The sequence below is a fragment of the Clostridium algidicarnis genome (assembly GCF_000703125.1).
GTDB lineage: Bacteria > Bacillota > Clostridia > Clostridiales > Clostridiaceae > Clostridium_L > Clostridium_L algidicarnis.
Genome location: NZ_JNLN01000001.1, coordinates 1,550,627 through 1,665,969, shown reverse-complemented (window position 1 = coordinate 1,665,969; position 115,343 = coordinate 1,550,627). Strand labels below are relative to the sequence as shown.

The following is a 115,343-nucleotide window of genomic DNA, read 5'->3' as shown; positions in this document are numbered from 1 at the left end:
AATTCTCTCGTAAGCTATATTTTTTGTATTTTTATAAAAACTATCCTTCTTCATTTCTCCTGCAACAATTTTACTTGTAAGTACTAAAAGCTCATTATCCTTTGGTAAAAGTTTTCTTTTGCAAGATAAAAGAATAATATTTCCTACGTGTGTATTACCTATTTTAATCACAGATACAAGCTTTATTACGGGGCTTCCCTTGCATACAACTTCAAAGGGTTCATTAGATTTTATACCTATTTGCATATCCTTCATCTTTTTTATTTCCGATATAAAATCATAAGAGCAGTATCCTTTTTTAATATTTTTTCTCCAATATTTATCTGTAATATCATCTAAGGTTGAATTTGCAAGTATTTTATAATTAATATCTACTATTATAATAGGATTACATAGGATCTCTGATGCAACCTTAATTATATAATCAAGTCCATTATCTATAATAGCTGCATTTAATAAAGTTGATATTTCACGAACTATTTCAATATCTTCAAGAAAAAGATCCCTTATATAGTTAAATATCTCGTATATATCTTCTGAATCTTTAAGTTCAATTACATTCAAATCATTTTTAGGTAACTTTTCTAAAGGAAACTTTGAATCATTTATAAGGATAAATGTTGCTCCCATAACATCATTAATCTTAGATTCAACAAAAGACATGTTTCCAATATAAATTATATCCTTTGAAAAAGTACTTTGATCTTTTGTTATTAACTTTACATCTTTAAATAATGTTAAATTTTTATCACAGCTTAATACATTTATATACCTTGCTGAAAAGTGCTTACACACCTTGCTAAAGTTGACTCCCATCAACATCACCTCTCTCTTATTATAGTGCAGTATGCACAATAAGGTCAACAACTTTCAATGTAAAGTATGATGTAATCAAAAGCTTTAATTGATATATTTATATTAATAAATTAATGGAGGTGCATTTTATGAATTACGAAAATCTTTTTTCAAAAGGAAAGATATGTAAGCTTGAAATTAAAAATAGAATAGTAATGCCTGCAATGGGAACATCACTAGCAACCTCAACTGGAGAAGCCTCAGATGAAATGATAAGGTTTTACGAAGAAAGAGCAAAGGGAGGGGCCGGCCTCATAATTACTGAAATAACACGTGTTGATAATGAAACTGGAGTTGGAACGCCAAATCAACTTTGTGCAAATAACCTTAATCAAATTCCAAGACTTGAAAAGCTTTCAAGAACAGTACATCGATATGATTCAAAAATATTCCTTCAACTTCATCACCCTGGTAGACAAAGTCACTCAAATTTAATTGACGGAAGACAAATTGTTGCTCCAAGCGCTGTTACATCTTCAGCTATAGGTGAATTGCCAAGAGAGATGACCACTGAAGAAGTTGAAACTATGGTTAAGAAATTTGTAACCGGGGCAAAGATTGCACAAATGGGTGGAATTGACGGAGTTGAATTACACGGAGCACACGGATACTTACTAGGTCAATTTTTAAGTCCTCTTACAAACTTAAGAACTGATAAATATGGTGGAGACCTTATGGGCAGAATGAGGATTTTAACTGAAATCATAATGGGCATAAAGAGTGTCTGTGGTCCAAACTTCCCTATATCAGTAAGAATCGATGGTGATGAATTTGTAGATGGAGGCTTCAAACTTGATGAGGCTATAAAAGCTTCAAAGTACCTTGAGAGTATAGGTGTTGATGCTATAAATGTAAGTGCTGGTACTTATGAATCTGTTAATACCATAATAGAACCTATCTCATATCCACAAGGTTGGAAAAGGCATCTTGCACAAGCTATAAAGGATACTGTTAAAATTCCTGTAATAGCCTGTGATGTTATAAGAAAACCAGACTTTGCTGAAAGTCTTATAAAAGAAGGGAATGTAGACTTTGTAGCAGTTGGGAGACAACTTTTAGCTGATCCTGAATGGGGAAAAAAGGCTATGGAAAATAGAGAAAATGAAATAAGACCCTGTATTTCCTGTCTTTACTGTATAGATAAACTTATGCAATGTGAGACAACTAAGTGTGCAGTAAATGCAAGAATGGGAAGAGAACTTGAATATGGCCAATTAAAAGAAAATGGAAAAGGAAGAGTTGTTGCTATAATAGGTGGAGGTCCTGCAGGAATGGAATCTGCAAGAATCCTTGCGCTTAAAGGCTTCAAACCTGTTCTATTTGAAAAGAAAGATGTCCTTGGTGGAAGTGTATACCTTGGAAGCAAGCCTCCACTAAAAGAAAAGCTTAATTGGTTTTTAGATAGTCTTGAATATGAAATTAATCAACTTGGAGTTGACATAAGACTAAATAGCGAACCTACATTAGAAGATATAAAGTCATTAAGCCCATACGCAGTTTTTGTTGCAACAGGAGCTTCTCCAATAGTTCCAAGACTTCCTGGCATAGACAAATCTGAAGTATATACAGTTATAGATGTTTTAGAATGCAAAATAGATATTAAGGGTAAAAACGTTATAGTTGTAGGATCAGGTATGACAGGTCTTGAAACTGCAGAACTTCTTGCAGTACAAGGTAATAAAGTTACAGTGGTTGAAATGCAAAATAAAATCGGCCCTGACGCATACCTTCCAAATCTTATTGATGTAACTACAAGATTAAAAAAACACAACGTGGAAATGATACCTTCAATGAAACTTATTGAAATTAAAGAAAATGAAGTTTCACTTCAAAATACTAAAGATAATACAATTTCAAATAGAGATGGTGATGTAGTAATTCTATCTCTTGGAAGTATTTCAAACAATTCCATGATAAATGGACTAGAAAAAGTTGTTCCAATAGTTAGAGTACTTGGAGATGCTGAAAAACCAGGAAGAGTTGCTGAAGCAATGCACACAGCATTTGAAAAATCATATTTTCTTGAATAATATGAAAAATTAAATTCAACAAGAAGTCAAAAGTAATATTAAACTTTTGACTTCTTTTTATATTTTAAGAATCACCTATTTTTATCAATACTTAAAATTATAAACCTCTCCATTTAAAAACCTTTTGCACTTATCTTTCGACTTACAGCTTAAACAGGGCCTTGATATCTTATCTGCTTCGTATAATATATTACTCAAATCTGTGACATGTTCTTTATTTCTATGTGACCTTATAGCTAAATCAACTTCTTCAATTTCTACATTAGTAAATCCACATCTTTGAAGAATTTCTCTTGCTAGCTCTGCGCTTGCTATAGCGTGATCTTTCCCTATCTTATACTCTACCCATCTACCAATATCATGGAGCAGACCTGTTGCGTATATTAATTCCTTATCTATATTAAGACCCCTTTCTAGATTAATTATGGTAGCTACTCTACAAACATCTAAAAAATGAGTAATATCATGATGACAAAAAATCCTATCCTCTTCTAATTCTTCGTTGTTTTTTAGATACATATTAAACTCTTTATCTTTTAAAATACAAGTAATTCTATCCATCATCATACCCTCTTTATAGTTTCTTTCCCCTTAAGCTTTTTAATAATATCTTCAATTGATATATCATTAATTATAAGATCTTTTGATAATTCAAATAAAGGAACCATTACAAAGGCTCTTTCATGCATACGAGGATGTGGTACACTAAGTCTTTCTGATACAATGTTCGCATCATTATATAACAATATATCCACATCTATAATTCTTGGCCCATTTAGGAATGTCTTCACCCGTTTCATATCACTTTCAACGCTTTGAGTAAAATTTAATAACTCTTCTATTGTTAAATTAGTTTCACCTTCAATAACTATATTTAAAAACCATGGTTGGTCTTTAAAACCTACAGGCTCTGTTTCGTAGTAAGAAGATTTATCTTTTATATTTACCTTTTTACTTAACATTGATATGGCTGTCTCAATATTCTTTTTTGTATCTCCAATATTACTTCCTAGTCCAAGATATATTTTATTCATAATCTTCTCTACCCCTTTTAATTTTCACAGCAAAATAATCAAAATTACCTACTACAGGAGCACTAGGTTTTTTAATTTTTAAGACAACTGTTTCTATATTTTTATAAGATAATAATATTTCATTACATATCTTATGAGCTAGTGCTTCTAATAAATCAAATTTTCCCTTAGTCATAATGTGTTCTATAATTTTATATACCTCAGCATAGCTAACAGTATTATTTAAATTATCGCTTTCACCTGCCTTCCTTAAATCTAAATATAACTTAGCATCCACATAAAACCTTTGACCTAATACCTTTTCTTCTTTTAATACTCCATGGTAACCATGAAACGCCATATTCTCCATAATAATTTCATCCATATTATTCACCTCTAATTATTACATCTGCCACCTTTGCAGCTCTTAAATTTTCTTGTACGTCATGAACTCTAACTATGTCTACACCTTGTACTATTCCTAATATGGTAGTTGCTAAAGTTCCTTCCACCCTCTCCTTTGGTGGTAAATCTAAAATCTTACCCAACATGGATTTTCTTGATGTTCCAAGTAATAAAGGATACCCAAGAGACTTTATTTCATCTAACTTGCTCATTACCATAATATTTTGCTCAGTAGTCTTACCAAAACCAATGCCTGGATCTAATATTATCATATCCTCTGAAATTCCAGCCTCCTTGGCGATTGCTACAGACCTTTTAAAAAAGCCCTTAATATCCTCAATGATATTGTTATAATAAGTTCCATTTTGGTTATGCATAATTATCACAGGAATCTTATATTTTGCAGCTACCTTTGCCATATTGGGATCCTTTTGCAATCCCCATATATCATTGATTATATGAGCTCCCTCTTTTATTGCTTCCTCGGCCACTTCTGATCTTATAGTATCTAAAGATATTATTGCATCCGTCTCAGCCGAAAGTCTTTTAATAACTGGAATTACCCTTTTTAGTTCTTCCTCTTTTGTAATGCTTTTATGACCTGGTCTAGAGGATTCCCCTCCAACATCTATAATATCTACACCAAGTTCAATCATCTCTTTTGCATGATTAACAGCATTATGTATGTCTATAAAATCTCCACCATCTGAAAATGAATCAGGAGTAACATTTAAAATTCCCATAATATAAGTTCTTTCACCAAGTTTTATGTTCTTATCTAAAAACTTAATATCCTTTATTTCCTTTTCAATCTTTTTCATAGTCCCTCCTATACTCCATGATTATTTATTTATCATTGATAATACTTCTGCTCTAGATTTAGGATCTGTTGCAAATGTTCCTCTTACGGCAGAAGTTATCGTCTTGGACCCTGGTTTTTTAACACCTCTCATAGTCATACACATATGTTCAGCTTCTATTACTACAATAACTCCATACGGGTCAAGCTTTTCAACTATTGCATTAGCTATAGAAGCTGTGAGCCTTTCTTGAAGTTGTGGTCTTTTCGAAATAGAATCTACAACTCTTGCAAGTTTACTAAGACCTGTTAATCTACCACCCTTAGGCAAATATCCTACATGAGCCTTTCCATAAAAGGGAACTAAATGATGTTCACAAACAGAATAAAATGGAATATCTTTAATTAAAACTAACTCTTCATATTGCTCTTCCTGAAAATATACCTCTAAATGTTTTTTAGGCTCTTCATTTAATCCCGAAAAAATCTCTTCATACATCCTTGCCATTCTTTTTGGTGTGTCTAATAATCCTTCTCTATCTGGATCTTCCCCTATAGCATAAAGTATTTCTCTAACAGCATTTTCTATTCTTTCATTATCCATAATCCCACCCCTTATAAGCTAGTTTAATATTGTAATTTATGTTCTTACTTTACCATAAAGTTCATGCTTTATAAAGGTAACTGTTTAAATACTTACACTATTCACGCTTATTTAATTTGAGTGATTTTCCTTTTAACAATGAATTATAATATATATTAGATATATAATAATAAATTCCTTCATATGATAATAAAAAGAAAGACATAATGGATAATTTCTAGTAAAATGTTAAATAAAATATTAAAAGAAAGGAGAAAAATATGTTATTATTCAATCCAGTTGTTATATCAGTTATTGTAATGATAGTTTTATGTCTTTTTAAACTTAATGTACTAATTTCCATATTAATTGCAGCTATGACGGCAGGTTTAGTTTCAGGCATGTCTTTAGGGGAAACAATGAATACCCTAATTGGAGGAATGGGTGGTAATGCTGAAACTGCCCTAAGCTACGTACTTCTAGGTGCATTAGCAGTTGCAGTAAACAAAAGTGGCCTTGCTTCAATTTTAGCAAAAAAGATATCAAATATTATTGGTGGGAAAAAATATATGTTTTTATTATTACTAGCTTTTATAGGTTGTTTTTCTCAAAATCTTATTCCGGTGCATATAGCATATATCCCAATATTAATACCACCTTTACTCTTACTTATGAACAAACTTAAAATAGACAGAAGAGCAGTAGCTTGCGCTCTTACCTTCGGATTAAAGGCTCCTTATATAGTCTTACCAGTAGGATTCGGTCTTATATTTCATGGTATTATAAGTGCTGAAATGAACAAAAGTGGTATATTAGTAGCCACATCCGATGTAGCTAAAGTATTATGGTTTCCAGGTATAGGCATGGTAATTGGTCTTTTTGTAGCTATATTTATTACTTATAGAAAACCAAGAAAATATGATGATATTGAAGTGAATTCTTTAGAAAAGTTTGATGATGAAGACCTTAAAATGAACTCAAAACATTGGTTTGTATTAATTGCAGCTATATCTGCATTTGTAATTCAAGTTATCACAAAATCTCTTCCTCTTGGAGCACTTGGAGCATTAATAATAATATTTGTTTCAGGAGCAATTAAATTTAATGAAATTGATGAATTACTTGATGGTGGAATTAAAATAATGGGTCTAATTGCATTTATTATGCTGGTTGCATCAGGTTATGGTGATGTTTTAAGAAAGACTGGATCTGTAGAATCTTTAGTTTCTTCTCTTTCCCTTATGGTTAATGGCAGTAAACTAATAGGTGCAGGATTAATGTTACTTGTAGGACTTATAGTAACTATGGGCATAGGCAGTTCATTTGGTACTATTCCTATAATAGCTGCAATCTATTGTCCACTAGCTATAGAACTTGGTTTTTCTCCACTAGCAACCATAGTTTTAATAGGTGTTGCCGCAGCCCTTGGAGATGCAGGTTCACCAGCATCTGACAGTACCCTTGGACCAACATCAGGATTAAATGTAGATGGGCAACATGATCACATTTGGGATACCTGTGTACCCACATTCCTACATTATAATATACCTCTTATAATATTTGGACTTATAGGTGCTATGATATTTTAATAAATATTATTCATTTTATATATATTATTCAAATAGGAGAAGTTCACTTTGAACTTCTCCTATAAAGGTTTAAACAATTATAATTATCATCTTCGGTTATTTTATCCCTTTTGGCAATTAATAATAAACTTTTTTTCAAGCTTTACTGGGCTATAAGAAAGTTTGGCCTTTCTAAGTCCTTCTATTCCTAAATCCTGTTCTCTATTTATTATTTCTACATCATTAAAATACTTATCTATAAATGTTCTATTAATAAAACTATAAATTCCTTTGTAGTTTATATCACCTTTTTCTACATGGATAACAGCTAATTTATCATTAAGCTTTTCTCCTAATGTAAATCCTACTACTTCGCTATCTATATAAACTGCCATGCCCTTTAAGTTAAGAAACTCTATATTTCTAACAATATCTTTTATAGATTCAGTTTCATAATAGAGCATCTTATCCTCATTATTATTTTCTAGATACCATTTTTCTGTAGCCTTTATTACCCCTTCAATAACTTCTTTTCCTGAAATATCTTTTACCTTATAATCATACTCTTTAACAAAGGAATTATAATGATTTTTCTTTCCATGGAGCTTCTTTCCTGATAGCTTTATAAGCTTTTCTGATTCATATAAATAATCAAAGTTATCGATATCTTCTATAATGGCAATATCTTCATTTTCTTTACATATGCATTTTATCTTGTATGCAAAATCTTCTTCTAAATCTTTGAATATATATTTTATATCATTTTCCTTTTTACATGATGCTAAATATTTAAGTATGTCTTTTAAATCTTCCTCCTTATATCCTAGAGGCTGCATAAAGTGATAATCTCCATTAAAGTCTTTTTTCTTTATAATTAAAGCATCTTTATAAATCCCATACTGAATATCACAAGCTTCTCTCCATATATATAAAGTAGTAAATGAATACTCGCAACTTAAAAATTTGTATGGAGATATATATTTTTCAAACAACTCTTTATCTTCTAATGTAAGCTTCTTAAAGTCCATAAAATCACCTTCCTTGTATTGTCTTAGTTAAATTAGATTGAATCAACGATAGGCGCTGTGAGTTTTTCTTGGAGTTCCGGCCTTTTCGAAACAGAGTCTATAACTCTAACCAGTTTATGGTTGTAATTTATGATCTTACTTTATCATAAAATATATAATTTATAAAGATAGTTTTTTAAATCTTTACATTTTTCAAATTTAGCTTATATCTATGGAATCATGTAATAAATATTTATAGTAGCATGATTAAAATTATTTAAAACTATGCTTATATCATTGTCTATTTGATGTTTGCTTTGTCCTTTTATCCGATGGCTACCATCCGTAACACCCCTATCCTCTTCAAGGTGGGTGATGACGGCTGCTACGCTCCTGGATAAGTTCTTCTAAGACTCAGATGGAGAGATGTATTCCTTATAAGCAAACTCCACCTGAGTCTAAGAATCACTTGATACCTACCATTATACAAGGAGAATCAAAGTTTTCTTTTAATTCCTCTACTGTTTTAAACTTAGCATTTTTGTTTAGAAATTCATTTCTAAATTTATAATCAAAAGATTCTACTCCAATTTTAAATATTATAGGAATATAAAAATATTTTCTCATATCTTTCACCTTATTTTTGTAACACCAATGACTTTCTAAAAATAGCTTTTCTATACCTTTTTCTTTTATTATCTCCAAGGTTTTAATTGGCAGTTCAAAACAACTACCTGAATTGATAACTTCTAAAACCTTAAAGTTAACTTCGTTGATTTCTTCTTCTGAGGTATAATTATCCAATATGTAATCACAAAAGATACACTTTTCCCAAATACATGGAAATCCTTTTAAAAAACCACCTAGATAAATATTATATAATATTTATCTAGGTGGTGCATATTTTATTTATAATATTATGCTACTATATCTCTTTTTGTAAAACCTATATATGAAATAACATTAAAAGTTACGAAATAAACTAGAAGTACAATAATCGAAAATGTCATTGTCATTCCTTTAACTAATGGATCTCCATCAATATATTGATTCAAATCTACATTTGCAAATAAAATATATTTTGACCAATCGTATTTAAGAAGTAGCATTGTTACTGTAGTACCCACAGTTAAAAGAAAAACCCCAATTCCTATAGCCATTGCACTATTACGGAAAACTGTAGAAATCATAAAGGCTAAAGTAACCATCATAACTAAACTTATACACTGAAGTCCATAAAGCTGTACAATATGTACTATCATATTAGTTTCAGTAATTTTCCCATTAGAATTTGCGATGAATGGCATACTTGCTTCTTTAAATCCAAATAATATTCCTCCCACAAGAGATGACACTACTAAAAGTACTAAAAGCATTAAAAGAGTATATCCCATAACCGAAATATATTTAGATAGTAAAATCTTCCAACGTTTTGAAGGTCTAATCAGTAATAGTTTAATTGTTCCTCCAGAAAACTCATTAGCTACTATTCCACCAGCCATTACAATAGCAAAAAGTGAGATTAAACTTATCATGACCTTTGCTATTCCTTCTACAAATCCCCATAAGGATTCACCTTGTATAGGTTCTATGTTATGTTCAAGATGATATTCATTAGTTTGTAATTGCTTTGTAAGATTAGCCTTTCGATTTTCACTTATTTCAGGATTATCTATGTTTTTGTTAATAGACTCATTTTCAGTTATTACATCTGTTTTCCAATCACTTTTAGGTGCCTCAGTACCTGCAAATCTTGATACAAGTCCAACTGCTACTATCATAATAACTACTATCCCCACCATTATCCACGTACTTATACTATGAGCAAGCTTCATATTTTCATTCCGAATCAAGTTAATCATATTACGCAATTTGGTTACCCCCTGTCATTTCTAAGAACTTTTCTTCTAAGCTTTGATGCACTTTATGAACACCATAAATTTTAATTCCATGTGCTACAAGCTTTTCAACTAATTCTGGAATATTTTCTATCTCTTCTATAATTTCAATTTCTTTATCTTTTATTTCGGGTTTATATTTATTACTAAGACTATTTAAATAAGTTTTTGCCTTTTCAATTGGTGTAACAGCTAAAGAAATAACCATATCTCCATTATCTTCAAGCATTTCCTCCATATCTTGAATTTTAACCAATTTACCATTTTGTATAATCCCTACCCTATCGCACATAAGCTCCATTTCTGAAAGCAAATGACTTGATACAATTATTGCAATATTTTCTTCTCTTGCAAGTGTTCTTAAATGATTACGCAATTCATGAATACCAGCCGGATCTAATCCATTAGTAGGTTCATCTAGCACCAATAGTTTTGGAGAGTTAATTAGCGCTTGTGCAACCCCTAACCTTTGGCGCATACCTAGAGAATATGTCTTTATTTTGTCATGTATTCTGTTTTCAAGACCCATAATCTTTACAACTTCATCGATACGTTCCTTTTTTATATCTGGGTACATCCTCCAAAAATGAACAAGATTTTGATATCCTGTTAAGTATTTATATAAATCTGGATTTTCAATAATTCCACCTACTTTAGCAATTGCCCCCTCAAAATCTTTTTCAACATTTAATCCATCAATATACATTTCACCTTCAGTAATAGACATAAGACCTAAAAGCATTTTAATAGTAGTAGTTTTACCCGCTCCATTTGGTCCTAGAAATCCAAATACTTCACCGGAACGTACGTCAAAAGTAAGCCCCTTTATTATTGTCTTTTTACCAATCTTCTTTGTAACATTCTTGATTTGTACTATAGTTTTTACTTCCATGTTAAACCTCCTCATATAATTACTTTTATTATTAATTCTAATTTAATTGCTAGTATCTAAAATTACTATAAATTATAATATTTACATAACAGCTTTCATATGTATTTGGTGTAGTAGTGTACTACTCCAAATAGTACATATATATATAGTAATCTTAAACATAAGAGTTTGTCAATAAAAATATTTTTGTTTGTGCATTTTCTTGACCAATTGTATTAGTTACATTATAATAAAACTGTACTATATTGCATAGTACAGTTATCGCAATTAATGTTGGAGGTGATTATTATTTTTACAGTTGACCCTAGAAATAATTCTCCTATATACAAGCAAATTATTAATTCAGTTAAAGAGAGCATAATAAAGGGCATGCTTTTACCTGGAGATAAATTGCCCTCCGTAAGGGAACTTGCTAAAATCCTTACTACAAATCCAAACACTGTAAGTAAGGCCTACAACGAACTTGAAAGAATGCATATAATAGAAACTTTAAGAGGAAAAGGAACCTTCGTGGCTATTGATTATACACCCAAAATAGAGGCTAAAAATATAGTAAAACTGAAAGATGGACTTAAAAAAGTTTTAATTGATGCTCATTACATGGGCCTTAAAAAAGATGATATTAATAAAATCATTAATGAGTTATACGATGAACTACTTAATGATGAAAATCATAATATTACTAAAGGGGATATTGTTTAATATAATTAAATCACCCTTTTTACCCTTGAACTACCTTCTATTAATATACTTTTTATAATTCATATATTTTTCTAACACCTCTTTATTTTCCTCAAAAAAGTCATTTAAAATTTTTATATTATCCACTGTATCAGGGGTAATAGTATGCTCAATTAATTCTGCCTGAAGAAGAATGTCCTCTTTGCATCCAATAAGAGATAAAAAGTTTTCTATTACGTTATGTCTATTTAGTAGAAACTCACCTAGCTTTTTACCTTCCTCTGTTAAGGTTACTATTCCGTACTTTTCATAATTAACAAGCTTTAACTCTCCTAGTTTTTTTACCATTTTTGAAGCTGAAGAGTCCTTAACATTTAAAAGCTTTGCAAGTATATTTATTCTAATATAATCCTCATTCATTGAGTTTCTATAAATCATTTCAAGATAATCTTCTAATGCAGGGGTAAGCATATTTTTACTCTCTCTTTTCAATTCATATCCACGTACAGTATAAAATTCATCAGTCACTAAATCGCCACCCTTTTTTTAATATCATTTTTCTCATATTGAAAAAAGTAATTAGTCAATATGTTCTTCTATTAAAACTATATTTTTTAATACCTTATATTTTATATATACTAGTAACACTTAGAAAGTATTTATCATATCTTAGCTTAGGGAAAGTTTCTTTCTCTACACTAAATCGTCGAACTTATTAGTATTAAATAAAATAATATAGGAGGTGTATTTTTATATGAATGATTGCTATATTACACTTAATTCTTTACCTCTTGGTAAAAGCTGCAAAGTGAAAGACCTTACTTCTGAAGGTCTAATAAGAAGGAGGATGTTAGATTTAGGATTAACCTATGATACTCTAGTAAAACCATTGCATAAAAGCCCTTCTGGAGACCCTATTGCCTACCTTATTAGAGGTACTGTCATTGCTCTTAGAAGTGAAATGTCTTCTATGATTTTGGTAGAAGCACTTTAAACTCATATTTATAAAAGTTTATTTTAAAATATATAAGTTTTCAATATTCTTAGGGAGGAACATTAATGGCCAAAGCTTATAAATCAACTAATTCAAATATGCTTGAAGAAGAGCTGAAAATCAATAAAATAAACCTAAATGATAAGATAATAGCCTTAGGTGGTAATCCTAATGTAGGTAAGAGTACAGTTTTTAATAGTTTAACTGGTTTAAATCAACATACTGGTAACTGGCCTGGCAAGACTGTAACGAATGCTCACGGAAATTATTTTTATAAAAATAATAATTTTATCCTAGTGGATATTCCAGGCACATATTCCTTAATGGCAAATTCCATTGAAGAAGAGGTTGCTAGAAATTTTATATGTTTTGGAAATCCAGACACAACAGTAATTGTAGTTGATGCAACTTGCCTTGAAAGAAATTTAAATCTTGTTTTGCAAACTCTTGAGATAACTTCAAAGGTTGTAGTATGCGTTAACTTAATGGATGAAGCAAAGAGAAAGGGCATATCAATAAACATAGATAAGCTTTCAAAAAAACTTGGAGTTCCTGTAGTTGGAACAAGTGCCCTACATGGTGACGGCTTAAATAATCTAATGGACGCTGTTTTAGAGGTTTCATCTAAGGATATTATCCCTAACACATTAAGTGTTGTATATGATGACCCTATAGAAGAGGCCATCGGTGAAGTTCAAGACATTATTAAACTTAAATTTCAAAATACTCTTAATTCTAGATGGTTAGCATTAAAGATCATAGATGGTGATAAGACTCTCTTAGCTTCCATTAATAAATATCTTAATTTTGACTTAACTAAAGAAGAGGATATTATAAAAAAAGTTGATGAAGTCCGTGAATTTTTAAGTAAAAAGCATATTGATTCAGATACCTTTCGTGATAAAGTTGTTTCTAAACTAGTAACTATATCAGAAAGCATAAGTAATGAGGTAGTTTCCTTTAAAAATAAAAATTACAATAACAAGGATAGAAAAATAGATAAATATCTTACCTCTAAAAAGTTTGGAATTCCAATTATGATTCTTCTTTTAGCTATAGTCTTTTGGATTACCATTACCGGAGCTAATGTTCCATCACAGCTTATAGCTAAGGGATTATTTTGGATTGAAGATAAGCTTACAATTTTCTTTACCTCACTTGGTACTCCACCCTTTGTCCACGGGGTATTAGTTCTTGGTATATATAGAACTCTTGCCTGGGTAATATCAGTTATGCTTCCTCCAATGGCTATATTTTTCCCTCTATTTACCTTACTTGAAGATCTAGGGTATCTACCTAGAATTGCTTTTAACCTTGACAATTATTTCAAAAAGTCCTGTGCCTGTGGAAAACAAGCATTAACAATGTGCATGGGCTTTGGTTGCAATGCTGCCGGCATAATAGGATGTAGAATAATTGATTCACCAAGAGAAAGACTAATTGCCATAATCACAAACAACTTTGTACCTTGTAATGGAAGGTTTCCTATTCTTATAGCAATTATAACCATGTTCTTTTCCTCAGCTATATTTGGTCCCTTTCAGTCCATAATCTCTGCCCTAATACTTACAGCTGTAATTATCCTTGGTGTAGTAATGACCCTTTTAATATCTAAACTTTTATCAAAAACAATATTAAAAGGTATCCCATCAAACTTTACTTTAGAGCTACCACCCTATAGAAAGCCCCAAGTAGGGAAAGTTATTGTGCGCTCCATATTCGATAGAACTTTATTTGTACTTGGTCGCGCAGTTATGGTAGCAGCACCAGCTGGACTTATTATATGGGTAATGGCTAATATTACTATAGGTGATTTAAGTATATTAACTCATTGTGCCAACTTTTTTGATCCTTTTGCAAGACTTATTGGCCTTGATGGCTATATATTAATGGCATTCATTTTGGGTTTCCCTGCAAATGAAATAGTTATTCCTATAATAATTATGAGCTATATGTCCACAGGAAGCATGCTTGAACTCGATAGCCTAGTTCAGTTAAGAACTCTTCTTGTTTCTAATGGTTGGACCTCTTTAACCGCAGTATGTGTTATGCTATTTTCTTTATTCCATTGGCCTTGTGCTACCACCTGTCTTACTATAAGAAAAGAAACTCAAAGCTTTAAGTGGACCCTAGTGTCCTTCCTTATTCCAACCATAACTGGTATTATTATTTGCTTTATAGTTGCAAATACCGCTAGATTAATAGGACTTGTATAATAACCATACCTTTGTAATCAAAATAACTTATTTCCCTTTTATCTCCTGGTAATGCGCCTGTATAATAAAATTACCTGCCTAATTTCATATTACTAACCTAATTTTAAATTATGTAATTATAATAAACAAAAAACAAAGTAAAAAAGGTCAGATTAATCTTTAAGATATATCTGACCTTTTTATGTTATTTAATCTTAATAATATTTTAAATTTAAATCCTACTGTATATCCGCTCCAAAAATAGCTAAATATTGATTATCTAAAACAAACATATTATCCTTCCATCTTAAGGTATTCAAAATATAACCTAAAGAATCTGCATTGTATCTTCCAGCTATCTTTTGATATCCTAGTAGCTCATATACTCCATCTGAATCAAAATCCACAGGATATAAACCACTGAGCGGATTTACAAAACCTTCAATTGGCTCTTTAAGCTTCCCATCTTTATCATATATCTCATTTAAGTATTCCTCACCCTTATCAGATATATCTATGATATACATTTTATTATTTTCTTCACTTATAACTTCCACCTTGTAGTTGTCTTTATAATTAACCTGATATTCATATTGCTGATTATATACATCAAAATCAAAGATCAGTCTTGGTGTATTATTAATAAAAGAATAAATATAGTAATACATTATGCCACCACTGCCACCTGTATTAATTCCTATTAGTATGTCACTTACGCCATCACCTGTGAAATCTCTTAAAAGTATGGTAGGGCTATATCCTGTGTTTTCCTTAAGCGGTATACTAGTGAATCTACCTGTCATACCATCTTGTATTACAAGTGTTATATCTTGAACAAATGGACTATCTGATGTCATTATGCCAGTTAAATATATATTATCAATTATCCTATCTCCATTTACATCTCCCCTAGCATAAGCCACAATTCCAGGACTTGCATCATTAGCTCTAAAATAAGAAGTATACATAAAATCCCCTTTACATCTAATTGTTGTATAATATCTTATGCTATGAAAAACCCACCTGTTACATTATAAAAACAATGATTAATTATATATTTATAGCTTTACTTTTCTATTCTAATTGAACTTGCTTTAAGAATTTTATAGTCCTAGGATTTTCTGCATAGTTATATATTTTATCTGGGGGACCCTGTTCTATTATATTACCTCCATCCATAAATATAATTCTATCCGCTACATCCTTTGCAAACTTCATTTCATGAGTTACTATTATCATAGTCGTTTTTTGATATGCTAATTTTTTTATAACATTGAGGACTTCTCCTACTAATTCAGGGTCTAATGCTGAAGTAGGCTCATCGAAAAGCATTATTTTGGGATTCACTGCCATAGTTCTTCCAATTGCTACTCTCTGTTGCTGACCACCGGAAAGTTTTGATGGATAAAAGTCTTTTTTATCACTTAATCCAACTTCTTTTAATATATCTATAGCTATTTCTTTTGCTTCATTCTTATTAATTCCCTTAACTGTAATTAATGGCTCTATTATATTTTGTATGGCTGTTTTATTTTTAAATAAATTATAACTTTGAAAAACCATAGATGTGTATGTTCTTAGTTGATGTATTTGGTTTTTCGTAACTTTTTCTACATCTATTTTCAAATCATCTATTTCTATTATACCTTTATCAGGTCTTTCTAAAAAATTCATACATCTTAAAAGCGTAGACTTTCCTGTTCCTGAAGGACCTATTATAGCAACAACCTCTCCTTTTTTTATATCTAAATTTATGCCCTTTAAAACCTCTACATTATTAAAATTCTTGTGCAAATTTTGGATCTTTATCACAATATCACTTCCTAATAACTTTCATTCATTTTCTTTTCAAGTATCTTTTGTATATACGAAAATATTGATATTATTATCCAATATAATAATATGACGGCTGTAAAAGATTCTAAAAATCTATAACTAGAAGCTCCTTCACTTTGAGCGACTGCCATAATTTCTGTAACCCCCAATGTAAAAGCTAAAGAAGAACCTTTTATAATATCTATAAAGCTATTAGATAATGGTGGTATAGCAACTCTAGCTGCTTGAGGAAGTATAATTCTTCTCATTGCCTGCATATAACTCATCCCTACAGATAAACAAGCCTCCATCTGTCCCTTGTCCACTGAACCTATAGCGGCCCTTAATGTTTCTGCCATATAAGCGGAAGCATTAAAACTTAGTCCTATAACCACTGCTGTAAATGCATCTATCCCTTTTAAACTAGGGAAAATTTGCACTAATCCAAAATACAAAAAAAATAACTGAGCTATTAAAGGGGTTCCTCTGAAAAATGACACCCACATTTTTGCAATCGGGTACATTACTTTAACTTTCATATGTACTATTAAAGCTATTATTATAGCCAAAAAAAGACCAAATCCTAAAGATAGTATAGACATCTTAAAAGTAACTGTTACATATTTTATCATCAAAGGTAACAGATTTAAAAAATATGGCAAATCAAATTTTTTCATATTAAATCACACCTTAATTACTTTTTGTTGTATCTAAACCAAACCATTTCATTGAAAGTTCCGTAAAAGTTCCATCTTCATGCATAGATTTTATAGCTTTATTTATATCTTCGATTTTTTGTTTATTTTTATCATCTTTTTTAAATGGATATTGATTTACCTCAAAAACGTACTTAGGATCATATAATTTCAAATCCATTTTTTCTTTTTCTATTACTGTCTTTGCCTTTACAGTACCTATCCATGCTGCATCTAACCTTCCAATTTCAACATCCTTTTCCATAGGAGTTTGATCATAAGTTGCAATGTCTAAACCTAATTCTTTTTCTGAACTGATTTTCTTTAATGTTTTTTCTCCATTACCTCCTAAAGTACAGCCTATCTTTTTTCCTTTAAAATCCTCAACCTTACTATAATCACTATCTTTTTTTATTACAAAACTATATCCACTATATGCATAAGTTTCAGTAAAATTATATTTTTCCTCTCTTTCTGGAGTTGTAGATATCTGATGAGCTACAGTATCTATTTGCGAGGCATCAAGCATCCCAAATAATCCAGCAAACTTTGATTGTTTAAATTCAACTTTATAATCTGCCCTTTTACCTATTTCATTCCATACATCAATTTCAAATCCTTGCAAATTCCCGTTTTGTGTATAACACCAAGGATAATAATCTGGAGATGTGCCAACTAAAATAGTTTTTTCTTCTTTATTATTATCTTGATTTGTAGTTGCTGTTTTTGAATTCCCACATCCCACTAAAAATGTCCCGCCAACTATAACCGATAAAACTAAAATCATAAATCTTTTTTTCCTTATCATATTTCTTTCCTCCTTAAAAATTTATTATATAGCTATACTCACTTGTCCAGCTTTTAGCATCTAAAATAAGTGATGTTATGCTTCTACTTAATATTACCTTTATTTAAATTGACATAAACTATTAAGAGACTTTTCAACACCTTGTAGAACTTACTTTAAAATAAATCAGAGCATTCAATATAAATTTGTAATTTTTATTGCTAAAAATTATACCTTAACACTAACTGTATTTTATCTCCAATTAAGGTCAATTCAATCATTGTACTCCTCAGTTATTCTAACACTGTGAACTCTTTGCGTCCAATAGACTAACTCTATAAAATCATAGTTGATTATATGAATTTACAATAGCCCCCTTATGATAATTAATAAATTTATTATTGTATCTTTCTTTATTAACTTATCTTTGTTATAAATAATTTATATACTAGAAGCTAAGCAATGTTTTTATATTTTCATTCTAAAAGGGACCATTTCAAAATAAAATTTTGAAATGGTCCAATAAAAAATTTTATATATTCCATATTACGTTAGTACTTCTGAGTTCCTAACATGATATAGAAATAGCTTACATTTTTATGTCTTTCCAACTTACCTTAAAGCTAGTCTTCCAAAGTATAATATTAACTATTAAAAGTACTACTGCATAAATTTCAAGAAGCGTAATGTTATTTCTGATAGCTATATGGATTAAAGCAAATACTGCAAGTACTAGTATGCAGATTATAGTTGGTACCAAAAGCTTAGAACTATCTGTTGTAGTAAACTTTACACTAAAAGGCATGCGGTCATTTGATATTTTAAAGTAAATTACGGATATTATTAAAAGAACTAAAAACATTACCATTAAGTCTAGAATTATTGCTGGCCCTTTAAGTATTAAAAATAATACTGATTCTAATATATAAAGTGGTATTACAAGCTTAAATAATGCTCCTTTTATTGCCCCTTTTAATATTATTCCTGGATTTTCTATTGGTAATACTTTGTATATAAATGCCCCCTTATAGCTATCACTATTATTTATATATGCTGTGCAAAAACATAGTAGAAGTATACTTATATACATTAGTAAATGAACTTTTCCACCATAACTTGTCTTAATATTATCCATAAAAGAATTGCCACCATTCCTATCTATAAATATGAAAATAATTGGCATAAATAAAGCTGTTGCTAAGGATGGATATATTTTAAGCTTTAAATTTCTTTCTGTAGATATCATGTTTTGAGTAAATTTAAACATACTCTTTTCAATATTATCATTGCAAACTAATGAAGCTATAAGGTCTTTTCTCTTTTCGCTTCCTTTCCTTATAGCTCCTCCATTATCATTTAACTTTTGAAGATTTTTCTCAAAATAAGGCACTAATTTCTTAATATAAAGAACCATTAATGCAATTGGAACTATTATTGCTAATGCAGATAAAAATATTAAAAATGCTTCTTTATTTCCGTCTATTAATATTCCAAAAGTAGATGCAAACCACATAGATGGTAGTAACGCATGCCAAAACTTAGGTACATATTGTCCCTTCATATTTACACCGCTAAAAATCCTGCCAGCTAATTGATATCCAAATACCAATACAAAGGCGAGTATTATTTGAAAATAGTTTATTATATCCTTTAGCTTTTCCCCATCAAAAAGCCTTAAAACTAAAGTGTATATTAAAGAAGTTAAGGATATAACTATCAATACTGAAAGTATGTTTTCTACTAGAAATATCACAAAAAATAAGGCACCATATTTCACTGTACCCATAATTAATGGAATTAAAGTTAATGAGAGTGATAACCCCATTAAATATATGCATATATGAGTGGTCTTTGCTGCATTAAAGGTCTTATTATCTATAGGCTTTGGCAATAATATGTTTTTCTCCCTTACATCTAATAAAACTGATGAAAAGTCAGATATCATAATTGATACCATCATAAATAAGTTTATACCTATTATTATATTTGCAGCTACCATAGATGTCACATTATACATTATTATAAGTCCAGTAAATATGCTGATTAACATATTTATCATAAGTGATTGTATATAATTATTCTTGTCATTTTCCTTATCCTTGTTGCTATTGCTCATAACAACACTTACCCTACGACTATCCATAGTTAATTTTATCTGTAAAATCATTCTCATGGTATTATAATTAACACCTAATTTTTTATATAACCACTGAAACCTATCTACTATATTTAACACTTTAAAATCTTTCATAATTACACCTCTTTAATCAAAGAAACAAAATCACTAGCAATCTTTTCATGCTCATTAAAGCCTGTTAGCTGATTAAATATTTCTTCAAGGGACCCTTGGCTTTTATTACGAAGCTCTTCAAAGCTTCCATCAGCAACTACCTTACCATCATTTAAAAGTAATATTCTATCACTTACCTTCTCTACAACATCCATTATGTGGGATGAATAAAATATAGTCTTTCCTTCCTTTGCAAGAGTGTGCATAACTTCTTTAAATACCATTACACTATTAGCATCCAGTCCACTTAAAGGCTCATCAAAAAACAATATATCTGGATTGTGAATCAAACTACATATTATAAGTAGCTTTTGTTTCATACCTTTTGAATATGAAGATATCCTAGAGTTTAGAGTTGTTTTAATCCCAAATAACCCCATTAACTTTTTTGATCTTTCAATAAGCTTTTTCTCTTCTAATCCGTATATTGCACCTAAAAAGCTTATATATTCATAAGCAGTTAAGTTTTCATATATATCTGCAAGTTCTGGTACATATCCTATTCTCTTTTTATACTCAACACTTCCATCACTTATATCTTGTCCTAATATTTCTACTTTTCCCTCATAACCTTGTATTATTCCAAGCATTATTTTTATAGTAGTACTCTTGCCAGCACCATTAGCTCCTATATACCCTATTATTTGCCCTCTTGGGATTTCTAAATTTATTCCCTTAAGTACCTTTTTACTACCATAACTCATTTCTAAATTCTTAATTGATATTATACTTTCTAAATTATCCATGATAACCTCCCCTAATTATATCTATCCTATAATAATATCTATATCCATTTAACTTTTCATATAATTCATCTTCCCAATCAGTACCATTTAATGTAACTTAATCCCATTTATTGTATCACACTTCAATGATTTATATAAATAATCTTCTTACAAATTTCATAATCTTGTCCATTATGCTTTCATGTTCATAAGGCTCTTGAATTGCTAAACTTGCTAGCCTCTTAATTCCTTCTAATGAAACAGCTCCAGCAATGAATCTCCCAGTATGACAAAATGTAGCATCACTAACCCCTGTTACATTTGCAAGCTCTTCATCTCTTTTACCCATCCAATCCTTTGGAAGCTTCTTTTTATCCTTACCATCTTTTCCTCTTATAGTTTGCAAAAGATAATTAGTTTTAGATTTAAAAATTACAAACAGTATTTCCTGTGATTCATCAATTTCCTTAAGTGACTCCCCATATGGGCAATATGAATCAAGTATCATAACTTCAGGAATTTCTCTAGATTCATAAGCTTTTACTACCTTTTCTTTAGCTTTAATCACCGATATTTTAAAATTGATTTTATTATTTAAAATTGAGGTTGCAAATTCAACTGCTTTATTAAAATTCTGATTTTCTTTATCTTCCTCATACCATAATGGATTAAAACCTGATAAAATTGAGGAAATATTCATTAAAGGAATTTCCGATTTATCTATCCATATTCCATTATCTAAGGCATCTATTCCTTCTACTAAGCTCCTATCAATAAAATTAAAAATCTCATCAATTTGATCTTCATTTAAACTTTCATTTTTAAAATGCACTACTTCTTTACCAAACTTATTCCATATAAGTCCACAGGAAGAAAATGGGGTTCCATCTTCTCGCATTACCTTATCAATACCGTGATGGTCGAACTCTCCACCATTAACATCGTAAACTATATCTAATTCATCTAATACCTTTTTATTTCTTGTCCTTATTAATTCTGTTACAAAAATTTCATTTAGTATAGCTGTTGCCATAACTTCATCTGCATGAAACTTTCCATCATGTGTTCCTATCTTTTTAAACTGTTTTTCCAATTATTTATCAACTACCTTTTTTTGAATTTGTTTTCTGTTACTGTTTATAATTTATTAGAACTAGATATTCTAACTAGGAAATATACGTTTCTCCATTATATCTTATTTAATCTACCTTAGTATCACTTTTTACATAAGCTTAGAGATTAATAATTATTTTATTTTCCTTAAATATTAATTAAGATAAGGGAGAATATCACTAAACCCACTGCTATTTTGTTCTTATTAGATAATTTTTCTTTATATAATAATACCTCTCCAAGACTTATAAATATTATGCTCCCTGCACTATAAACAGGCAAAGCTATGGATGTATTAACAGAATTTAGAGCCATTATAAGAAAGTATGAAGAAAACAAATTTGGTATTCCAACTAAAAGACCAGTTAATAAATCTCTTTTCAATATCTTCTCTTTTGACTTTGAAGCAAAATATAAACTTAATAAAAATGCCATAGTAAATGTAACAAATAAAAATACATCTTTATATTTTAGAAGTGCATACTTTTGAAATAGTTTGTTTTGAAATTCTGCCATCCCTCCAAATAAAAACAACAATATAAGTGTTAAGTTTATACTTTTATTATTATTTTCATCATAAGATATATTTGCAAAAACTATGGAAAACAAAGCTATCAATATTCCTACCCATTGAAAGGGTTTAGGTATCTCCTTCCAAAACAAAACAGAAAATATCATAGGCACCAATATCCCAAGCTTTCCAAAGGTCCCTGAAAGGGAGGCACCATTTTCTCTTACACTCTTTTGATAATAAATAAAGGATAAGAAGAAAAATGCCCCTCCTATTATTCCAACCACCAAATCCCAGGTAAAGCTCGATTCTGGAGAAAAATAAACATGGTTTTTAGAAAGAACCTTTGAACATTCCAAAATAAAACCTTTTATTGAAATGTCACTTATATGTATCTTTATAGATGGTTTAGCTATGATCATTAATAAACTTATAAATAACGCTGTAAAATAATTAACACTAGTAACTGCATACCTGTTCATTTTAGAACCTTCACTATACTTGAAAATTAAAGCGATGGAAGAACTACATACTATAGCTAAAAATAAATACCCCATAATTTACATCCTCTCCTGTACAATTTATGTAATACTACCAATATATCATATAGTGAATTATAAAAGAAGAATAGCTTTAAACAAAGCTATTCTTCTTTCTTTACCTGTCTACTCTTTTATTTCTTTTGCCTTCTTATAAAAATATATCCACCTATAATTAAGCTAATACCCAATAACATCATAGATGATGTATTAACTAAACTTCCTGTCTTTACAAGTTTAGTTTTTGTGGTTGTAGTTTTAGGAACACTAGCTTTTGGTGTCTCAGTTTTTGGAACATCAACCTTTGGTGTATCATCTTTTGGCTCCTTTATTACTGGATCTTCCGTTTCTGGAATCTTAGTTTCTTTTGTTATAGTAACTTTCTTTGTTACTACAGTTTCATTTCCTGCAAGATCCTCAGCTACTACTGTAATAATATTTTCACCAATTACCACCGGTAGAATTATCTTAAAGTTCCCTTCTTTATCTACCTCCACGTCATTTCCATTAACTGTTACCTTATCTAAGTTACTATCTTTTGCTGTACCTGTAACCTCAATAGAATCTTTATTTACACCATCCATATCTTTTGGCACTTCTACTGTAACTTCTGGTGATGTTGTATCTACTATTACTTTAATTGGTACTGACAACTTGGTCTTAACCCCACTTTCTTCACCACTTATTGTAATAACACTTTCTCCATCTTCAAGGTCTAAGTTTAGTGTAAATAGCTTATCCTTAGTATCAGCAGTTGCTACATTTTTGTCATTTACAAATACATTAACTTTTCCATCTACATTCATCTTACCTTCAAGGGTTATGCTATTTTTATTTATATAGTTTATTTCCTTTAAGTTTGTTATTTCAGGTGTTGTCACTGTAGTATTTATTATATTAACCTTTTCTACTACTACAGTTTCATTTCCTGCAAGATCCTCAGCTACTACTGTAATAGTATTTTCACCGCTTACTACTGGAAGACTTATCTTGAAATTCCCACTTTCATCTAAATAAACTTCTTCTTCATTAACTGTAACCTTATTAAGATTACTATCCTTTGCATTACCTGTGATTTCAATAAAATCTTTATTTACTAGCTCCATATCCTTTGGTACCTCTACTGTAACTTCTGGTGATATTTTATCCACTATTACCTTAACTGGATCAGATATTTTAGTTTTAACTCCATTTTCTTCACCACTTATTGTTATAGAATTTACCTCTTCTTTAAGATCTAAAGTTACTGTAAATACCTTATCTTTAGTGTCAGTATCTGTTATTTTTTCACCATTTATGAATACGTTGACCTTTCCATCCACGTTCATTTTTCCTTCAAGGGTTATGCTATCTTTATTTATATAATTTACTTCTTTTAAGTTTGTAATTTCAGGTGTTGTTACTGTAGCATTTACTACATTAACCTTCTTTGTTACTGTAGTTTGATTTTCTGCAAGATCTGTAGCTGTCACTGTAATAATATTTTCACCACTTACTGCCGGTATGCGTATATTAAAATCACCCTTTTCATCTACAAGAACTTCTTTTTCATTAACTTTTACATTTTGAAGATTATCATCCTTTGTATTGCCTGTAATTTCAATGGTAGCTTTATTAATTAAGTCACTATCTACAGGTACTTCTACTGTAAGCTCTGGTGATGTAGTGTCCCCTATTACTTTAACTTCTGATGACATCTTTGAAGTCTTTCCGTCGGCCTCACCATTTATCGTGATAATATTTTCTCCCTCTTTAACTTTTACATTTGCACTAAATATCTTATTTTCAGTATCAATAGTTGTAACCTTTTCATCATTTACAAATACATTTACCTTTCCCTCAATATTCATATTACCTTCAAGGATTATATTATCTTTATTTGTATAGTTTAATTCCTTAAGGTTAGTTATATTTGGAGTGGTCACTTCTTCTTTTGGCGCCTCTACTTCATAGTCCATAATGGCTCTAATCATCATAGCACCGCCAATTTCATAATCAGCAATTGGTGTAAGTCCACCAGTATACACATAGGATCTTTCATTTTCTAGGCTATCTTTATCGATACCTATAGCTGGGGATTGAGCAGCAGGATATAACTGCTTTGTCACTATATAAAAATCCTTATCTGTAGAAAAATCATAGTCGAGTAAGTCTATTTTATTCCACTTACCTCTTTCTATGGTTACTTCTTTTAAGTCTCCCACTTCACTTATCTTACCTTTTTTATCAATATACACTATAGAAATACCAATCTTATTCCCTAGTGCCTTTTTATGGTTATCTACAAAGAAAATATTTGCTTCTTTAACTCTACCATAAGATTTTGGAGTGAATCTAACACCAAACCCTACTCCAGCATTAACAAATACTCTTGCATCTTCGCTTGTACCATCATCATATGCAATTTCATTTTCAACACCAACAAACTTTCTCATATCTACATTTACTAGATTATCTTTTTCTCCTTCTACAGTGACCTTAATATTTTCTGTATAGAAGTCTCTACTCATTACCCTTAAAGTATAATCTCCTGCAAATACTCCATTTATGGTAAAGTTGCCTTCCTCATCTGTTATAACACTTTCAATGTTTGAATCTTCAAGTACCTTCACTCTAGCACTGGCAACCGCTGTATTAGTAGCTTTATCTATTACCTTTCCTGTAATATTCCCCTGTTTAATAGGATCTAGCTTAATTACCTCTGTTACTGTTTCCCCTGGTTTAAGAGATACCTTCATTTCCTTTGGATAATAACCGTAAGAAACTGCTCTTAGTGTATAGTTTTCTCCTTCTTTATTTCCAGCATGGGTAATTGTAAAGCCTCCAGTTGTAAAGTCTGTCTTTACACTTCTTCCAGTTTCTAAAATTGTAACAACTGCATCTGCCGGTAAGAAACCTTCCACAAACTTATGATTTCCATTATCTTTATCCACAGAATCTGAATCTAAAAGATTTAAATTGAATTTTTCTAAAAAATCTAAACTTAATTTATTATTTACATTATCTTTCTTTGAAAGTACTGTCACTGAATCTATATACCATCCTGGTCCACCCATTAAATCATTTGTATAAAGATAAAATCTGATTTTAACGGTTTTTCCTTTATACTCTGATAAATCTAAGGTAACAGTTTCCCAACTTTTAGAACCCCTCATAGTATCTTTTAAAACCTTCCAAGTCTCACCATCATCTTCTGATATTTGAATATTAGCAAAGTCATCAGTTCCTTCATAAACATAACTATATATGCTCATCCATTGGTCTACTGATAAAACTGATTCCTCATCATCTGGAAGACTTATGGATGGTGTGTCTAAGTACCCAGAATGCTCATAAGAATAATTTCCTTTAAGATTAGTAGCCCATACCTTCGTTCCAGTTAATGCAGTTTTTGGTCCTGAAGTTGGCACTCCCCACTCCCAATCATTCTCTTTTCCTGATTCTGATAAAATTCCTGTTGTAAATCCACCATTGTCCTTTTCAAAGTTTTCGTAAAATATCTTTTCTATCTCTTTATAATCAATTTCTGCCTCTTTAGAATAATCACTTTCGTTTCCAACAAAATCGCTAGACGTAATAACATAATAATACTTTCCTGTTTTCACATCAGTATCTGTATAAAATGTATTTGTTGTAGTTGTAACCTTTGTGTAAGGACCTCCTGCTGTCTCTGCACGATACACATCATATTGTTTTAAATCCGCTTCATTAACCTTGTCCCAGCTTAATGATATTCCTGATTTATTTCTCTGCAACTTAACATTTGTAGGAATGCTTGGAGCAGTTTTATCCTCTCCAACAAGTCTTAGATTATCAAAATACCAACCTATACTATAGCCATTATTTTCTGACATAGTAGAAAATTCGAACTTTATTTTTACTGGGTTTTCACTCCCTATATATGACTTAAGATCTACATAAACCTCATGCCACTCTCTATCTCCACCAGATACTTTTCTTAATTCTTCCCATGTAGTGCCTTCATCTGTTGATATAAGCATTTTAGCACTGTGAAAGCTTGATATATCACTCCATTCTGATATCCTTAAGCTAGCTGACTTTAGATCTGCATCTCTTAAATCAAGAGATGGTAATACTACTTCACTGACTATATCTTCTGTAACACTATAGGTATCTAGCTTTGTTCCTATTACCTTTGTTCCACTTAAAGCTTTAGGACCTACAAATGATGTAGGAGCTCCCCACTGAAAGTCACCTGATAACTTAAATCCTTTAATATCAGTTTCAAAGTCATTACTATATTTATCTGGCTTTATTCCAAACATTACACTAAGTTTATATGCATCAGTTGTAAAAATGTTATTACCGTAATCTTTAGCTACAATTTTATAATCCAAACCAGTTGTAATAACTAAATGGCCAGGAATCACAGCCTCATAAGTACCTTTTATTGCATTTCCATCTTTAATTTTCATATCTATCTCTTGCCAGTCATTCATTTCAGCATTTTTTACTAATAACTTGGCACTGGTTACTGAAATATTATCTTTTATCTCTGCTGTTACAGTTGCATCTAATCCTACAGGTACTTCTAACAATTGTTCATGAATTACTGTTGGCGGTATTTTGTCTTCTCCCGATGTTAAAACCTGACCTTCTATCGTTCCAGTACCTATACCTAAAACCTTTGATACTGTGTCATATGCATTAATTAATCCGAATCCATATCCCATATTCGGAGACTCTGTATATTCATTATCTGTTAACTTTGTTGCTGTTTCTTTAATTATAGTTTCTATTTCATCTACTGTTAAAGAAAAGTTTGCTGACTTCATTAAAGCCGCTATCCCTGATACGTGTGGAGCAGCCATAGAAGTACCATTCCACCCACCTTCATATCCTCCTACAACAGAAGAACGAATATTTACTCCAGGAGCAGATATCTCTGGCTTAATCATCTTAGGATCCCAAGGTGAAGGTCCAAGCTTTGAGAAATCACCTCTTTTATTATTAACATCAATAGCCGCTACTGCAAAACTTCCTGGTAAATTTGATGGGTTTTGAATTGAACCAGGCCAAGGCTTAGGTTCTCCTGATTTTTGATTTCCTGCTGCAAAAACTGGTAATATACCAGCAGATCTCCAAGCTGCTATTACATCTTTAAACCAAGGATCTACTCCTGCTGATCCACCCCAAGAATTATTTATTATGTTCGGAGCCTTTTCTGCTTTTCCACCAGGTGCAAGAAACCACTGAGCCCCTGCTAATAAGTGGACTTGTTGTCCTCCCTTATCTGTAAATGCCTTTGCTGCTATCCATTTTGCCCCAGGTGCTACACCTATTGTATTATCTCCATTTGACTCTTGTCCAAGTATTGTTCCTGTGCAATGGCTACCGTGTGGAACACCTACGTTATCCCAAGGAAGCTCTGAGTTAGTCATTGGATCATACCAACTTTCCTTTGGATTAACAACAGTTCCTGTTTCCTTATCATAGCCTCTCCATTTGTCTTTTAGAGCTGGATTTGTCCAATCAACTCCAGAATCTAAAATTCCTACTACAACTCCTGTACCATCTATTTTAAAGTTCTCCCAAACCTTGGGTGCTTCCACCTTTTTTATATTCCATTCAATTTCGTCTTCTGCCATGTTAGTTACTGTATCTAAATCTACACCTTTTATAGGCTCTTCTAATTCTATAATATCATTAAAATAAACCTTCTCTACATCATCTCTTTTTGCAATTTCTTCTATTACCTCTTTATTTGCTTTAACGTATACAATATTTGCAATATAAAAAGATTGGATCTTTTCTACCTTTCCGCTTAACTTTTCACTAGACAAATATGAAACTACTGAGTTTTGACTTGTTTCTGCCTTTTCCTTTAGAGTATTTATCACAGTTTTTCGTTTGGAAACTTCATTTTCATAGTTAGTATTATAGTCACCCTGTGATTTTGAAATCTCTTCTATTTCATTAATAGAAACCCTGTCTTTTAAATATATCAATACCTCAACTAAATCATCATCATTTTCTAATTGTTTCTTTACCTTTGAATCAATTTTGTTTAAATATTCATTAAGGTTATCTAAAGGTTCTAATTCAGACATAGTTCTAGCCTGTCCTATAGTAGGTAAACATCCAAGTATAAGTGTTAAAGATAATAATACAGGAAAAAACAATTTGATTCTTTTAAATTTATTCTTACCCTTCATTAATACGCCCCCTTATAATATAATTTTTTTCTCTTTTTCTAGTCTATTTTATAAATAAACTTAATATGTCACTTACATACTTTATAAAATGGAATCACATTTTCTCCAACATTTCACCCAGATTTATTTTAAAACTCATATATAAGTTTTAAAATAAATCTCCATAAAAGTTCATACTTTTAATGTTAAAATCATTCTTAAAAATGGGTATAAAAATACCGTAGACAATAGCCTTTTAAATTTGGCTGCTATCTACGGGTAGCAAAAAACAACACTAATATCATAAATACCAGTGCTGTTTTTTATTCATATTAAGAATACTTTTTAATTATAAACTTCAATAATGAAACACCTACTCCATTTCATTACGTGGGTGTAAGTTCGACTGACCAAATATAAAATTTGGAGTCTCACTTAAGTTTTGATTTTAATACTGATTTAGATAGTGGAATATAAAGTGCCACAGCAACGAATATTGAGAATGAACCATTTATAAGCGTTGCAGGTAAACTTACTGCTGAACTTAATACAGCTGGAATAAAAGCACTTCCTGCCAATAAAAGAGTTACTAATCCAAATAAAAACTCTCCAACCAAGTTAAATGCTATACCTGCCACAGCGCCTAAAACTGCATATTGAATCTTAACAGATAGATTCTTAGATAAAAAGCATACAATTCCTAAGGCTACCCCAAGAATAAGTGAGAATATATATAGCACAGGATTAATTACTAGCTTCTTTTGAATTCCTGCAACCACTATTTCATTTCCTCTTGTAACTGACATAATTAAAAGAGCTATACCTATTACAATAAGGGTAAGTGAAGCAATTCTTAGCCACTTTCTTGGAGACTTTGCATCCTCTTTATTTCCCTTTGATGCAACTGCCCCTACAATTACTCCAATACCAAACTTTAATAGGACAGTTTTTGGAACACTAGATGCATAACCATTCATTAGATCAAATAAACCCATTCCAATAGAACCTGAAAGTCCCCCTATAGTACCTGTAAAAAGAAGTGCTGCTAATATTACAAACATATTTCCCATGTGTAGAAATGGCTTACCTACAGGTGATGGAATAGGTATTTTGAAAAATAATGCCACATAACAAAGAGCAGCAAATAGCCCAATTAGAACCATAGTACGTGTAGAAAATTCATTCTTTTTTGTTTTCATTTTAAATCCCCCCGAATTTATAAGCTTTATTTATTAATATTATTTTGAATGTCGATACTAAACTGTTGCAATCTACTTTCAAAATCAACCCCGTAATTAGTTGGAGTACCCCTTTTGTAAGTAATTTCTGTTGAAGACTTAACTAAATCTACTGCAATCTTTATTGATCTATTTATACTAATTCCTCTAACAATTGCTGCCACAAATGCACTACCAAATAAATCTCCAGTACCGTGATAGCTTCCTGGTGTTCTTTTTGTAAATGCATAACTTATCTCATTAGTTGCTTTGTCATAAGAGGCTGCTCCAACTTCCCCTTCTTTAAAGGATACGCCTGTAAGTACAACCTTTGATGGTCCTAAATCAGAAAGTCTTTTTAATAAACCTTCTACGTATTCTTTGGTATAAGGTGGTTCAATATATTTTTCTCCTAATAACAAAGTAGCCTCCGTAAAATTAGGTGTTATTATATCCGCAAACTTACACATAGAGAGAAAACCCTTACACATATCTTCATCAAGCCCTGTGTAATACTCCCCATTATCAGCCATTACAGGATCCATTATTACTAAAGTTTTATCATCTTTAAGCAAGGTTATAATATTTTCTACAGACTTTGCTTGACTTGAACTTCCTAGATAACCTATATATATAGCATCAAACTCTAATCCTAATGACTTCCAATGTTTTGCCATAGGGTACATGTCCTCACTCAAATCTCTAAAAGTATATCCTGTAAATCCACCTGTGTGTGTAGAAAGTATTGCTGTTGGCATACATGTACATTCTATTCCTGCAACAGAAATTACAGGTAATGCCACAGTCAAAGAACATTTTCCAAAACCTGATAGATCATGAATAGCTAGAACTCTTTTTAATTCTTCCAATTTAAATCCCCCTTTTATAATATTCCTTCATAAATTAAATTCCAAATTAACTACCACTATTAGTAAAATCAATATATAAGTTCAATAATAGTAATATATATGGTTGAATATTTTTCCTCTTATATATATACTATACATAAGATTTGTCATTGTTGAAATGTACAAAAACTAAAATTTTAACCAGTACAGTTTTAATAATAAAGGAGTTTTTATATGGGTAAATCTAGTATAACCACATTAAATCAAAATGATTCTTCCGATGTTCCATTGTACATTCAACTTTATAACCACTATAAAGGTCTAATTTCTTCTGGCATCCTTAAAGCAGAAAGTAAGCTTCCATCTATAAGAAGGTGTGCAAATGAGAGGATTATAAGTCGGACCACAGTAGAGGCAGCCTATTTACAGTTAGCTGCAGAAGGATATATTACATCAAAGCCCGGAAGCGGGTTTTATGTAAATGACTTAAATTATATGGATATTCAAAAGCACTCACCAATAGAGGTTAAAAAAACTAATATAAAATCCAAACCATTATACGATTTTGCTACTTCTGCAGTAGATTATAAGAGTTTCAACTTTGACTTATGGAGTAGATATATGAAAAGTGCACTTCGCAATGGAGAAAGGCTTTTATCTTATGGAGATCCTCAAGGTGAGTATGACCTTAGAGTTGTATTATCTAAGTATGTTGGTGATCGAAGGGGAGTAATATGCACCCCTGAGCAAATTGTCATTGGAGCAGGTGTCCAAAGTTTGTTACAAATATTATGTTCCCTTACTGGAGTTCGTTCTCCTGTTTCCTTTGCAGGTGGTAGCTTTAAACAAGCAAGAGCTGTATTTTCTGATAGGGGCTTTGACACTATAAGTTACGATAATATTACAAATGATCTATCTAGCTTTTCTAAAGATAAGGTAAAGATAATATATACATCACCCTCACATATAACCCCTTGGGGAGATGTTATGCCTATGCAAACAAGGCTTGAACTATTATCCTTTGCGAATACTAATGATTGCTTAATAATTGAAGATGATTATGATAGTGAATTTAGATATTACAGCCGTCCTGTACCATCACTGCAAGGTTTAGATGGAGGGGAAAAAGTCATATACATGGGTACTTTCTCAAGGTTATTACTACCTTCTTTAAGAATTAGCTTTATGGTTTTATCAAAAGAATTAACAAATACTTATTCAAATAGAGGTAAAATATATAATCAAACTGCATCAAAAACCGATCAAATTGCCCTTTGTCAATTCATTAGAGATGGCCACCTATCAAGACAAATAAAAAAAACAAGAAAGCTTTATATGATTAAAAGCCAGCAACTATGTATTGCTATAGATAAGGTATTTGTTAATAAAGCCAAGGGAATTCCTGGCTCAGGCGGATTCCTAATTCAAATGGAAGTTAAAAGTGAACTTTCATCTAAGGAACTAGAAAAACGTGGTGCAAATGCAGGGGTTTTAGTACGTTCATTTAATTCTGTAGATGAAAGCAAATATCCAAGATTATTATTATCTTGTTCTGGAGTTTCAGAGGATAACTTTGAGGAGGCCTTAACCTTACTTAAAAATGAGTTCTTTAAGTAAGAAACCTATAAGTTTTATGCTAAATATATCAGTTGTTTTACCTTTTAAGTTTAATAATGATATTTTCAAAATATAAATTAGCCTTATTAATCTGTGGGATTACACCACTTTGTACAAAAATCCGACTTTTTACTACACATTACTTTTTCCGAACCACAAGCCGGGCAATTATTTTTATCCTGTTCATAGTTTATTTCATATATGTTTTTGCAGTTAAAGCATTTAAACTTACAAAATTTTGTTCTATAATTGCCCCCATTTATCCTTATGGCTTTTCCTTCTGTTAAAGCAATGGCGATTTTTTTTCTTGAACTATCTATAATATTTTGAAAGGTTTGCCTTGATACCTGCATTCGTTCAGCACACTGTTCTTGATTTAATTCCTCAATATCCTTAAGTCTCATAGCTTCAAGTTCTTCTACCTTTAAAACTACCTCTTCAATTTCACATTTAGGCTTACCCCATGGAACGAAATAAGTATTCTCTGGGAAAAACTCTACTCTTCTAAATTTTATTGGTCTTGCCATGTTAATCCCCCCTGCATTTAACGTCATAAAATCACCATTTATAATTATTCATTACAATGTCCTTCATGTTCATGTTCTTTACAAACACTGCCTGTTGACTTTAATTCACCCTTTATATACTTTTGCACTACCTCATCACAAGAACCTTCAGCACCGACAACTACCTCAATTTCATTTTCAGTAAATAAATGCTGTGCTGATTCTCCCATACCCCCTGCAATAATAACACTTACATCTAAATCCTTTAAAAATACTGGAAGAAATCCTGGTTTATGTCCTGGGTTTTTAGTGAAATCCTTATTTACTGATTTACCTTCTTCTACATTATATATTGTAAATCCTTCACAATGTCCAAAATGTCCACTTACACACTTTCCTTCACTTGCAACTGCTATCTTCATTTTAAATTCCTCCTATTATTTTTTTGTAGTATTAACACTACCTTTGCTTTATCTCTTTTAATATTTTCCAAATCAAATATACAATCTACTTCTATCATTTATAATAACTCTATATTTCTTTTAAATTCAATGTAAATGCCCTTTCATATTATCCCACATATTTTCAATAGCCTTTTCTGCTATACTATCTTTGTAAAAGGTTATTGGTTTTAATTCATTTATGGATTTCATAACCATATCATCATATGGAATCTTTCCTACTAAAGCCAATTTCTTCTCTTCAATGAACGTTTCTATTTCTTTGCTCATATCTTCATTTATATCATACTTGTTTATACAGACCATAGTAAAAACCCCAAAATGCTCACATAAGATTGTTACTCTCATTAAATCCTCTAAACCTGATTTTGTAGGCTCTGTAACAACTAATACTGCATCACTTCCGGTTATTGAAGCAATTACAGCACAACCTATACCTGGTGAGCCATCTATTATAGTTAATTCCTCATTTTTCTTGAATCTTTTGCCATTCTTCCTTAAATAAGTTATTAGCTTTCCAGATCCATCACTACCTATTCCCATTTCTGCTCTTGAAATTATTCCTTTATCTAACTTAGTTATAAATGTATCTGCTGTCTTTTCATCTTTTAACTTTATAGCATTCTCTGGACATACTAACACGCAGGCACCACAGCCCTCACAAGCAAATGGATTTATAGTGAAATCTTCTATAGCATTAAATCTACATATAGCGGAACATTTGCCACATTTAATGCAAAGTGATTCATCTATTGTAGCCTTTTTATCACCTATAAATATATTCTTTTCAATATCTTCACCATCATAAAACAAATAAAGATTTGGTGCATCTACATCACAATCTATCCTTATTACATCCTTTGCAAGTTCAGATATTGCTGTTGCAATGGTAGTTTTTCCCGTTCCTCCCTTTCCACTTAAAACTACTAATTCCAAGATAGCACCTCCTTTAATGTCTTTGAAATCTCATCAAATATTACTATATGATGTAAATCATCATATAGTATTTCACCCTTAGAGTAAATCACTGCCGTATCTTTGCTATAAGGTATGGTGCCTATTAATGGGAGTTTCTTTTCTTTACAATACTTTTTTATAATATTATCTTTTCCATCATCTTTATTTATTACTATACCAAAGGGTATATTATACATTTTTACAAGTTTTAAAGCCATTTTCAAATCATGAAGTCCAAATTCTGAAGGCTCCGTAACAAGTATTGCTGCATTAGCATATTTTAAAGCGTTTACTACATTACAAGAAGTACCTGGAGGACAATCAATTAAGTTAACTCCATCTGATAAATTTTTAAGAAGTTCTATTATAACTGGTACTGCCATAGGCTCGCCTATATTTAAAATTCCTCTGTTGCAATTTATACCTCTTACAATACCTTTTTCAATTTTGCCTATTTCTCTTTTCTCATAGGTTAGTGCATTATATTTACATACAATTTCACAAGCTCCACAGCCATGACATAATTTTTGAAAAAGCATAATGTCATCTTTTACTTTAGCAAGAGCATTAAACTGACATACATTTACGCAAGCTCCACATCTTACACACTTATCATCATCTATAACAGGATACTCAACCATAACCTTTTCTGTTTTATACACTTTAGGCTTTAAAAATAAGAAACCGTTTGGTTCTTCTACATCACAATCTATATAATTTGCATTTAATGCAAGGGCAAGATTCGTAGATACCGTGGTTTTCCCTGTTCCTCCTTTTCCACTAAGTATTGCTATATTCATTAAGCATTCATCTCCAATCTAATGGTTTTGAGGACCAGATATCTTTATTTCTTCAAGTTCACCATCCTTATACTTTTTAAGTACCGAGTTTATATTTATATTTCCACACCCATATGCCTTAATTTGTGCCTTTTGAATAAGTCCAAATGCATTAGGTCCAAGATTTCCTGTGATAATAACGTCTACCTTTTCATCTATTAATTGATTAGATGATGCAATACCCGCTCCTCCAGTAGCATTTTGACCTTTGTTTTCTAAAATTGTAAATTCACCCTTTTCAGTATCATGAATTTGAAAATATTCACACCTACCAAATCTCATATCCAGTAAATCCTCATTAGTTTTTCCTGTTGCCGAAATTGCTATTTTCATTACTATTCCTCCAAATCAATTTTATTATTAGCATTTGCCATCTTCATCTTACTTCTATTTTTAGTTATTGTCAAATGCCAGTAACTGAAAATGTTAAAAACAATCATAATAGCGGAAAATGTTTTATTTTCATTGCTTGTACTAACCTTTTGCTTTAAATAAGCCTCAAGCCTTTTACGATTATTTATTCCTGTGAGATAATCAATATGCATACTTTGATTTTGTATATTTAAGAACACTATAAGCAAAGATAACACAACACTGTTAAGCATCAATAAAAAAATCCTATATAAATCCAGTATTCAACTGATCTTATATAGGATTAAACTTAGATATCTAGAATATCTTATTTTAAATATGTAAATTAAAAAGTAATATTTTTAATTTTTATTGCTGTATCTTTTAATTGTTCTGCAAACTTTCTTATTTCTTCAGCTACCACTGAAAATTTCTTTCCAGTTTCTTACTTAATTAGCCCTTGTGATTTCATCCATTCTTTTGCCACATCTTTTGGCACTCTTTGTTCAATATCTACTGAATAATTTAATTTTGTCATTGTTTCAGTATCTATCTTTTCAGAAACTGTATTTAAAATTTCAACGACTTTAGGGTTTTCTTTTGCAAAATCAGCTCTAAGATTTGGTGATGGGTTATAAGCTGGAAAGAAATTTAAATCATCTTTAATATTAACTAGGTCAAAACCTTTGATTCTTCCATCTGTAGAAAATCCCATACCGATATCCGATTGTTTTTCTTTTAGTGCCTTATATACAATACCATTATCCATAACTAAAAGATTATCTTCTTTCATTTTAAACTTATAGACTTCTTCTAGTCCTGGCAAACCGTCGCCTCTAGAAGTAAACTCGTGATCTACTGCAAATCTAAGTTCATCTGGATTTGCTGAAATATATTCACCTAGCTGAGTTAATGTGTTAATTCCCAATTCCTCTGCTTGTTCTTTTCTCATCATAACCGTATAAGTATTATTTAAAGGTGCATAGTTTAACCATTCAATACCATTACTTGCGTCCCCTGCCTTTACTTGCTCATAACAGTCCTTTGAATCTGTCAAAGGGTTATCATGTTGTAAATGTGAAAGCCATGCAGTGCCTGTATATTCCCAGTAAATATCGATTTCTTCACTTTTTAGAGCACTTCTAACTTTATCTGAACCTGCAACACCTGTTTTATCTTCTACTTTATATCCTGCATCTTCTAAAGCTAATATTGTCATTTGACCTAACAACAATTGCTCTGAAAATTCTTTTGAACCTACCTTAATTGTAGCTTCCTTTTTTCCACATCCTGTTAAGATGGTAAGTGCCATCCCTAAAACAAGAACCATAATCATTGACTTTTTATTATTTTTAAACATAATTTCTCCTTCTCACGCTTTTATTTTTTTTCAATTATTCCAAATGCAAAATCTGCAAAAAGTGCCATAAGAACTGGTAGTGTTGCACCTAATACAAGAACTTGCCATCGGCTAATGTTGTTTCCAGTAATGATAAAGTTACCAAGACCACCTCCGCCAACAAAAGCTGCTAATATAGCTGATCCAATATTAATAGTAACTGATGTCCTGATGCCTGCTATAATCATTGGCATAGCTAGAGGTATCTCCACCTTAGTCAAAACATGCCTTGCCTTCATTCCCATTCCATTTGCAGCCTCTATAATGGATCTATCTACTTCTCCTATACCAATTAATGTATTATTTAAAATAGGCAACAATGAGTAAATCCATAAGGCAATAATAGCCGTCTTGGCACCAACTCCTAATATTCCAACAAACAATGCTACCACTGCTATGCTTGGAATTGTTTGTCCCACATTTACAATGTTCACTACTATAGGTGCAAATTTTTTAAATTTTGTTCTAGTCAGGAATACACCTAATGGAACTGCTGTTAATATAGCTAGTGCACTTGATATTCCAACAATATAAATATGTTGTAATAGTAAAGCATGTATTTTGTTATAAGTAACTAATCTTGAAACCAAACTATCTTGAGGGTTCTCAACTACATAAATACTTAATACAATACCAATAGCTAGTAAAGATAACATTATCACAGCATTTTTTATATATTCCTTATAATTTTTAGATGTCCATATTGCCATAATCACTCACCACCTTAAGTAAATTGTCCATTGTGACTATGCCCTTAATTTCACGACTACCATCTTCAATAAAAATATATTTTTTCCCAGTACTAAACATTTCTGACAAGGCATCTTGTACTGTTGCTTTAATTGTTATTTTATTTACAATTTCCTTTTTCATTTCACTAACTTTACCCTGTTTTTTTAAAGCTTCTTTAAACTCAATATAATATTTTTTCTTTACTCCTTTTTCAGCAACCACCATTTGCTCAACATTAAATTGTAAAAACATTTTCTTTGCCTCTTCAAAGCTTAGATTTGCATCCATTGTATATACTTTTTGCATAATACTCTCACATTTAATCAAGTTCATCATTTTTAATGCGCTGTTGGAACCAATGAGTTCAGATACAAAATCATTTGCAGGATTAGATAGAATTTCACTTGGTGTAGCAAATTGAACAATACTTCCTTCTTTTAATACTGCAATCTTATCACCCATTTTAATTGCTTCATCCACGTCATGTGTTACAAAAACAATAGTCTTCCTTATCTTTTCTTGGATTATTAGAAATTCATTTTGCAATTTCGCCCTTGTAATTGGATCTAAAGCACCAAAAGGTTCATCCATTAACATAATTTTGGGATTACCTGCTAAAGCTCTTGCCACCCCTACTCTTTGCTTCTGTCCGCCACTCAATTCTCTTGGTTTCTTACTTCTATAAATTTGAGGATCAAGTTCCATGAGTTCTAATAATTCATCCACTCTCTCTTCAATTTTATCTTTTTCCCAACCTAATTCCGTAGGCACAATTGCAATATTCTGAAAAATAGTCATATGTGGAAAGAGCCCTATATCTTGTATAATATATCCAATATTTAATCTTAATTCTATAGAATCAATTTCTTCTATATTTTTACCATCAATAAATATATCTCCTGAATTAGGCTTAATTAATTTATTAATCATTTTCATAGCTGTAGTTTTCCCACTGCCTGATGGGCCAACTAACATGCATATTTCTCCTTCTTTAATGTGTAAATTAACATTATTAACTGCAGCCATATTTCTATTAGTATATTTTTTGGTAACATTTTCAAACTTTATCATATCTTATCTCCTCATTATCTTTGGTATTTTTTCTCGACTCTTCCAAGTGCTTTATCGGCCACTATGGCAATAAGTGAAATTAATATTGCTCCTATTAATATCATCTTATCATTTGTTCTACTTATTCCTTGGAAAATGTAAACTCCTAAACCACCAGCTCCTATGTAACCTCCAATTGCACCTATTCCTATTCCCATAACAACGGCTGTTCGTATACCTGACATAATAGATGGAAATGCAAGAGGAATTTTAATCTTATATAATATTTTCTTTTCCGTAAGTCCCATACCTCTGGCCGCTTCAATAATAGAGGGATTAATATTTATAATTCCTGTATAAACATTTCTAACGATTGGTAACTGGGTATAAACAACTAGTCCAAAAATTGCTGGTTCTTTCCCAATGCCCAAGATTGGTATAAGCAAGGAAAAGAGTGCTAAGCTTGGAATGGTCATCATAATATTTGTAATACTCAAAATAATACTTGCTATTTTTTTATTCCTTGTAATTAATATTCCTACTGTGGTTCCTACTATTATAGAAATAACCATTGCAATACTTACCATAACCAAGTGTTCAACTGTAAGATCTAATATAGTTTTCCATCTCGAAACAAAAAAACTAAAGATATTCATAAATGCGCCTCCTTTTTTTTCAATTTGAATCATAGTTAAAAAGTGATTAAGATCATCATTAAAGGTATGTCAAGGAATTTCCCTTATATTACATTCGCTAATGCTAGTGCTTAGGAAAGTATTTTTTCCTCTTATTACCTGTGGTAGACATGGTATAAATATATTTGTATTATCCAATTCATCAAAAAAAAGCCGCTTTAATAAAAAGTGACTTTTAACAATTGTATTTATTTATATATTTTTGCACGCTTCACTGATGAGTGCTAACTCATTAACTATAACATTAGGTTAACATATTATCAAATGAAATTTAATCCCAACACCATTTTTTTTAAATCCTTAGCATTTATTTAATGGCAACACCTTTTTAATACTATACTTTATTTTCATTGCCAAACCTTATAATTAAATTGTTTTTAATGCTATTAATACATTATTCAACTTATCTAATTTAAGGCACCAGTGTCCTATAAATTTAATGTCTTTTCTTTCTTTTCTAATATTTTCAATCATCTCAAAATAGTTTTTCCCATCTACGTTTATCTTTTCACTGTCTAAAAGTCCTATAGATTCAAGAGATGTAGATGTTTTACCACATAGGTGGATAATAGTATCCTGTAACTTACCTTCCACCTCTTTCAATATCCTATATGTGGACTTTCCTGATATTTCTTTATATATATTTGGTCCAACTATATCTATAGTACCTGTGGGATCTGCAAAGGAAATAATATCTACCCCTTCTTTAACACCTTCTAGAATAAATTCTACTATACTCTCCTCAATTATATCTAATAACTTATCAACCTTTTCTCTATCTTTTCTAATAGCCCTATAAAATAAGTTACTATCCATAATAGATGTAGCAATGCTTATTGGACCGGTAACATCAAGTATCACAGTTTCTCCACTTTCTTTTAATATTCTCACTGCTTTTAGAACCTTAGAGATTCTTCCCTTACTTAAGTCCATTTTTGAAATATCTTCAATTGAATTTATTTCATGAGTTGAGTATTTACCAATTCTATTACCTACTCTTTGATTGAATATCACTATAGATCCAAAGGACTCAGCCTCTACAGTATGACAAAATGGTAGTCTACAATATTCTTTTCCATTATGTTCTTTCAAAGCTTTAGACAATATAGCTATGTTATAAGCATCATTATTTGCCTCTTCATAAGATATATTTAATTTTTCTAATATACTATCTGGTATTATATCCACTTTATTTGCTGTACATTTAAAAATGTTTGAAACTTCCATATTATCTCCTTTATTAAAATTAATTTACTATCTTATATCCCTTCCTAAAAATTTAATTGAGACACAAAAACCTCTTGAAAATTTTCTCTAAGGGACAGTTCTAATACTTTCATATTTTCCTTAATATCATATACCTTTTGAAGGCATTCTTTATTTATTAAAGCTAACCTAGAGCCCTCTAGTGATGTATTCCCAAGGAAGCATATTTCACCATTAAATCCTTTAGGTATAAGCCCTATGATTTTTATATTATCAGCATTAACGTGATATCCAAATGCACCTGCAATATATACCTTTGGGATATCCTCTATTCTTAATCCTACTTCCTCTAACATCAAAATCACCCCTGCAGCTATGGCTCCCTTTGCTAACTGTATTTGTCTTATATCTTTTTGTGAAATATATATGTCTTTAGTTATGTAAAATTTCTTATCTACTAATCTTTCAGCCACATTAGGATCTAAATTCTTATTCCATCTACCAGATTTCATCAATATATTTCTCTTAACCAATGCTCCAGCTATATCTATAAGTCCACTTCCACAAATCCCGAGAGCCTTTTCATCTCCTATTGTTTTGTAATGAATATTATATTTCTCATCTATATGAAATGTCTCAATTGCTCCCCTTTGTGCACGACATCCACATTCTATATTCATACCCTCTAGTGCAGGCCCTGCTGCTGTTGAGGTTGATATTATCTTTCCATCCTTTAAAGCTGCTAGCTCTCCATTTGTACCAATATCTATAAATACAGCTCCCCTATCATTTTGAAAGTCTGATGCCATAATCCCTGATACTATATCTCCACCTACATAAGATGAAGCAGATGGTATTATGCTAAGTACAGCTTCTTCATTAACTTTAATAGATATATCCTTTGCTTTAATATCTCCTAATCCTAAAAACATTGGTCTATAAGGTGCCTTAGCCAGTGACCTAGGATTTACTCCTAATAAAAGATGTGACATAGTTGTGTTTGCTGAAATTGCAATATGATAAATGTCATCCATTTCATAGATACTATTTGTTAGTTTCTTTATAGTGTTATTGATTTCATCTACAATTAATTCTTGAAGTTTAATAGCACCTAATGGATTTTCCATACAATACGAAATCCTGGTAATCACATCGCCCCCATACTCTGTTTGAGGATTTAATGATGATAGTCTTTTAAGTGTTTTACCACTTGATAAATCTAATAAATAATAGGATATCCCTGTGGTTCCAATATCTATTGCCACTCCTAATATACTTTTTTCATAGCTACTAATATCTAGTAGTCTGTCACCAAATATAACCCCCCAAATTTCTTTAGGATTTTGTTCTTCTATAATACTAACTTTTCTATATAATTCTACTGAATTTAAATTATATCCTAGATAATCAACATAAGGACTAGAACTTACTTTATCAATCTGTTTTAGTTTTATAATTTTGACAGGACTATCTATTTCAACCTCAATGCTAAACCCTTTATTTATTGTCTTAAGTATCTTTTCATTTTCAATTAGCTCTACTTCTACATCTCCAAGCACCATAGCCATACAGGATAGTCTTTCATATTTATTTTCATCTATAATCTTTCTTTCCTTATGACTTGGAATTGATAGTTCCCCCCTTGCTATCACTTTACACTTACCACAAAACCCCATACCATTGCATGGGGTTTCGATGTTTAATTTTGCTTTTCTAATTGCATCTAATAAAATAGTATCTTTTTCTACTTCAATAGTTATATTTTCTTTAATAAATTTAACTATAGGCATTACATACTTCCTTTCACATAATCCGTCATAGCTTTAAGATTTCTTATTGGAGTAGACATACCGAGTCCACAGGCTGGAGATACGATATCTACGCCTGATTCCATAGCATTTTTTGTAATTGAAATAACCTTGTCTACAGGTCCATTTTGTAATAGCAATGTACTTACATTCCCCATAAGTCTTGTACTAAGCTTTAATTTGGCGGACCGCATATTCACTATAGAATCAAAACTAAGAGCTGCTACATCTAAAGAATTTAAGCTATCAATTATAGTTTTTGTATCCCCACATATATGAATTATTACAGGGGTATTAATGCTTTTCATAGCCTCTAACATATTTACATACATAGGCATTGCAAACTTATCAAAGTTTTTCTGACCTAATATCTCACCAGTTGCTGTAGGATCTGAAATAACTATAAGATCAGCTCCTGCTTCTACCATCTTTTTTGCATATTTTATTAAATAATCGTTTACATATTTAATAAATATATATGCTTCATCAGGTTCTTTCCTTAACATTTTAAATAATTTAAGTGGATCAACAATTGAAGTAGCTGTACTTATTGGCCCTGTTATGTTACCAATTACAGGAACCTTATCATTTTTTAGAGCTTCAATTGCTTTAAGTACAGTTTCACTTCTAGAATTTACGGGAAAGCTTGGATTAAAAGTTCTCATAATCTCTTGTAAGTTAGATTCATTATACTCTAGTATTCTTGGCTCATTGTTTTTATCACCTTCACTAACCACCACACCAAAAGGTTCTGATTCACAAGTCATACAAAAAGGTACACCATAATTTTCAAATCCTATAACTTCTCTTACCTTAATAGAAGTAGCTACCATAGCATCTAGGTCAGTATTATGATTAGCATTTATATCTTCTAAAAGTTCTGTAACAGCTGCGTTCATCATACCTCCAGGGCATATCACTGGAGGCCTGTCTACTTTCTCACCCTTAAGGACTTTTAACAATCTTTCTTTTTCATTCATAGCTTTTCTCCTAATCTTCACTAAATAATAATTCTTCATTAATAGGATAGCTACCATATATCCTAGCCCCGTCCATTAATGCATCAATATTTTCCATAGGTGTGTTCATAGGTATTTGACAACCTGAACTAAGTATATATCCCTTTTTAGCTCCATAGGTCTTCTTAATACATTCTTTTGCAGCTCTAAGTACATCTTCTCTTGTTCCTTTTTGTATTACGTCAACTGGTGGTACATTTCCTGATATTGTAACCCTATCCCCCATTATTTCCTTGGCATCAGCAAGATCTTCTACATTATCTATACTAAAACTAGAAACTCCTGTATCCATAACCATTTGCCAAATACCTTTGCTTTTACCACAAATATGAATTGAAGCACTCCTTCCTGTTAATGACTTCATCGTGTCTACGTTTTTCTTTATATAGGGAGCAGAAAATTCATTGAATTGTTTAACGCTTATTAAGCTAGTTGAAGACACCGGATCTGAAAAGCCCACCCCCACACCTAGCTCTGCTGCCTTTTCTATAAATCTATTATTTGATTCAGTAACTATTTCCATTAATATATGAACTTTATCTGGATATTTCAGCATCCATTTTAAAAGATTTTCAGTACCAACTACTGAAGCTGCCGTACTAAAAGGTCCCGCAAGGCCTGCTCCAACATTTACCTCATGTCCAATTTTATCTTTTATAATACTTATGGCCTTAAGAACTAATGGCAATTTCCCATCTTTTTCAGGGTCACAAGGTTTTAAACTTTCTATTTGATCTATACTATTTACTACAGGTGATTCCATAAGTGAAATACTATTATCAGGATAATGCATTTTAGATCCCATTGCCTCAGCAACTCCTCTTAATGTAACTGAAACACTTACACCATCATGGTTTAACCGTCTAAATAATGCTATCTCAAGCTCTGCCATTCTTTCTGCTGAATGGTAATATTCTTTAAGAGGTATTCCTATGAATGGTGCCATGGTGACACCCATATGTGGATTACATGGTATACGGTCTATTTCAAGTCCTTTTGCAAAAGCTGTCATTCTTTCCTTTGGAGTCATTTGATCTCTTTTCAATCTTACCCCTTCTTTCAATTAACTTGCTACCATTAATTTCATTCTTTTTACGGCCTCATTTGCATCTACAGTATACGCATCTGCACCAATCTCATCTGCAAATCTTTGAGATATTGGTCCTCCACCAATCATTACTTTATATTTATCTCTTATATTATTCTCTTTTAACATATCTATTACAGATTTCATTCCCATCATAGTAGTTGTCATCAAAGTCGACATACATATGAAGTTTGCCCCTACCTCTTCCGCCACTGTGATGAAGCTTTTTAATGGAACATCTCTACCTAAATCATATACTTCAATACCTGCAGATTCTGTCATTATCTTAACCAAATTCTTACCTATATCATGTGTATCTCCTTCTACCACCCCAATGACTACCTTTATTGGATTAGCAGTAACGTCTACTTTTACATGTGGCTTTAATATATCAAGTCCTATGTTTAAGGTATCTGAACAAGTAAGAACCTCTGGAAGAAAATATTCATTTTCTTCATAAAGTTGTCCTACCTTATCCATGCCAACAACTAAACCTTTTGCAATTGTCTTATCAGCTGGTATTGAAAGCTCTAAAGATCTATTACATAGTTTCGCCACCAGATCATCTTCCATCTCTATTACAGCCTCACTAATTTCTTCAAATAGCTTCTCTTCCTTCATTGATACATCCCCCTTAACTTGCTAGACTTGTCAATTAATATTGTATATCCTTTGACAATAGTATACAAATAGGGATTATCTATGTGAAACCTTATTGGTATAGGATAAAATAAAAAATCAAAGTAAATTAGGTTAAGTATATATTTTGACTACCATTACCTCTTGATAAATGAGCTTCTAATTAAGTTAAAATAAGGTATGCAAAAAATTGCATACCTTATTTATAGTTTAATACAGACATATCTTTAAGAGCCTCTTCTACAATATAAAACCAAACTGTATTGTCAAGTAATTCTTTCGCTTGAAGTAAATAACTTTGTGTTTTCTTGCTATTTTTGTCAAAATAACTTAACTTTGCAAGTCGATATAGGGTTAATCCACGAACTATTCCTTCTTGATTCGCTTGAAGTTGCTCTAGCTCCTTAATTAATTTTGTATCATGCCTAATGTAAATGTCAAAAATTATTTTGCTTTCTTTATGTATGAATTGAGCTTGGTGTCCTTTTACTTTAGATAGAATATCCTCTATCTTATTAAATGCCACTTGAGCTTTGTCTTTTTTAGCTTGAGAACAATAATAAGATAATTTTTTCAAATTGTATTCTAACGTTTCACCTTTTGTCATTATCATTATATCTAATAATTTGATGATATTTTCAATTTTAAAATCATCTCCCAATAAAAGATATGCATCCAATTGAAATTGAAGTAAAGAACTCTTTTTATACAATATTTTTAACCTTGGGTTTTTTAGTAATTCCAAATATAATTTTGGATCATTTTGGATATATAATATTTTTTCCAATTCATTGGTTGTTTTTTGCCTAAGTTTATTTAATAATAAACTAATAATAAATATTACTATCAATATAATTGTAAAATAAATAAATTTATACATGGCATTGCCTATTCAGGAAACTTTACTAAAGCTGTCTTACTAGTTTCAATAGCACGATCTGCCCATTCCTCAATGGATAAATCACTCTCAATGCTTAATTCTATAAATGCCATTGTATTTAAACCTGCTACAGTATAATATTTTCCCGGATGATTTACACAAGCCATTGCAGCCACCCGAAATGGTGACGCCCCTAATAAATCACATGCAAATAAAACTTCATCGTCCTTAAAACTTTCTAATAAACTATCTACCTTTTTTTCTAAATCAGCTAAATCGTCCTCTCTAGTTAAATCAATAAAATACATATTTTCAGGTTTCCCAACAATCATATCTAAATTTTGTTTTATTCCTTCAGCATATCCACCATGCCCAATAACTACAATTCTTTTCATTTTAAATCTCCTTTTTAATAGAGACCTTAGTTACACTTAATATTAAGGTCTCTATACACTTTTTTGTTCTTATAATATGAGCTGATAATACAATTATGCGTAAAATCCTGTTAAATATCCAACTAAAGTGATTGCACATGCAATAACCAAAATCAATCCCATTAATTTAAGTGGAGACCACTTTTTCTTTGAATATAAATTGTAAACAGCTATTGTCAATCCTAAAGGTAAAATCTTAGGGAAAATCGAGTTAATAATTTTATCTGCATCAAAAATAACTTGATCTTTTAACATAGTACCAGTTGTAACATCTAATACATCTCTAACAATTTTAATTGGTAACGAAAAGTTAACAAAGGATGCTGTTAATGCACCAACAACAATCAACCCTAATATTGTCATTGTATCTGTTAATGTATCAAGTTTACCTGTTGACATAAATCCTTGCATGCCTTCGATACCTGACTTGTAACCTAATTTAAACAATTTCCAGCTTAAAATACAGGTTCCTATAGGATAAACAAGCATATAAACAACTGGTCCTAGCCATGCAGTTGTTTGTGATGTTTGTGCAATAGACAAACAAATTGTGAGTAATATTGGAATAATGGTTGCAACCCATAATGAGTCACCAATAGCAGATGTTGGCCCAATTAATGCAACCTTTACACTGCTAATCAATTCCGGTGTACATTCTCCATTAGCATTTGCTTCCTCTAAGCCACAGACAACTCCATTACAAATCGATCCAACTTGGCCTTCTGTATTAAAAAGTGTGATATGCCTTTTTAAAGCAGCAGATTTGTCTTCCTTTTTATCATATAATTCATCAATTACTGGAGCCATAGACTGTCCAAAAGCCATTCCTAACATACTTTCTGCTTGTTGTGAACATCCGTTCCAGAAAAACCAATTGAAAAATGATTTTTTAAGTGTTTTCTCACTAATCTTTTTTTTCAAAGCTATTCACCTCTCTTAGTGGCTAAATTTGAAATAGCAACGTAATACATAATTGAAACAAGAATTGCTACAACAGCAACCGCCATTGTGCTTAGGTTGAAATACGTAACAAGAATAAATCCAGACAAGAAGATTGCCCATTGATACTTTTCCTTTAATAGGAATGAAAGAATGATTCCCATTCCTAATGAAGCCATCATACCACCAAATACACCTAATGCCGTGGTAATCCAACCAGGTATAAGTGTGGCGAAATCAGCTTGTCCAGACGCCGCAGTCATAGATGTCAAAACAATAACCGCAGGAATAAAACGGCATGCAAATCCAATCAATTGCCCTAAAACAAGATTTGGAATATACATTTTTTTAGCCTCACCTGCTTCAGCATATTTATTTGCTATACGGTTTAATGGAAGGTTCAATACATATGAAACATTCCACATTATTTGTCCTACAAGTCCCCCAATACCAGCAAATACTACAGCTAAACCAATGATTTCAGTTGTACCTAATCCCTTTCCAAATACAAGCGCACCTGCTACACCAATATATGTGGCATAAGAAAGGTCCCAAGCCACAGCCCCACCTGGTGTTACATTCCCCATATACATAATTTGAAGTGGAATACCAACTAACATAGCAGTTTGCACATCTCCTAAAATTATCCCCACAACAAACGAAGCAACCAGTGGCCTTCCTAGAGTATACCAACCAATAGTGTTACCAACAATTGATCCAATCGATCCTAAATATACAAATAATGCAATTAGGATAATTTGACTAATTCCCATAATCCGCCCCCCTTTAATTTAATTTAAATTGACTTTTTAAATGATGCCCAACTTGTTTTTGTAGTACTAGGTAATTGTTGAAAACATACTTCTGTGCCTTTTAAAACTACATCATCTATAATTGATACATCATTATCACTTAAATAAAAGATTCCTGTTGCACCACTTACTTTATGAATTGTATCATCACGTTTTGCAATATTACCTAAAATAACAAATTCAGCATCTGCTATTTCTTCTTCAATAGCTGACAATTGACTTGGAAATTTCACAATTACTAAACGGTTACAATTTGCTTCTTTTGAAAGTATTTGTTTTGCCTCTTCAGTTGTTACAATGTGTGTTTTGTAGGTTGATGGAACCCCCATTGTCATAATTGATTTGAGTATTGGATTCTTTGCGTTTTCATCATCAATAGCGATTATTTCCTTAATTGAAAGTGTTGGACACCATGCAACAATTGTTTGACCATGAATTAATCTATCATCAACCCTTATATATGTCTTTCCCATTTTAATACTCCCTTCTTTTGTTTTCTTACCATAACTTATTTTCAATCAAGCTTGCATACATATAAGCAACCGTATAACCATTGTTATTTGATTCTATTTCACGCACCTTGCCAATTGTTGAATAGTATGACTTATATGGAAAATCATTAACTTCTCCACAAAAAACAGTATACTTTTCCATTGCTTCATACCATTGATCTATTTCATTTTGTTCAAGTTTAAAGTAAGCCTGAGGAATAAAGCCTATTAAATCCTCAAAGTTTTCGCCATAAACTAATTTAATAGGATTTCCTTTTTGACGTAATCGTTTTACCGCTGCAGTCACAGCATCATGTGTATTAATGTGACGGGGATGCATCGATCCCCTCCAATGGGTAATAACTAAATCTACCTTTTCATCAATAAAATATTGTTCCATTCTTGCAGAAAATTCATCTAATGGAGGCATATTGCTTGAAACATACCCAAGCCAAATTGTATCTCCATTCAATTTTTCAGCAGCACGTTTATTTTGATTTAATAATTCTTTTAAATACTTACTCTTCTCTTCTTCTGTGGCATTAGGATCTTCTAAACGCCCTTGTGTAACATGAATATATGTACAATGGGCTCCTTGTTTCGCATACTTTAGCATAATTGGGCCACCCAATATTTCAGCATCCAACGAATGAGCGCCAACACTTACAACTCGTTTTATTTCTCTCATAATTTCCTCCTAAATCCTTTTTTCATAATCTACATATGTTCTAAAGACTTTAACTCCATGTCTTTCATAAAATCTTCTACCAGGTTTATCTGTTGAAATAAAATACAAATGATATATTCCTCGTTTCTCCATCTCTAATTGCATAATATCAAATAAAATACCACCAATCCCGAAATTTCTAACCTCTCCTTTAACTCCAATTGGACCAAATCGCATAGGATTACCATCAATCATTCTCATACAAAACCCAACAATCTTTTGTTCAGAATTTAAAACTAGTAATATACAGTTTTCTGCATTATCATTCTGCATAGAAATCAATGCATTTCGTTTCCAACCTCCACCAAATTCGCTTTTTAAAAATTCAAGTAGTTCTAAGGCATATTTATATTCAAAGTTTACAAAATAAAACCCAGCTTCTTGTGCTTTAGATAATTTATCTAATGTTTCTTCTCCAAGCTTATAACCGTGTAAATCTTTACACATTGAATAACTTTCTTCACCTGCTTCATAACCCATTTTATCAAAAAATTTCATTGAACCACTGTAGGCATCTTTATCTACCCCTGGAAAGAAATAATTTGGGCTATATGCTCCAAGCGTTACTGTCTCTGCACCCATTGATTTTAATTTTACCTCAGCATATTTAACTAAGCTTTCTCCAATACCCTGTCTTTGATAATCTTGATCCACAAACATAACGTTAATCCATCCTCGAGTTTCCTCTAAGCCTCTTTCAAGATATGGGAACTTTCTTTTTGTTGCTAGTAAGAATCCAATTACACAATCATCTTCTACAGCTATAAAACAAAGATTTGTATCAAAATTGTCATCAAACAATGCTTGCTTACGAAATTTATTAACAATAATAGGATCAGCAATCAATGTTTTATTCCATAAATCAACTACTTCGCTTTCATAGATTTGACTATAATTTATTATTTTCATTTTCTCACCTCCTTGTTCATTCTATAATACTAATTACAATATGCTTATATATTATACTTAGCATGTTAACATGTTAACTTGTTTTAAGTATAACTTATTAATTAAATTTCTGCAAGCTTTTCATAATCTTTTTAATATAAAAAAAAGATGTCGCAAGATTTAATTTTTCACAAATCTTCTACATCTTTTCTAAACTAAACTTTTATATTCACGGTGACAGAATACCAAGCTTTATTAAAATAAGTTTCAGCATATTCAATTATTTCATCACACTCATTAAATGCAATTCTTTTAACAAAGAATGTATTTGTATTCTTTGTTATATTCATTAACTTCGCAATTCTATTATCATTAACTTCTCTTACCGAATAATTCTCATTTACCCAAGTAGGCACAATTCTATATTCCTTTAGAGTTTTATAAAAAGATTTGTTTTCATAAATCTTTTTAGCTTGATTAAGGCTAAGAATACGACTATCAACAAATGAACTTTGATAAGCAATGGGTTCATTATTAGCAATCCTTATTCTTCGAACACACACAATTGACTGATCATGTGGTATTTCTAGTATATCTGCAATTCTCGGATTTAAAATTTCTTCAATTTTGTCTACATTTAAGTCAATCTCAAATCCTTGTTGAACCAATTCATCACTAAAGCTAATTGAAGTTAAGCCACGAATCATCTGTTTTTTTGCAACAAATGTTCCTACACCTTGAACACCAACAACATATCCTTCATTGATTAAATCATTAAATGCTTTTCTAACCGTAATAGTAGATACATTGTATTTCTTTTTAAGCACAGATTCACTATCTACCTTATCACCTGGCTTTAATTCTCCTGACTTTATAAGATTTATTATATCCTGTTTAATTTGAAAATACTTCGCAACTTTATATCCCATAACACAATATCTTCTCCTAACATATTAACATACATACTAATAAGTATTATATCATACACTAAAAAAAAATGTTTATGTAATTTAAAATTAATAGTCCATATTATATTTAATATACTTGTGTGCACACTATTTTTACGTTTATTTTGAAAAAAATCTAAATAAGTTTAATCTTTATATATTAAAAGGACTAAGGGATTTATCCCAAAGTCCTATATCATTAAATAATATTTAATTATTATTTCATTACTAAACCTTAATATCATAATCTTTTAAAGTTAAGAATTAGTTCCTTAAGTCTTTTATTAATTTGAATTAGTTCGTTTATCTCCTAAAAAGAAAAGTGCTACAGTTCCAGGTCCTGTATGTGAACCAATTACAGTTCCAACGCTATTTATCATTACTTTGCCATCTAGATTTACAAACTTTTCCTCTACTAAGTCAGCAACCCTTCGAGCATCATCATAACATGCTGAATTAGATATAAAACATTTGCCAGAATAGTTAAGTCCGTCTTGTGCATGGGCTTCCATCATGTGCACAATTTCAGATATAACATGCTTTTTACCACGAATTTTAGTACGAGGAGTAAGCTTTCCATCATAACTCATATTTAATAAGGGACATATGTTTAGTAAAGTACCAACAGCTGCAGAGGTAGCTGATATACGACCACCGCGCTTATAATGTGTAAGATCCGTAGAGAAAAACCAATGATGAACATTAAGCTTATTTTCTTCTACAAAGCTATGTGTTTCTTCTATAGTTGCATTATTGTCACGCATATCAGCAGCTATATCCACTAATAGACCATAACCTGAGGATGCACCTAAGGAATCCACAATCTTAATTTTTCTTTCTGGATATTTAAGTAAAAGTTCTTTCATTGCTATGCGGGCTGAATTATATACACCTGATAAACCCGTTGAAAGAGAAATATGCAAGATATCCTTGCCCTCTTTTAAATATGGTTCGAAAAAGTTTATAAATTGCCCTACATTAACTTGGGAGGTTGTAGGCATAGCCCCTGAAGCTATTTTGCCATAAAACTCTTCAAAAGACATTGTTTGTCCCAAATCATCTGGATATTCCTCCCCATCAATATTGTAATGAAAACAAACAAATGGAATATTCCGTTTATTGAAGTACTCATAGGGCATATCCGCTGTGGAACAACAAGTTAAAATATAGTCAGACATTCTCAACACTCCTTTATATAATGTAATTATAATTGCTTTTTTATTTTTAAAAATTTACACACTAATTCTTTAAATTGTAACACAAAACTTTATTATTTGCTATCAAATATAGAATCAAAAAACAAGCCCACACACTTGCACCATCTTCTTTAAGCCCTTTTTAAAACCATCAACATGCCCTTCTATCTTATATTATCTTAAATACATTTTATACTGTAATTGTTATAACCTCAATATAGTTTTATCCGATGGCTACCATCCGTAACCCCCATATCCTCTTCAAGGTGGGAGATGACGGCTGCTACGCCCCTGGATAAGTTCTTCTAAGACTCAGATGGAGAGATGTATTCCTTATAAGCAAACTCCACCTGAGTCTAAGAATCACTTGATAATATAGCGACTAGAAGAACCTTATCTAAAAATTAATCATATAATACTATTGTAAATCTATGAAAGGAATGAGCAATATGTATAATGCTTATAAAACATATTCATGCCCTTATTACATGAATACACCACAATATAATTCAGACATAATGTATGATGCTTACAACTCCTATCGATGTCCCTATTTTAATAATACATCCATGAATAACTCTGACTTGTCTCAAAGACAATTAAAAGATTATGGTCCACAACCACTTGTAATTAATATCGAGGAGGCAACTAATCAAAACAATACTTTTCGTACTGCTTTATGGACAGGAAACTATTTGCAACTTACCTTGATGAGTATTCCAGTTGGAGGAGAAATAGGTTTAGAGATGCACCCTGATGTTGATCAATTCATACGTATTGAAGATGGTGAAGGCATTGTTAAAATGGGTGATAGAAAAGATTATTTGGATTTTCAACAAAGAGTCTCTGATGATTTTATTTTCATAATACCCGCTGGTAAATGGCACAATCTAATTAATACAGGCAATAACCCAATTAAATTATATTCTATTTATGCACCTCCTCAGCATCCACACGGCACAGTTCACCTAACTAAAGCCGATTCAGATGCAGCTGAACAAACCTACAACTACGATTTTGAAAATAACCAAAGATATACTAGAGAAACTAAGGAACTTACCTTAGAAGAACTTGCTCAATATAATGGCACTATGGGTAACCCAGCTTACGTAGCAATTAATGGAATAGTATATGATGTAAGTAATAATTCCAAATGGAGTGGAGGTACACATTACGGGTTAACTGCTGGCAAGGATTTAACATCACAATTTGAAAGTTGTCATGGAGCATCAAACAAACTATCTAATCTTCCTAAAGTTGGTATACTTAAAAAATAAATATAAGATTTATATAAAAATAAAATGTGATAACTTAAATACTAAGCTATCACATTTTTTTATGCTTTATTAATAGTAATATCTTGCCATCTTACTCTTTAGAAGCAATTCAGATGTACCATCTCTTTCCCACAGTTCAACTTGTTCTATAGCCTCCTGTGGATTCTTTCCAAGTCCAACAAGCACTCCTGATAATATAAATTCTTGATATAGATGTTCTGGATTAATTCCTTCTTTGGCTTCTGCTAAAGCACGATTTACTAATGGTGTTATATATCTTACCCAATCATCTGGTGTAAATTTAGATGTATCCTGTGCAGGATCTTTATCCATAGCCTTAGCATTCATGTTACTGTTTAAGGTAAATAGATAATTGTATTTTGAAGAATGTTTTATTTCATCTGTAATTATATCAAATAGTACATCTCTATAAGGTCCAATAGGTAGAGCGCTTCTGATATCCCTATACTTTTCTACTGCCCTTAACTCTCCAAATAAAGCTTTTTTAATACCCTCTATATAAGATTTTGGTTTTTCAAAGGCTTCTTCACCACCTGATGGTACTTCAACACCTGTGAAGTCTTTATAAATCTTTCTAAACAATTTATTATGTCTACGTTCATCATCCCTTATAGAAGTCAAAATATCTTTTTCTTCTGTAGTAGGAGCCACACTTATAAGATAATCATAAAAAAGTTCATCTTCTCTCTCACCTTGAACAGCCTTTTTTACGCCCTCAAGTGCCGTCTGTAATTGAGGACTATACATCATCTGATTATTTGCTCTTGGCATAATATACACTAAAAATTCCTCCTGAAATAATAATTCAACAATATAGTATATGCGTACATATATAAATGTGACCTTTCACTGACTGGTTTATCCAATGACTACCATCTGTAACACCCCTATGCTCTTCAAGGTGGGGTGGACTGCTGTTACGCCCCTGGATAAGTTCTTCTAATGATGACTATCTATATAACTTAACTAGAAATAACTTATATATTCTAAGGAATTTTCTTTAATTTGGATAGCTTTTAATGATTTCAAGTTGCCCTTTTATAGAATATTCACCTAAAGTAGCTGGAATTAAATAGCTATCACCTTTTTTAATTTTCTCTTTTGAATTTTTGAATATAATTTCCCCATTACCTTCTACACAAGTTATAATGAAAAACTTTTTCTCGTCACTCTCATCATTTAATTCCTTTTTTATATTATACTTTTCCATTCCAAAATATTCATTCTCACATAATAATACTTTAGAAAACCCTTCAAAGTCTGCTACTTCATTTTCAGAACAATTTATTGCTTTTAAATCAAAATTTATTACTTGTAATGACTGATCAACATGAAGCTCTCTCTTCCTACCATAATCATATACTCTATAAGTAATATCCGAATTTTGTTGTATTTCTGCAATTGTTAGACCTCCACCTATAGCGTGAACTAATCCACTATTAATAAGAAAACTATCACCTTTTTTAACTTCAATAATATTTAGATATTCCTCACATTTACCTTCTTTAATTGCCTTTGCAAATTCTTCTTTAGAACAATCTTTAGTTCCAATAATTAATTTTGCACCAGGTTTTGCATCTATTACATACCAAGCTTCTGTTTTACCATATTCATTTTCATATCTTTTAGCATACTCATCATCTGGATGAACCTGAACAGATAAGTTTTCCTCTGAGTTTATTAGCTTAAGTAATAGAGGGAATTTTTCTGTACTAACATCTGTGCCAACTAAAGAATGACCATATTCTTTGACAATTTCGTCGAAACGTTTTCTTTTAAGTGATCCATTAGCTACAATACTCATGCCATTTTTATGACAAGCTACATCCCAGCTCTCTCCAATATTTCCTTTTGGCAAGTTACACCTAAAGTCTTCAAAGTCTCTTCCGCCCCAAATCTTATCATAATATAAATTTTCAAATCTTATTGGATACATATCTTCACCTCATGAATTCTTTTGATTATACTTATACCTTATTTTATCATATGCTTACTTTAAATATAATGAAATGCTTGTACCTGAAATTTTCTGGTCCCCTGAGGAGCTCTCTATTGTCTATTAATTTTATTATTATATTCATTTTTATTATTCTTTTTATTATTATTCTTATTGTCTTATGTCCTTACAAGGGGGTTATATCTTTTTATAAGGGGCTTATGAGGGGCTTGTTTTTTTGTATTTATTTAAGTTTGTTTAATATATTTTTGTGGTTTTTAGTATGGAAATCAACTAAAAAAGCACTTCATTAAGTTTTACTTTAACGAAATGCTTTTACCTTGTAATTCACTAGACCTCAAAGGTGAGAGGGAGACTAAGTTACCCTCTTGCTATTTGCCATTGCTAATATTTGTGCTTAAGCGCAGTTTTCCATTTTATTCTACCCTGGGTTCCTTGTTAGGACATGCTTTGCTGGACTCACTTGCTTCAGGTAACCACTTTATCAGAAAATACGATGGTTATAAGCTTGTTTCCTTTTTTAATCTGAGTAATGCCCATGAAAAACTGATAAAGCACATAACCACCAGTAAAAGAAAGACAAGGATAACGTCACGGGCATCAATATTCCCCTGTAAAATCAAAGCTCGTAAGACGTTAATTACATGAGTAAATGGGTTTAAATTAATTGCAATTGCCAATCCCCCAGATAATCTGTCCGCCGGAAATAATGCCGTGCTTAGAAAGAAGATCGGCAGGATAATTGCGTTCATCACGGTTTCGTAAATGACTTCATTGGGAAGGCAAAGGCTAAGCGAATAAGTAAGTCCTGCCATAAAGAACGCTGTCATAAATACCAGCAAAGCAATTAGGAGCAATCCTGTAAACCCGGAAGCAATTTTTACAGAAAAGAATAGACTAACAATGCACATAATAGCAACTTCAATAAAAGTACATAATACTGCTTCTAATACTTGGCCGAGTACAATAGAACTTCTTTGAACCGGAGCAATCAATACCCGGTAAAAACTACCATCCGTTTTCATCAGGTAATTCATAATGCCGCTGCTACTGCAAGCTCCAAGGCTTACCAGTACAATAAGTCCGGGGAGAATAAAGGCAGTATAGTTCTTAATTCCAATACCCTGCATGGACTGCCCGGCAACGGCGCTATATAAAACCAGCCAAAGTATAGGTTGTAAAATTGTCATTATAATGGTGAAAGCATTGTGGAAACGCCACTTTACATTGCGCTGGAGTAAAGTAAAAACCCCCATCAACTCACCTCCTTTCCATCTTCGCCAGTTAGCTTGATAAAAACATCTTCCAAGGTAGGCTGGATAATTTCAATACCCAAGAAAGAAATCTCATGCTCCAACAGCCAACGGTTAGCTTTTTCTAAATCTTTATGCCCGTTTTTTAAACTGGTGATAATTTTATCATGGCGTAAATCCGATTCTTTCAGAGCAACAACGCTTTTTAACGGTTCAAAACAGTTTTTGGCTTCTTCTCTTGATAAAAAGCTAATTTTCAGCATATCCTGTCGCAAATATTCCCGGAGAGCATTCGGAGAACCTTGAATGATTTCTTTTCCGTTTTTCATAATGCAGATGGTATCGCTTAACTGGTCGGCTTCCTCTAAGTAGTGGGTTGTCAAGAAAATCGTGGTTCCAAAATCGTTTCTGATCTTTTTCATCATATCCCACATCGCCATGCGGGATTGAACGTCCATCCCAACGGTTGGCTCGTCCAAAAATAGCACTTTAGGATTTGACATCATATTGAGTGCAATATCGAGCCGTCTTTTTACCCCGCCGGAATAGGACGAAACAGGGTACTTCAAATATCGTTCTAACCCAAAGCAGGAAATTAATGTTTCCATACGTTTTTGTGCTTCCGGTTTCGGCACCTTATAAAGCTTACTTTGAAACATCATGTTTTCCGTGAGAGATAGGTGTGTATCAATAGACGTCCGCTGTGCTACGCAGGAAATTTTGGTTCTAATAGCAGCCGCTTCACGGTAAACATCTTTTCCAAACATGATTACGCTACCGGATGTCGGGCGCAGATATGTGGTCAGCACATTGATAAGAGTTGATTTTCCCGCACCATTTTGTCCTAAGAGAGAAAAAATTTCTCCCTCATTTACAGTCAAAGTAAGGCCGTTTAATGCCTGCACCCCGTTCTTATACTTTTTAACTAAATCTTTAACGCATATAGCAGCCATTTTATTCCTCCTTAATTGGGAACAAAATTTCTGTAATATATTTATCCGGATTTCCCTTTAAAAGCATTCCAGGCCCTTTAATGAAAACTTCCCTAAACGGTGATTGCAATTTAAGGCTATGTTCCGCAGCGTATTTGTCTATTTCTCCGTAGGCTTTAAACATAGTTTCATAAGAACCGATATGCGTAACGCTAACTGCTTTGATACGGGGAATTTCTTTTACTTCAATTCCATTTCCTGAAGGTATTTCAGCAGTTGGTACACATAGATCCATTTCTCCCATTTTTGTTTCCGAGTTCATCACATAATAGCAGAAAAATGGTGCGCCGTTTGTTTTCCCTTTGATAGACTTAAAAACATTCGGGAAAACCTTATTTGCTTCAGTTGCAATTCCTTTGTACCGTAGAAAAGCAACGCGGATCGGTTCAATATCCCTGATTTCAATTTTGTATTCCATTAATTCAATTCTCCTTTTCTTTTTTTACCGCAATCCATACTTCGGAGTGCCCCTCCTGCGGTCTTTCTCTGCTAATCGGATAGACTTCAATATCCGGCAACTCTGCGTAAGTATACCCTGAGAATGGAAGCCACTCTGTGAGGAAACGTTTGAAAATGCTTTGAATAGATTCTTTGAAACGTCCGTCACTTTCAAAAATTACCCATGTGGCTGCCGGAATTTCATATTCAAACATCTCTTCTGGGGTAGGTTTATCGGTTGCCGCCGCAATGTAATAATAAATTTCGTCGGAGCTTTGGCATGCGGTAACTCCCAACACACCTTTCGGGGACTGGTTTGACAAATTGCAGATTTCTGGGAATTGGTTACGCTTTACTGCCTTGTTCCAGAAAGGCGGAACAAGTTTTTTGTTTTCTTTCATATCCAACGTTAATGGAATACGAATACCCACAATTCGCATAGCTTCTTTTTCTTCGACCCTATAGGACATAACATTACCTCCTGCAACTTTGACTGAAAATTTGATAGGAGGGTACGCATTAAGTACGCTCCCCTGTGTTTTTGCTAAAATCGGAGAAATTCCATGCACACTCTGAAATGCCCGGTTAAAGGATGTGGGGGAAGTATAGCCATATTTCAATGCAACATCCAAAACCTTCATATCTGTCGTCTGTAGATCAAATGCTGCTTGTGTCATCCTTCGATGTCGGATATATTCAGATAACGAAATACCGGCCACATAAGTAAACATCCGTTGAAAATAATAGGTGGAGCAACACGCAATTTTAGCGGCTTCTTCATAGGAAATCTCACTGGCTAAGTTGTTTTCAATGTAATCTATGGCATTACTTAAATTCTTTAGCCACTCCATTTCTTCACCTCCTTGTTTAAATAATACTACGACAAGTAAATTTAATCCTCGCTTTTGATGTCCTCTTTTGTAAACTTTACCTCAATAAAATTTTTATATCAACGTTATTCTATGACCTTATATAAGAATAGCTTTAGGTTAAGGTCAATGTGAAATATCAAGAATTAACAATTTCTAATAATTAATGTACACAATCATTGTCAGTACGTTCTCTTTTTCATTCATCCACTGTAAAATTTTATAGGAGGTGAACTGACAATGTAGAAATTACTGAACACATTCGGCCAGACCAGCAAGAATGCCCGACACGATGCCGGGCTAACGCAGGAAACTCTTGCCGAACAGGCGAGTGTCACCACACGGTACATAATGGCCATAGAAAATGAAAACAGACAGCCCAGCATGGAAGTGCTGTTTAAGATTATCCGAACATTAAAAATATCCGCAGACTTAATCTTTTTTCCTGAAATTCAACATACAGACAAGAAAAAAGAACACCTCATCCACATGATTCACTTGTGAGATGAAAGAGATTTGCAGATTGCAACAGCTACTATTAAGGCATTATTGGATACGAAATAGCTAAGAACCATCTTCTTCGGAGGATGGTTTTATCTATATACTTATATAATCTATTTGTTCTTTTTCTGTTGATAAATAAATTTCTTAGAGTGAGTTCTTCACTGCATGAGCCATGATGTCACATACCATATGCCACCAAGAAAGCAGACTGTCCCCTTGGTGGCTTGATATATCTTTTGCCTACTTCACTGTAAACAGTAGGCTGCTTTTACCACCATTTTCTCGCCATCTCTGCTCCTTGATAAAATGTCCAGACTATTCAAGGTCAGCAATTGCTCGCTGAACGATTCTGCGAGATAGCTTCAAATCTTTTGCAATTGTACCGATGGCTGGGTAACAAGTGTCATCCTTATTTGCTCTATCTTTCAGATACATATACACGGCGATTGCGCGATGAGGAATATCCTCTGCATAGAGGATAGATGTACACCTCCTGGGAAGTTCTTTAGAACCCATACCCGTAAGTTAGCATATCATTCCATCAGGTAGAATTCTATGTTTAGCTGGTTGGTTTTCCCTTTGGGAATTACCCGTTTCACAAACAAGGTTATAGACTGACTGATAGATTGGAAGCTCTATTCTATATCTCAAATAAATTTAAAGGAGATATGTACAAGAAGTCTTTTAGAATAAAGCATGATATTAATGGCTTCAACCACTTATTAAAAGAAATAAAGAAAGTGGAAGAAGAATTTAACATGAAAATCGCCATTTTCATGGAGTCCACTGGCGTGTACCACTTATCTCTTTTCCACTTTCTTAATAAAAACTTCGATAACACATTTGTTATCAATCCACCCATTACTAATGGTAACAAAAATGTTGATATAAGAAAAGTGAAAAATGATAAAAAAGATGCTTTATCTATTGCAAAGCTAGGAAAATTTCAAAATATAAAGCTTTCGCAAGGCGTTAGCCTAGATATTTTTCTATTAAAATCTCTGATTAGAGAGTATTACAAACTTACTGATACTTGTTCTATTTTTAAGAAAAAGTTATCTACTGATTTAAGAGTTATATTTCCTAATTACAGTACTGTTTTTTCAAGTGTAACATCAAATAGTTCTATTGCTATTTTGAGTGATTATCCAACTCCACAATCCATTTTAGATGCACCTAAAGATAAGATATTAGAAATTCTTATCAGTAAATCTAAAAAAGGATTATCAAGGTTTGATAAAGTTCTACTGAATATTAAAAATAATAGTGATTTTATTTCTAACGTAAAATCACTATTATTAAACTTCGCCTTTATTTTTATTACTAGTATATTTACAATATTTTATTTATTATTAGTTTTATTATTGTATTTATTTTTATTATTCTTATTGTCTTATGTCCTTACAAGGGGGTTATATCTTTTTATAAAGGGCTTATGAGGGGCTTGTTTTTTTGTATTTATTTAAGTTTGTTTAATATATTTTTGTGGTTTTTAGTATGGAAATCAACTAAAAAAGCACTTCATTAAATTTTATTTTAATGAAATGCTTGTACCTTGTAATTTACTGGACTCACTTGTTAATAACTGCAAAGTATTTACGAAGAAGTTTTTCTTCCTGTATAATTTAGGTTTAGGCCAATAAAAATTGATAACAAATTATAATAAGTGAAATAAAAAAGGTATATATAAATATTCTAAATGTAATTTCTTTAAAAAGTTTATTATCCTCAATATGTATACATATCATTGCAAAAAGTAATATGTATACTATTATCGAAACTATATATTGACCCATACCCCCTTTGTTAGACACGACGAACTCGTGCTATACTAAAAATGAAGGGTGGATGATTTTAGATGAATAAAAGTTATAGTGCTGAATTTAAAATGGAAGCAGTAAAGAGAGTAGAAAAAACAGGAGAACCAATGTCAAAAGTAGCTGCTGATTTAGGTGTTAAGTCTACCACAATGCAGGGATGGGTAAACAAGTATAGGAAATCTCCTAAGGCTCCATTTATAGGTAGTGGACACTTAAGCCCAGAAGATGAAAAATTTCATAAACTTGAAAAAGAAAATAGGGACCTCAAAGAGGAGAATGATATATTAAAAAAAGCGGCAGCCTACTTCGCGAGAAACCTCAAATAAAGAGATTTCTATTTATCAAGGCTAATCGCATGAACTACCATATAGCGAAGCTATGCATGGTCCTATCCGTTTCTAGGAGCAGCTACTATGCATGGGAGAAACGTCCGGAAAGTATGAGATCGAAAGCAAATAGTCTTCTATTAAAAGAAATTAGTGATATCCATGTCAAAAGCAAGAAAGTTTACGGTTCAACAAAAATTACGCGGATATTAAACGCCAAAAGCAAAACTCCTATTAATCATAAAAGAGTGGAACATATCATGAGTGAAAATGGCATAAAATCAAAGGTTTCAAAGAAATTTATAGCAACTACAAATTCTAATCATAAGCTTCCAGTTGCAGAAAATATCCTTAACCGTGACTTTTCTGTGGACAAACCTAATGAGAAAATGGTAAGTGATATCACCTATCTGTGGACAGATGAAGGATGGCTCTATATTGCTGGAATATTGGATTTATGTGGACAAAAAATTGTTGGATTGTCCATGAGTGAACGAATGACAAAGGAGTTAGTTATTAACGCGTTGAATTCAGCATATCTACGTGCTGGGAAGCCTTCAAACGTCATTTTACACTCGGATAGAGGTTCACAGTACTGTTCTTATGATTACCAAGATTTAATTAAAAAGTATGGTTTCACATGTAGCATGTCCCGAAAAGGCAACTGTTGGGATAATGCACCAATGGAATCTTTCTGGGGTAAATTAAAATGTGAATGGCTTTATGGTACCCACTTTAAAACCCGTGAAGAGGCCCGTGCAGCCGTATTTGAATATGTTGAGGTATTTTATAATCGGCAACGAATCCACGCTTCAAATGGATATGTTACACCTGAAGAATATTATAATAAAGCCAATCGAAAAGTTAACGTTGCATAAAATGAAATATTAAGTTATGCTACGAAAATAAGAGATAATACGAGTTTAGAGTGTCTATTTTATTGGGTAAGGGTCATATAGAGAGTAAGAAGGTAACCTAAACAATTCTGAAATTTTTCCTTCATCATTTAATAAAATCACGTTCTTATTAAATAATGACATAAATAAAATTAGTCCGCAATTAAAAAAACGGCTAATACTTGAAGTTAATGAAATGATATACCAATAAATTCTATTTTGTTTATCAATATAAGAAATAAAAAAAGCTATAACTGATAAACAAAAATTTAATAATGGTCCAAATAAAACTCCATAGAAACCTTTTTTCCCACCATACGTATAAGTTATTCCATATTTAAATGTAGCAGGTATTCCATCTATATAATATCCTAACCAATGAGCACTTTCATGTAATAATGGAATAAGTATTGCAAAAATAAGTATTAAAATTTTGTTTTTTCTATTCATAGATAACTCCTTAAAATTAAAGTTTAATTACATAATAACATATATTGTAAAAGTCTTCATCATGAGATACTATAAGGTTTGAGTCAAGTAAAAGTGGGCAACTATTTAATTTAACTTATCATCCATTATCTTACATGGCATATTTATATTGTCTACTAAGTTTTATGGAACTAAATCCTAAAAATCTTTCCATAGTCTACAAACCTTTGATCAAATCTCTTATCTTATCATTACCTAAGCCAAGTTCAAATGCAGTAAATTTAAGTTTAAACTTATATTTATATGAAGTATGGTTAATATATCCGCTTTCATTTTTAATATAAAAATTCGATAAAAAAAGCATTTCATTAAGTTTTACTTTAACGAAATACTTGTACCTGGTAATTTACTGGGCCCCTGAGGTAGTTAATCTATTAAAGTCTATTGAATTGTAAATTCAGTTCACCCTTACCTGAATTATCAACGTTCTCAAATGTTAAGGTCCACTCACCAGTTATTTTGTCAAAACTCTTCACTTCATTTAATGGTTCATCTGAATTAACTTCTCCACTCCATTGTATGTCTCCATTTGGATCTTTAAGTTCAAATGTAACTTTACCTTTAGTAAGAGTTAGATTTATTTCTAATTTCATTCCTTTAAAATCATCTTCAACATTATAACTATAGTTATCTTTAAATGCAAAGCCTTCCTTAATGTTGTAATTTGCTGAGCTCTGATTTTTTACTATGCAACCTGTAATTGAAAAGAGAAATACCCCCATTAAAATTATAAATGTTAACCATTTTTTCATTACAATCCCTCCTTTAAAAAAACAATATCATACTTATCTACATTTATATTATATAATTCATATACCAATATATCAATCAATAAGCTCATCTTTTAAATTCTACTTTTCCCAATTTTCATCTGTCATCACTCAAATTATCCTATGTTATCTATATTTTCTCCTATTTTCAAGTGTAAAAAACCGGTGTTTTCCCACTGATTTTTTACCTGATTTTGTCCTTCAACCACTATATTTTGTGTATAAACTCTACTTTTTCGCCTTCTAGGCACAATATATCACCAGGACTATACTCTCAGCAGTAGCTTTCTCCATTCTGAGTTTGTCTTTCAGACTCCTCATAATGGGAAAGCCTTGCATGGACATTCGTAAGTCTTACTTCGTCCCTACAGTCCTTGTAAGACTAACGACTGTCTCAACGTGACTTGTCTCGGAAAACATGTCTACTGGCTGTACTTCTTTTGCTTTGTAGTCCATTTCTTCTAAGATTTCTAGGTCTCTTGCGAGGGTTGATGGGTCACAGGATACGTAGACTATTCTTTTTGGTGACATGTGGGCTATGGCTTGTAGTAATTCTTTTGCGCAGCCTTTTCTTGGGGGATCTACTACTACAACCTCTGCTTTTATGCCTTTTTCTATAAGTTCTGGAATTACTGTTTCGGACTGTCCTACTATGAATTCTGTGTTATTAATTTCGTTGAGTTTTGCATTTTCCTTTGCATTTTCTATGGCTTCTTTTACTATTTCTACGCCGTATACCTTTTTTGCTTTTTGGGATAAAAACAGGGATATGGTTCCTGTACCACAGTAGGCATCGAATACTATTTCATCACCTTTTAAGTCTGCATATTCTAAGGCTTTTTTATAAAGTATTTCTGTTTGTATTGGATTTACTTGGAAGAATGATAACGGGGATATTTTAAACTTAAACTGGTCAATATAATCGCTTATATGATCTTCTCCAAATAAAACTATATTCTCTTCTCCAAGGACTACGTTTGTGAGTTTAGTATTTATATTTTGTATTATGGATTTTACTCCATCTATGTTATCCCTTATGAGTTTTATGAATTCTTCTTTATATGGAACTTCCTTTGTAGTTGTTACTAAAACTACCATGATTTCATTAGTTTTGAAGCCTTTTCTAACCATTATGTGTCTTACTATTCCTTTTAGATTAGAAGCTTTACTTTCTATTTCGTTATAAGGCTCTATACTATATTTATTCATCCACTGTCTTGTTATATCTACAGCTTTGTCTCCGCTTTCATCTTGGATGATGCATTTTTTCATATCTATTATGTTGTGGCTTCTTTGGGCATAAAATCCGATCTTTACATCACCTTTTTCACCGCCTACTGGTAATTGAACCTTATTTCTATATCTATAAGGACTAGCTGACCCTATAGTGTTATGTATTGTGGCATCTTTAATCTTTCCTATTCTTTCAATACAATCTTTGACTCTTTTTGTTTTAAACTCCAGCTGTGACTCATAGCTCATGTGTTGAAGATTGCATCCTCCACATTTACTATATATTTCACATAAAGGTTCTACCCTATCTTTTGATGGGGTTATTATATCTATAAGCTTTCCAAAAGCATAATTTTTGTTTAATTTTATTATTTTTATTTTAGTCTTTTCACCTTCTATGGCTCCTGGTATAAATATTGGGAAGGAATCAATCTTTGCTATGCCTTCTCCTTCGTATCCAGCTGAGACTATATCTACTATATATTCTTTGTTTTTTTCTATCAAGTACTTTCACCATCCATATCATATTTCTACTACTATTTATTATATCTTATATTTAAATTAGGGTATAGTTTTCATTTGAAATTAAGTTTAAAAATCGATCTTAAATCCGGAATTCTATTTACTTATTATTCCAACCTTGCATTTTTCAAATTAAAGCAAAAAAAAGCACCTTTTAAGGTGCTAAGTATAGAATCAGTTGCCATAACTCCATATTCGTGATTCATGATTATATCATTAATCATTGCCTCACATGTATAGAATATACCATTAATTAACTATTTATTTGTTAACTTTCTGTTAATCTTTGAAATATGCAAGTATTGCTGCATATTTAGGCTGGCACCTCTCTTATTTATGTGATTTTTAAGACCGTTTTACGTAATATGAATGTCATCCTTCAAAATGATTTTTTAATATATATACCGATAAGCTTATTAGTGCTAGAAATATTTAAAAGTAAATAAGCAACAAGTTATACCTTCTTTTTATTATCTGGTAAATGTATAAAAGGTTACACTTAACATAATACCTAAAAGGTGATTGTTAAACATTTGCAATTAAAATACACAACTTGACAAAAGTAGACAATAACTATAGAATAAATTTGTTAAATAATATATTATTAAACAGTATTTATAAATAAACAACAAAAACCTCATACATATATAACCAACAAAAACATATATTAGAAAAGGGGAATGTTTTATGGACAACCAGCAAAACTTTATAACAAAATTACAAAATGCAAACGTACACAATAAATTTTTAAAATTTGTATTCGCAATAAACATCCTTGTGGCATCATCACTTATATTTATTTGTATCAACTTGGCAAAATTAAATAAGGGTGCAAAGAATTTAGAAGAAATATTTCCAGGTTTACGTTCTATGATTAATTCTGCTTCTTCAGTGTTAAATATGCTTTACTTTATATTTATTATTAGTGTTGTAGCCATATCTTTAATGATAATAAACTACAGGCAACATAAAGAAAATCTAACTCGACCTGATATTCTTTTATCACTAGTATCTAACGGTTCCGTGATATTATTTTTTATCTTTAATTTTAAAACCATAAACGCTACTAGTAAGTTCCTTAAAAGTTTTAAATCAGGAAATTTCATGTCCACTTTACTTGATGCTCCAGATATATCATCTCTCCCTAATTTTAATAGTATCGTTGTAATAGGAGTAATGATTTTTATCGTAGATTTAATAGCCATTGCTTTGGGATACTTTAAACTATTCAAAAACAAAGATATATTAAATAACCTTAGTTTTTCTAATGTAGGTACTTCAGCTATGAAAATCAATAAAAAGATAGTGATACCAATAGTAGTTTTTGTTATCTCTATATCAGGGTATTTTGTGTATAAAAATTTTATCTACAAAAAGGATGTCGATTTGCTAAGCAATATTAATCTTAAATATGACGGCTTATCAGGCAAGGGGTCTGCTGTAATTGAAGGGACTCCTAAGACTACAGATGACCCAGAAATAAACAAATTTCTACAAACTGTACACTATAAGTTATCAAAAGATAATGGCCTTAAAAATGGAGATATAATCTCAATTACAGCAGACTTTGATTTGGATTTAATGAAAAAATATAATATTAAAGTTACCGAAATAAAAAAAGACCTTACGGTTGATGAACTAAACAAATTAGCAGTTGATATAAGCGAAATTCCTCAAAATATACTCGATAAGATAAAAAACGATAGACAAAAGGATATTGAATCCTCTCACTATAAAATAAAGAACTTTACAACTAAATCTGTAGATACATACTATAAGGTTTCAGATAATAATAACAATAATGGAAAGTCTATATCAATAATGTTCTTATATAATATAGAGTATGATGAGACCAAATCTAATGTTGAATTAATACACAAAGTAGATAATGTGGTAATGGGTGGAAACAATATTGTTTTAGATAAGGATAATAATTTAGTTAACTATGATTCTGCTCAAATACCCAACCTCTCTTCAGAAGAAGATTCTAAAGTTAGTATAAAGGTATTAGAGAATAAGGGATATTTAAAGATTCAGTAAGGAAAACATCTCTAGTTTCTAATTTAGATTACGCCCATATAGGGCACACAACAAAAGAAAGTGAGCATAACTAATAATTATGCTCACTTTCTTGTATAACATTATGGAATTAATAGGACCAGTCTTTCACCCTGATGGGTAATAGAAACATATGGATTCAAATTAAAAGTCCACCCTATAGGGATTTTTATTTATTATAATTAAGAAAATTAATATAAAAAAGAGTATTCGTAAAAAAATACTTACACTATGGTAAAAAGGTTTATATATAAGTATACTATCCTATGATATTAATCCACATCATATCTCTACTATATAAATATATATTATATCCGATGGCTACCATCCGTAACACCCCTATCCTCTTCAAGGTGGGGGATGACGGCTGCTACGCCCCTGGATAAGTTCTTCTAAGACTCAGATGGAGAGATGTATTCCTTATAAGCAAACTCCACCTGTGTCTAAGAATCACTTGATTATTCTACTACATGAACCTTCATCATATTAGTTGATCCTATATCATTTATAGGTATTCCAGCTGCCATTACAACTAAATCTCCTGTGTTAACAAAGCCTTCTTTTTTAACAAGTGCTATAGATTTTTCTATAAGTTCATCTGTACTTTCTGCTTTATGTGCTATTAAAGGGAATATGCCCCAGCTTAAGCAGAGCTTTCTTGCAACTCTTTCATAAGGAGTAACTGCTATTATTGGACATTGTGGTCTATATTTAGATACTGTCCTTGCTGTACTTCCACTTTGTGTTGCTGTAATAATTACTTTAGCATTTAATTCCATAGCTGTAGTAGTTGTAGCAAGACTAATAGCTGTAGAAATTGATGGCATATGCTCTAGTTTCTTTTTCATAAGTAATGTTTTAAAGTCTAATTGTTTTTCTGTCTCTAAAGCTATTCTTGACATGGTAGCTACTGATTCTACTGGGTACTTTCCATTTGCAGTTTCTCCACTAAGCATTATTGCATCTGTACCATCGAAAATTGCATTAGCAACATCAGAAGCTTCTGCCCTTGTAGGTCTTGGATTTCTTATCATAGAATCTAACATTTGTGTTGCTGTAATAACTGGTATTCCTTTTTTATTGCATTTTTGAATTATCATCTTTTGAACTACAGGTACCTTTTCTATAGGTATTTCTACACCAAGGTCTCCTCTAGCTACCATTATTCCATCGGAAACTTCGATAATTTCATTTATGTTGTCCACACCTTCTTGATTTTCTATTTTAGCAAATATAGATATATTCTCTCCACCTATTTGTTTTAATATATCTTTTATTTCTAAAACATCTGAAGCTTTTCTTATAAATGAAGCTGCTATAAGATCTACATCCATCTCCACTCCAAATTTCAAATCAGCAATATCCTTATCAGTAACTGATGGAAGCTTCATTGAAACTCCTGGAACATTTACACCTTTATGATTAGACACCACACCACTATTTACCACTGTACAATGGATTTTATTGTCCTCTACTGATTCTACTCTAAGACCTACTAGACCATCATCAATAAGTATAGAATCTCCTTTTTTTACGTCTTCCGCTAATTCATCATAGGTTACATAGCACTTTGTGTTATCACCAATAATTTCTTCTTTGCAATATATGGTGAATTTATCTCCTTCATTAAGTTGGATTGATTTAGCATTAAAATCTCCCGTTCTTATTTCTGGTCCTTTTGTATCTAACATTATAGCTATAGGCTCATTAAGCTTTTTGCTAAGCCTTTTTACAAGTTCTATTCTAGTTTTATGTTCTACATGATCTCCATGGGAAAAGTTATGTCTTGAAACACTCATTCCTGATTTAATTATTTCTGAAAGCACCTCTTCATTATCACTTCCCGGACCTATTGTGCATACGATCTTGGTTTTTCTCATAAAATACACTCCTTTAAATAATTTTAGTAAGTTATTAACTTTTCAATGTTTTTAATCAATATTTAGTTTGTATTAAGACAATACTTGAGCCATTTTATAAAGATCTTCATCAAATTTTCTTGGAATAGCTAGTGCTTCTTTAATATCTAGATCCACTACCTTTCCATCTCTAATACCTACAACTCTAGATGATCTTCCTTCCATTAATACCTCTACAGCTTTATATCCTAGCTTAGACGCAAGTACTCTATCAAAGGCCGTTGGACTTCCTCCCCTTTGTATATGTCCTAGTATTGTAGCTCTTGCTTCGATGCCTGTCATCTTTTCTACGTGTCTAGCTAATTCTTCTGCTCCACCTACACCTTCTGCAAGTAATATTAAGTTATGCATCTTTCCTTTTAATCTTCCTGATAAAATTGATTTGCACAGTTCATTTACATCAAATTCTTTTTCAGGTACTATTATACTTTCTGCTCCTCCTGCAATTCCTGCATTTAAAGCTATATCTCCACAGTTTCTTCCCATTACTTCTACTATAGAAACTCTTTCATGGGAAGTAGATGTATCTCTTAATTTATTTATGGCATCTAAAACTGTATTTGAAGCTGTATCAAATCCTATAGTATATTCTGTGTATGCTAAATCATTATCTATAGTTCCAGGCAATCCTACAGTGGATACACCAAGTTCTGAAAGAAGCTTAGCCCCCATAAAAGAGCCATCTCCTCCAATTACCACAAGCCCATCTATGCCAAAAACCTCAAGTACATTAGCTGCCTTTTTTCTTCCCTCTTCAGTTTTAAATTCTTCGCATCTTGCAGTTCTAAGCATAGTACCTCCTCTTTGGATTATATCTGATACCGAATGCCTATCCATTGTGAATATTTCACCGTTTATAAGTCCGCTGTACCCTCTGCTAATTCCCATTACCTCTATATCTTTTTCTATAGCTGTCCTAACTACAGCCCTTATAGCAGCATTCATTCCTGGTGCATCCCCACCACTTGTAAGTATGGCTATTTTCTTCATAATTATTCCTCCTATACCGGCAGGTCAATTTTAGTCCCGCCTAGGTTAAATTTGTACTCGTTTATTTTCTAGACTTTGTATAATAAAAATCAAAGTATACATAATTAGTGCTCATTTTATTTAATTAATGACAGATACTGACATGCAATTTAATAATATATAGGTACTACCATTAATATCTTCTCACCTTAATTTTACTGAATTATGTAGGTTTTTTCAACTCTTTCTTCAAAATATTTAGTATAATTCACAATACTCTTAGTGTATACATTTACATCCTAGTATATCTTGTGGATTCCTATAATTATTTGTTTATTTAAAGCGATTCTAATTTTATCTTAGAACCGCTTTAAAAATTTAGGAGATTATCCTTATTAGTATTTACTAAAATCTAAGGATTATGAATTTTTATTTTTAATATTTACTTTAATTAATCTCCAATTATTATTTAATTATTATTTAATTAATCCCCAAGTAATATTAAAGTAATTCCCAAATAATATTTAAGTGCTTTCTAAATAATATTTAAGCAATTTCTAAGTAATATTTAATTAATACTTAACTAATTTTTAAGTGATTTTAACCCTGTCTTCTCCAAACTTTTCTCTTAAAATCCCTACTATTTCAGTATCTAAATCCACCCAGGCATCTCTTGAAAGTCTAAATGAAGTTCTTTCCTTTGCTGCAAATAGGTATACTGGTGTATTTCCTTTAAATTTAAACATTATTATTTTTAAATCTTTTATTATATTTCTTGCTGTCTTCTCATCTTCTACCATTATATAAAGTTTTGAACTATCAACCTTTTCTAAGGGTATTATCTGCTCACAGATGATTTTAGGGTCTTCATCTTCATTCATTACAAGCCTTCCCTTTATAACTATTAGGCTATCCGCATCTATTAAAGATGATAACTTTTCATAGGCTTTAGGGAATACTATACATTCTATAACTCCAGTTAAATCCTCTAGTTTTATAAAGGCCATCATATCATTATTTCTTGTTATTTTTCTATTGAAATCTGAAATGATTCCACCTATTGCTACTCTATCCCCATCTTTTAAAGTATCCGCTATAATTTTATTTATATTAGAATCTTCAATGGACTCTAGTAAATCAACTGATGTATTTTCTATTATAGAATTTTCACCATAAGTTTCATCATAATCACTAAATATTTTAGCAATATTAGTAGAAGTCTGAAGGTTTAAGCTTTTTTCATATTCATCTAAAGGGTGTCCTGTAAGATATAATCCTGTCATTTCTTTTTCCATAGCTAATATATATTTTTTATCAAACTCTTTTATATTAGGATATTTTATTTGAAACTGCTCTTCTGTATTATCAAAGGTTGAAAAAAGGCTTACCTGACCTTCTATGTTCTTCTTTTTTTGATTAGAAATTCCATCTAACATTTTCTCATTTACTGCTAGCATTTGAGATCTAAAGGTCTTAAACCCATCAAAGGCTCCAGCTTTTATAAGACTTTCGGATGCTCTTTTATTAATGCTTGAAACCTCCATCTTATTGCAAAAATCATAAAGAGATATGAATCTACCCTTTTTCTCTCTAGATTCTACTATTCCATTTACTACATTTAATCCTACATTTTTTACAGAGCCTAGTCCAAATCTTATGGTATCTCCTTTAACAGTGAACTTACCATAGCTTTCATTTATATCTGGTGATAAAACTTGTATTCCAATACTTTCTGCAAATCTAATATACCCTGATACCTTTTCACTTATTCCCATAATACTATTTAACATGGCAGCAATATATTCCACAGGGTAATACTTCATAAAGTAAGCTGTTTGGTATCCAATTACAGCATAGGCCGCCGCGTGGGATTTATTAAATGCATAGGAAGCAAAATCCATCATTTGATCAAATATCTTATTTGCTGCTTCTTTTGAAATTCCGTTTCTTACGCAACCTGGTACTTCTATATTTCCCTTTTCATCTACTACACCGTTTATGAAGTTATGTCTTTCCTCTTCCATAACCTTATGTTTTTTCTTTGACATAGCTCTTCTAACTAAGTCACTTCGGCCCATGGAATATCCTGCAAGCTTTCTAACAATTTCCATAACCTGCTCTTGGTATACCATGACACCATAGGTTACATCAAGTATGCTCTCTAGTTCTGGTGTTTCGTAAACTAACTTTTCAGGGTTTTTCTTACTTTCTATATACCTAGGTATTTCTGCCATAGGCCCTGGTCTATAAAGACTTATTCCAGCTATTATATCCTCTAAAGAGTCTGGCCTTAGTTCCTTCATAAAGTTAGTCATTCCTGCTGATTCTAGCTGAAACACACCAACCGTTTTACCTTCACCTATCATTTTATATACTTCTTTGTCCTCAAATTCTAACTTATCTATGTCTATATGAATTCCTCTGTTGACCTTTATCATATCTACTGTATCTCTCATTACAGTAAGAGTTCTAAGTCCAAGAAAGTCCATTTTCAAAAGTCCAAGTTCCTCTAGAGTTCCCATGGTAAATTGTGTAACTATCATGTCTTCATTTTTTTGAAGTGGCACATAATTTACAAGAGGCTGTGATGCTATAACTACACCTGCAGCATGAGTAGATGAATGTCTTGGAAGTCCTTCAAGGCTTCTACTTACATCTATTAATTCCTTTACTCTTATATCGCCATCATAAGCATTTTTAAGTTCTTGGTTTAATTCTAAGGCCTTATCTATGGTTATATTAAGCACGGTAGGTATCATCTTAGCAATCTTATCTACCTCTTGATAGGAATAGCTCATAGCCCTTCCTACGTCTCTTATACAAGCCCTCGCTGCCATAGTTCCAAAGGTTATTATCTGAGACACATTGTCCTTGCCATACTTATCCACTACATAATCAATTATATCCTGACGCCTTTCATAACAAAAATCGGAATCAATATCTGGCATTGAGATTCTTTCTGGATTTAGAAATCTTTCAAAAATCAATCCATACCTTATTGGATCTATCTTTGTTATGCCAAGGGTGTATGCAACTAGCGACCCTGCAGCAGAACCTCTTCCAGGGCCTGTTGGAATACTATTTTCCACAGCAAATCTTATAAAGTCCCAAACTATTAAAAAGTAATCTATATAACCCATCTGATTTATTACCTGAAGTTCATAGTCAAGTCTTTCCACATATTCTTTTGCCTTTTTAGATTCCTCTGCTATTTCATAAATTCTTTCTAAACTAAAATTTTCTCCTTCTGTTTCACTAAATACCTCATATCTAGAAGCAAGGCCCTTGTAACAGGTTTCTTTTAGATATTCAAAGGGATCTATTCCTTCTTCTAGTGGAAATTTAGGTAGCTTAGATTTATGAAATTCATAATCAAAATTACACTGATCAGCAATTTTAACTGTGTTTTCTAAGGCTTCTTTTATATAGGCAAATTCCCTCCACATTTCCTCTGGAGACTTTAAATAAAACTGATCTGAAGGATATCTCATTCTATTTTCTTCTTGTATTGTTTTTGCAGTTTGTATGCAAAGTAATACATCATGCGACTTTGAGTCTTCTTTATTTATATAATGAACATCATTTGTAGCTACTAAAGGAATATTTAATTCTTTAGACATTTCAATTAATTCCTTATTCACCTTTCTTTGATCCTCTATCCCATGATACTGAAGCTCTAAATAAAACCCATCTTTAAATGTTTCTTTATAAAAAAGTGCTGTTTTTACAGCTTTTGCTTTATTTTCTCTTAATATATAAGACTGAACTTCTCCTCCAAGGCATGCACTTAATGCTATAAGTCCTTCGCTATGTGTTTTTAGGTAATCATGATCTATTCGAGGCTTATAATAAAAACCTTCTATAGATGCCTTAGATACTATCTTCATTAAGTTTTCATAACCTACTTCATTTTTCACAAGCAGCACTAGGTGATGAGTTTCATTTTCTTCATCAGCCTGCTTTAAGCTTAGAGATTTAGCTACTACATATACTTCGCAACCTAAAATAGGTTTAATTCCAGCATCCTTTGCTGCCTTATAAAACTCAACGCAGCCATACATAACTCCATGATCAGTTATAGCTATACTTTCCATACCTAGCTCTTTAGCCTTTTCTATTATATTAGGTATCTTCCCTGATCCATCTAAAAGGCTGTACCCAGTATGCAAATGAAGATGACAAAACTGCTTTTTAATGGAGCCTTCATTATGTTTTTCTTTGCTCTTTTCTAATGAATCCTCTGTATCATTTTCTTCTAAAATTGAATAATCCAAAAATTTAATCCCCTTTCCAAAGAGATTTATTCATATTAATTATACCCTTAATAACTTTTAATGTACATGGAATGAAGTCAGAAGACTACACACCCTAAATAAATATTTAAATTTTCCACCTTTAAAATATAGGTTAATATTGTGCATTTCACAAATCCTTCCATACTATATATTAAACACCTCTAGACTAATAAAAATATTAATCTAGAGGCGTTTTTGTGATTTTATTTAATTATAATGATTAAGTCTTAAGCACTCTACCTTTACTTTGTTATATATAAACTTAAAGTATATTATTTAAAGTATTTTTAGAATATATTATCTTATTAAATTTAAGAATGACTCACCGTTTTCAGGTCTATCTACCTTTAAAAAGTCAGCTACAGTAGCTCCCACATCGGATAAGGTCTTTCTTGTACCTAAATTAGCATTCTTTACATTCTTACCATAAATAAGCAAAGGCACACATTCTCTTGTGTGTTTACTATGACCTACAGTTGGGTCATTTCCATGGTCTGCCATAATTAATAATATATCGTCATCCTTTAATTTTTCTATAATCTTATCTATATATTTATCAGCTATAGATAATTTTTCTGCATATCTTTCTACATTTTCTGCATGTCCACTTAAATCTGTTTCTTGAACATTAGTGCATATAAATCCTGTATCTATTTTATCCATTTCATCTAAGGTGAGCTGAAGAACTTCTGCTGTATCTACCCAGGATATGCTTTTTCCTTTTTCATTAATTACAACATCTGCAACCTTCCCAAGTAATGTAACATCTATGGAAGCTTCACCTAAAATAGTTGGTACTTGAACATTTGGATCTACTCCATAACCTAAATGTCTACATTGATATCCTTTATTATAAACTCCAGACTTAGGTGCATTAACACCAATAAATCCATTTGGCTTCTCTTCGATAGCATTTAATATATCTTCTTTTGTTATGTCTTCTCCACCAAAAGTTATAACTCTTGGAATCATAACTACACTTCTAACTAATTTACCTACCTTTAAAACTTCACTAAAAGGCATAAGTTCTAAAGATGCTGTAACATTTATTGCTTGACCTAGGTCTGTTTCTATATTATCAGCTACAGTAAGGGCACCATTTACCATAAGAAGTTTTGCCTCTTTTCCTTCTATATACTCCACATCATAGCCTTCTTTTTTAAGAAGGTTATATACCTCATCAATATATTTAGAAAAAGGTTCTCTTAATGGTTTCATAGGTTTTGTTCCCATTATTTCTTGGTGTCCAAAGAATGTATCCGCTCCAAAATGAGTTAATTCTGCCTTACCAAAGGTTGCCCCCTTAGCAAATTTCATAAGTCCAATCTCTTCACCTAAAGCATTCATAAGTCCTAGTCTTTCTAGAGTCTTAAGCTTTAAATTTGGAGAGTTTTCTAATATATGTTTGCAAGTATTTGATCCCATATCTTGCGGTCTTACAACACTAACATCCTTCATATATCCTACACCAAATCCATCCAAAACTATAACCATAAATTTACCCAACACTGTCACCCCTTCATCTTTTATTTAAAGATTTATTTTTCATAAGTTTATTTAATATTTTCTGTTCTAAAATTATAAGTTTATCTGCCCTTTTCTAATTCAAAGCTATAATTTTATCTAGTTTTTCTTCCTTGAGAATCATAAAGCCCAATAAGTTCTGGCTTTCCATCTCTTATTCCTTTAACTATGGCAACATCACTGCGTGTTACGAATATTTGTGTTCTAAAAGCCATAATTACAGTATCTGAAACCTTTGTATTTTCTTTTAGTGTAAAATAGTAATCTATACTTTCTAAACTTGGTTCTTCTACATCTATTAATTTACCATTATCTATATCTGTTCCAACTAAAGCCTTTTTTAAGTTAGATCTTCTGTAATATCCTCCTCCATAACAATAACTATTTGAATTTAAGTTATGAGAAACTTCACTTACATAAACCATTGCAGGCTTTTCATAGTTATCATGATCACCATGAAATGGCGTAGTACCTGTAAATCCATGTCCAGGCTCTCCATGTGTTCCCCCAAAGGATTTTATAAGCTTCATACTTTCAGTACAATTAGCTGAAGGAAGATTTACCTCTTCTATATTAATATCCATATCTTTTAATATATCTTTTGCCTTTAATACAGTTTTCAAATTATGAGTATCTTTTATTTTCTTTTCTTTGCTATCATATAAAAAACAAGGAAATGAGGTTAGTCCATAAATCACTATATTGGGTAAACTTCTAAGTTCATCTACAACCTTTTCTAAATCCTTTAAATAAAAACCACCATATTGAGCGGGATATAACATATCTTCATCATCAATAACTCTTAAAGTAATATTTTGCTTTACATTAAGTTTTACTGCTGCCTTAGATATTTCTTTAGCCTTTTCAATAGAGTAAATAGATATAGTTTGTGGCCCTGCAGAAACTATAAGTTCCACATCATTTTTAGGTATTTGTACTAAATGTCCTACATGACCAAGTTTAATACCATTTTCGATATGAATCTTGGCATCTTTATAATCTACAGCCACAGCCCCTTCAAACCCCATATCCATTAAAGCCTTACAAATTAAAGGATTCCTACCTATTTGTTTTCCCATAAAATATAGCTTTATTCCGTACTTATCTGCTTCCGTTTTCATCATCCTTGCATTTTCTAAGATCATATCATAATCTAATACATAGGTATCAGGTGATATAACGCCTTCTTGATGAAGATAAAATGCAGCTTTTATTAGGTTAGGGTTTCTATCTATAGTCTTTTCTAAAAACATAACATCATTCCTCTTCCTTACAATATTTCATAAGCAGTTTTAACACTTTCCTTAAGTATTCTAATAACAGTATCTGCTCCACTTCTCATAGGATTAATTCTTATCATTCTTTTTTCAAGAGTAGGGTCTGCCTTCCTAAAAGTTCCTGAAATCCTATATATCATTGGAACCATTTCATATTTTGACTCAGCTCCTACTGGATTTGGCGCTGCCCCTAGCTTTTCTGATTCCTCTAATACAATATTTGCAATTTCTTTTTCGAATTCTACTAACAAGACCTTTGATTGAGCATTAGCTAAAAAGGCATTTTTAACCCCTTTAACTTCTCCGTTTTTTAGTCTTTCAACCAGCTCTTCATTTACTTCAGCTTGAATAGCTAAAGACACTGGAGCATATACAAGCCCTCTTAATACTTCCATAGCTTCAAATCCTTGTACCTGACTTCCACCTGAATAGTTTAAAGAAACCACTTTTTCAATTAAATCAGCTTTTCCAACTAAAATCCCTACACCTTCTGGTCCTAAAAGTTTAAAGGATGAAAATCCAGATAAATCAGCACCAAGTTGTGTACCTATTTTATCTACCTTCATTACCGCATAATTATCATCAGTTATAATTTTTATATTTTCATTATGCTGTTTTATAAGAGTTATTATCTCTCCAATATCATAGCTATCCTCTAACTTTTGCCTTGTATACTGTACTAATGCTCCATCTAATTTGCTTTTTAATAACACCTTTTTAACTTCATCTATATTATTAAAATCAGCCTTTATAGTTTTTATTCCCATAGTATTTAATGTAACTTCCGTAGTAGGATATATGGGAGCATCATGGACAAGTATACTATCTCCAGGTTTTAAAAAGCTTATAATACCCCATCTTAAAGCACCTGTTCCAGCTCCCCTTACTAAAGTTGCAGCTTCAGCATTAAAAAACTCTGCCAAAACCTTCTCCGACTTTTTTGTAAATGAAGGTTTATTTAATCCCTTAACTACACCAAGGTCACCAAGGCTTAACACCTCTGAACCATTAAAGTATTTAGTTATGGTATCTATCATCTTAAATTGCATCTTTTTTGCTTCGTCTATTCCTATAGACTTTAAAGGATAAGTATTCATAAAGATTCTCCTATCTAAAGCTTAATTTAAAATTCTTACTATGTTCTTTTCTGTAATAGTTTTTATATCATTTTTTGAAATACCACTTTCCAAAAGTCTTGGTATAAAATTATCTAATAAATAAGAATAACCTATACCACCTCTACCTTTTAGATTAGATTTTCTTGTAATGTCCATAGACATAAGTACCTTATCACTAAGTCCTCTTTTACATATTTCTTTAAGCATATCTATTCTAACACCATCAGGCTTATAATTTTCTTTTCCAATTGTATCAAAGGCAACATTTGCTCCCTTGTCTATAAGTCTTAATATATAATCTATATCTCCTGTTAAGTCCACATGACTTATTATTAGTTTTTCTATATCCATACCATGAGCTTTTAACAATTCAATTTGTTCTAGTCCTAAAGTCCCTAAAGTCGTATGCGTTATTATAGTCTTTCCTGTTTCAACATGAGCCAAAGCCCCTGCAATAAATACCTTTTTCTCTGCTTCTTCTATAATATTGTTACTTGTTCCTATTTCTCCTATAATATCTGCTTTTATATCACTGCCATCAATTCCATTCACTATTTCATCAATCATAATTTTAGACAATTCTTTAGCTGATAAATCATAAACTTCCTTCGGGAAAAATGGAACCTTATAATATCCTGTAGAACATAATATATTCATATTAGTTTCTTTAGCTACGGACTTTATATAATCTATATCTCTACCCATGCCTCTATTAGTTACCTCTACTATGTTTCTAACACCCTTTTTATAAAGGTCCTTAAATTCTTCTACAGTTTCATCAAATGCATTAAGATTACAGTCATCGTTTTGTTTTACTCCAGATAAATCTAACCTTACATGTTCATGAGAATAGGTTATTCCTTCAACTAGTTTCATAAAATTCACTCCCTTCTTAAATTGATGTCCCAATACCTTAAAGATATTGAGACATCTAAAGTTTTAATTTTTAATGTTTAATCTTTCATATCTCATATCTGAGTTAAATTTCAAATAAATAATTTATCTATCTAAACTTAGACCTATTTCAGTACTGGTGGAAGGTATAGCCCAACTACAAATAATATGTTAATTAGTATACCTACTAAAATTGCTCCCATAGGACCAACTGCCATATCTACAATAGGTTTCTTTGAAGTTTTGTTAAGTACATAAAGTCCTATAACAACGAATAATCCAAGTCCTGGCGCCATAGCATTTGCTGCCATAAGTCCACCTACAAGCAATGCAACTTCAAGCACCTTACTCATGGATGTTCTTATATTATCTCCACACTTTTTAACTCCTGGGAACTTATCTAAGAATCTTGCAAGTACATCTAAGAATAATATTTCTAAAGACATTACTCCTGCACCTAATATGAAGGATAATAAAGGATTTTTTACAAGTAATCCAATTACAAATACAAAGGTCATTCCAGCAGGAGCATACACTCCTGTAGTTATTGCTGTTGTTGCTACTAGTGGTATAAATCCAATTCCTCTTGCAAAAGCTGTCATAGCTGCTTCTACATTTTTACCTTCTTTAAGTAAGTTTAATGATATAGGGTCTCCTGCAACCATAGAAAGGCTAGTAGCTGCTGAAATAAGTCCACCCATTACTGCAAGTATAGGTAAATTCTTTTTGATCTTTTTAACTCTTTCCGCAAATATGGATACAAGGTCCACCTTTGGTGCATTAGGATCTGGTTTTTCTTTCATTGCAAATACAAGCATTATAATCATACCTGCAAGTAAAGCCATTCCTTCTTGATCTATCTTAATTGTTGCTCCATTCCATTGGAACTTTCCATAATATAATGTTATTTGTCTAACTAAAAATGAAATACATAATGTAATGATACCTTTTTTAAATCCAAATTGATAAGCTACAACTAAAGCTGGGAATACAGCAAATGCTGCAACAACTGGTGCTCCAACTTGTCCTAGTTGAGGCAAGAAATTAATTGGTAATTTAGCAAATAAATCTACAATAGCTTGAAGTCCGCTAACAAGACCTAAACCATATAAAGCTCCTATAACTCCTGACATTATGATACCTTTTTTACCACTTGGGCACCAACTTCCGATGATGTCTGTTCCTAGTAATATACTGTGTATTAAAATAATAGAAGCTGCTATAGAAACTGGTATACCAAATCCTATAACTAGTCCAAAGCTTAAGGCAAAAGATGTAGCTGCTAAAGCCTTTTTATCCATCCTTCCTTCTAAGTATTCTGGGACTACGGGTCTTAACCCATCATTAAACACTGCAACTCCCATGTTTGAAAGTATAGCTGCAAGAGCCCCTAAAAGTGCTATAATTACAAATTTCATGTAAAACCCTCCTATTTTTTATATTTTTATATAATGTCTGATATTTAAAATTAGATTTAATTCAGATTTAATATTGGTTTTAATACTAAACTTAATACGGAATTTAATATCAGACTTAATATCATATTTTTAACCTTCTAGTATTTTGTTAACTATGATTGGAATAACTGTATCTGCATGTTGTGGTGTAAATCCAAATGCCTTTTTCCCTGCTTCAATTTCACTTATGATTGCTTCTTTACTTTTTATATTTCCTGGCATTGAAACTGTAGCACAAAGTCCCATACCTAAAAGTGCTATAGCCATAGCTAAAGCTCCACCGCCACCAGTATTGCAAGCTCCTAAATAATAATCTGCTTCTCCTGTTTTAATTGCCATAGCCGCTTCTATATCAGATTTAATCTCTATAGTCGCTCTATCCCCTGCAACCTTTCTAGTTATTTCTGCTACCATATCTTTGTCTAATTGCCCACCTATAACTATTTTAATCATTATTACACATCCTTTATTATATTTTCTTCAGTATTTTCATTAGTATCTTCATTATGTAGTAAACTACATAAATGCATTATTATAAATCCTTTTTCATTGTCATTAATACTTTTTTCGATGGTTACTTCCATATCCTTAAATATTGCTTCTGCCTTTTTATAATTTTTATCTTCCCTTATTTCCTCATACATAATTTCCTCTATAGGATTCACAGTTTCACCCATCTTTATTCTTTTAAAAGAAATAGCTAAATGAGTTATTAACATTGATGCATTTTCTTCTGTTAGTTTTATGTTGTATTTTTCATCAAACATATCTATTATCTTTATTATATCTCCATGTATGTTTTGGTCTATTTGCCCAGCATCTTTTAAGATAACTAGTCTTGTCATTAAATTCATTTTCCATCCCCCCGAAACTTTTCCAATATACATAATTTTGTACATTGAGTTTAAAAAATATCTTTAGATTATTATTATATAAAAGCTTTTTAATAATTTGGTATGATTTTTTCCTGTACAACTGAGTTTTGATATTTTATGATTTCTTCTTTGTTTAAAAATTTCAGTATTAAATTTCTCATTTCTTCTCTATCTTTGTGTATAACTAAAACTGCTTGTGTATTTTTTCCACCATAATCTTCCGATACTACTTTATATTTAACATCTAGCTTCTTATCTCTTATTTCATCAATGGTAGATATAGATGCATCAATTGTTCCGTTTATTAAATTGCTTATTATTTGGCTATATAATAAATGAACTAACTCTACCTTTTTACCAGCACATTCTTTTAGTGTCATTATCTCATGATCTAATGAAGATGTATCTATTCCAACCCTCATACCATCTTTTATTTCAGAGCCGAAGTTTTTGTTAAATGCCAGTACATGGTTATCAACAAAGGAGTTTGTACCAAAGTTTACTGCTATTTGTATAGGTTCGCCCTTTTCAATATAATGTTCTGCTGCAAGACAAGACATAACTGCAAAATCATATCTACCTTCTTCTAGAGAATCTAATCTATTTCTAGCTCCCCTCATATATGCAAGGTTTACTGGAAACTTCTTTGCAAATGAGCTTTTATAAATACCTGTAGCAAGGCCTTCATATCTTTTTGAATAAGGAAGTGGCATAACTCCAAGTATACTTTTTATGTCTGCTACTTCTAGAAGTTTTGTATAATCTATATATGTTATAAAAGTTCCAAGATGTCCTCTAGATTCAAAAGATATAGCCTTATATTCTTGTAAAAACTTAATAGCTGATTGAACTGTCCCTCTAGCTGTATTATATCTTTCAGTAAATGTAGCTACAGTGTCTATTCTATCTCCCACATCCTTTGATACAAATTCCTTAGCTAAGGTCATAGCCACATATCCATTCTTTTGCATTAACTTCTCTTTTAAATTCATATTATTTCTCCATGTCAATATACACTTTTTTGTACTTTGTATCTTTATAATATCACATTATAAAACCCTTTTCAACGGTAATTTATAAATTTAATTATTGTTAACTTAAAAAGATACCCTTATATCATAAATATGGTATAAGGGTATCTTGTATATATTTGTGTTTGTTTATTTAAAAAATATATCTCCTATATCTTTTATTAGATCTTAAACTTATTTACTTCGTCACTCATTTCATTGGTCTTGTCACTTAAAGAGCTTACTGAAGTATGCATTTCTTTACTAGTTTCAGCCATTTGCTCACTAGATGCTGCTATTTCTTCTGAGGATGCTGATATTTCTTCGGAAATAGCTGATATTGCCTCTGTCTTATATAGTATGTCTTTTTTCTTTTCGTTAAGCTGTTCAAAGCCTTCGGTAAGTAAATTTATTTTAGGGGTAATTGTTATCATTGAAGTGGATATAGATTTAAATGATTCCATGCTACTTTCTATACTAACCTTTTGTTCTTGAAGTTTGGAATTCATTTCAGTTGTACCATTTTCAATAATATTGGCATCTTCTAATACATTTCTAACAAGATCATAAATTGTAGTTGAAGATTCTTTGCTCTTTTCTGCTAGGTTTCTTATTTCTTCTGCAACTACAGCAAAACCTCTTCCAGCTTCTCCTGCTCTAGCTGCTTCAATAGCTGCATTTAGTGCAAGTAAATTAGTTTGTTCTGCTATATTATTAATTAAATCTGTTATTTCATTTACTTTTTCTATGCTCTCACTCATCTTTGATATCTTCATTGTAAATCCGCTGAAATTATTTACTAATTCATCTAAAGATGCTGTTATCTTCAACATATCTTCATTACTTACATCTGCCTTTTTACTTATGCCTTCAGATAAGGAGTCTATTTCACCAATAGATCCATTCATTGCCTCTAAGCCTACACTAAAGTTTTCTAACATATCAACTATAGATACTAAATCTTGAGCCTGCTGAGAAGCTCCTTCTGCTACTTGGTCTATAGCTGCATATATATTTTGAGAACTTTCATTAAATTCTTCAGAAACTTTAACTAAGTCTTTAGAGCTGCCTTGTATATCATTAGAGTTTTTCTTTATATTAGATATCATCTTACCTACAGAATCCTTACTTGTTTGAAGTGCTCTTGCCATAATGCCTGTCTCATCTTTTTTATCTTGATGTTTTTGTGGCACATCCATACTAAAGTCTCCAGTAGCCATTACATTTATATATTCTTTTATATTATTCAAACTTTTAGCTAGCTTATCAGACAACAACCAGATAACAACTATAGCTAAAATTATGAATGCTAAAGATACTATAGCTATACTGATTTTAAGTGCATCAAGACTACTTAAAACATCTTTTTCTTCAGCATATACCCCTAAGGACCAATCTGTATCTTTAATTGGAGCATAAGCCATATACTTACTCATACCCCCATATGTATACTTTCCTATTCCGCTTTCTCTATCTACCATCTTTTGTTCAATCATAGCTCTACTAACTAAATCTTTATCTTGCGCTTGTAATGCTATGGTATTTTCTTTACTTATAACCTTTTCTTTATCTTCATGAGCAATTACATCACCATTTTTTCCAATAACATAAGCTCGTCCAGTTTTTCCAAATTCAACTGTATCGTTTAATTTTGCAATTTCATTTCCGTCTCTTAATGCTACTAATATCCCTACTACATTATTGTTATTCTTTATAGGCACAGCATAGGCCATAACTAACTCATTATTACCTGTTTTAGTTACAAAAGGTTCAGACACTGCATTTTCACTTCTAAGAGCCCTTTTAAAATAATCCGTACCTTTTATGTTCTCTGTTATTCCATTAGTGTAGTTTATATCTCCTGATAAATTTGATATACCCATAGTCATATGTCCATGAGCTTTAACCTCTTCTTCTAATATAACTTTCTTTTCATCAAATTTAATATCAAAATCTTTAACATTACTATCATTAGCTACTGCTTCTAATAATTGATACTTACTTTTTATATCCCCTTGAATATTAGTTGCCATTTGCTTACTCAAAGTTTCCATTAAATTTTGAGCTGTTTCAGTTACAGCTTTCTTACTTCTGCTAAAAGATGTAGCCCCAAGAGAACCACAAACTATTGCTATTAATAAAACAAGGCTTATTACCATTCTTACCTTAATACTTGACCTCTTTTTTTCATTCATTATAACCCCTCCATTATGTCTAACATTATGTTAATATAAAAACCTTTTCACTTATAATTAGTAATCTAATGCCACTGATGATTGAAGCAATGGTTTTAAATTCTTCAGTACATGATTTACATGGTACTCACTTACTTGGTACTTATCCATGTCTTCTTTACTATTAAATCTTGTTATTAATGCTATATCATAAGATCTTTCACTTCGTATGATATCCAAACCTACCTCAAGATATTTAAGTTCTTCTATCTTGCCTTCCATAGAATTTAATATTAAATTAGCCTCTTCCATGTTTTCTTTTGTGGCGTTTTTTAATTTAAATAACACTATATGAGTAAACATAATATCCTCCTTTAATTCTATAAATTTAAACAGTTTCCATTTTCATTTATGTTTCCATTTCCTTTTATAAATAATCTAATACCTTATGTTATTTGTAAAATCCTATTAGCTTTTTATGAAAAGCTCCTATGATTCTATTTACATAAACCAGATGAAAAGAATAATAATGGACTATTTTAAATAAGTTTTTGAATTTAAAAGATATAGATGGATTATCTAAATATTGATTTTCAAATTCTAATATTTGAATTCTTTCTTTTAGTATTCCTTTTTCCTTATGATTTACCTTATCCATGAAGTATTTAGAGGTATCTATAGCACTTCTATTAAGTTCCTTCCAGTCATTACTATAATTATTTCCATGTAAATTATAATAAAATAATTTTTCACTAACATATTCCACTTTTAGGTCAGGAAACTTAATATAAATATTTATATATGCTGCCCAATCATCTGCCCCCTTATTCTCATTAGAACATCCTGAAAATAAATTATGGATTTTTATAACTCTCTTTGATAACAACACTTGCCCTGGTGTATTTATCTTATTAGCTCTTAGTAAGGTTTTCTTACCTAAGGTAGGTGTAACGTAATATAATGGTGCTTGCTTTCCATTTACTTTATTACATATATACCCATTAACCACTATTAAATCTGCAGCATTTTTCATATTTTCCATAGTCTTTAAAAAATACTTTTCATTTAGATTATCGTCTTGATCTAAAAATAATAAATAGTCACCATTTGAAATCTTACTTGCTTTATTTCTTGAATCTGCAACTCCTAGATTTGTGTCATTTTTTAAAATTTGTATCTTATTATTATATCTATTAATTAAACTACAACATATTTCTTCCTTGTCTTCCATACTATCTATAACTACGATATATTGAAGCTCTAATTCTTCTTTTACTCTTTCATATGCTGCGATTACTGAATCTATTGTGCTAAATATGGTTTTTTCGCCCTTATAATAGGGCGTTATCACAGTTACCCATTGTTTTATCTCCTGTTTACTCTTCATATTTGACAAACCCTTCTATTCTACTTTTAAAGGCTGCAAATCTTTTTTTTGCATCTTTAGTATTAAACGTACACAAATGAATTAATGCTCGTGCAAGGTGATATACCTCAGCTTTTATAAATAATATAGCAGTATTGATATCTAGGTTAGATTTAACAAAGGCACCAAATCCTACCCCATATCTATATACCTTTTCATCATCCATGTTTTTACCAGACTCATAATGAGGGTGATATATTCTAATATCAGGATTATATATGATATTATTTTTAAGCTTAATATTTTTATATATTAAATCTGCATCCTCACAGGCTCCAAAGTACATGCCTGCTCCAAGTTTTGGGTTAAATTTAATTCTACATTTGTCCTTTTTTAGAAAAATGGTTACAGATGAGCATTTTGTATAGAAGTTACTAGTGTTTACTTTAATTACTTTCTTTGGCCAGGTTCTTAATGAATCACTTCCATCTCTCTTAACTATTCTACCCATAACAGCATCACAATTTTTCTCTTTAATGTATGTATCTACATTAGCTAATGTTTCGGGTAAATATTCACAATCATCATCTGGAAAAGCAACTATATCCCCTGTTACCTGTTTAAGCCCTATGCTTCTATTTAGAGATAACCCCTTTTCTTTAGATTTTATATGGATAATATTAAATTTTGCTTTATATTTATCTATAATTTCATCTAAAGATATTTTCTCATTTTGATCTACAATAATAACTTGAACATAATTCAAATTATATTTTGACTCTTCTATACTTTTTAGAAAACTATCTACTTCCTCATATCTTCCATAGGTAGCCATAACCAAAGAAAATTTACTTACCATATTTAACATCCTTTTGCCATAGTTTTGTTACTATATTGAATATATTTCACTTTTATTTATACATGCTTTCATAATAGCTCTTATAAGAACCAGAAGTCACATTTTTCATCCAATTTTCATTATCTAGATACCATTTAATTGTCTTTTTGATACCTACTTCAAAAGTAGTTTCAGGATACCATCCAAGTTCATCTTTTATTTTAGTTGGGTCTATTCCATATCTTTTATCATGGCCCTTCCTATCTTCAACATACTTTTTTAAATCTTTTGTTATTGCCTTATCTACATTTTCATTTAAGTAGCTTATAATAGTATCCACTATTTCCATATTTGTTCTTTCATTGTGGCCACCAATATTATATACTTCTCCAGCTCTTCCAGCATTTATAACCATATCTATTGCTTTTGCATGATCTTCAACAAATAACCAGTCTCGTATATTCATACCATCACCGTATATAGGCAAGGTTTTGTGTTCTAAACAATTATTTATTAATAAAGGTATCAACTTTTCTGGAAATTGGAATGGTCCATAGTTATTTGAACACCTTGTGATGTTTATTGGCATGTTAAAGGTATCAGAATAGGCTTTAACCATTAAATCTGAGGAGGCCTTACTTGATGAATATGGGCTATGAGGGTCTATAGGCGTAGTTTCAACAAAGAATCCTGTATCACCTAAAGATCCATAAACTTCATCAGTTGAAACGTGAAGGAACTTAACGCCCTCTCTCCATCCGTCCTTTATTTCCCAGGAATCTTTTGCACAGTTTAATAAGTTAACGGTTCCCATAAAATTTGTTCTTGCAAATACTTCGGGTTCCTTTATGCTCCTGTCCACATGAGATTCAGCTGCAAAGTGAGCTACATAATCTATTTTATGCTTTTCAAAAAGACTTGAAACTAGTACCTTATCACAAATATCTCCTTGAACAAATATGTATCTTTCATCTTTTTCTATAGATTTTAAATTTTCTAAGTTACCTGCATAGGTTAACTTATCTAAATTAATTATTTTTATGTCCTTATACTTATTTAACATATATATTATAAAGTTTGATCCTATAAATCCAGCTCCACCAGTGACTAAATAAGTTTTCATTTATTCATTCTCCCTTGCCTTTATTATCATTATTAATTTTCTTATTAACCGTCTTTATTAAAAGATCCACTAATATTCTTTATTAAAATTTCCATTAATACTTTTATTAATATTCTTATCAATCTTCTTTATTAATCTTTTTATTAATATCTGCGGTTTATTGCCAATTTATTGAACCTTCTAATTCTTTTAATGTCTTTTGGACTTTATCTTTTTCTGACAATAATATTTCTTCTATTCCATCTAGAGGCCAATCTATAGCAACGTCTTTATCGTTCCACAAAAGTCCACTGTCGTATTCTGGCGCATAAAAGTTTGTACACTTATAATTAAATACAGCTTTTTCTGATACCACTAAAAATCCATGAGCAAAACCTTCTGGCACATAAAACTGTTTTTTGTTTTCAGCTGTAAGGAGTATACCTTCCCACATACCGTAAGTGTCAGAACCGTCTCTAAGGTCCACAGCTACATCATATACCTCACCTTCAGTAACTCTAACTAGCTTTCCTTGAGTATATTTAGTTTGAAAATGCATACCTCTAAGTACGCCTTTTTTAGATTTAGATTCGTTATCTTGAACAAACTCCATAGTAAGTCCTGCCTCATTAAAATCCCTTTTACTATAGGTTTCCATAAAGTATCCTCTATTATCTCCAAAAACCTTAGGTTCTATTATATATAAATCTTTTATTTTAGTCTTTATAAAATTAAAATTTCCCAAATTAGCACAACTCCTTACTAAATAACTTTAAAGCTATAATTTTTTCTCAAATTCACTAACTATGTCAATTAAATATTTACCATAACCAGTCTTCATTAAAGGCTTTGCAAGTTCTCTTACCTTTTCTCCACTTATCCATCCTTTTCTAAAAGCAATCTCTTCTAAGCAGGCTATATACATTCCTTGAGTGTTTTGAACTGCTTCTACAAAGTTAGATGCTTGTAACATAGATTCATGGGTGCCTGTATCCAGCCAAGCCATACCTCTACCTAAAAGATTAACCTTTAGAGTACCCTCTTCCATATAAACCTTATTTAAATCAGTTATCTCTAATTCCCCTCTTTTAGAAGGCTTTAAAGCTTTTGATTTTGCTACAACAGAGTTATCATAAAAATAAAGCCCTGGCACTGCATACTTTGATTTAGGCTCTTCTGGCTTTTCTTCAAGAGAAATAACCTTTCCCGCTTCATCAAATTCTACCACACCAAAAGACTTAGGATCTTGGACATAGTATCCAAATATCATAGCTCCATTATCTAAGGTAGCAGCCTTTTTTAAATGGTCTGAGAAACTTTGACCATAAAATATATTATCTCCAAGTATCATAGCAACGTTATCTTCACCAATAAATTCTTCACCTATTATAAAGGCTTCTGCTAAACCATTTGGAGCTTTTTGAACTGCATATTCAATATTTATTCCAAATTCAGAGCCATCTTTAAATAACTCTTCAAAATTAACAATATCTCGATCTGTGGATATTATTAAAATATCCTTAATGCCAGCTAACATCAAAACTGACATTGGATAATAAATCATTGGCTTATCATATATGGGCACCATTTGTTTTGACATTGCCTTTGTTACAGGATAAAGCCTTGTGCCTGATCCTCCTGCTAATATAATACCCTTCACTTAAACATCTCCTATACTATTTTTTTATTTTTCCAACCTTCATTCCAATAAATCTTGCTGTAAAGTTTGTAAATAAATCAAATATTATAATATAATTCTTTTCCTCTATGGATCTTTTAATTACGTACTTTAAAAGGCCTTTTCCCCTTTTAGTAGCCTTATAATCATTTAAATAGGCATTTTGAGTGAAAAACCTACCAATTTCTTTATATCTATTATAAACTTCACCTAAGGAAAATTCATGTGAATGAATAACTTTGGACTCTGATTCGTATTTGATCCTATATCCATTCATTATTAATTTATAGGCAAAGTACATATCCTCATTTGTTGGCAAATCCTTACCATCATAACCATTTAAGCTTTCAAAGGTGCTCTTTTTAATAGCGCTAGATGTGTCCGAAAAGAAAAAGCTCATAATTCCTAATTCTTCAACTTGATCTTTTGATACAACCCTTGATACCTTTGGGTAATTTGCTTCTCTTATATATCTTTCTAATCCATGATTTTCATATCCAATTTGTCTACTAAAACTAGCTTCACACTGATCATTTACAATTCCCTGTGTAAGATTTAATAACCAATCTTCACCTACAATTTTTATATCTTGAGTTATAAAAACAATAATCTCGCCCTTGGCTAAAAAAGCAGCCTTTTCTCTTGTTAAGCTATGAGAAAAATCTGACCTTTTTATTTTATAATAATTTGCGCCTATCTCCTTAAGTACATCCTCCGTAAGATCAGTAGATTCTGTCAATATAAACTGTATGCTTTCTATTTCTACTGCCTCTTGTCTTTTAATGCTAAGATATAGATCTTTTATATACTTTTCTGCATTATATAAAGGGCATATTATTGAAACTTTCACTTATTTATCCTCCACCATATCCACCATTACAATCTCCTAAACTCTAACAGCTTTTTATTAATATATTAAAATATTACTAAAAGATTTTTAACTAAAATATTATATAGAAATCATACTTTATACTGCCCCGTCCCTTTTAATAACTGATACAAAGGTTTTTAGTATAATTTTAGTATCTAAGAGTAGGGATCTATTTTCAGCATAATACACATCCATTTTAACTCTTTCTTCATAGGTAGTATCACTTCTACCATTGGCCTGCCAGTATCCCGTAAGTCCTGACTTCACACTAAAGGCCTTTTTGAAATTACTGCCATACTTTGAAATTTCCTTCTCTGTAATAGGTCTAGGTCCAACTATAGACATATCACCTTTAAATATATTAAAAAGTTGTGGAAGTTCATCTAAACTTGTCCTTCTTAGCCCCCCACCAATTTTAGTTATTCTAGGGTCATTATCTAATTTAAAGTTTTTCTCAAACTCAGCTTTTTGTTCCTTTGTAAAATTATCAAATACTTCCTTAGCATTAGGTACCATAGTTCTAAATTTATAAACCTTAAACTTTTGTCCGTTAAGTCCAACCCTAGTATGTCCAAAAATTATTGGGCCCTTTGAATCTAGTCTTATAAGTATAGCTATAATCAAAAACACTGGACTTAACACTATGAGACCTAGTAAGGACCCTATAAAGTCCACTATGGTCTTTATAAAAGTATAGACTCTCCTTTTTTCTAACATATCCGAATCTATACGTCTTTGTAATTCTAAATTAGAATCCATATAATCCCTCCAAAATTTAATATATTCCAATGAATTTATACTAATTCAGTTTCCACATTATTTATAGAGCTCAAAACCTTAGTTACTACTTCTTCTTTTATGCTATAGGTCATATCATTAAATAACTCACTAGACTCTAGCATAAATATTTGTACTGGATCTACTTGTTTATAAGACCTAAGGTTTACCCCTTGTCTTACTATGTCAATCTCATTTAAATAATCTATCCATAGCTTATCAACTACACTAAGAATAATATGTCTTTCATTACTCCTTGTAGACTCTATTCCGACCTTTTCTTCAAAAACGTTATATTTTGTTACTACCTTTGAGAATAGTTCTTTGCTTAAATCATGCGCCTCTTCTATGGAGGTAAGCGCTTTTATTCCTTCTAGTTCTTTTTCATCAATTATGTTCAATTCTGAAAGCATTTTCATATCATAAGATTTATCTACTGACCCACTTACTATAGTATTTAAAGTTTCTTCAATAACTCCACTTATCATATCTAGTATAATGGCTTTAGTATCTTCCTCATCTAACACTAAATTTCTTTGATTATATATGACTTCTCTTTGCTTATTTAAAGTATCATCATATCCTACTATATCTTTTCTTGAATGGAAGCCATCACCTTCAATTGAGTGCTGAGCAAGTTCCACTGCTTTATTAGCTGAGGGAGAGTCTATATATCCTTTTTCTTTTACTAACTTTTCTAAAATGTTTTTATACTTTTGGCTTATATAATTTTTAACAACATCATCTTCTAGTGAAACATAAAATACAGACTCTCCAGGCTCGCCTTGCCTTCCAGAACGTCCCCTTAATTGATTATCAACTCTTCTTGAATCATGTCTTTCTGTGCCTATAACCTTCAGTCCACCTAAAGATTTTACCTCATCTGAAAGTTTTATATCTGTACCTCTACCTGCCATATTTGTAGCAATGGTAACAGCCTTAACTTCACCTGCTCTAGCTATTATCTTCGCTTCATTTTCGTGATTTTTAGCATTTAATACATGATGTGGTATACCCATTCTCTTTAAAAGCGCAGAAATATCCTCTGACTTTTGAATGCTTGCAGTTCCTACCAATACTGGTTGTCCCTTTTCATAACATTCTTTAACATCAGATGCTATGGCATAATATTTTGATGATATATCTGTATAAACCTTATCAGCTCTATCAATCCTTTGTATAGGCTCATTAGTTGGAACAACTATTACATCTAAATTATAGATTTCTCTAAATTCTTCCTCTTCGGTTACAACAGTACCACTCATACCAGATAACTTAGTATAAGTTCTAAAAAGGTTTTGTAGCGTTATAGTAGCCAAAATTTGTGATTCTGGCTGAATGTCTACATCTTCTTTAGCTTCAATAGCCTCATGGATACCATCTGAAAATCTTCTTCCTTCCATAACCCTTCCTGTGAAGGTATCTACAATTAAGATTTCACCTTCATCATTTTCTATGTAATCAATGTCTTTTGTCATCTCATAATTAGCCTTAAGCGATTGAGTTATATGATGACGAAGTCTTAAATGCTCTTTATCCGCATAATTATCTATGTCAAAATACTTTTCAAGTCTTTCTATGCCATCATCAGTTAATGTCACCGCTTTTTTCTTCTCATCTACTTCAAAGTCAACATCTTTTTTAAGTTCTTTTACAAATTCATCTATAGTAATATAATATTCAGTTGCCTCTTCACCTTCCCCTGAAATAATTAAAGGTGTTCTTGCTTCATCAATAAGAATAGAGTCAATCTCATCTACTATGGCATAGTTTAAATCCCTTTGAATTCTTTCATCCCTTGAAGTTGCCATATTGTTTCTTAAATAGTCAAATCCTATTTCACTATTTATTCCATATACAATATCTTTATTATAAGTTTCTCTTCTTTCTTCTGGTGTAAGTTCATGTAAGATAACCCCTGTTGTAAGTCCTAAAAAGTTAAACACTTGACCCATCTCTTCGCTATCTCTTTTTGCAAGATATTCATTAGTTGTAACTACATGGACACCTTTACCTGAAAGAGCATTTAAATATGCAGGACAGGTAGCAACCAAGGTCTTACCTTCCCCAGTTTTCATCTCAGATACTCTGCCTTGATGAAGGATTATGCCTCCCATCAGTTGCACCGGATAATGTTTCATATGAAGCACTCTATAAGCAGCCTCTCTAGTAACTGCAAAGGCTTCCACTAAAAGATCATCTAAGGTTTCACCCTTATCTAATCTTTCTTTAAACTCTAAAGTCTTATGTCTTAGCTCTTCATCAGTTAATGATACCATATATTCATCTAAGCTTTCTATTTTGGTCACTAAGGGCATTATCCTTTTAATTTCTTTAGCATTATAGTCATATATCTTTTCTATAAAATTCTTCATTATGTTACCTCTTTCAAAATCTTCTAAGATGTACACATTCCAATTTATAATATGTATACATAAAAATTATAACCTTAAAACATAAATTTTTCAATGGTTCTACTATTTACTCCATATTGTAGCAAAGTTAGCAAATAGCATATTAAGCCTTTGAATCTTCTAGCAAATCCTTATTATTATATCTAATAATTAAAGGTAACATAATCCAAAAAGGCATCTGTGCAAAGGTGTCCGCATTCATCCAAGAAATTAAAATTCCAACAAAGCTAACTATTAGTGAAATTCCAATTATATCATTATCTTTTTTCCTCATTACCATTATAGCTTTAATTAAAATATAGCCCAAAAATCCAAGCCAAATTATAATACCAACTATGCCTTGTTCTGCTACTATTCTTGCGTATAATGAAAAAGCTGGAGGCCAATGGTTATTCTTTTCACTCATCCATCTTTCTACCTCGTGGGAGGTTAGTGCCTTATCACTTAAATGATCCTTTACATTAAATCCATACTGCCCTATGCCTACCCCTGCAATTGGATTATGAAAGCCTATATCAAGAGCAGCCTTTTGAAGACCTATTCTTGATATATTCGATACATTGTTAGGATCTTTAAGTGACACTATAAGTCTATTAATACTTATTTTATCCACACTATTTTCATCACCTGAAATGCTAGATAAAATAGTGTTATTAATCAAGATAAAACCTAGTATAACAATAGCTATAGCCTTAATTATATTGACTTTAACATTCCTTTGTACCTTAGATATTAAAATCATTATGGTGTATATAAACATCTCAATAAAAATTATCCCATAAGCTGTACGGGACTTAGAAAATATAAGTAAAATCAAAAGATATGCAGATATTAAGGCATACTTAACCTTTTTCTTTTTATCCTTTTCAGTAAATAGGTAGCTTATAATCCAAGGCATAGCAAAGGCTGCATACATAGCAAAATAAGATACCTCCCCTGAGATAGCTCTTATACCCTTAGGATATACCTCTCCTCTAAAATAGGTTTGAAATATAAAAGATAGCTTCTTTAATATGAAGGATAGATCTATTATTCCAGTAAAGTTAAATAGTTCTATGGTACCATATATAAATACAGGAATTAATGAATACTTTACATATCTTCTAAAGTCATATAATGTTATGCTCTTCATCCTTATTATTATCCCACTTGAGTAAGATACAAAAAGCATAAATGCTATTACCATAAACTGTACAGTTATTTTATTTACCCCAGAACGTCCCTTAAAACTATTAGTAAGTATATGATTTACATTTACTACACTAGATACTAATATCCACCCTACAAAAACTGCCAAAAGATCTATCTCTCTAGTCCTGTTAAAATATATTTCATGATTCTTAATAGAGCACACAATTATTATAGGCACAATAGCAATGAATGGATAAAGGCTTCCCCTACTTCCAAGCTCTCCCATAACCCTACTCATATAAGGCAAGTTATCTACAGGGATTAAAATTATAGAGGCTATAAATAACAAGTTTAATATATATACTATCTTCTCACTTTTTATATAAAATTTCTTTGTAAATTTCATAAACCCTTCCCCCGCCCATTATTTTAAATCTGTATATTCATTTTTAAATTTACCATACATACAGGGCTTTTTCAACAGTTACTAATAGATCACCTGTTTTATTAACTATAGTAAAAATATCTAATACCTATAATAACGCCACCTTTATTATAGGTATTAGATATTCAATAGGAATACTATGCAAAATGGATTAAATCATTGTATAATTAATGTCATATTCTAAATGTAATATTTTAATAAATTAAAGGGGGAAGCACCGTGGCATTTGATTCATTAATCTTTATACTTTACTTTCTACCACTAACCTTATTTATGTACTATATAAGCAATGTAAGATATAAAAATCTTATATTACTAATAGCTAGCATATTTTTTTATATTTGGGGCTCATCCAAAACTGTAGTAATAATATTCATATCCATAATAATCAACTACTTCCTTGGATATCTGCTACATAAGTTACAAAAAAACAGAAGAGCCATCTTATATTTAGGCGTTTCTTTTAACGTGATAATACTTATATATTATAAATACATGAACTTTTTTATAGGAAATTTTAATAAGCTAACAGGTTCAAATCATTCACTACTTAAGCTTATGATACCTCTTGGTATATCCTATATAACCTTCCAGCAAATAAGCTACATTGTGGATATATATAGGGACAAGGAAGCTTTTGAAAATAGCTTTGTAAACTATGCCCTTTATGCAATATTCTTCCCAAAGATAATAGCAGGTCCTATAACCAAATATTCTTTAATAAAGGAAGATATAAAAAAAAGAGAGTATAATGATGAGCTATTTAAAGAAGGTATTTATAGATTTTCATTAGGTCTTTCTAAAAAGGTTCTAATATCAAATACCTTAGCTCTAGTTTCTAATAAAATATTTGCCATAGATCCACAGCTACTTGGCTTTAATATAAGTTTTCTTGGCATGATTACCTACACCCTTCAAATATATTTTGACTTTTCAGGTTACACTGATATGGCTATAGGTATAGCTAAGATGTTTTCTATAAATCTTCCTGAAAACTTTGACAAGCCTTATAAGGCTAAAGGATTCATAGACTTTTGGAGACGGTGGCATATTACACTTTCAAGTTTTCTTAGAGATTATATTTATATTCCACTTGGAGGAAACAGAGTTTCAAAAAAGAGATTAGTATTCAATACCTTCATCTTATTTTTAATAAGCGGTTTTTGGCATGGAGCAAACTTTACCTTTATAGTTTGGGGTATATATCACGGATTCTTTGTAATAATTGAAAAGCTTGGTGCAAAGAAGATACATAAGGTTTTACCTGGCTTTGTAAGCGAAGTTATTACATTTATTCTAGTAGCTGTAGGCTGGGTATTCTTTAGAGCTGATAGTTTAAGATATGCCCTAAAGTATCTTAGAAATCTATTAACTCCAGCAAAGATAGTTCCGCTTAGCACTTTAGACATTGGAACTTACAGTAAGTTCTGGTTTGTGTTCATACTATCTCTTATTATGGTCTTTACACCAAAGCTAAAAGAAAATAAGATACTTTCAATGATATCTAAGCCTTTTTCTATAATAATTTTAATATATTCCATTGCAGTAATAACTACAGGCAGCTTTATGCCATTTATCTATCTAAACTTTTAAAGGAGGGTGCAGAGTGAAGATTAAGCTACTAAAACTACTAAAATCAAAAGGCTTTATACTAATATTCATATTAATAATTACATTACCACTATTTCAAGATTCTACTAAGATCTTTAATGATAAGATATTAAACGAAAAAAGAGCCCAAACTCCAAGCCCTACCTATACTAAAGATAAACCTTTATCAAAATACTTTAGTGAAAAGGAAAAGTACTTTAGTGATAACTTTGGCTTTAGAGAATATTTCATAAGACTATCAAATTATATTGACGTTAATATCTTTAATACCTCTCCAAATAAAGATGTTGTACTTGGAAAAGATGATTATTTATATTCCTCTGAGGAATTAAACGATTATAACAAAACCAACACTTTAAGTGATGAAGATATAGATAAAATAGCTGATAACCTAGTTACTTTGCAGCAAAACCTAGAGGATAGAGGTATAAACTTTACCTTTGCTGTTGCCCCTAACAAAAGTACCATTTACCCAGAATATATGAACACTAGTAAATCAAATCCTAAAGGTGAAAGCAACTTAGAAAAGCTAGAAAAGCGTATTCAAGAAAAATCAATAAATTACATAGATTATAAAAAGCTAATGGAAGAAAATAAAGATAAATACGATCTTTACTACAAAAGAGATACCCATTGGAATAACGTAGCAGCTACCTTAGCCGGAGAGGAACTAATCAAAACTATAGGGGCTTCCTATGACTTAGGTGAGTTTACTATTAACCCTTCTGATGTAAGAAAAGAGTTTAATCAAGGTGATTTAGATGACATGCTAGGTCTTAAAACCCCTGGGTTAGAAACCACTTGTAGCCCCAATATTAAACCACCTATGAATAAACTTCCAAAGACATTAGTCTACCATGATTCCTTCTATAATGCAGTACTACCAATGCTAGATGGACTTTTTGTTCAAAGAATGGATATGCACAATTTTAAGGCACCCTTTCACAGCAACTTTGGTCAGTTTAGTGAAAATACTGAAATAGTTGTATTCGAAGTAGTTGAAAGGTACCTTACAATGCTTGTAGACTATGATTTTAATATATTTAACGATGATATAAATAGTCTTAAAGACTACAATGCTACAAAGCTTAATCTAGATATAAAGGATGATACTAATAAGGTAACCTCAAAGGATATTGCCTTTTATCCCTATAAAGATTACTATAGCTTCTCCTCCCTATCTAAAGAAGCTTCAATAACCTTTGATGTGGACCATAAGAGGCTAAACTATGTACAGCTAGAATTTAAAGATGTACAAAGATTCGAACATCTATCTCTAACCTTTGCAGATGCAAATGGAGAGTTTAAAGAAAAACAAATGGCAAACTTTATGATAAATCCTAAAAAGACCTCTTATTTAATAGAAATAAAAGAACCTATAGATATAACTAAACTTAAACTTACCTTTGGTAGCAAATCAAATGTGGATTTAAACCTTAAAGAAATAAACATTATCTCTTGTCCCGATAAATAGTTAAAAGGCAAAAGACTTAATAATTAAGCTCTTTTGCCTTTTTAATAGTCTGTATCAAAAATTGTATTAATGATCTTCCTACCAACAACCATTCTATAATGTAGAGTTTCCGCCCAGTAATAATTATTTTCTGTAACTTCATTTAAGGTAGCAAAATCATAAAAATCAGTAAATTTAGAAACACCATCCTTAGCTCTATTAATAATATCTTCATCTGCTAAGTATGTAGTTTTATGTATAGGATTAAAAATAATGTATAGTTTTATATTGTTTTTTTCACATACACTCTTAATCTCCTTGATTTCCTCTAAGGTTTCATCCACTCTATCCTCTTCAAAAAACAATAAAGGCTTATTAAATTTAGGATCATTTATATGCTTATCCCCTAATGCCTTAAACTTACTTTCATCTTCTTCAAAGGTGGTTTTAGTCCTACCTGTTCCAAACATATCTAAGTCACTACTTGGATAGTAATTATGAAAGGCTGCCTTTACAGTTTCCCTATTATATAAGTCAAAGGGATTTCTTAATAGGTATACCTTAAATAAAGAAAAAGGACTCTTTAAGCTTTCATAAGGCATTCCCATAGGTTGCTTTAACTTATTATCAGGATTTACAGTAAAAGAAAAATCATCTAAGGCTATAATAACATTTTTTATTTCTACACCATTCTCTATAAATGTATTTATATTTTGAAGCCATTCTCTTGGAACTCCCTTAGAATAAGTCATATTGTAATAAGTTCCGTTTGGTATAAGTTCCGTTTCAATGGAGCCTATCTTAGATGAGCCAAATAAGAAGGAATCATATTTTTTAGGGTTTTCTACTATGTACTTAGTCTTTCTATAGTTTTTATTAGGTTCTAATACCTGCTTATCAAAAGACTTTTTCCATATACCGTAAGGATCTAAAATATAATTAAAAGTAAAAATAGCACACATTATTAATATTAAAATTGATATATTCTTATAAAAATATCTTTTTTCCATCTTTCCTCCTTAGAAGTTAAAATATAAAAATGTAGAAACCTTATTTGATAATATAAGTGATATACATACAATTAGATAGGTTATCATCTCTACAGTAGTTAGGTTATTTAACTTCATAGTTTTAACTCTATTTACAGTACTCTTACCTAAAAATGTTAAAGCCATTGATAAAACTAACATTACCATAGGTAACTTAAAGCTTCCACTAAGTGCTGCCTTGTAAGCACTTCTAACTCCTAGGTTTAGAGTATTTATTCTAAACATTCCCTTTATAACTTCTAGGGCAGAATTTATTGAAGTGGCTCTAAAAAATACCCAAAATATATTAACCAAATTAAAGGTTATAAAAATACCTAAGGTCTTATTTAGCCTTCTACCCTTACTGCTCCAAATCTTATGTATAACAATAGCTAGTCCATGAAGTGCTCCCCATAATATAAAGGTCCATCCTGCTCCATGCCATATTCCACTTACCAAAAACACAACAAATAAATTTCTTAAAGTTTTAAACTTACCACTTCTATTTCCACCAAGAGGAATGTACAAATAATTAGTTAAAAACCTACCTAAAGTTATATGCCACCTTCTCCAAAACTCTTGTATACTAGAAGACTTATAAGGTGAATCAAAATTTAAAGGTAGATCTATATTAAACATAAGCCCAATACCCATGGCCATATCACAATATCCACTAAAGTCATAGTAGATCTGAAAGGTAAAAGCTAGAGAGGATATCCAAGACTCCATAATAGTTAAACTGCCTCCAAAATCAAAGCCAGCAGAAACCAAGGTACTAAGTGTATCAGCTATAATAACCTTTTTAACAAGCCCAATAGAAAACATATATAAGCCCCTATTTAAATTGCCATAATTTAAAGACTTTTTGCTTTCATCTTGAAACTGTGGAATAACCTCTGAGGGTAAAACTATAGGACCTGCAATAAGTTGTGGAAAAAACGTAACAAATAAACAGTAGCTTAAAAAATCAAAATTATAGCTCTTTCCCCTATAGCTATCAATAACAAAGGACAGTTGCTGAAAGGTAAAAAAGGATATACCAAGAGGCAAGGCTACCTTAAGCAAGGGTAAGCTCTTAGAAAATACTATATTGATGTTTTCTATAAAAAAATTAGAATACTTAAAGTACCCTAAGATACCTACATTAAAAACAAGTCCTATGATGAGTAGTACCTTCCTCTTTAAGGTGTATTGTTCCTCTTTATAAAGCATCCTACCAATTATAAAATTAACAATAATTGATGAAACTATAATCAGTATGTAGCTCTTATTAAAATAACCATAAAAGTACAATGAAGCTACTACTAACCAAAGCTTTGCAGCCTCTTGTTTTTTTATCTTATTTAAAACAAAATAGATTATTAGAGTAATAGGTAAAAATGCCAATAAAAACTCTATAGAATTAAAAAGCATAATTCTATTCCTTTCTTTATATATCTAGCGTACAGATTGCACACCGCTTTACTTTATTCATATCTTAATATAAATTAAATCAGTTATATATTAAAATGTCAAACAAAGTACCTTTAACCTAAAATAGAGAGCTAATGTTGCTCTCTACTAGCATCATACTTATCTTTACTCAAACTTAACTATGTATTTACTCATGTCCTCATAATCTATTTGAATGAAACTTTCAAGTGGTATTATAATGCTATAAAACTTACCCTTGTTAGATTCAATAATTAACCCATCATCGTTTATGTTGTATACGCCCTTATATACAGGCAAGTTTTCACTTACAAGAACTGTTAATGGGATAGATTTAATGTTTATAGCCTTACTGCTAGAATTTCTAAATAAAGCTATTATACAAAAGCCTTCTTCAACCTGACCTACCTTGAATACATCTATTGTGAGTTGATCCTTTTTTATAGTTGGAAGTAGCTTTAGAAACTTTTTCATTTCTCTATGACTTTTATATCCATTTATCTTAGGCAATTCATTAATATCTATATTTACATAAGGGTATTTAGCAATAGTTCTTCCATCTCCAAAACTTATATGTAAATTATCACAAGCTTTATCTTCTAGTGATAAAATTAAGGGAATACCAATTTCAATAAACACCGCTTTTTCTGCTGGAATACTTTTATTAATGCTATAGATAGTCTCGAATACCTTAGACTTATCCTTATATAAACATATAGGCATATTCTTTAATTGTACATCTTTATTAGAATTATTAGTTATGTAAGCTCCTACTTCTAAATCTTCTTCTCTTTTACTTACATATACTAAATTTATATGTAAATGTTCATCTATAAAATCATTTTCTTTTACTAAATTTATATACTCAGAATTTAATAGAGTATTATGAAAATCACTTCTATGTAATTCTTTAACAAGCTTTATTCCACCTTTTTCTTTATCAGTTTCCATATCCTCTTTTACTCCTTTCTATATTATACAGGTATAGCTATATTTTTAAAATCTTTTATTTTAGCTATAAGAGATTTAACCTCATCTATCAATTCCTCATTTGAAACATATATTTTATTATCTTCTATTATACTCTCTACTATATATTCCCTATAAATATAGGGTATTTCAAAACATTCGTCAATATCAAATTCATAAAGTATCTTTATTTTCTCATCTACATCATTTTCTAAGTTAAATCTATATAATAAATAAGATTTATTTGTTTTATCCAATAAATCCTTATAATTTTCAATTTTTTCTTTTATTAAACATTGAAATTCCTTACTAATGAAGTACCCTTCATTACACTTATCTTTTAATAAAATTTCTAATTCTTTTTTTAACTTTCTATATTTTAATGTTTTTAAATTTGTTACCTTATCTTCTATATGTATTAATGCTTTATTGTATATTCCTGCTAAATTATCATTATACTTTGATAATTCTTCTAGCTTCTCTACATCACTAAGATTTAAATTATCAAAACTTATTTTATAAGTTATCTTATCTAAATTTTTAGCTATATCTTCTTTAATTTCATAAACTCTATCTATAGTGTTTGTTAATTCTTCTGTGACATCTAAATTATAATGAGAAGATAAAACTTTTAAGAAATTATCTAAAGATAGGATTAATAAATAAATATCACTTATATCTTTATTATCTTTTTCATAGATGTGAATAATCTCTTTTCCATTTATCATATCTATTAAAGCATTCACAGCTCCATTTCCATACTCTGATATCCTTATGCAAAGTTTTGAATATACCTTTGCCTTATAAAAATCTAATCTATCTATACAATTGTAACCTTCCTTTAAGGCTAAATCTAAACTTAAATGAAAATTCGAAAAGGTTTCTTCCATATCTTCTAGGTTTAAAACAAAACTGCTTTCTTCATTATTTAGTAAATAATCCATAACTATTATCTTTTGCATAATATCACTTCCTTTTATAAAAAAGGGATAGGATGTAATCCTATCCCTTGAAATTAATTATTTAATTTTAATTAACTTTTAATTAATTATTTTATTTTAGCTAATGCTTCTCTTATTTGAGTGTAACTAGTGTATGTTACAGCCTTTTTAGCTATTATCTTTCCATCTTCATCTCTAGCTCTTGAAGCTTCTACAAAAGGTTGAATCTTTCTAAGAAGTGATGCTACTGATTGACTAGCATCAATTTCGTGTATTGCTTCTGCTAATTCTTTTTCATTAACATTAACATTAACATTAACATCAATACTAGCAATTGCAGCTTTTACTAATGTATCTACTTTATTAACTTTAGCAGTAGCTATAACTTCATTATCAATAATTGCTTTAGTTGCTCCATCAACTGTTGATAAATAAACTGTTCCGCCATCTTTATTGTTTAATATTTCTTCAGCAATGTCTCTTCTTTGTAAATCTGTTATTTCCATAACTGATATTCCTGCTTCTGGCGCTACCGCTAACTTTGCAGCTGCTAATTTCTCGTCCGCTACTGTTTTTGCTGCTTTCGCTGCTACTACTGCTTGGTCTGCAGTTCCTTTTGCTGTTACTGCAACGTCTTTTTCTTTTGTCGCTGCTGTTGCTTTTGTTGCTGCTGTTGCTGCTGTTTCAGTTGCTTTTGTTAATTCTTCTGCTGCTGCTGTTGCTGTTTCAGTTGCTTTTGTTAATTCTTCTGCTGCTTTAGTCTTCGCAGGCTCATCTGATCCTTTATCTGCAGTTTCTTTTGCTGTTTTTGCTGCTGTTACAGCTTTATCTGCAATGTCTTTTGCTGTTGTTGATGTTATTACAGCTTTATCTGCAATGTCTTTTGCTGTTGTCGCTTCTGTTTCTGAAGTTGTTGTTTTTTCTACAGCTGTTGCTGCTGCTGCTGCTTCTCCTGTTGCTTTTGTTACAGCTTCTCCTGCTTCTGTTACTAATTTTTCTGCTTCTGTTACTGCTGCTTCTGATCCCTTAGCTGCTGTTCTAACGTTTATTTCTTTTGATAATGCTAAGTTATTTAATCCTGTATACATTTCTTCAGTAGTTTTAGCTGTAAGCATATTTTTCTTAGCATTAATGGTTCTTATTGCCTCATTAATCTTCTTAGTATATGCTTCATCATTTTCAGCCTCTTTAGTGAATAACTTAAAATCTACTGCATAATCATTAGCATTTTCTTTAACTAGTCCTTTAATTTGTTTTGAAAGAACTTCTGATGATAATGCTACATATAACTTAGAGTTTCCCTCATTTTCTTTAACAGCTTCTTGTGAAATCTTTGCCAACTTCTCGCTTATTGTTTCTCCAGCTAATTCTTTATTCTTTCCAACAATTGCAGTTGTTATTGCATTTACTTTTGTAACATCTGCTCCTTTTATAGCATCTTTATATTTAGAAAGGTTTGCATCAACTAATATTGCCTTATCAAACTTATTTACTGTTGTTACTTCATTAGTAGTTGCATCTACTTTATTAACTTCTAAAGCTGAATTAGCTGCAAGACTGTCAAAAGCTTTTAAGACTTTAGCTTTAGCATCATCTGTTAACTCGTTAGTAAAAATATCATCTTTATAATTTGTTTTTTCATTGTATATAGCTTTTATCTTTTCAATAGAATTTCCCACATTTGTAGTATTAACAGTAGTGATAATAGTGTTTACTAATGTTTTTGTATCTACTACATTCGCATTAGTAAGTTTTATCTTACCATCTTCTGCATCAACCATTGCATTTAAATAAGTAAGCATATTTTTCTCATACACTTGTTTACTGAAGTCAAAGTCCTCTGAAGCATCTGAAAGTTTAACTAATGCTGATTTTAATGCTCCTGTGTTGTCACTATTAATAACATTTATTAAAGCAATTTGTTCTGTTAATTCTCCAGTTAATGTTTCTAATATTGTCTTTTTATCGTCTTTATTAGCTTTTAATGTTGGATTTATAAACTCTTTAGCTGTGTCTAAAAGATTTGTAACCTTATCTAAGTTTACATATAAGTTATCTTTTAATTCAACGTCTTTTTTATTTTTATCTTTTAAAATAGTTTGCATTTGCATAACATTATCAACATTCACGTCATCTACAATTTTTTGAATATCTTTTAATGTTTTTGCATCTTCAATTTTATCACTATATTTCTTACCAAGTGGAGTGTTTTCAAAATTAGTAGTTGCAACGAAGGATTCATTAACTCTTTCAATTCCTTCTGCGTTTAAAGCGTTTATAAATTGAACTGGTTTAGATGCTGATGCTATAATTATATCTACTATTTCTTTTTCATCTGCAACTATTCCTGCTTTTTTGTTAACTGAATCAACAACTGCTTGTATATCTTTAGCAGTCTTTATAGGTGTTTCTCCATTAACTTTAGAAATTGCTTCTGTATATAGTTTTTCTGCAGGTGTTTTAATTCCATCTGCATTTAATATTTCATCAAATTTAAATCCTCTAATGTTGATACCTTCAGTAGTGTACTTACCTGCAAGTCTGCTGATATATGATTTGTTTTGAAGTATAACCATTGCTTCATTTATAACTGAATCACTTACTGCATCATCAGGCTTTTTATCAGCACCCTTACCTGTAACTACAGCATTTACTAATTTCTTTTCAGTCATATCGACTTTAACTCCGTTAATAGTCCATACTCCTTCGATTTTTTCATTTGAAGTTGCATATATCTTTTTGAACTCAAATTTTTGTTTTGATTTTCCTTCTATCATTTTAGCAACTGGTTGTACTTCAACCTTTTTACCATTGTTATCTATAACTTCTAAATTAACATCTGTTAATGTGTTCTTTATAGCGTCAAATTCTACTTCTACTCCATCTTTAAGAACGTTTAAAGATGTTATTTTTAATTCTGTAACTTCAACTGCTTCTACCTTAGTTTGTAGGCCTGCAGCAATCTTTTGCATTCCTGGTCTTACAGCTGTTGCTAAATCAGCAACTAAAACTTTAGCTGCATCAACTGTAGCTTGAGTTTTTTCTGTTTCTGCTACTTTAACTGCTTCTATAGCTGCATCCATAAGAACTGTTTGATATACATCTAGGTCAGCATTCCAAGTTTTCTTATAAGAATCAAATCCTTTTGGTAGATCGTCTGTTTCATCAGCTTGGTCACCTTCAAGCATAGTTCTAACTTCATTTATTTCTGCTTGAGTTGCTGTGCCTGCTTTTTGGATAGCTAATATAGATTTAACTATATCAGAAAGTATTGGATGTTGAACCTCATCTAATTGAACTGAGAAAGTGTTAACGTTTGGTAATAATCCTAATTTTTCTTCTGCTTCAATAGCAGCTTTATATTCTGCCAAAACTACTCTAGCATCATTTATTGATTTTTGAGTTTTGTCTTTTTTAGCAACCGCTACAGCAGTGTATGCTGCTTTATGTAGTTCGTCTAAGCTTTTGCTTGTTTGAGCCATAACTGGTACTATTCCTGCACCTAATGTAGCAGCTAATGTAGCAGCTAATGTAGCAGCTAATGTTTTTGTAATATTTTTACTCATGTAAAAATCCCTCCTATATAGATTAGAAATTATTCCTATTTTATTAGAAATTACTTCTTATCTTAGTAAAATAACCTTACTTGAAATTATAATATAGTATTTAGGGTTTGTCCACCTCATATTCTATATTTTTCTATTTATTTATCATTATTTTATGTAAACATATATTATTATGTCAATTACTCCAGTACTAAGTCCTCTTTAATGATTTAAGTGTAAATTTCCGGTGTATTTTTTAGTATTCAATCACCTATATATTTAAAAGTCAACTGGGAATTTCGTCCTCATAATATAAAAATCCATAGAAAATATAAATAATTGAATTTTTGAAAAAACATTAACTTATGTTATAATTACTTTATTAATTTATTCCTTCATTAGGTACAGAAAAGGAGATTTTTATGTTAAAAAAGAGTATCAATATTATAGGTGCCTTTGATAGATACAATTATGGGGATTTATTGTTTCCTATAATTATAGAAAAATATCTAGAAAGGTATAGCTCTCCTATCTTAGAAGAGTACGACCTAGAATATTATGGTTTAGTAGAAAGTAATCTTTCTAAGGTTGGAGGAAAAAAAACAAAGCCTCTTAAAGATTTATATAATAACCCAATAGAAAAGCATAGTCTTATAATTGTTTCTGGGGGAGAGGTTTTGGCGGCTAGGATTAGTAGTATGGATGTAGATTTAAGCCCTAATAATTTTACTACCATTATAAAGAAGATAATTATAAAGCTAATAGGTAGAAGAAACTTCGAGAAATTTTCAATGAAAAGGTTCTTTTTGAACACTAGGTTCCCTTGGGTTGTTGATAAGAGAAATTTCTCTACTAATATATATGTGGCATATAACGCTGTGGGTGGTTCCATATTAAATACACTAATAGCGAAAGAGCTTTCTCAGATTAAAAATGCTTTAAAAACTAGTGATTATATTTCAGTAAGGGATGAAAAGTCGCTGCAAAATATTGAAGAGTTAAAACCTTCATTAGCACCGGACTCCGCTATAATTATGTCTGAGTTTTTCCAAGTAGAAGTATTAGAAACTAAGATTTCTAATACAGTAAATGAAGCTGTTAGTAGTTGTAGTAATGGATATATATGCATTCAGACAAATCTTTGTTCCGTAAGGTCTAAGGAGTTAGAGCTTGTAGAGCAGGTAGAAAAAATCGCTAAAGACACAGGCCTTAAGGTTGTATTGCTTCCTATAGGTATAGCTGCAAATCATGATGATGTTATTGCACTAAAAAACTTAATAAAGTTGTTTAAAATAGATGTTATATATATTGAAGATATAAACATCTATGATATTATGTACTTTATTGCAAAAAGTAGCTTTTTTGCGGGGACTAGCTTGCATGGTATCATAACTTCTATGTCTTATGCTATACCCCATATTGGACTAAATAAAGATATACCAAAACTTGATAATTATCTAAGGACCTGGGGTGTAAGTGGACAGGATCATTGTATAGACTTTAATGAATTATATGAGTCTTATAATAATATAAAAGATATACCCAAACAAAGACTTATAGAAAATAAAGATAAAATGATCACCCTTAGCCTTAAAAATTTTGATTCTCTATTTATGTGCTTAAATAAATAAGGTAGTATAATAGAGAACTATTACATATAGAAACAAACCCTATTAAAATAGAACATATTAAACTTAAAAGTAGCATTCTATTTCTAAGTTATTTAAGAGGTATAATATATGAAGCTTATAAAAAGTATTCAAGAAAAGTATTTAAGATATTTTGATGTAATATTATATATAACTATTTTCACTATTTTCATATCTAGTTTAAAGTTGTATATACCTCTATTTGCATTAAATATTCTTATGGTCCTAACCCTTATATTAACTGGGGACATAAAGTTAAAGCTTTCTAAGTGGCAGCTTTCAGTAGTAATATTTATGATATGGTCTTTAATTACTTCTGCCTTTGCCCTACTAATATTTAAGTATACAGTGGATGTTACCATTTTAATAAAGCTAATTTTAAACATGACCTTTTTATTAGTAGTATCCCTTGTTATAAATCAAAAACACATAGACTTTAATTTTAAGAAGCTTATAAACTTCTTAGAGTTTATTATAATTATAAACTTTCTTCAAATATCTTTAATATATGTATTTGGTGGCTTAACTCAGGAGTTTATAAATGGTGGTCTAACTAAAAGCTCAGATAATGCCTACGTTATAAGTGTATTTTATAATGTAATAGGTGCAGAAAGTAAGAATATATGGGCAGGTAAATTTGCATTATTTTATGGAGTATATTTATATGTAACAACCTTTGATGAATTTCCAACAAAAAGCATAGTTAAATGGTTTTATATTGTTATAGGTACATTAACCTTACTATTATTGCTAAGTAGAACAGCTCAAATAGCAGTTATTATTCCTATAATATTTATCTGCCTTTACTCAATAAAGAATATGAACTACAAGTCTAAGATAGCTATGTACTTTGTTTTCTTTGTTGCAGTTATCTTTGCAGCTATCCTATTTTTTAATAAATTCTTTCATGTAAAGTTTGATATGTCAGATGGTGGTTACACTAGATTATATATATGGCAAAAGTTTTTTAAAGGTGTATGGAGTACAAACTTTATAATGGGTAATGGAATAGGTTCTAGTGGAAAGTTTATAGAAAACATTGCACAAAGACCAGAATCTAACCTACATAATGTATATTTTAATATCTTTTTTGAAATGGGTATAATAGGATTTATGTCCTACATTACCTTCCTTATATGCTTTATAAAAGAGGTTGTACCGAAAAATAAAATCATAAGGGCTTTATTTACTGTTGCAGTGCCCTTTTTAATAACTACGTTTTTACAATACTTAGGATTTGATAATGATATAATAATGGTATTTATACTCTTATTAATTTTAAAAGAGCAAAAGGCCCCTAGAAACTTACATATTAATTAACAAAAGGAGGAATGAACTATGCTATGTGCTTTAATAATGGCAGGTGGTAAGGGAGAACGTTTCTGGCCAATTTCAACAGATGAAAAGCCAAAGCAATTTCTTAATATCTTAGGAGAAAAATCAATGATACAGCATACTGTTAAAAGGCTTGAAGAGATAATCCCTTTAGAAAGAATCTTTATAGTAACTGCAAGTCAGTATACAGACTTAATAGAAGAGCATCTACCAAAGCTGTCTAAGAAAAATATCATAGTAGAGCCTAAGGGAAAGAATACAGCACCTTGTATAGCCTTATCTTCATTTTACATAAGAAATATCTATGAAGATGCAACTATTGTTGTTTTACCATCAGATCACCTAATATTAGATGAAGAAAAGTTCAGGAACACTTTAAAGCTTGGTGAAAAGTTCGTTGAAGAAAATAATAAGGCTGTGTTAACTATTGGTATAAAGCCTAGCAGGCCTGATACAGGGTATGGCTATATCCATTTAAGTGATGATAAATATCATGTAGATACTACTGAAATAAGCAAGGTAGATAGGTTTGAAGAAAAGCCTTGTTTAAGTCTTGCAGAAAAGTATGTAAAGGATAAGTCCTATCTTTGGAACTCCGGTATGTTTATATGGAAGGTTTCAACCATAATAGAACTTACAAAGAAGTTTTTGCCTAAAACATATAAGCTTATAAACAATATAAATTTTCATGATGAAAATAGCGTAAAAGAAAACTACAAGAAGGTAGATGCAATATCCGTTGATTATGGAATAATGGAAAAAGCAAAAGATATCTATGTAATACCAGGAGATTTTGGCTGGGATGATCTCGGTAGCTGGAACAGTCTATCAAGATATAAGGATACAGATAAATATAATAATGTTATAGATGGCAGCGTAGCTATCTTAAAAAGTAAAGATAATATAATAAAGACAAGCAAGAAGACTTATATAATGGGTGTAGAAAACCTAATAGTTATAGAAACTGCTAACGAAATCATGATAGTAAATAGAGATGATATTTCAAAGATAAAGGAGCTAAAAACCTATGGGGAGTAAGATAGTCATAAACTCTAGTATTTTAGATGAGCGCCCAACAGGCCTTGGTATATATGCAAGAAATGTGATTAAAGAACTATATAAACAAGATGAAAGTATTAGAGTGCTATCGCCAGTAGATATAGATGGTATTAAAACTGAAAAGATAAATAAATACGTAAAGCCTAGTTATAAAAAAAGAGGTGGCCTTGCTAGATTGCTTTGGACACAGCTTATACTTCCTTTTAAGGTGAAAAAGGATGAGATTATTTATCATCCCTTTCAATATATATCCCTATTCTCAAGGTCAAAGCAAATAATAACAATACACGATTTCATTCCCTTGTACTACCCAAAGGTTGCAAAGCATCAAAATAAATATTATAAAATTTTAATGCCTATATTATTAAAAAAGTCATATAAAATAGTGGCAATATCTGAAAACACTAAAAAGGATATATTGAAATTTTATAAGGTGGATGAAAGTAAGATCCACGTAATACCAAATGGATATGATACTAAGATGTTTAATATAGAAAATACTAATATAAGTACCTTAGAAAAGTATAAGATAAATTATGATTATATGATTATGGTAGGTGCATCCTATCCACATAAGAACCTAGAGATAGCTATTAAAGCCATATCAAATATAAAGATACCCTTAAAGCTTATAATAGTAGGAAAAGATTCAGAGTACATAATGAAATTAAAAGAACTAACTCATGAATTAAATATAGAAGAAAAGGTTAACTTCATAGGCTATATTCCAGATGAAGATCTACCAAGCCTTTATTATTACTCTAAGGCCTTTGTATTTCCTACCTTATATGAGGGCTTTGGTCTTCCTATACTAGAGGCTATGGGTTGTGGCACTGCGGTAATAGCTTCAGATAACTCCTCTTTGTCAGAGGTTTATGGTGATGCTGCGTTAATCTTTAAAGATAATGATTTATCAGATCTTAAAGAAAAGATGGAATCTATACTAACTGTTCCAGGATTAAGAGAAGACCTTATAGAAAAATCAAAGGAAAATATTAAAAGATTTTCTTGGAAAAAGACAGCTAAAGAAATCTACGATATTTTGAAATAGGAGAATTATATATGTTTTATTTTATAGGAATAATACAGCTAATTTTATTAAGCATATTTATATTTAAGGGGTATAAGAAACAAGGGCTATCAATTTTAGGGGATGCTATAAAGGTAATGTTTATACTTTGGATGCTTAACATAGCCCTATATAATTTAAGGCTAAGTAATCTATATAACCCCACATGGCAAATAAACCTAGTGGTTTTATTGATTTGCTTTGTATTTTTTATGGCAAATAAAAAAATATACCTAAATGAAGAAGATATACTAATTAACATAGAAGATATAAAAGATAATAAAGAATATACTAATATATATTCTATATTATCCACATTAATATTTATAGTTGCCTTTATAGTATTTTTGCTTAACGTGCAAAAATATGGACTTGCTATTCTTAGTGAAAACAAGATAAATAAGCAACAAATGAATCATTATGATGGGTATATAATTTATATGTTAGTATTATGTACTCAAATTAAATACATACTATTTAGGTCTAATAAAAAACTAGTAGATGGAATAATATTTTGCCTAAGCCTTGGTACTTTGATATTAACTCTAAATAGAGGCCCTTTATCATTTATTCTTGTGGCCATCTATATTTATGAATTGTTTAACTTAGTTAAAATAAAAAGTGAAATATCTAAAAAGAAGCTATATACCATTTATGCTTTACTTTTACTAAGCTTAATAGCATTTTTACAACTCTTTGGTTACCTTGGTGATATGAGAATGGATTATGTCTTAAAAAATATATTTCATAAAACTATCCAAGAACATTATCAAATGAGTAATAATACACCTTCCAGCTTTTTATGGAGTTACATCTACCTCACAAGCCCTCTAGAAAATGCTTCTTTTTCGCTGATAAATCAAGGTGTTCAGCTTACCTATTTTAACAACTTATTTTATCCTTTTATAAAGCTCTTTGCTAATTTAATTAATAAAGGTTCTTCCTATAAGGCTTGGGTTAAAGGTAGATATGCCTACACTCCTTACTTACAAAACAAGGTAGGATTAAATGCAGCTTCATTTATACCAGATGCTATGCAGGATTTAGGATATTTAGGTGTAATTATATATGTATCTATTTTTGTAGCACTAGCCTACTTTGGAATTGCTCTTATAAAAAGGAAGATTAAATTTTCCGCTCTAGGAGCTATTATAATATATATAAATATACTAAATATGCTTTTATGGAGTGTATTTGTTAACTCATTAAAGATACCAGTTTTAATATTAAACATTTTGCTTATACTACTTGTAGAAGTCTTAATGAAAAAAGGTATTTTACAAGGTATTTTAAACAAAATTAAAATTCACAAGAATATTAAAAGAGGATAACTATGGATAAAAAAGTATTTATAATATTATTAAATTATAAGGGTGTTACAGACACCTTAGAAGCTGTAGCCAGCCTAGAAAATATAAATTACCCTTGCTATGAAATAGTAATAGTGGATAATGACTCAAAGGATGGTTCACTTGATTTACTTAAAGAAGCTACTTTCGAAAAGCATCATGTTATATCCTCTGGTAGAAATGGTGGCTTTGCCTTTGGAAATAATGTAGGTATAGAATATGCTCTTAATAAAGGTGCAGATTATGTGTTACTTATAAATAATGATACCACTGTGGAAAAGGACTTTTTAAATCACTTAGTAGATTCTATGGAAGCTAAAAAGCAGGTTGCTATTACCACAGGTTTAATATTAAATTATTATGATAAGCTAAAGATTTGGTATGATGGTGGTGAAATAAGGTGGGACAAATTTTATGGCTACCATACAAATGAAGGCAAAAGATTAAATGATGTGACTTTAAAGGAAAGGGAAATAACCTTTGCTACAGGATGTCTTATGCTTATAGATTGTAATGTAATTAAAAAGCTTGGACCTTTGCCTGAGGAATATTTTATGTATTATGAAGATGTAGACTTTTGTGCAAAACTTCAAGAAAACGGATATAAAATATTTTATAACCCTAAAAGTATTATCTATCATAAAATAGGTGCTGCCTCTGGGGAATCGGAATCCCCTTTTGCTATAGAATGGAATACTAGAAATAGGCTAAGGTTCATGAAAAAGTATAAACATAAGTTAACCTCTCTAAAGTATTTAAGGCTAAATATATTCTTTTACACTACACGAGGTATAAAACTTATTGAATACATATTTAAAGGTAGAAATGATAAGGCAAAAGCATTAATCAAAGGACTTAAAGTAAGGAGGTAATTCTATGAGTAAAAAGGTGAAACTTATTTCTATAATCTTAGTTACAATATTAATGCTTGTAGGATTAACCTTTGGTCCTAAAAACCAAGAGTATTTTATAGATTTTAATTTTAATAAACTATACTCAAAGGTAAATAATTCGGTAACTCTAGCTGTAGATAATAAGGATAAGGATTCC

97 protein-coding genes and 7 pseudogenes (2 of these 104 running past the window's edge) are annotated in these 115,343 nt (G+C 31.1%); 21 read left to right on the top strand and 83 right to left on the bottom strand.

What is annotated here, in order from left to right; genetic code table 11:
* Positions 1-816, bottom strand: the 5' portion of a protein-coding gene (locus tag BV55_RS0108100; protein WP_029452329.1) for a PucR family transcriptional regulator. It extends 750 nt beyond the left edge of the window; only the first 816 of its 1,566 coding nucleotides appear in the window; the start codon lies at positions 814-816; the stop codon falls past the left edge of the window.
* Between the two features lie 128 nt (positions 817-944).
* On the opposite strand from BV55_RS0108100, the gene BV55_RS0108095 reads away from it, so the two are divergent.
* Positions 945-2,885 carry an oxidoreductase gene (locus BV55_RS0108095; RefSeq protein WP_029452328.1) on the top strand — a complete coding sequence of 647 codons (1,941 nt, stop codon included), beginning with the start codon at positions 945-947 and terminating at the stop codon, positions 2,883-2,885.
* An 84-nt stretch (positions 2,886-2,969) separates the two neighbouring features.
* Here the strand turns inward: BV55_RS0108095 and BV55_RS0108090 are convergent, their stop codons facing one another.
* Genes BV55_RS0108090 through folE form a run of 5 tightly spaced genes read right to left on the bottom strand, consistent with a single transcriptional unit; the run spans position 2,970 to position 5,706 of the window.
* Positions 2,970-3,446 carry an HD domain-containing protein gene (locus BV55_RS0108090; protein ID WP_035794320.1) on the bottom strand — a complete coding sequence of 159 codons (477 nt, stop codon included), beginning with the start codon at positions 3,444-3,446 and terminating at the stop codon, positions 2,970-2,972.
* Positions 3,447-3,448: 2 nt separating this feature from the next.
* Positions 3,449-3,919: a 2-amino-4-hydroxy-6-hydroxymethyldihydropteridine diphosphokinase gene (folK, locus tag BV55_RS0108085; RefSeq protein WP_029452326.1), complete on the bottom strand. Its 471-nt coding sequence runs from the start codon at positions 3,917-3,919 to the stop codon at positions 3,449-3,451.
* A complete protein-coding gene (gene folB, locus BV55_RS0108080) occupies positions 3,912-4,283 on the bottom strand; it encodes a dihydroneopterin aldolase (RefSeq protein ID WP_029452325.1) in 372 nt (123 codons plus the stop codon). The genes folK and folB overlap by 8 nt, the downstream gene beginning before the upstream one ends.
* A 1-nt stretch (position 4,284) precedes the next feature.
* Entirely contained in the window at positions 4,285-5,124 is an 840-nt protein-coding gene (gene folP / locus BV55_RS0108075; protein WP_035794318.1) for a dihydropteroate synthase, read from the bottom strand.
* Between the two features lie 21 nt (positions 5,125-5,145).
* Positions 5,146-5,706 carry a GTP cyclohydrolase I FolE gene (gene folE / locus BV55_RS0108070; protein ID WP_029452323.1) on the bottom strand — a complete coding sequence of 187 codons (561 nt, stop codon included), beginning with the start codon at positions 5,704-5,706 and terminating at the stop codon, positions 5,146-5,148.
* Between the two features lie 260 nt (positions 5,707-5,966).
* Here folE and BV55_RS0108065 point away from each other — a divergent pair, with 260 nt between their 5' ends.
* Positions 5,967-7,274, top strand: coding sequence for a Na+/H+ antiporter family protein (locus BV55_RS0108065; protein ID WP_029452322.1), 1,308 nt, complete (start codon positions 5,967-5,969; stop codon positions 7,272-7,274).
* A 101-nt stretch (positions 7,275-7,375) separates the two neighbouring features.
* On the opposite strand, the gene BV55_RS0108060 is transcribed toward BV55_RS0108065, so the two are convergent.
* The 4 genes and pseudogenes from BV55_RS0108060 to BV55_RS0108045 form a co-directional block, all read right to left on the bottom strand.
* Positions 7,376-8,281: a DUF2156 domain-containing protein gene (locus tag BV55_RS0108060; protein WP_029452321.1), complete on the bottom strand. Its 906-nt coding sequence runs from the start codon at positions 8,279-8,281 to the stop codon at positions 7,376-7,378.
* A 447-nt stretch (positions 8,282-8,728) separates the two neighbouring features.
* Positions 8,729-9,145, bottom strand: a pseudogene (locus tag BV55_RS0108055) (radical SAM protein); the annotation flags it as partial.
* A gap of 32 nt (positions 9,146-9,177) precedes the next feature.
* Complete coding sequence (locus BV55_RS0108050) at positions 9,178-10,122, bottom strand: ABC transporter permease (RefSeq protein ID WP_029452319.1); 945 nt, start codon at positions 10,120-10,122, stop codon at positions 9,178-9,180.
* Position 10,123: 1 nt separating this feature from the next.
* A complete protein-coding gene (locus tag BV55_RS0108045; protein ID WP_029452318.1) occupies positions 10,124-11,050 on the bottom strand; it encodes an ABC transporter ATP-binding protein in 927 nt (308 codons plus the stop codon).
* Between the two features lie 288 nt (positions 11,051-11,338).
* On the opposite strand from BV55_RS0108045, the gene BV55_RS0108040 reads away from it, so the two are divergent.
* A complete protein-coding gene (locus tag BV55_RS0108040) occupies positions 11,339-11,752 on the top strand; it encodes a GntR family transcriptional regulator (RefSeq protein ID WP_157469707.1) in 414 nt (137 codons plus the stop codon).
* Positions 11,753-11,782: 30 nt separating this feature from the next.
* Here BV55_RS0108040 and BV55_RS0108035 read toward each other — a convergent pair whose 3' ends face one another.
* Complete coding sequence (locus BV55_RS0108035; protein WP_029452316.1) at positions 11,783-12,259, bottom strand: metal-dependent transcriptional regulator; 477 nt, start codon at positions 12,257-12,259, stop codon at positions 11,783-11,785.
* A gap of 226 nt (positions 12,260-12,485) precedes the next feature.
* Between BV55_RS0108035 and BV55_RS0108030 the strand changes: the two genes are divergently transcribed.
* Complete coding sequence (locus BV55_RS0108030) at positions 12,486-12,725, top strand: FeoA family protein (RefSeq protein WP_029452315.1); 240 nt, start codon at positions 12,486-12,488, stop codon at positions 12,723-12,725.
* 65 nt (positions 12,726-12,790) lie between these two features.
* Positions 12,791-14,941 (top strand): ferrous iron transport protein B, encoded by a 2,151-nt coding sequence (gene feoB / locus BV55_RS0108025; RefSeq protein ID WP_029452314.1) that lies wholly within the window; start codon positions 12,791-12,793, stop codon positions 14,939-14,941.
* Positions 14,942-15,159: 218 nt separating this feature from the next.
* Here feoB and BV55_RS0108020 read toward each other — a convergent pair whose 3' ends face one another.
* The 11 genes from BV55_RS0108020 to BV55_RS0107970 all read right to left on the bottom strand — a co-directional run bounded on the left by BV55_RS0108020 (position 15,160) and on the right by BV55_RS0107970 (position 31,636).
* Positions 15,160-15,888, bottom strand: coding sequence for a hypothetical protein (locus BV55_RS0108020; RefSeq protein WP_029452313.1), 729 nt, complete (start codon positions 15,886-15,888; stop codon positions 15,160-15,162).
* Positions 15,889-15,994: 106 nt separating this feature from the next.
* Positions 15,995-16,732, bottom strand: a complete 738-nt coding sequence (locus BV55_RS0108015; RefSeq protein ID WP_029452312.1) for an amino acid ABC transporter ATP-binding protein — start codon at positions 16,730-16,732, stop codon at positions 15,995-15,997.
* 11 nt (positions 16,733-16,743) lie between these two features.
* On the bottom strand, positions 16,744-17,412 hold the full coding sequence (locus BV55_RS0108010) for an amino acid ABC transporter permease (protein ID WP_029452311.1): 669 nt from the start codon (positions 17,410-17,412) through the stop codon (positions 16,744-16,746).
* 13 nt (positions 17,413-17,425) lie between these two features.
* Positions 17,426-18,238 (bottom strand): transporter substrate-binding domain-containing protein, encoded by an 813-nt coding sequence (locus BV55_RS0108005; protein WP_423752105.1) that lies wholly within the window; start codon positions 18,236-18,238, stop codon positions 17,426-17,428.
* A gap of 568 nt (positions 18,239-18,806) precedes the next feature.
* On the bottom strand, positions 18,807-20,468 hold the full coding sequence (locus BV55_RS0108000; RefSeq protein WP_029452309.1) for a hypothetical protein: 1,662 nt from the start codon (positions 20,466-20,468) through the stop codon (positions 18,807-18,809).
* Positions 20,469-20,470: 2 nt separating this feature from the next.
* Positions 20,471-21,253, bottom strand: coding sequence for an ABC transporter ATP-binding protein (locus BV55_RS0107995; RefSeq protein WP_029452308.1), 783 nt, complete (start codon positions 21,251-21,253; stop codon positions 20,471-20,473).
* Between the two features lie 130 nt (positions 21,254-21,383).
* A complete protein-coding gene (locus tag BV55_RS0107990) occupies positions 21,384-22,325 on the bottom strand; it encodes an MYG1 family protein (protein ID WP_029452307.1) in 942 nt (313 codons plus the stop codon).
* Between the two features lie 167 nt (positions 22,326-22,492).
* Positions 22,493-23,413, bottom strand: a complete 921-nt coding sequence (locus tag BV55_RS0107985; RefSeq protein WP_029452306.1) for an SMR family transporter — start codon at positions 23,411-23,413, stop codon at positions 22,493-22,495.
* A gap of 116 nt (positions 23,414-23,529) precedes the next feature.
* On the bottom strand, positions 23,530-29,571 hold the full coding sequence (locus BV55_RS0107980) for a S8 family serine peptidase (RefSeq protein ID WP_029452305.1): 6,042 nt from the start codon (positions 29,569-29,571) through the stop codon (positions 23,530-23,532).
* Positions 29,572-29,981: 410 nt separating this feature from the next.
* Positions 29,982-30,749: an ECF transporter S component gene (locus BV55_RS15120; protein WP_051652451.1), complete on the bottom strand. Its 768-nt coding sequence runs from the start codon at positions 30,747-30,749 to the stop codon at positions 29,982-29,984.
* Positions 30,750-30,775: 26 nt separating this feature from the next.
* A complete protein-coding gene (locus tag BV55_RS0107970; RefSeq protein WP_029452303.1) occupies positions 30,776-31,636 on the bottom strand; it encodes a pyridoxamine kinase in 861 nt (286 codons plus the stop codon).
* Positions 31,637-31,849: 213 nt separating this feature from the next.
* On the opposite strand from BV55_RS0107970, the gene pdxR reads away from it, so the two are divergent.
* Positions 31,850-33,232 (top strand): MocR-like pyridoxine biosynthesis transcription factor PdxR, encoded by a 1,383-nt coding sequence (gene pdxR, locus BV55_RS0107965; protein ID WP_029452302.1) that lies wholly within the window; start codon positions 31,850-31,852, stop codon positions 33,230-33,232.
* A gap of 86 nt (positions 33,233-33,318) precedes the next feature.
* Here the strand turns inward: pdxR and BV55_RS0107955 are convergent, their stop codons facing one another.
* The 24 genes from BV55_RS0107955 to BV55_RS0107835 form a co-directional block, all read right to left on the bottom strand.
* Complete coding sequence (locus tag BV55_RS0107955; RefSeq protein WP_029452301.1) at positions 33,319-33,759, bottom strand: DUF134 domain-containing protein; 441 nt, start codon at positions 33,757-33,759, stop codon at positions 33,319-33,321.
* A 44-nt stretch (positions 33,760-33,803) separates the two neighbouring features.
* Positions 33,804-34,160: a NifB/NifX family molybdenum-iron cluster-binding protein gene (locus tag BV55_RS0107950; RefSeq protein ID WP_029452300.1), complete on the bottom strand. Its 357-nt coding sequence runs from the start codon at positions 34,158-34,160 to the stop codon at positions 33,804-33,806.
* Between the two features lie 126 nt (positions 34,161-34,286).
* Positions 34,287-35,135, bottom strand: coding sequence for an ATP-binding protein (locus BV55_RS0107940; RefSeq protein WP_029452299.1), 849 nt, complete (start codon positions 35,133-35,135; stop codon positions 34,287-34,289).
* A complete protein-coding gene (locus tag BV55_RS0107935; RefSeq protein WP_029452298.1) occupies positions 35,126-35,956 on the bottom strand; it encodes an ATP-binding protein in 831 nt (276 codons plus the stop codon). Before BV55_RS0107935 ends, BV55_RS0107940 begins: the two co-directional genes overlap by 10 nt.
* An 18-nt stretch (positions 35,957-35,974) precedes the next feature.
* The gene (locus BV55_RS0107930; RefSeq protein WP_029452297.1) at positions 35,975-36,328 is read right to left on the bottom strand and encodes a NifB/NifX family molybdenum-iron cluster-binding protein; all 354 of its coding nucleotides are present in this window, start codon (positions 36,326-36,328) and stop codon (positions 35,975-35,977) included.
* 2 nt (positions 36,329-36,330) lie between these two features.
* The gene (locus BV55_RS0107925; RefSeq protein WP_157469632.1) at positions 36,331-36,603 is read right to left on the bottom strand and encodes a diguanylate cyclase; all 273 of its coding nucleotides are present in this window, start codon (positions 36,601-36,603) and stop codon (positions 36,331-36,333) included.
* A 188-nt stretch (positions 36,604-36,791) separates the two neighbouring features.
* Positions 36,792-37,706, bottom strand: coding sequence for a glycine betaine ABC transporter substrate-binding protein (locus tag BV55_RS0107920; RefSeq protein WP_029452295.1), 915 nt, complete (start codon positions 37,704-37,706; stop codon positions 36,792-36,794).
* 20 nt (positions 37,707-37,726) lie between these two features.
* On the bottom strand, positions 37,727-38,455 hold the full coding sequence (locus BV55_RS0107915; RefSeq protein ID WP_051652450.1) for an ABC transporter permease: 729 nt from the start codon (positions 38,453-38,455) through the stop codon (positions 37,727-37,729).
* Positions 38,436-39,548 carry a betaine/proline/choline family ABC transporter ATP-binding protein gene (locus tag BV55_RS0107910; protein ID WP_029452293.1) on the bottom strand — a complete coding sequence of 371 codons (1,113 nt, stop codon included), beginning with the start codon at positions 39,546-39,548 and terminating at the stop codon, positions 38,436-38,438. Before BV55_RS0107910 ends, BV55_RS0107915 begins: the two co-directional genes overlap by 20 nt.
* A 14-nt stretch (positions 39,549-39,562) precedes the next feature.
* On the bottom strand, positions 39,563-40,183 hold the full coding sequence (locus tag BV55_RS0107905) for an ABC transporter permease (protein ID WP_029452292.1): 621 nt from the start codon (positions 40,181-40,183) through the stop codon (positions 39,563-39,565).
* Positions 40,184-40,588: 405 nt separating this feature from the next.
* On the bottom strand, positions 40,589-41,449 hold the full coding sequence (locus BV55_RS0107900) for a uroporphyrinogen decarboxylase family protein (protein WP_035794317.1): 861 nt from the start codon (positions 41,447-41,449) through the stop codon (positions 40,589-40,591).
* A 44-nt stretch (positions 41,450-41,493) separates the two neighbouring features.
* Positions 41,494-43,218 carry an ASKHA domain-containing protein gene (locus BV55_RS0107895; RefSeq protein ID WP_029452290.1) on the bottom strand — a complete coding sequence of 575 codons (1,725 nt, stop codon included), beginning with the start codon at positions 43,216-43,218 and terminating at the stop codon, positions 41,494-41,496.
* Positions 43,218-44,216 carry a uroporphyrinogen decarboxylase family protein gene (locus BV55_RS0107890; protein ID WP_029452289.1) on the bottom strand — a complete coding sequence of 333 codons (999 nt, stop codon included), beginning with the start codon at positions 44,214-44,216 and terminating at the stop codon, positions 43,218-43,220. The genes BV55_RS0107895 and BV55_RS0107890 overlap by 1 nt, the downstream gene beginning before the upstream one ends.
* A gap of 10 nt (positions 44,217-44,226) precedes the next feature.
* Positions 44,227-45,285, bottom strand: a complete 1,059-nt coding sequence (locus tag BV55_RS0107885; RefSeq protein ID WP_423752110.1) for a uroporphyrinogen decarboxylase family protein — start codon at positions 45,283-45,285, stop codon at positions 44,227-44,229.
* A 33-nt stretch (positions 45,286-45,318) separates the two neighbouring features.
* Positions 45,319-45,963, bottom strand: a complete 645-nt coding sequence (locus BV55_RS0107880; RefSeq protein ID WP_029452287.1) for a corrinoid protein — start codon at positions 45,961-45,963, stop codon at positions 45,319-45,321.
* A 217-nt stretch (positions 45,964-46,180) separates the two neighbouring features.
* Positions 46,181-46,861 (bottom strand): hypothetical protein, encoded by a 681-nt coding sequence (locus tag BV55_RS0107875; RefSeq protein ID WP_029452286.1) that lies wholly within the window; start codon positions 46,859-46,861, stop codon positions 46,181-46,183.
* Between the two features lie 8 nt (positions 46,862-46,869).
* On the bottom strand, positions 46,870-47,256 hold the full coding sequence (locus BV55_RS0107870) for a PTS sugar transporter subunit IIA (protein ID WP_029452285.1): 387 nt from the start codon (positions 47,254-47,256) through the stop codon (positions 46,870-46,872).
* A 93-nt stretch (positions 47,257-47,349) separates the two neighbouring features.
* Complete coding sequence (locus BV55_RS0107865) at positions 47,350-48,216, bottom strand: PTS system mannose/fructose/sorbose family transporter subunit IID (RefSeq protein ID WP_029452284.1); 867 nt, start codon at positions 48,214-48,216, stop codon at positions 47,350-47,352.
* 2 nt (positions 48,217-48,218) lie between these two features.
* Positions 48,219-49,007 (bottom strand): PTS mannose/fructose/sorbose/N-acetylgalactosamine transporter subunit IIC, encoded by a 789-nt coding sequence (locus BV55_RS0107860; RefSeq protein ID WP_029452283.1) that lies wholly within the window; start codon positions 49,005-49,007, stop codon positions 48,219-48,221.
* A gap of 23 nt (positions 49,008-49,030) precedes the next feature.
* Positions 49,031-49,519 (bottom strand): PTS sugar transporter subunit IIB, encoded by a 489-nt coding sequence (locus BV55_RS0107855; RefSeq protein WP_029452282.1) that lies wholly within the window; start codon positions 49,517-49,519, stop codon positions 49,031-49,033.
* Between the two features lie 25 nt (positions 49,520-49,544).
* Complete coding sequence (locus BV55_RS0107850) at positions 49,545-50,225, bottom strand: PIG-L deacetylase family protein (protein WP_029452281.1); 681 nt, start codon at positions 50,223-50,225, stop codon at positions 49,545-49,547.
* Between the two features lie 9 nt (positions 50,226-50,234).
* Positions 50,235-51,173 carry a GNAT family N-acetyltransferase gene (locus tag BV55_RS0107845; RefSeq protein ID WP_029452280.1) on the bottom strand — a complete coding sequence of 313 codons (939 nt, stop codon included), beginning with the start codon at positions 51,171-51,173 and terminating at the stop codon, positions 50,235-50,237.
* Between the two features lie 194 nt (positions 51,174-51,367).
* Positions 51,368-52,081: a GntR family transcriptional regulator gene (locus tag BV55_RS0107840; protein ID WP_029452279.1), complete on the bottom strand. Its 714-nt coding sequence runs from the start codon at positions 52,079-52,081 to the stop codon at positions 51,368-51,370.
* A gap of 302 nt (positions 52,082-52,383) precedes the next feature.
* Positions 52,384-53,277: a DegV family protein gene (locus BV55_RS0107835; RefSeq protein WP_029452278.1), complete on the bottom strand. Its 894-nt coding sequence runs from the start codon at positions 53,275-53,277 to the stop codon at positions 52,384-52,386.
* A 467-nt stretch (positions 53,278-53,744) separates the two neighbouring features.
* On the opposite strand from BV55_RS0107835, the pseudogene BV55_RS0107830 reads away from it, so the two are divergent.
* Positions 53,745-54,305 (top strand): annotated as a pseudogene (locus BV55_RS0107830) (cupin domain-containing protein); the annotation flags it as partial.
* Positions 54,306-54,365: 60 nt separating this feature from the next.
* Positions 54,366-54,572, top strand: a pseudogene (locus tag BV55_RS15825) (cytochrome b5 domain-containing protein); the annotation flags it as partial.
* A gap of 69 nt (positions 54,573-54,641) precedes the next feature.
* On the opposite strand, the gene BV55_RS0107825 reads toward BV55_RS15825, so the two are convergent.
* The 6 genes from BV55_RS0107825 to BV55_RS0107800 form a co-directional block, all read right to left on the bottom strand.
* Positions 54,642-55,364, bottom strand: a complete 723-nt coding sequence (locus BV55_RS0107825) for a ferritin-like domain-containing protein (RefSeq protein WP_029452276.1) — start codon at positions 55,362-55,364, stop codon at positions 54,642-54,644.
* Between the two features lie 229 nt (positions 55,365-55,593).
* Positions 55,594-56,529: a mannose-6-phosphate isomerase, class I gene (gene manA, locus BV55_RS0107820; protein WP_029452275.1), complete on the bottom strand. Its 936-nt coding sequence runs from the start codon at positions 56,527-56,529 to the stop codon at positions 55,594-55,596.
* A gap of 521 nt (positions 56,530-57,050) precedes the next feature.
* Positions 57,051-57,806 (bottom strand): ABC transporter permease, encoded by a 756-nt coding sequence (locus tag BV55_RS0107815; protein ID WP_029452274.1) that lies wholly within the window; start codon positions 57,804-57,806, stop codon positions 57,051-57,053.
* Positions 57,806-58,756: an ABC transporter ATP-binding protein gene (locus tag BV55_RS0107810; protein WP_029452273.1), complete on the bottom strand. Its 951-nt coding sequence runs from the start codon at positions 58,754-58,756 to the stop codon at positions 57,806-57,808. Before BV55_RS0107810 ends, BV55_RS0107815 begins: the two co-directional genes overlap by 1 nt.
* A 1-nt stretch (position 58,757) precedes the next feature.
* Entirely contained in the window at positions 58,758-59,213 is a 456-nt protein-coding gene (locus tag BV55_RS0107805; RefSeq protein ID WP_029452272.1) for a GyrI-like domain-containing protein, read from the bottom strand.
* A gap of 4 nt (positions 59,214-59,217) precedes the next feature.
* Positions 59,218-60,084 carry an AraC family transcriptional regulator gene (locus BV55_RS0107800; RefSeq protein ID WP_029452271.1) on the bottom strand — a complete coding sequence of 289 codons (867 nt, stop codon included), beginning with the start codon at positions 60,082-60,084 and terminating at the stop codon, positions 59,218-59,220.
* A 270-nt stretch (positions 60,085-60,354) separates the two neighbouring features.
* Here BV55_RS0107800 and BV55_RS15340 point away from each other — a divergent pair, with 270 nt between their 5' ends.
* The gene (locus tag BV55_RS15340; RefSeq protein ID WP_242850889.1) at positions 60,355-60,606 is read left to right on the top strand and encodes a helix-turn-helix transcriptional regulator; all 252 of its coding nucleotides are present in this window, start codon (positions 60,355-60,357) and stop codon (positions 60,604-60,606) included.
* 240 nt (positions 60,607-60,846) lie between these two features.
* Here BV55_RS15340 and BV55_RS15335 read toward each other — a convergent pair.
* Positions 60,847-61,122: pseudogene (locus BV55_RS15335) on the bottom strand (helix-turn-helix domain-containing protein).
* A 146-nt stretch (positions 61,123-61,268) separates the two neighbouring features.
* On the opposite strand from BV55_RS15335, the pseudogene BV55_RS14880 reads away from it, so the two are divergent.
* Positions 61,269-61,850, top strand: a pseudogene (locus BV55_RS14880) (IS110 family transposase); the annotation flags it as partial.
* Between the two features lie 614 nt (positions 61,851-62,464).
* Positions 62,465-63,630, top strand: a protein-coding gene (locus BV55_RS0107785; protein WP_423752101.1) for an IS3 family transposase whose coding sequence is annotated in 2 segments (ribosomal slippage) — positions 62,465-62,723 and positions 62,723-63,630 — 1,167 coding nt in all. Because the reading frame shifts where the segments join, the coding sequence is not laid out codon by codon here.
* Positions 63,631-63,684: 54 nt separating this feature from the next.
* Here BV55_RS0107785 and BV55_RS0107780 read toward each other — a convergent pair.
* From BV55_RS0107780 to rlmD, 3 genes are all read right to left on the bottom strand, one after another.
* Positions 63,685-64,098, bottom strand: a complete 414-nt coding sequence (locus BV55_RS0107780; RefSeq protein WP_029452269.1) for a hypothetical protein — start codon at positions 64,096-64,098, stop codon at positions 63,685-63,687.
* Positions 64,099-64,511: 413 nt separating this feature from the next.
* Complete coding sequence (locus BV55_RS0107775; protein ID WP_029452268.1) at positions 64,512-64,889, bottom strand: hypothetical protein; 378 nt, start codon at positions 64,887-64,889, stop codon at positions 64,512-64,514.
* A gap of 372 nt (positions 64,890-65,261) precedes the next feature.
* Entirely contained in the window at positions 65,262-66,644 is a 1,383-nt protein-coding gene (rlmD, locus tag BV55_RS0107760) for a 23S rRNA (uracil(1939)-C(5))-methyltransferase RlmD (RefSeq protein ID WP_029452267.1), read from the bottom strand.
* A gap of 705 nt (positions 66,645-67,349) precedes the next feature.
* On the opposite strand from rlmD, the gene BV55_RS0107755 reads away from it, so the two are divergent.
* Positions 67,350-68,702 carry a hypothetical protein gene (locus BV55_RS0107755; protein WP_029452266.1) on the top strand — a complete coding sequence of 451 codons (1,353 nt, stop codon included), beginning with the start codon at positions 67,350-67,352 and terminating at the stop codon, positions 68,700-68,702.
* A 482-nt stretch (positions 68,703-69,184) separates the two neighbouring features.
* On the opposite strand, the pseudogene pyk reads toward BV55_RS0107755, so the two are convergent.
* From pyk to BV55_RS0107645, 22 genes and pseudogenes are all read right to left on the bottom strand, one after another.
* Positions 69,185-70,600, bottom strand: a pseudogene (pyk, locus tag BV55_RS0107750) (pyruvate kinase); the annotation flags it as partial.
* Positions 70,601-70,672: 72 nt separating this feature from the next.
* On the bottom strand, positions 70,673-71,629 hold the full coding sequence (pfkA, locus tag BV55_RS0107745) for a 6-phosphofructokinase (protein WP_029452264.1): 957 nt from the start codon (positions 71,627-71,629) through the stop codon (positions 70,673-70,675).
* Positions 71,630-72,198: 569 nt separating this feature from the next.
* Positions 72,199-75,804: a DNA polymerase III subunit alpha gene (locus tag BV55_RS0107740; RefSeq protein ID WP_029452263.1), complete on the bottom strand. Its 3,606-nt coding sequence runs from the start codon at positions 75,802-75,804 to the stop codon at positions 72,199-72,201.
* Positions 75,805-76,200: 396 nt separating this feature from the next.
* Positions 76,201-77,409, bottom strand: coding sequence for a phosphopentomutase (locus BV55_RS0107735; protein WP_029452262.1), 1,209 nt, complete (start codon positions 77,407-77,409; stop codon positions 76,201-76,203).
* Between the two features lie 113 nt (positions 77,410-77,522).
* Positions 77,523-78,680, bottom strand: coding sequence for a YhfX family PLP-dependent enzyme (locus BV55_RS0107730; RefSeq protein WP_029452261.1), 1,158 nt, complete (start codon positions 78,678-78,680; stop codon positions 77,523-77,525).
* A 17-nt stretch (positions 78,681-78,697) separates the two neighbouring features.
* Positions 78,698-79,801, bottom strand: a complete 1,104-nt coding sequence (locus BV55_RS0107725; RefSeq protein ID WP_029452260.1) for an aminotransferase class V-fold PLP-dependent enzyme — start codon at positions 79,799-79,801, stop codon at positions 78,698-78,700.
* Positions 79,802-79,822: 21 nt separating this feature from the next.
* Complete coding sequence (locus BV55_RS0107720; protein WP_029452259.1) at positions 79,823-80,698, bottom strand: phosphotriesterase family protein; 876 nt, start codon at positions 80,696-80,698, stop codon at positions 79,823-79,825.
* 143 nt (positions 80,699-80,841) lie between these two features.
* Complete coding sequence (locus BV55_RS0107715; RefSeq protein WP_029452258.1) at positions 80,842-82,134, bottom strand: YhfT family protein; 1,293 nt, start codon at positions 82,132-82,134, stop codon at positions 80,842-80,844.
* A gap of 129 nt (positions 82,135-82,263) precedes the next feature.
* A complete protein-coding gene (locus BV55_RS0107710; protein ID WP_029452257.1) occupies positions 82,264-82,626 on the bottom strand; it encodes a DUF2620 domain-containing protein in 363 nt (120 codons plus the stop codon).
* Between the two features lie 2 nt (positions 82,627-82,628).
* The gene (locus tag BV55_RS0107705) at positions 82,629-83,027 is read right to left on the bottom strand and encodes a PRD domain-containing protein (RefSeq protein ID WP_051652449.1); all 399 of its coding nucleotides are present in this window, start codon (positions 83,025-83,027) and stop codon (positions 82,629-82,631) included.
* Between the two features lie 89 nt (positions 83,028-83,116).
* On the bottom strand, positions 83,117-84,040 hold the full coding sequence (yhfZ, locus tag BV55_RS0107700) for a GntR family transcriptional regulator YhfZ (protein ID WP_029452255.1): 924 nt from the start codon (positions 84,038-84,040) through the stop codon (positions 83,117-83,119).
* Between the two features lie 200 nt (positions 84,041-84,240).
* Positions 84,241-86,253, bottom strand: a complete 2,013-nt coding sequence (locus BV55_RS0107695) for a methyl-accepting chemotaxis protein (protein WP_029452254.1) — start codon at positions 86,251-86,253, stop codon at positions 84,241-84,243.
* Between the two features lie 57 nt (positions 86,254-86,310).
* Positions 86,311-86,595, bottom strand: a complete 285-nt coding sequence (locus BV55_RS0107690; protein WP_029452253.1) for a Dabb family protein — start codon at positions 86,593-86,595, stop codon at positions 86,311-86,313.
* A gap of 88 nt (positions 86,596-86,683) precedes the next feature.
* On the bottom strand, positions 86,684-87,619 hold the full coding sequence (locus BV55_RS0107685; RefSeq protein WP_029452252.1) for a glycosyltransferase family 2 protein: 936 nt from the start codon (positions 87,617-87,619) through the stop codon (positions 86,684-86,686).
* Positions 87,609-88,457, bottom strand: a complete 849-nt coding sequence (locus BV55_RS0107680) for a glycosyltransferase family 2 protein (protein ID WP_029452251.1) — start codon at positions 88,455-88,457, stop codon at positions 87,609-87,611. Before BV55_RS0107680 ends, BV55_RS0107685 begins: the two co-directional genes overlap by 11 nt.
* Positions 88,458-88,509: 52 nt before the next feature.
* Positions 88,510-89,559 carry a dTDP-glucose 4,6-dehydratase gene (rfbB, locus tag BV55_RS0107675; RefSeq protein ID WP_029452250.1) on the bottom strand — a complete coding sequence of 350 codons (1,050 nt, stop codon included), beginning with the start codon at positions 89,557-89,559 and terminating at the stop codon, positions 88,510-88,512.
* Positions 89,560-89,716: 157 nt separating this feature from the next.
* Entirely contained in the window at positions 89,717-90,283 is a 567-nt protein-coding gene (rfbC, locus tag BV55_RS0107670; protein WP_029452249.1) for a dTDP-4-dehydrorhamnose 3,5-epimerase, read from the bottom strand.
* 33 nt (positions 90,284-90,316) lie between these two features.
* Complete coding sequence (gene rfbA, locus BV55_RS0107665; RefSeq protein WP_029452248.1) at positions 90,317-91,198, bottom strand: glucose-1-phosphate thymidylyltransferase RfbA; 882 nt, start codon at positions 91,196-91,198, stop codon at positions 90,317-90,319.
* Between the two features lie 16 nt (positions 91,199-91,214).
* Positions 91,215-92,066 carry a glycosyltransferase family 2 protein gene (locus BV55_RS0107660; RefSeq protein ID WP_029452247.1) on the bottom strand — a complete coding sequence of 284 codons (852 nt, stop codon included), beginning with the start codon at positions 92,064-92,066 and terminating at the stop codon, positions 91,215-91,217.
* A gap of 117 nt (positions 92,067-92,183) precedes the next feature.
* Positions 92,184-92,804 carry a sugar transferase gene (locus tag BV55_RS0107655; RefSeq protein WP_051652542.1) on the bottom strand — a complete coding sequence of 207 codons (621 nt, stop codon included), beginning with the start codon at positions 92,802-92,804 and terminating at the stop codon, positions 92,184-92,186.
* A 101-nt stretch (positions 92,805-92,905) separates the two neighbouring features.
* Positions 92,906-95,239, bottom strand: a pseudogene (gene secA, locus BV55_RS0107650) (preprotein translocase subunit SecA); the annotation flags it as partial.
* 142 nt (positions 95,240-95,381) lie between these two features.
* Positions 95,382-96,815 (bottom strand): O-antigen ligase family protein, encoded by a 1,434-nt coding sequence (locus BV55_RS0107645; RefSeq protein WP_029452244.1) that lies wholly within the window; start codon positions 96,813-96,815, stop codon positions 95,382-95,384.
* A 534-nt stretch (positions 96,816-97,349) separates the two neighbouring features.
* Here BV55_RS0107645 and BV55_RS0107640 point away from each other — a divergent pair.
* Both BV55_RS0107640 and BV55_RS0107635 read left to right on the top strand, forming a co-directional pair.
* A complete protein-coding gene (locus tag BV55_RS0107640; RefSeq protein ID WP_198023205.1) occupies positions 97,350-98,447 on the top strand; it encodes an MBOAT family O-acyltransferase in 1,098 nt (365 codons plus the stop codon).
* Between the two features lie 13 nt (positions 98,448-98,460).
* Positions 98,461-99,939 carry an alginate O-acetyltransferase AlgX-related protein gene (locus BV55_RS0107635; protein WP_029452242.1) on the top strand — a complete coding sequence of 493 codons (1,479 nt, stop codon included), beginning with the start codon at positions 98,461-98,463 and terminating at the stop codon, positions 99,937-99,939.
* A 41-nt stretch (positions 99,940-99,980) separates the two neighbouring features.
* Here the strand turns inward: BV55_RS0107635 and BV55_RS0107630 are convergent, their stop codons facing one another.
* The 5 genes from BV55_RS0107630 to BV55_RS15575 form a co-directional block, all read right to left on the bottom strand.
* A complete protein-coding gene (locus BV55_RS0107630; protein ID WP_029452241.1) occupies positions 99,981-100,928 on the bottom strand; it encodes a hypothetical protein in 948 nt (315 codons plus the stop codon).
* A gap of 9 nt (positions 100,929-100,937) precedes the next feature.
* The gene (locus tag BV55_RS0107625; RefSeq protein ID WP_029452240.1) at positions 100,938-102,359 is read right to left on the bottom strand and encodes an MBOAT family O-acyltransferase; all 1,422 of its coding nucleotides are present in this window, start codon (positions 102,357-102,359) and stop codon (positions 100,938-100,940) included.
* Between the two features lie 165 nt (positions 102,360-102,524).
* The gene (locus tag BV55_RS0107620) at positions 102,525-103,328 is read right to left on the bottom strand and encodes an SLAP domain-containing protein (RefSeq protein ID WP_029452239.1); all 804 of its coding nucleotides are present in this window, start codon (positions 103,326-103,328) and stop codon (positions 102,525-102,527) included.
* Positions 103,329-103,351: 23 nt separating this feature from the next.
* Complete coding sequence (locus tag BV55_RS0107615; protein ID WP_029452238.1) at positions 103,352-104,308, bottom strand: hypothetical protein; 957 nt, start codon at positions 104,306-104,308, stop codon at positions 103,352-103,354.
* An 86-nt stretch (positions 104,309-104,394) separates the two neighbouring features.
* Positions 104,395-107,853 (bottom strand): hypothetical protein, encoded by a 3,459-nt coding sequence (locus BV55_RS15575; RefSeq protein ID WP_035794312.1) that lies wholly within the window; start codon positions 107,851-107,853, stop codon positions 104,395-104,397.
* Between the two features lie 401 nt (positions 107,854-108,254).
* On the opposite strand from BV55_RS15575, the gene BV55_RS0107605 reads away from it, so the two are divergent.
* From BV55_RS0107605 to BV55_RS0107575, 7 genes are all read left to right on the top strand, one after another.
* Positions 108,255-109,463, top strand: coding sequence for a polysaccharide pyruvyl transferase family protein (locus tag BV55_RS0107605; protein ID WP_029452237.1), 1,209 nt, complete (start codon positions 108,255-108,257; stop codon positions 109,461-109,463).
* 108 nt (positions 109,464-109,571) lie between these two features.
* Positions 109,572-110,801, top strand: a complete 1,230-nt coding sequence (locus BV55_RS0107600) for an O-antigen ligase family protein (protein ID WP_051652447.1) — start codon at positions 109,572-109,574, stop codon at positions 110,799-110,801.
* An 18-nt stretch (positions 110,802-110,819) separates the two neighbouring features.
* Positions 110,820-111,854 (top strand): mannose-1-phosphate guanylyltransferase, encoded by a 1,035-nt coding sequence (locus BV55_RS0107595; protein WP_029452235.1) that lies wholly within the window; start codon positions 110,820-110,822, stop codon positions 111,852-111,854.
* The gene (locus tag BV55_RS0107590) at positions 111,844-112,926 is read left to right on the top strand and encodes a glycosyltransferase family 4 protein (protein ID WP_029452234.1); all 1,083 of its coding nucleotides are present in this window, start codon (positions 111,844-111,846) and stop codon (positions 112,924-112,926) included. Before BV55_RS0107595 ends, BV55_RS0107590 begins: the two co-directional genes overlap by 11 nt.
* 11 nt (positions 112,927-112,937) lie before the next feature.
* On the top strand, positions 112,938-114,275 hold the full coding sequence (locus BV55_RS0107585) for a hypothetical protein (protein WP_029452233.1): 1,338 nt from the start codon (positions 112,938-112,940) through the stop codon (positions 114,273-114,275).
* Positions 114,276-114,277: 2 nt separating this feature from the next.
* On the top strand, positions 114,278-115,165 hold the full coding sequence (locus BV55_RS0107580) for a glycosyltransferase family 2 protein (RefSeq protein WP_051652446.1): 888 nt from the start codon (positions 114,278-114,280) through the stop codon (positions 115,163-115,165).
* A gap of 4 nt (positions 115,166-115,169) precedes the next feature.
* On the top strand, positions 115,170-115,343 hold the beginning of the coding sequence (locus BV55_RS0107575; RefSeq protein WP_029452231.1) for a hypothetical protein. The gene runs 297 nt beyond the window's last position; only the first 174 of its 471 coding nucleotides appear in the window; it begins with the start codon at positions 115,170-115,172; the stop codon falls past the right edge of the window.

Bases quoted from the DNA above. Each gene is read 5' to 3' on its own strand.
- BV55_RS0107920 (WP_029452295.1), bottom strand. From the start codon at position 37,706: ATGTTTAAAAATAATAAAAAGTCAATGATTATGGTTCTTGTTTTAGGG.
- BV55_RS0107900 (WP_035794317.1), bottom strand. From the start codon at position 41,449: ATGGAAGTTTCAAACATTTTTAAATGTACAGCAAATAAAGTGGATATA.
- BV55_RS0107605 (WP_029452237.1), top strand. From the start codon at position 108,255: ATGTTAAAAAAGAGTATCAATATTATAGGTGCCTTTGATAGATACAAT.
- BV55_RS0107810 (WP_029452273.1), bottom strand. From the start codon at position 58,756: ATGGCTGCTATATGCGTTAAAGATTTAGTTAAAAAGTATAAGAACGGG.
- BV55_RS0108005 (WP_423752105.1), bottom strand. From the start codon at position 18,238: ATGATAAGGAAAAAAAGATTTATGATTTTAGTTTTATCGGTTATAGTT.
- BV55_RS0107890 (WP_029452289.1), bottom strand. From the start codon at position 44,216: ATGAATGAAAAAGAAAGATTGTTAAAAGTCCTTAAGGGTGAGAAAGTA.
- BV55_RS0107845 (WP_029452280.1), bottom strand. From the start codon at position 51,173: ATGAAAATAATAAATTATAGTCAAATCTATGAAAGCGAAGTAGTTGAT.
- BV55_RS0108010 (WP_029452311.1), bottom strand. From the start codon at position 17,412: ATGAAAAAATTTGATTTGCCATATTTTTTAAATCTGTTACCTTTGATG.
- BV55_RS0107985 (WP_029452306.1), bottom strand. From the start codon at position 23,413: ATGGGGTATTTATTTTTAGCTATAGTATGTAGTTCTTCCATCGCTTTA.
- BV55_RS0107655 (WP_051652542.1), bottom strand. From the start codon at position 92,804: ATGTTAGAAAAAAGGAGAGTCTATACTTTTATAAAGACCATAGTGGAC.
- BV55_RS0107640 (WP_198023205.1), top strand. From the start codon at position 97,350: ATGAACTTTTTTATAGGAAATTTTAATAAGCTAACAGGTTCAAATCAT.
- BV55_RS0107615 (WP_029452238.1), bottom strand. From the start codon at position 104,308: ATGCAAAAGATAATAGTTATGGATTATTTACTAAATAATGAAGAAAGC.
- manA (WP_029452275.1), bottom strand. From the start codon at position 56,529: ATGTATCCAATAAGATTTGAAAATTTATATTATGATAAGATTTGGGGC.
- BV55_RS0108000 (WP_029452309.1), bottom strand. From the start codon at position 20,468: ATGAAAGATTTTAAAGTGTTAAATATAGTAGATAGGTTTCAGTGGTTA.
- folE (WP_029452323.1), bottom strand. From the start codon at position 5,706: ATGGATAATGAAAGAATAGAAAATGCTGTTAGAGAAATACTTTATGCT.
- BV55_RS0107585 (WP_029452233.1), top strand. From the start codon at position 112,938: ATGTTTTATTTTATAGGAATAATACAGCTAATTTTATTAAGCATATTT.
- BV55_RS0108045 (WP_029452318.1), bottom strand. From the start codon at position 11,050: ATGGAAGTAAAAACTATAGTACAAATCAAGAATGTTACAAAGAAGATT.
- BV55_RS0107690 (WP_029452253.1), bottom strand. From the start codon at position 86,595: ATGTTTACTCATATAGTGTTATTTAAATTAAAAAACGCCACAAAAGAA.
- BV55_RS0107600 (WP_051652447.1), top strand. From the start codon at position 109,572: ATGAAGCTTATAAAAAGTATTCAAGAAAAGTATTTAAGATATTTTGAT.
- BV55_RS0107720 (WP_029452259.1), bottom strand. From the start codon at position 80,698: ATGAAACTAGTTGAAGGAATAACCTATTCTCATGAACATGTAAGGTTA.
- BV55_RS0107815 (WP_029452274.1), bottom strand. From the start codon at position 57,806: ATGGGGGTTTTTACTTTACTCCAGCGCAATGTAAAGTGGCGTTTCCAC.
- folK (WP_029452326.1), bottom strand. From the start codon at position 3,919: ATGAATAAAATATATCTTGGACTAGGAAGTAATATTGGAGATACAAAA.
- BV55_RS0107705 (WP_051652449.1), bottom strand. From the start codon at position 83,027: ATGAATTTAATGACAAGACTAGTTATCTTAAAAGATGCTGGGCAAATA.
- BV55_RS0107835 (WP_029452278.1), bottom strand. From the start codon at position 53,277: ATGTCTGACTATATTTTAACTTGTTGTTCCACAGCGGATATGCCCTAT.
- BV55_RS0107930 (WP_029452297.1), bottom strand. From the start codon at position 36,328: ATGAAAATAGCAATTTCGGCAACAGGAAAAACTAATGAGGATTTACTG.
- BV55_RS0107710 (WP_029452257.1), bottom strand. From the start codon at position 82,626: ATGATTAAAATAGTTATAGGTGGGCAATTAGACAAAGATATGGTAGCA.
- BV55_RS0107685 (WP_029452252.1), bottom strand. From the start codon at position 87,619: ATGAAGAGTAAACAGGAGATAAAACAATGGGTAACTGTGATAACGCCC.
- pdxR (WP_029452302.1), top strand. From the start codon at position 31,850: ATGGGTAAATCTAGTATAACCACATTAAATCAAAATGATTCTTCCGAT.
- BV55_RS0107875 (WP_029452286.1), bottom strand. From the start codon at position 46,861: ATGTATAAATTTATTTATTTTACAATTATATTGATAGTAATATTTATT.
- BV55_RS0107895 (WP_029452290.1), bottom strand. From the start codon at position 43,218: ATGCCTATAGTTAAATTTATTAAAGAAAATATAACTATTGAAGTAGAA.
- BV55_RS0107980 (WP_029452305.1), bottom strand. From the start codon at position 29,571: ATGAAGGGTAAGAATAAATTTAAAAGAATCAAATTGTTTTTTCCTGTA.
- BV55_RS0107800 (WP_029452271.1), bottom strand. From the start codon at position 60,084: ATGGAGTGGCTAAAGAATTTAAGTAATGCCATAGATTACATTGAAAAC.
- BV55_RS0107885 (WP_423752110.1), bottom strand. From the start codon at position 45,285: ATGACTCCAAAGGAAAGAATGACAGCTTTTGCAAAAGGACTTGAAATA.
- BV55_RS0107840 (WP_029452279.1), bottom strand. From the start codon at position 52,081: ATGGGATATAAAGTTGCGAAGTATTTTCAAATTAAACAGGATATAATA.
- rfbB (WP_029452250.1), bottom strand. From the start codon at position 89,559: ATGAAAACTTATTTAGTCACTGGTGGAGCTGGATTTATAGGATCAAAC.
- BV55_RS0107580 (WP_051652446.1), top strand. From the start codon at position 114,278: ATGGATAAAAAAGTATTTATAATATTATTAAATTATAAGGGTGTTACA.
- BV55_RS0107805 (WP_029452272.1), bottom strand. From the start codon at position 59,213: ATGGAATACAAAATTGAAATCAGGGATATTGAACCGATCCGCGTTGCT.
- BV55_RS0107590 (WP_029452234.1), top strand. From the start codon at position 111,844: ATGGGGAGTAAGATAGTCATAAACTCTAGTATTTTAGATGAGCGCCCA.
- BV55_RS0108050 (WP_029452319.1), bottom strand. From the start codon at position 10,122: ATGATTAACTTGATTCGGAATGAAAATATGAAGCTTGCTCATAGTATA.
- BV55_RS0107850 (WP_029452281.1), bottom strand. From the start codon at position 50,225: ATGAGAGAAATAAAACGAGTTGTAAGTGTTGGCGCTCATTCGTTGGAT.
- BV55_RS0107755 (WP_029452266.1), top strand. From the start codon at position 67,350: ATGGACAACCAGCAAAACTTTATAACAAAATTACAAAATGCAAACGTA.
- BV55_RS0107905 (WP_029452292.1), bottom strand. From the start codon at position 40,183: ATGAATATCTTTAGTTTTTTTGTTTCGAGATGGAAAACTATATTAGAT.
- BV55_RS0107680 (WP_029452251.1), bottom strand. From the start codon at position 88,457: ATGGTAAGTAAATTTTCTTTGGTTATGGCTACCTATGGAAGATATGAG.
- BV55_RS0108060 (WP_029452321.1), bottom strand. From the start codon at position 8,281: ATGGACTTTAAGAAGCTTACATTAGAAGATAAAGAGTTGTTTGAAAAA.
- BV55_RS0107630 (WP_029452241.1), bottom strand. From the start codon at position 100,928: ATGGAAAAAAGATATTTTTATAAGAATATATCAATTTTAATATTAATA.
- BV55_RS0107620 (WP_029452239.1), bottom strand. From the start codon at position 103,328: ATGGAAACTGATAAAGAAAAAGGTGGAATAAAGCTTGTTAAAGAATTA.
- BV55_RS0107870 (WP_029452285.1), bottom strand. From the start codon at position 47,256: ATGAAAAGAATTGTAGTTATTGGGCATGGTGGATATGCTGAAGGAATA.
- BV55_RS0107995 (WP_029452308.1), bottom strand. From the start codon at position 21,253: ATGGATAATTTAGAAAGTATAATATCAATTAAGAATTTAGAAATGAGT.
- BV55_RS0107955 (WP_029452301.1), bottom strand. From the start codon at position 33,759: ATGGCAAGACCAATAAAATTTAGAAGAGTAGAGTTTTTCCCAGAGAAT.
- BV55_RS0107950 (WP_029452300.1), bottom strand. From the start codon at position 34,160: ATGAAGATAGCAGTTGCAAGTGAAGGAAAGTGTGTAAGTGGACATTTT.
- BV55_RS0107855 (WP_029452282.1), bottom strand. From the start codon at position 49,519: ATGGGAAAGACATATATAAGGGTTGATGATAGATTAATTCATGGTCAA.
- BV55_RS0107780 (WP_029452269.1), bottom strand. From the start codon at position 64,098: ATGAATAGAAAAAACAAAATTTTAATACTTATTTTTGCAATACTTATT.
- pfkA (WP_029452264.1), bottom strand. From the start codon at position 71,629: ATGAAGAAAATAGCCATACTTACAAGTGGTGGGGATGCACCAGGAATG.
- BV55_RS0107595 (WP_029452235.1), top strand. From the start codon at position 110,820: ATGCTATGTGCTTTAATAATGGCAGGTGGTAAGGGAGAACGTTTCTGG.
- BV55_RS0107715 (WP_029452258.1), bottom strand. From the start codon at position 82,134: ATGAAATTTGTAATTATAGCACTTTTAGGGGCTCTTGCAGCTATACTT.
- BV55_RS0108095 (WP_029452328.1), top strand. From the start codon at position 945: ATGAATTACGAAAATCTTTTTTCAAAAGGAAAGATATGTAAGCTTGAA.
- BV55_RS0107775 (WP_029452268.1), bottom strand. From the start codon at position 64,889: ATGAAAAAATGGTTAACATTTATAATTTTAATGGGGGTATTTCTCTTT.
- BV55_RS0107725 (WP_029452260.1), bottom strand. From the start codon at position 79,801: ATGAATACTTATCCTTTAAAGTCTATAGGAATAGACGAAGCAAAAAAG.
- BV55_RS0107935 (WP_029452298.1), bottom strand. From the start codon at position 35,956: ATGAATATAGCAATACTTAGTGGAAAAGGAGGAACAGGGAAAACCACG.
- folB (WP_029452325.1), bottom strand. From the start codon at position 4,283: ATGGATGAAATTATTATGGAGAATATGGCGTTTCATGGTTACCATGGA.
- BV55_RS0107645 (WP_029452244.1), bottom strand. From the start codon at position 96,815: ATGAAATTTACAAAGAAATTTTATATAAAAAGTGAGAAGATAGTATAT.
- BV55_RS0107910 (WP_029452293.1), bottom strand. From the start codon at position 39,548: ATGATAAAGTTTGAAAATGTTACCAAAAAATATACTAATAGAAATATG.
- BV55_RS0107880 (WP_029452287.1), bottom strand. From the start codon at position 45,963: ATGAAGGAAGAGAAGCTATTTGAAGAAATTAGTGAGGCTGTAATAGAG.
- feoB (WP_029452314.1), top strand. From the start codon at position 12,791: ATGGCCAAAGCTTATAAATCAACTAATTCAAATATGCTTGAAGAAGAG.
- BV55_RS0107915 (WP_051652450.1), bottom strand. From the start codon at position 38,455: ATGGCAATATGGACATCTAAAAATTATAAGGAATATATAAAAAATGCT.
- folP (WP_035794318.1), bottom strand. From the start codon at position 5,124: ATGAAAAAGATTGAAAAGGAAATAAAGGATATTAAGTTTTTAGATAAG.
- yhfZ (WP_029452255.1), bottom strand. From the start codon at position 84,040: ATGAATTTAAAAGAGAAGTTAATGCAAAAGAATGGATATGTGGCTATG.
- BV55_RS15575 (WP_035794312.1), bottom strand. From the start codon at position 107,853: ATGAGTAAAAATATTACAAAAACATTAGCTGCTACATTAGCTGCTACA.
- BV55_RS0107695 (WP_029452254.1), bottom strand. From the start codon at position 86,253: ATGAATGAAAAAAAGAGGTCAAGTATTAAGGTAAGAATGGTAATAAGC.
- BV55_RS0107860 (WP_029452283.1), bottom strand. From the start codon at position 49,007: ATGGGAATTAGTCAAATTATCCTAATTGCATTATTTGTATATTTAGGA.
- BV55_RS0108020 (WP_029452313.1), bottom strand. From the start codon at position 15,888: ATGTATACTTCTTATTTTAGAGCTAATGATGCAAGTCCTGGAATTGTG.
- BV55_RS0107730 (WP_029452261.1), bottom strand. From the start codon at position 78,680: ATGTTTTTAGAAAAGACTATAGATAGAAACCCTAACCTAATAAAAGCT.
- BV55_RS15120 (WP_051652451.1), bottom strand. From the start codon at position 30,749: ATGAAAACAAAAAAGAATGAATTTTCTACACGTACTATGGTTCTAATT.
- BV55_RS0107825 (WP_029452276.1), bottom strand. From the start codon at position 55,364: ATGCCAAGAGCAAATAATCAGATGATGTATAGTCCTCAATTACAGACG.
- BV55_RS0108090 (WP_035794320.1), bottom strand. From the start codon at position 3,446: ATGGATAGAATTACTTGTATTTTAAAAGATAAAGAGTTTAATATGTAT.
- BV55_RS0108030 (WP_029452315.1), top strand. From the start codon at position 12,486: ATGAATGATTGCTATATTACACTTAATTCTTTACCTCTTGGTAAAAGC.
- BV55_RS0107625 (WP_029452240.1), bottom strand. From the start codon at position 102,359: ATGCTTTTTAATTCTATAGAGTTTTTATTGGCATTTTTACCTATTACT.
- BV55_RS0108065 (WP_029452322.1), top strand. From the start codon at position 5,967: ATGTTATTATTCAATCCAGTTGTTATATCAGTTATTGTAATGATAGTT.